The sequence below is a fragment of the Corynebacterium sp. MSK006 genome (assembly GCF_030232385.1).
GTDB classification, from domain to species: domain Bacteria; phylum Actinomycetota; class Actinomycetes; order Mycobacteriales; family Mycobacteriaceae; genus Corynebacterium; species Corynebacterium frankenforstense_A.
In genome coordinates this window covers 1-115,343 of the sequence record NZ_JASPJZ010000003.1, presented here as the reverse complement: position 1 = coordinate 115,343, position 115,343 = coordinate 1, and the positions used below count along the sequence as shown (strand labels likewise).

Annotated in this window: 94 protein-coding genes, 1 tRNA gene and 3 pseudogenes (1 of these 98 running past the window's edge); 52 read left to right on the top strand and 46 right to left on the bottom strand. The window is 71.2% G+C overall.

What is annotated here, in order from left to right:
• The 5 genes from QQA02_RS03050 to QQA02_RS03030 form a co-directional block, all read left to right on the top strand.
• Positions 1 to 382, top strand: partial view of a 1-phosphofructokinase family hexose kinase gene (locus QQA02_RS03050; RefSeq protein WP_284775087.1) — the end only. 590 nt of this gene lie to the left of the window's left edge; only the last 382 of its 972 coding nucleotides appear in the window; its start codon lies beyond the left edge, outside the window; its stop codon occupies positions 380 to 382.
• Positions 383 to 482: 100 nt separating this feature from the next.
• Entirely contained in the window at positions 483 to 2,612 is a 2,130-nt protein-coding gene (locus tag QQA02_RS03045) for a PTS fructose transporter subunit IIABC (RefSeq protein WP_284775089.1), read from the top strand.
• A 386-nt stretch (positions 2,613 to 2,998) separates the two neighbouring features.
• Positions 2,999 to 3,595 carry a peroxiredoxin gene (locus QQA02_RS03040; protein ID WP_284775091.1) on the top strand — a complete coding sequence of 199 codons (597 nt, stop codon included), beginning with the start codon at positions 2,999 to 3,001 and terminating at the stop codon, positions 3,593 to 3,595.
• Positions 3,596 to 4,132 (top strand): alkylhydroperoxidase, AhpD family, encoded by a 537-nt coding sequence (gene ahpD / locus QQA02_RS03035; protein ID WP_284775093.1) that lies wholly within the window; start codon positions 3,596 to 3,598, stop codon positions 4,130 to 4,132.
• A gap of 87 nt (positions 4,133 to 4,219) precedes the next feature.
• Positions 4,220 to 4,492, top strand: a complete 273-nt coding sequence (locus QQA02_RS03030) for an HPr family phosphocarrier protein (protein WP_075663672.1) — start codon at positions 4,220 to 4,222, stop codon at positions 4,490 to 4,492.
• Between the two features lie 538 nt (positions 4,493 to 5,030).
• On the opposite strand, the gene QQA02_RS03025 is transcribed toward QQA02_RS03030, so the two are convergent.
• Positions 5,031 to 6,311, bottom strand: a complete 1,281-nt coding sequence (locus tag QQA02_RS03025) for a uracil-xanthine permease family protein (RefSeq protein ID WP_284775129.1) — start codon at positions 6,309 to 6,311, stop codon at positions 5,031 to 5,033.
• A 237-nt stretch (positions 6,312 to 6,548) separates the two neighbouring features.
• Between QQA02_RS03025 and QQA02_RS03020 the strand changes: the two genes are divergently transcribed.
• From QQA02_RS03020 to QQA02_RS03000, 5 genes are all read left to right on the top strand, one after another.
• On the top strand, positions 6,549 to 7,280 hold the full coding sequence (locus QQA02_RS03020) for a GntR family transcriptional regulator (protein WP_284775095.1): 732 nt from the start codon (positions 6,549 to 6,551) through the stop codon (positions 7,278 to 7,280).
• A 43-nt stretch (positions 7,281 to 7,323) separates the two neighbouring features.
• A complete protein-coding gene (locus tag QQA02_RS03015; protein ID WP_284775097.1) occupies positions 7,324 to 7,767 on the top strand; it encodes a PTS sugar transporter subunit IIA in 444 nt (147 codons plus the stop codon).
• Positions 7,768 to 7,841: 74 nt separating this feature from the next.
• On the top strand, positions 7,842 to 8,123 hold the full coding sequence (locus QQA02_RS03010; RefSeq protein WP_284775099.1) for a PTS sugar transporter subunit IIB: 282 nt from the start codon (positions 7,842 to 7,844) through the stop codon (positions 8,121 to 8,123).
• Positions 8,124 to 8,163: 40 nt separating this feature from the next.
• Positions 8,164 to 9,123 carry a PTS ascorbate transporter subunit IIC gene (ulaA, locus tag QQA02_RS03005; RefSeq protein WP_284863265.1) on the top strand — a complete coding sequence of 320 codons (960 nt, stop codon included), beginning with the start codon at positions 8,164 to 8,166 and terminating at the stop codon, positions 9,121 to 9,123.
• Entirely contained in the window at positions 9,123 to 9,551 is a 429-nt protein-coding gene (locus tag QQA02_RS03000) for a PTS transporter subunit IIC (protein WP_284775103.1), read from the top strand. Before ulaA ends, QQA02_RS03000 begins: the two co-directional genes overlap by 1 nt.
• A gap of 87 nt (positions 9,552 to 9,638) precedes the next feature.
• Here the strand turns inward: QQA02_RS03000 and hflX are convergent, their stop codons facing one another.
• Positions 9,639 to 11,201 (bottom strand): GTPase HflX, encoded by a 1,563-nt coding sequence (gene hflX, locus QQA02_RS02995; protein WP_284775104.1) that lies wholly within the window; start codon positions 11,199 to 11,201, stop codon positions 9,639 to 9,641.
• Between the two features lie 103 nt (positions 11,202 to 11,304).
• On the opposite strand from hflX, the gene QQA02_RS02990 reads away from it, so the two are divergent.
• Both QQA02_RS02990 and QQA02_RS02985 read left to right on the top strand, forming a co-directional pair.
• Positions 11,305 to 12,054 carry a hypothetical protein gene (locus QQA02_RS02990; protein ID WP_284775106.1) on the top strand — a complete coding sequence of 250 codons (750 nt, stop codon included), beginning with the start codon at positions 11,305 to 11,307 and terminating at the stop codon, positions 12,052 to 12,054.
• A 3-nt stretch (positions 12,055 to 12,057) separates the two neighbouring features.
• Positions 12,058 to 12,600 carry a hypothetical protein gene (locus tag QQA02_RS02985; RefSeq protein WP_284775108.1) on the top strand — a complete coding sequence of 181 codons (543 nt, stop codon included), beginning with the start codon at positions 12,058 to 12,060 and terminating at the stop codon, positions 12,598 to 12,600.
• Between the two features lie 267 nt (positions 12,601 to 12,867).
• Here the strand turns inward: QQA02_RS02985 and QQA02_RS02980 are convergent, their stop codons facing one another.
• From QQA02_RS02980 to QQA02_RS02965, 4 genes are all read right to left on the bottom strand, one after another.
• Positions 12,868 to 14,106 (bottom strand): ThiF family adenylyltransferase, encoded by a 1,239-nt coding sequence (locus QQA02_RS02980; RefSeq protein WP_284775109.1) that lies wholly within the window; start codon positions 14,104 to 14,106, stop codon positions 12,868 to 12,870.
• Positions 14,103 to 14,633, bottom strand: coding sequence for a molybdenum cofactor biosynthesis protein MoaE (locus QQA02_RS02975; RefSeq protein WP_284775111.1), 531 nt, complete (start codon positions 14,631 to 14,633; stop codon positions 14,103 to 14,105). Before QQA02_RS02975 ends, QQA02_RS02980 begins: the two co-directional genes overlap by 4 nt.
• Complete coding sequence (locus QQA02_RS02970; protein ID WP_284775112.1) at positions 14,623 to 15,123, bottom strand: MogA/MoaB family molybdenum cofactor biosynthesis protein; 501 nt, start codon at positions 15,121 to 15,123, stop codon at positions 14,623 to 14,625. The genes QQA02_RS02975 and QQA02_RS02970 overlap by 11 nt, the downstream gene beginning before the upstream one ends.
• 107 nt (positions 15,124 to 15,230) lie before the next feature.
• The gene (locus QQA02_RS02965) at positions 15,231 to 16,487 is read right to left on the bottom strand and encodes a molybdopterin molybdotransferase MoeA (RefSeq protein WP_284775114.1); all 1,257 of its coding nucleotides are present in this window, start codon (positions 16,485 to 16,487) and stop codon (positions 15,231 to 15,233) included.
• Between the two features lie 56 nt (positions 16,488 to 16,543).
• On the opposite strand from QQA02_RS02965, the gene QQA02_RS02960 reads away from it, so the two are divergent.
• Positions 16,544 to 16,807: a MoaD/ThiS family protein gene (locus QQA02_RS02960; RefSeq protein ID WP_284775116.1), complete on the top strand. Its 264-nt coding sequence runs from the start codon at positions 16,544 to 16,546 to the stop codon at positions 16,805 to 16,807.
• A 66-nt stretch (positions 16,808 to 16,873) separates the two neighbouring features.
• Here the strand turns inward: QQA02_RS02960 and QQA02_RS02955 are convergent, their stop codons facing one another.
• The gene (locus QQA02_RS02955; RefSeq protein WP_284775117.1) at positions 16,874 to 17,362 is read right to left on the bottom strand and encodes a MogA/MoaB family molybdenum cofactor biosynthesis protein; all 489 of its coding nucleotides are present in this window, start codon (positions 17,360 to 17,362) and stop codon (positions 16,874 to 16,876) included.
• A gap of 249 nt (positions 17,363 to 17,611) precedes the next feature.
• On the opposite strand from QQA02_RS02955, the gene QQA02_RS02950 reads away from it, so the two are divergent.
• From QQA02_RS02950 to QQA02_RS02905, 10 genes and pseudogenes are all read left to right on the top strand, one after another.
• Entirely contained in the window at positions 17,612 to 18,952 is a 1,341-nt protein-coding gene (locus QQA02_RS02950; protein ID WP_284773044.1) for a nitrate/nitrite transporter, read from the top strand.
• Between the two features lie 51 nt (positions 18,953 to 19,003).
• Positions 19,004 to 22,753 carry a nitrate reductase subunit alpha gene (locus QQA02_RS02945; RefSeq protein ID WP_284773043.1) on the top strand — a complete coding sequence of 1,250 codons (3,750 nt, stop codon included), beginning with the start codon at positions 19,004 to 19,006 and terminating at the stop codon, positions 22,751 to 22,753.
• Positions 22,753 to 24,315: a nitrate reductase subunit beta gene (gene narH, locus QQA02_RS02940; protein WP_284863262.1), complete on the top strand. Its 1,563-nt coding sequence runs from the start codon at positions 22,753 to 22,755 to the stop codon at positions 24,313 to 24,315. Before QQA02_RS02945 ends, narH begins: the two co-directional genes overlap by 1 nt.
• 62 nt (positions 24,316 to 24,377) lie before the next feature.
• Positions 24,378 to 25,007: a nitrate reductase molybdenum cofactor assembly chaperone gene (gene narJ / locus QQA02_RS02935; RefSeq protein ID WP_284863320.1), complete on the top strand. Its 630-nt coding sequence runs from the start codon at positions 24,378 to 24,380 to the stop codon at positions 25,005 to 25,007.
• Positions 25,008 to 25,070: 63 nt separating this feature from the next.
• Positions 25,071 to 25,849: pseudogene (narI, locus tag QQA02_RS02930) on the top strand (respiratory nitrate reductase subunit gamma).
• Positions 25,850 to 26,130: 281 nt separating this feature from the next.
• On the top strand, positions 26,131 to 26,967 hold the full coding sequence (gene modA / locus QQA02_RS02925) for a molybdate ABC transporter substrate-binding protein (RefSeq protein WP_284863260.1): 837 nt from the start codon (positions 26,131 to 26,133) through the stop codon (positions 26,965 to 26,967).
• Between the two features lie 60 nt (positions 26,968 to 27,027).
• Positions 27,028 to 29,052, top strand: coding sequence for an ATP-binding cassette domain-containing protein (locus tag QQA02_RS02920; RefSeq protein WP_284773036.1), 2,025 nt, complete (start codon positions 27,028 to 27,030; stop codon positions 29,050 to 29,052).
• Positions 29,053 to 29,086: 34 nt separating this feature from the next.
• Positions 29,087 to 29,611, top strand: a complete 525-nt coding sequence (locus tag QQA02_RS02915) for a hypothetical protein (RefSeq protein WP_284773035.1) — start codon at positions 29,087 to 29,089, stop codon at positions 29,609 to 29,611.
• Positions 29,586 to 30,695, top strand: a complete 1,110-nt coding sequence (locus tag QQA02_RS02910; protein ID WP_284773034.1) for an alpha/beta fold hydrolase — start codon at positions 29,586 to 29,588, stop codon at positions 30,693 to 30,695. The genes QQA02_RS02915 and QQA02_RS02910 overlap by 26 nt, the downstream gene beginning before the upstream one ends.
• A gap of 72 nt (positions 30,696 to 30,767) precedes the next feature.
• A tRNA-Arg gene (locus QQA02_RS02905) sits at positions 30,768 to 30,840 on the top strand.
• A gap of 88 nt (positions 30,841 to 30,928) precedes the next feature.
• On the opposite strand, the gene QQA02_RS02900 is transcribed toward QQA02_RS02905, so the two are convergent.
• Positions 30,929 to 32,014 (bottom strand): hypothetical protein, encoded by a 1,086-nt coding sequence (locus tag QQA02_RS02900; protein ID WP_284773032.1) that lies wholly within the window; start codon positions 32,012 to 32,014, stop codon positions 30,929 to 30,931.
• A gap of 204 nt (positions 32,015 to 32,218) precedes the next feature.
• On the opposite strand from QQA02_RS02900, the gene QQA02_RS02895 reads away from it, so the two are divergent.
• A complete protein-coding gene (locus tag QQA02_RS02895; RefSeq protein ID WP_284773030.1) occupies positions 32,219 to 33,394 on the top strand; it encodes an acyl-CoA dehydrogenase family protein in 1,176 nt (391 codons plus the stop codon).
• A 111-nt stretch (positions 33,395 to 33,505) separates the two neighbouring features.
• Positions 33,506 to 35,147 (top strand): annotated as a pseudogene (locus tag QQA02_RS02890) (AMP-binding protein).
• A 58-nt stretch (positions 35,148 to 35,205) separates the two neighbouring features.
• On the opposite strand, the gene QQA02_RS02885 reads toward QQA02_RS02890, so the two are convergent.
• The 3 genes from QQA02_RS02885 to QQA02_RS02875 form a co-directional block, all read right to left on the bottom strand.
• Complete coding sequence (locus QQA02_RS02885; protein ID WP_284773029.1) at positions 35,206 to 35,997, bottom strand: enoyl-CoA hydratase-related protein; 792 nt, start codon at positions 35,995 to 35,997, stop codon at positions 35,206 to 35,208.
• A gap of 221 nt (positions 35,998 to 36,218) precedes the next feature.
• Positions 36,219 to 36,473: a PspC domain-containing protein gene (locus QQA02_RS02880; RefSeq protein ID WP_284773028.1), complete on the bottom strand. Its 255-nt coding sequence runs from the start codon at positions 36,471 to 36,473 to the stop codon at positions 36,219 to 36,221.
• A gap of 173 nt (positions 36,474 to 36,646) precedes the next feature.
• Positions 36,647 to 37,159 carry a MarR family winged helix-turn-helix transcriptional regulator gene (locus tag QQA02_RS02875; protein WP_284773027.1) on the bottom strand — a complete coding sequence of 171 codons (513 nt, stop codon included), beginning with the start codon at positions 37,157 to 37,159 and terminating at the stop codon, positions 36,647 to 36,649.
• Between the two features lie 249 nt (positions 37,160 to 37,408).
• Between QQA02_RS02875 and QQA02_RS02870 the strand changes: the two genes are divergently transcribed.
• Positions 37,409 to 37,918: a YceI family protein gene (locus tag QQA02_RS02870; RefSeq protein ID WP_284773069.1), complete on the top strand. Its 510-nt coding sequence runs from the start codon at positions 37,409 to 37,411 to the stop codon at positions 37,916 to 37,918.
• Positions 37,919 to 38,062: 144 nt separating this feature from the next.
• Here the strand turns inward: QQA02_RS02870 and QQA02_RS02865 are convergent, their stop codons facing one another.
• The 4 genes from QQA02_RS02865 to QQA02_RS02850 all read right to left on the bottom strand — a co-directional run bounded on the left by QQA02_RS02865 (position 38,063) and on the right by QQA02_RS02850 (position 46,041).
• A complete protein-coding gene (locus tag QQA02_RS02865; protein ID WP_284773026.1) occupies positions 38,063 to 40,708 on the bottom strand; it encodes an AAA family ATPase in 2,646 nt (881 codons plus the stop codon).
• Positions 40,705 to 41,856 carry a metallophosphoesterase family protein gene (locus QQA02_RS02860; RefSeq protein WP_284773025.1) on the bottom strand — a complete coding sequence of 384 codons (1,152 nt, stop codon included), beginning with the start codon at positions 41,854 to 41,856 and terminating at the stop codon, positions 40,705 to 40,707. Before QQA02_RS02860 ends, QQA02_RS02865 begins: the two co-directional genes overlap by 4 nt.
• Before the next feature lie 126 nt (positions 41,857 to 41,982).
• Entirely contained in the window at positions 41,983 to 42,891 is a 909-nt protein-coding gene (locus QQA02_RS02855) for an SWIM zinc finger family protein (protein WP_284773024.1), read from the bottom strand.
• Between the two features lie 9 nt (positions 42,892 to 42,900).
• On the bottom strand, positions 42,901 to 46,041 hold the full coding sequence (locus QQA02_RS02850) for a DEAD/DEAH box helicase (RefSeq protein ID WP_284773022.1): 3,141 nt from the start codon (positions 46,039 to 46,041) through the stop codon (positions 42,901 to 42,903).
• 252 nt (positions 46,042 to 46,293) lie between these two features.
• On the opposite strand from QQA02_RS02850, the gene putP reads away from it, so the two are divergent.
• From putP to QQA02_RS02835, 3 genes are all read left to right on the top strand, one after another.
• A complete protein-coding gene (gene putP / locus QQA02_RS02845; RefSeq protein ID WP_284773067.1) occupies positions 46,294 to 47,865 on the top strand; it encodes a sodium/proline symporter PutP in 1,572 nt (523 codons plus the stop codon).
• A gap of 139 nt (positions 47,866 to 48,004) precedes the next feature.
• Positions 48,005 to 48,682 carry an HNH endonuclease family protein gene (locus QQA02_RS02840; RefSeq protein ID WP_284773020.1) on the top strand — a complete coding sequence of 226 codons (678 nt, stop codon included), beginning with the start codon at positions 48,005 to 48,007 and terminating at the stop codon, positions 48,680 to 48,682.
• 132 nt (positions 48,683 to 48,814) lie between these two features.
• Positions 48,815 to 49,291 (top strand): DUF2269 domain-containing protein, encoded by a 477-nt coding sequence (locus QQA02_RS02835; protein ID WP_284773018.1) that lies wholly within the window; start codon positions 48,815 to 48,817, stop codon positions 49,289 to 49,291.
• An 88-nt stretch (positions 49,292 to 49,379) separates the two neighbouring features.
• Here the strand turns inward: QQA02_RS02835 and QQA02_RS02830 are convergent, their stop codons facing one another.
• Positions 49,380 to 51,434 (bottom strand): DEAD/DEAH box helicase, encoded by a 2,055-nt coding sequence (locus QQA02_RS02830; protein ID WP_502870968.1) that lies wholly within the window; start codon positions 51,432 to 51,434, stop codon positions 49,380 to 49,382.
• Between the two features lie 423 nt (positions 51,435 to 51,857).
• Between QQA02_RS02830 and QQA02_RS02825 the strand changes: the two genes are divergently transcribed.
• From QQA02_RS02825 to cydC, 7 genes are all read left to right on the top strand, one after another.
• Positions 51,858 to 53,300 (top strand): amino acid permease, encoded by a 1,443-nt coding sequence (locus QQA02_RS02825; RefSeq protein WP_284773016.1) that lies wholly within the window; start codon positions 51,858 to 51,860, stop codon positions 53,298 to 53,300.
• A 35-nt stretch (positions 53,301 to 53,335) separates the two neighbouring features.
• The gene (locus tag QQA02_RS02820) at positions 53,336 to 53,743 is read left to right on the top strand and encodes a (deoxy)nucleoside triphosphate pyrophosphohydrolase (RefSeq protein WP_284773014.1); all 408 of its coding nucleotides are present in this window, start codon (positions 53,336 to 53,338) and stop codon (positions 53,741 to 53,743) included.
• Positions 53,740 to 56,715 carry a DUF3427 domain-containing protein gene (locus QQA02_RS02815; RefSeq protein ID WP_284773013.1) on the top strand — a complete coding sequence of 992 codons (2,976 nt, stop codon included), beginning with the start codon at positions 53,740 to 53,742 and terminating at the stop codon, positions 56,713 to 56,715. The genes QQA02_RS02820 and QQA02_RS02815 overlap by 4 nt, the downstream gene beginning before the upstream one ends.
• A gap of 415 nt (positions 56,716 to 57,130) precedes the next feature.
• Positions 57,131 to 58,747 carry a cytochrome ubiquinol oxidase subunit I gene (locus QQA02_RS02810; RefSeq protein WP_284773065.1) on the top strand — a complete coding sequence of 539 codons (1,617 nt, stop codon included), beginning with the start codon at positions 57,131 to 57,133 and terminating at the stop codon, positions 58,745 to 58,747.
• Between the two features lie 19 nt (positions 58,748 to 58,766).
• Positions 58,767 to 59,816 carry a cytochrome d ubiquinol oxidase subunit II gene (gene cydB, locus QQA02_RS02805; protein ID WP_284773063.1) on the top strand — a complete coding sequence of 350 codons (1,050 nt, stop codon included), beginning with the start codon at positions 58,767 to 58,769 and terminating at the stop codon, positions 59,814 to 59,816.
• A gap of 61 nt (positions 59,817 to 59,877) precedes the next feature.
• The gene (locus QQA02_RS02800) at positions 59,878 to 61,467 is read left to right on the top strand and encodes an ABC transporter ATP-binding protein/permease (RefSeq protein WP_284773061.1); all 1,590 of its coding nucleotides are present in this window, start codon (positions 59,878 to 59,880) and stop codon (positions 61,465 to 61,467) included.
• Positions 61,464 to 63,221: a thiol reductant ABC exporter subunit CydC gene (gene cydC / locus QQA02_RS02795; RefSeq protein ID WP_284773012.1), complete on the top strand. Its 1,758-nt coding sequence runs from the start codon at positions 61,464 to 61,466 to the stop codon at positions 63,219 to 63,221. Before QQA02_RS02800 ends, cydC begins: the two co-directional genes overlap by 4 nt.
• Positions 63,222 to 63,285: 64 nt before the next feature.
• Here the strand turns inward: cydC and QQA02_RS02790 are convergent, their stop codons facing one another.
• Both QQA02_RS02790 and QQA02_RS02785 read right to left on the bottom strand, forming a co-directional pair.
• Entirely contained in the window at positions 63,286 to 64,680 is a 1,395-nt protein-coding gene (locus tag QQA02_RS02790) for a DHA2 family efflux MFS transporter permease subunit (RefSeq protein ID WP_284863259.1), read from the bottom strand.
• On the bottom strand, positions 64,677 to 66,038 hold the full coding sequence (locus tag QQA02_RS02785) for an MFS transporter (protein WP_284863257.1): 1,362 nt from the start codon (positions 66,036 to 66,038) through the stop codon (positions 64,677 to 64,679). The genes QQA02_RS02790 and QQA02_RS02785 overlap by 4 nt, the downstream gene beginning before the upstream one ends.
• 242 nt (positions 66,039 to 66,280) lie before the next feature.
• On the opposite strand from QQA02_RS02785, the gene QQA02_RS02780 reads away from it, so the two are divergent.
• Positions 66,281 to 66,904: a hypothetical protein gene (locus QQA02_RS02780; protein WP_284863256.1), complete on the top strand. Its 624-nt coding sequence runs from the start codon at positions 66,281 to 66,283 to the stop codon at positions 66,902 to 66,904.
• A 288-nt stretch (positions 66,905 to 67,192) separates the two neighbouring features.
• Complete coding sequence (locus QQA02_RS02775; protein WP_284863255.1) at positions 67,193 to 69,457, top strand: HNH endonuclease signature motif containing protein; 2,265 nt, start codon at positions 67,193 to 67,195, stop codon at positions 69,455 to 69,457.
• 6 nt (positions 69,458 to 69,463) lie between these two features.
• Here QQA02_RS02775 and QQA02_RS02770 read toward each other — a convergent pair whose 3' ends face one another.
• From QQA02_RS02770 to QQA02_RS02750, 5 genes are all read right to left on the bottom strand, one after another.
• On the bottom strand, positions 69,464 to 70,897 hold the full coding sequence (locus QQA02_RS02770; protein WP_284863254.1) for an ATP-binding cassette domain-containing protein: 1,434 nt from the start codon (positions 70,895 to 70,897) through the stop codon (positions 69,464 to 69,466).
• A gap of 11 nt (positions 70,898 to 70,908) precedes the next feature.
• Complete coding sequence (locus tag QQA02_RS02765) at positions 70,909 to 71,637, bottom strand: hypothetical protein (protein ID WP_284863253.1); 729 nt, start codon at positions 71,635 to 71,637, stop codon at positions 70,909 to 70,911.
• The gene (locus QQA02_RS02760; protein WP_284863319.1) at positions 71,621 to 72,427 is read right to left on the bottom strand and encodes an ECF transporter S component; all 807 of its coding nucleotides are present in this window, start codon (positions 72,425 to 72,427) and stop codon (positions 71,621 to 71,623) included. Before QQA02_RS02760 ends, QQA02_RS02765 begins: the two co-directional genes overlap by 17 nt.
• Positions 72,428 to 72,607: 180 nt before the next feature.
• On the bottom strand, positions 72,608 to 73,597 hold the full coding sequence (locus QQA02_RS02755; RefSeq protein WP_284863252.1) for a nucleoside hydrolase: 990 nt from the start codon (positions 73,595 to 73,597) through the stop codon (positions 72,608 to 72,610).
• Entirely contained in the window at positions 73,594 to 74,637 is a 1,044-nt protein-coding gene (locus QQA02_RS02750) for a DNA primase (RefSeq protein ID WP_284773002.1), read from the bottom strand. The genes QQA02_RS02755 and QQA02_RS02750 overlap by 4 nt, the downstream gene beginning before the upstream one ends.
• Before the next feature lie 385 nt (positions 74,638 to 75,022).
• Between QQA02_RS02750 and QQA02_RS02745 the strand changes: the two genes are divergently transcribed.
• From QQA02_RS02745 to QQA02_RS02735, 3 genes are all read left to right on the top strand, one after another.
• Positions 75,023 to 75,853, top strand: a complete 831-nt coding sequence (locus QQA02_RS02745; RefSeq protein WP_284863251.1) for a shikimate 5-dehydrogenase — start codon at positions 75,023 to 75,025, stop codon at positions 75,851 to 75,853.
• Between the two features lie 136 nt (positions 75,854 to 75,989).
• Positions 75,990 to 76,859: a hypothetical protein gene (locus QQA02_RS02740; RefSeq protein WP_284772998.1), complete on the top strand. Its 870-nt coding sequence runs from the start codon at positions 75,990 to 75,992 to the stop codon at positions 76,857 to 76,859.
• A gap of 535 nt (positions 76,860 to 77,394) precedes the next feature.
• Positions 77,395 to 81,165 carry a multifunctional oxoglutarate decarboxylase/oxoglutarate dehydrogenase thiamine pyrophosphate-binding subunit/dihydrolipoyllysine-residue succinyltransferase subunit gene (locus QQA02_RS02735; RefSeq protein ID WP_284772996.1) on the top strand — a complete coding sequence of 1,257 codons (3,771 nt, stop codon included), beginning with the start codon at positions 77,395 to 77,397 and terminating at the stop codon, positions 81,163 to 81,165.
• Between the two features lie 148 nt (positions 81,166 to 81,313).
• Here the strand turns inward: QQA02_RS02735 and QQA02_RS02730 are convergent, their stop codons facing one another.
• A complete protein-coding gene (locus QQA02_RS02730; protein WP_284772994.1) occupies positions 81,314 to 82,072 on the bottom strand; it encodes a type 2 periplasmic-binding domain-containing protein in 759 nt (252 codons plus the stop codon).
• A 26-nt stretch (positions 82,073 to 82,098) separates the two neighbouring features.
• Positions 82,099 to 82,806 carry a YflT domain-containing protein gene (locus QQA02_RS02725; protein ID WP_502870966.1) on the bottom strand — a complete coding sequence of 236 codons (708 nt, stop codon included), beginning with the start codon at positions 82,804 to 82,806 and terminating at the stop codon, positions 82,099 to 82,101.
• Positions 82,807 to 83,067: 261 nt separating this feature from the next.
• On the opposite strand from QQA02_RS02725, the gene QQA02_RS02720 reads away from it, so the two are divergent.
• From QQA02_RS02720 to QQA02_RS02710, 3 genes are all read left to right on the top strand, one after another.
• Positions 83,068 to 84,519, top strand: a complete 1,452-nt coding sequence (locus QQA02_RS02720; protein WP_284772993.1) for a magnesium transporter MgtE N-terminal domain-containing protein — start codon at positions 83,068 to 83,070, stop codon at positions 84,517 to 84,519.
• The gene (locus QQA02_RS02715) at positions 84,512 to 85,054 is read left to right on the top strand and encodes a DUF1003 domain-containing protein (RefSeq protein ID WP_075663633.1); all 543 of its coding nucleotides are present in this window, start codon (positions 84,512 to 84,514) and stop codon (positions 85,052 to 85,054) included. Before QQA02_RS02720 ends, QQA02_RS02715 begins: the two co-directional genes overlap by 8 nt.
• Before the next feature lie 85 nt (positions 85,055 to 85,139).
• On the top strand, positions 85,140 to 86,270 hold the full coding sequence (locus tag QQA02_RS02710) for an Mrp/NBP35 family ATP-binding protein (RefSeq protein WP_284772991.1): 1,131 nt from the start codon (positions 85,140 to 85,142) through the stop codon (positions 86,268 to 86,270).
• 187 nt (positions 86,271 to 86,457) lie between these two features.
• Here QQA02_RS02710 and QQA02_RS02705 read toward each other — a convergent pair whose 3' ends face one another.
• The 6 genes and pseudogenes from QQA02_RS02705 to sigE form a co-directional block, all read right to left on the bottom strand.
• The gene (locus QQA02_RS02705) at positions 86,458 to 86,988 is read right to left on the bottom strand and encodes a NifU family protein (protein WP_284863249.1); all 531 of its coding nucleotides are present in this window, start codon (positions 86,986 to 86,988) and stop codon (positions 86,458 to 86,460) included.
• Positions 86,989 to 86,998: 10 nt separating this feature from the next.
• Complete coding sequence (feoB, locus tag QQA02_RS02700; protein ID WP_284772987.1) at positions 86,999 to 89,122, bottom strand: ferrous iron transporter B; 2,124 nt, start codon at positions 89,120 to 89,122, stop codon at positions 86,999 to 87,001.
• Position 89,123: 1 nt separating this feature from the next.
• Positions 89,124 to 89,459, bottom strand: a complete 336-nt coding sequence (locus QQA02_RS02695; RefSeq protein WP_284772985.1) for a FeoA family protein — start codon at positions 89,457 to 89,459, stop codon at positions 89,124 to 89,126.
• A 574-nt stretch (positions 89,460 to 90,033) separates the two neighbouring features.
• Positions 90,034 to 90,373: pseudogene (tatB, locus tag QQA02_RS02690) on the bottom strand (Sec-independent protein translocase protein TatB); the annotation flags it as partial.
• A 150-nt stretch (positions 90,374 to 90,523) separates the two neighbouring features.
• On the bottom strand, positions 90,524 to 90,934 hold the full coding sequence (locus QQA02_RS02685) for an anti-sigma factor family protein (protein WP_284863248.1): 411 nt from the start codon (positions 90,932 to 90,934) through the stop codon (positions 90,524 to 90,526).
• Between the two features lie 114 nt (positions 90,935 to 91,048).
• The gene (gene sigE / locus QQA02_RS02680; protein WP_284863247.1) at positions 91,049 to 91,699 is read right to left on the bottom strand and encodes an RNA polymerase sigma factor SigE; all 651 of its coding nucleotides are present in this window, start codon (positions 91,697 to 91,699) and stop codon (positions 91,049 to 91,051) included.
• A 235-nt stretch (positions 91,700 to 91,934) separates the two neighbouring features.
• On the opposite strand from sigE, the gene QQA02_RS02675 reads away from it, so the two are divergent.
• Positions 91,935 to 92,618, top strand: coding sequence for an O-methyltransferase (locus QQA02_RS02675; RefSeq protein WP_502870965.1), 684 nt, complete (start codon positions 91,935 to 91,937; stop codon positions 92,616 to 92,618).
• A gap of 174 nt (positions 92,619 to 92,792) precedes the next feature.
• Here the strand turns inward: QQA02_RS02675 and glgC are convergent, their stop codons facing one another.
• Positions 92,793 to 94,019 (bottom strand): glucose-1-phosphate adenylyltransferase, encoded by a 1,227-nt coding sequence (gene glgC, locus QQA02_RS02670; protein ID WP_284863245.1) that lies wholly within the window; start codon positions 94,017 to 94,019, stop codon positions 92,793 to 92,795.
• A gap of 201 nt (positions 94,020 to 94,220) precedes the next feature.
• On the opposite strand from glgC, the gene glgA reads away from it, so the two are divergent.
• From glgA to QQA02_RS02655, 3 genes are all read left to right on the top strand, one after another.
• Positions 94,221 to 95,417 (top strand): glycogen synthase, encoded by a 1,197-nt coding sequence (glgA, locus tag QQA02_RS02665; protein WP_284863243.1) that lies wholly within the window; start codon positions 94,221 to 94,223, stop codon positions 95,415 to 95,417.
• A 166-nt stretch (positions 95,418 to 95,583) separates the two neighbouring features.
• Positions 95,584 to 96,324 carry an acetolactate decarboxylase gene (gene budA / locus QQA02_RS02660; RefSeq protein WP_284863242.1) on the top strand — a complete coding sequence of 247 codons (741 nt, stop codon included), beginning with the start codon at positions 95,584 to 95,586 and terminating at the stop codon, positions 96,322 to 96,324.
• Positions 96,325 to 96,552: 228 nt separating this feature from the next.
• On the top strand, positions 96,553 to 98,055 hold the full coding sequence (locus QQA02_RS02655) for a GH32 C-terminal domain-containing protein (RefSeq protein ID WP_284863241.1): 1,503 nt from the start codon (positions 96,553 to 96,555) through the stop codon (positions 98,053 to 98,055).
• Here the strand turns inward: QQA02_RS02655 and QQA02_RS02650 are convergent.
• The 7 genes from QQA02_RS02650 to dapE form a co-directional block, all read right to left on the bottom strand.
• Complete coding sequence (locus tag QQA02_RS02650) at positions 98,052 to 98,921, bottom strand: methyltransferase domain-containing protein (RefSeq protein WP_284863240.1); 870 nt, start codon at positions 98,919 to 98,921, stop codon at positions 98,052 to 98,054. The two genes, QQA02_RS02655 and QQA02_RS02650, sit on opposite strands and share 4 nt — an antisense overlap.
• A 296-nt stretch (positions 98,922 to 99,217) precedes the next feature.
• Positions 99,218 to 99,385 (bottom strand): DUF3117 domain-containing protein, encoded by a 168-nt coding sequence (locus QQA02_RS02645; RefSeq protein ID WP_075663621.1) that lies wholly within the window; start codon positions 99,383 to 99,385, stop codon positions 99,218 to 99,220.
• A 126-nt stretch (positions 99,386 to 99,511) separates the two neighbouring features.
• A complete protein-coding gene (locus tag QQA02_RS02640; protein ID WP_284863238.1) occupies positions 99,512 to 99,946 on the bottom strand; it encodes a DivIVA domain-containing protein in 435 nt (144 codons plus the stop codon).
• Between the two features lie 3 nt (positions 99,947 to 99,949).
• Positions 99,950 to 100,699 (bottom strand): glucosyl-3-phosphoglycerate synthase, encoded by a 750-nt coding sequence (locus QQA02_RS02635; RefSeq protein ID WP_284772967.1) that lies wholly within the window; start codon positions 100,697 to 100,699, stop codon positions 99,950 to 99,952.
• A complete protein-coding gene (folP, locus tag QQA02_RS02630; protein ID WP_284773056.1) occupies positions 100,696 to 101,508 on the bottom strand; it encodes a dihydropteroate synthase in 813 nt (270 codons plus the stop codon). The genes QQA02_RS02635 and folP overlap by 4 nt, the downstream gene beginning before the upstream one ends.
• 98 nt (positions 101,509 to 101,606) lie before the next feature.
• Positions 101,607 to 102,518 (bottom strand): LOG family protein, encoded by a 912-nt coding sequence (locus QQA02_RS02625; protein ID WP_284863236.1) that lies wholly within the window; start codon positions 102,516 to 102,518, stop codon positions 101,607 to 101,609.
• A gap of 17 nt (positions 102,519 to 102,535) precedes the next feature.
• Positions 102,536 to 103,651: a succinyl-diaminopimelate desuccinylase gene (dapE, locus tag QQA02_RS02620; protein WP_284863235.1), complete on the bottom strand. Its 1,116-nt coding sequence runs from the start codon at positions 103,649 to 103,651 to the stop codon at positions 102,536 to 102,538.
• Positions 103,652 to 103,728: 77 nt separating this feature from the next.
• On the opposite strand from dapE, the gene QQA02_RS02615 reads away from it, so the two are divergent.
• From QQA02_RS02615 to dapD, 4 genes are all read left to right on the top strand, one after another.
• Positions 103,729 to 105,132, top strand: a complete 1,404-nt coding sequence (locus QQA02_RS02615) for an amino acid permease (RefSeq protein WP_284772964.1) — start codon at positions 103,729 to 103,731, stop codon at positions 105,130 to 105,132.
• 134 nt (positions 105,133 to 105,266) lie between these two features.
• The gene (locus QQA02_RS02610) at positions 105,267 to 106,751 is read left to right on the top strand and encodes an amino acid permease (RefSeq protein ID WP_502870964.1); all 1,485 of its coding nucleotides are present in this window, start codon (positions 105,267 to 105,269) and stop codon (positions 106,749 to 106,751) included.
• Between the two features lie 48 nt (positions 106,752 to 106,799).
• Positions 106,800 to 108,206 carry an amino acid permease gene (locus QQA02_RS02605; RefSeq protein ID WP_284863234.1) on the top strand — a complete coding sequence of 469 codons (1,407 nt, stop codon included), beginning with the start codon at positions 106,800 to 106,802 and terminating at the stop codon, positions 108,204 to 108,206.
• A 24-nt stretch (positions 108,207 to 108,230) separates the two neighbouring features.
• Positions 108,231 to 109,217, top strand: coding sequence for a 2,3,4,5-tetrahydropyridine-2,6-dicarboxylate N-succinyltransferase (gene dapD, locus QQA02_RS02600; RefSeq protein ID WP_284863233.1), 987 nt, complete (start codon positions 108,231 to 108,233; stop codon positions 109,215 to 109,217).
• 159 nt (positions 109,218 to 109,376) lie between these two features.
• Here dapD and QQA02_RS02595 read toward each other — a convergent pair whose 3' ends face one another.
• The 7 genes from QQA02_RS02595 to QQA02_RS02565 form a co-directional block, all read right to left on the bottom strand.
• Entirely contained in the window at positions 109,377 to 109,703 is a 327-nt protein-coding gene (locus QQA02_RS02595) for an SdpI family protein (RefSeq protein ID WP_284772961.1), read from the bottom strand.
• A 50-nt stretch (positions 109,704 to 109,753) separates the two neighbouring features.
• Positions 109,754 to 110,320, bottom strand: coding sequence for a GtrA family protein (locus QQA02_RS02590; protein WP_284772959.1), 567 nt, complete (start codon positions 110,318 to 110,320; stop codon positions 109,754 to 109,756).
• Positions 110,321 to 110,593: 273 nt separating this feature from the next.
• Complete coding sequence (dapC, locus tag QQA02_RS02585; RefSeq protein WP_284863232.1) at positions 110,594 to 111,754, bottom strand: succinyldiaminopimelate transaminase; 1,161 nt, start codon at positions 111,752 to 111,754, stop codon at positions 110,594 to 110,596.
• A 77-nt stretch (positions 111,755 to 111,831) separates the two neighbouring features.
• On the bottom strand, positions 111,832 to 112,155 hold the full coding sequence (fdxA, locus tag QQA02_RS02580; protein WP_284772955.1) for a ferredoxin: 324 nt from the start codon (positions 112,153 to 112,155) through the stop codon (positions 111,832 to 111,834).
• 77 nt (positions 112,156 to 112,232) lie between these two features.
• Complete coding sequence (locus QQA02_RS02575; RefSeq protein WP_350309449.1) at positions 112,233 to 112,694, bottom strand: hypothetical protein; 462 nt, start codon at positions 112,692 to 112,694, stop codon at positions 112,233 to 112,235.
• Positions 112,691 to 113,611 carry an N-acetyl-1-D-myo-inositol-2-amino-2-deoxy-alpha-D-glucopyranoside deacetylase gene (gene mshB / locus QQA02_RS02570; protein ID WP_284863231.1) on the bottom strand — a complete coding sequence of 307 codons (921 nt, stop codon included), beginning with the start codon at positions 113,609 to 113,611 and terminating at the stop codon, positions 112,691 to 112,693. The genes QQA02_RS02575 and mshB overlap by 4 nt, the downstream gene beginning before the upstream one ends.
• Before the next feature lie 5 nt (positions 113,612 to 113,616).
• The gene (locus QQA02_RS02565) at positions 113,617 to 115,293 is read right to left on the bottom strand and encodes an ABC transporter family substrate-binding protein (RefSeq protein WP_284863230.1); all 1,677 of its coding nucleotides are present in this window, start codon (positions 115,291 to 115,293) and stop codon (positions 113,617 to 113,619) included.
• Positions 115,294 to 115,343 lie beyond the last annotated feature (50 nt).

Here is a 115,343-nt window from a genome sequence, read left to right as displayed (position 1 = left end):
GCTGGTCGGCGTCGACGGCCAGGAGCTCGAGCGCCTCGCCGAGGACGGCGACTTCGGTCCCGTCGTCGAGGCGGCACGCAAGGTCAACGAGCAGGGCGTCGAGAACGTTCTGGTCACCCTCGGCGGGGCCGGTGCCGTCCTGGTCACCCCCGAGGGCGCGTGGAAGGGCACCCCGCCGCCGACCACGGTCGCCTCGACCGTGGGCGCCGGCGACAGTTCGCTGACCGGGTTCATCCTGGCCACCCTCGACGGAGAGGACTCCGCCGGGGCCCTGCGACGCGCAGTGGCCTACGGCTCCGCCGCCGCCGGTCTGCCGGGCACCACGCTGCCGCGGCCGGACCAGGCCGACGTGGAGCGCACCCGGGTCTCCACGGTCGACTGACCGCACCCAGGCGCACACACATCGGGTCCACGCCCCGCCAATTCGTCACCACCGACCCAATCAACTCCATCAATCTCAGTAGTGCTCAAGAAGGACTGCCATGACTGACCAGATCATCACCCCCGATCTCGTCGCGCTCGACGCCGACTTCGGGTCCTCGACCACCGAGGTGATCCAGAAGCTCGCCGGCCTGGTGCACGCCGCCGGCCGCGCGACCGACCAGGCCGTGCTCGCCTCCGACGCCAAAGCCCGCGAGGCCAAGTCCGGCACTGGCGTGCCCGGCGGCGTCGCCATCCCCCACTGCCGTTCCGAGGCCGTCACCAAGCCGACCCTGGCGTTCGCCCGCCTGGCCAACGGCGTGGACTTCTCCGGCCCCGACGGCGACGCCCACCTCGTGTTCCTGATCGCCGCCCCGGCCGGCGGCGGCAAGGAGCACCTGAAGATCCTCTCGAAGCTGGCCCGCGCCCTCGTGCGCAAGGACTTCCTGGCCGGCCTGCGCGAGGCCGAGACCCCGGAGCGCATCGTCGAGCTGGTCCTCAGCGTGGTCAACGCCCCGGCCAAGAAGAAGCCCGCCGCCGACGCCGCCGCCACCGGTGCCGCCGGCGCGGGTGCCGCCGGCGCCACCGCCGCGAGCGCTTCCGCCGCCGGTTCCGAGGCCGCCGCCCCGGCCGCCAAGTCCGGTGTCACGCGCATCGTCGCCATCACCGCCTGCCCGACCGGCATCGCCCACACCTACATGGCCGCCGACTCCCTGACTCAGGGGGCCGACGCCCGTGACGACGTCGACCTCGTCGTCGAGACCCAGGGTTCCTCGGCCGTCACCCCGGTCGACCCGAAGACCATCGAGGCCGCCGACGCGGTCATCTTCGCCACCGACGTGGGAGTCAAGGACCGCGAGCGCTTCGCGGGCAAGCCGGTCATCGAGTCCGGCGTCAAGCGCGCCATCAACGAGCCGACCAAGATGATCGACGAGGCCGTCGCCGCCTCGAAGAACCCGCGCGCCCACCGCGTGGCGGGCACCGCCGGCTCCTCCTCCGCCGCCGAGGCCGAGGAACAGAAGGGCCTGGGCTGGGGCAAGCGCATCCAGCAGGCCGTGATGACCGGCGTCTCCTACATGGTGCCCTTCGTCGCCGCCGGCGGTCTGCTACTGGCCCTGGGCTTCCTGCTCGCCGGCTACGACGTGGGATCCGACGACGGCTGGAAGGCCATCGTCCTGGGTAACTCGTTGACCAACCTACCGGCTAACGAGGTCGTCTTCGACGGCACCACCTACAACTTCGACCGCTCCGGCCTGCTGCTCTACCTCGGTGCCGTGTGCTTCGCCACCGGCCAGATGTCGATGGGCTTCATCGTCGCCGCTCTGTCCGGCTACATCGCCTACGCGCTGGCCGGCCGCCCGGGCATCGTGCCCGGCTTCGTCGGCGGCGCGGTCTCCGTGCTCGTCGGCGCCGGCTTCATCGGCGGCCTGGTCACCGGTATCGTCGCCGGCCTGGTCGCCATGTGGATCGGCTCCTGGAAGGTACCGCGCTTCGTCGCCTCGCTGATGCCGGTCGTCATCATCCCGCTGCTCAGCTCGCTGACCGTCGGCGCCCTGATGTTCCTGCTGCTCGGCCGCCCGCTGGCCGCCCTGATGAACGGCCTGCAGGACTGGCTGACCTCCATGTCCGGCTCCTCCGCCGCGATCCTGGGCATCATCATCGGCCTGATGATGTGCTCCGACCTCGGTGGCCCGATCAACAAGGCCGCCTACCTCTTCGGTACCGCCGGCCTGTCCACCGGTGACGAGGCCTCCCTGAAGATCATGGCCGCCGTCATGGCCACCGGTATGGTCCCGCCGATCGCGCTGTCCGTCGCGACCTTCGTGCGCAAGAACCTGTTCACCCCCGCCGAGCAGGAGAACGGCAAGTCCTCCTGGCTGCTGGGTCTGTCCTTCGTCAGTGAGGGCGCCATCCCGTTCGCCGCGGCCGACCCACTGCGTGTCATCCCCTCGATGATGCTCGGTGGCGCCACCACCGGTGCCCTGTCGATGATCTTCGGTGTCACCAGCCAGGCCCCGCACGGCGGCATCTTCGTGATCTTCGCGATCGCTCCCTGGTGGGGCTTCATCGTCTCGATCATCGCCGGTGTCCTCGTCGGCGCGGTCGCCGTGATCGCCATGAAGCAGTTCTGGCCCAACAAGGCCGCCGAGGCCGCTGCCGCCAAGGCGGAGAAGGCCCCGGCCAAGGCCTAAGACTCTTCCGGCCTCCACGGCCCGCCACGACCCCGGTCCCCGCACCCGCGGGGGCGGGGTTTCGCTGTGTCTGGGCCCGTCCGGCCGCTCCCACGCGACACCGGGGCCCGCTCACTACCACCCCCCACTTGTGGGCGTATTCTATGAGTTCCACCACACCTATCAGAGCACCTTTCGCGCCCGGCCACGCACCCACGCCGCGGGCGGGGCACGGACCTGCACCAACGGGACGTCGTCAATTTAACGCCACAATCAGCGCCGCAAAATTAATTTGCTTCACTTATTGACAATCCCGCGGAACCGACCAGAATCGATAGGCGACGGGGCACCGGGCCGCAGACCCGGGAGGCCCCACGGAGAATCTCTCTGCGAATCCCAGAAGGAGCGTGAACATGCTCACCGTCGGTGATCAGTTCCCCGAGTTCAACCTCACCGCCCTCAAGGGTGGCGACCTCCACGAGGCCGACGCCCAGCAGCCCGAGGACTACTTCGAGACCGTCAGCCTGGACAAGTACCCGCGTCAGTGGAAGGTGATCTTCTTCTACCCGAAGGACTTCACCTTCGTCTGCCCGACCGAGATCGCCGCCTTCGGCGAGCTCAACGAGGAGTTCCTGGACCGCGACACCCAGATCCTGGGCGGCTCCGTGGACAACGAGTTCGCGCACTTCAACTGGCGCGCCACCCACCCGGACCTCAAGACCGTCGGTTTCCCGATGTTCTCCGACATCCGCCACGAGCTCGTGCGCGCGCTGGGCATCGAGAACGCGGACGGCGTGGCCGACCGCGCCACCTTCATCGTCGACCCGGACGGCATCATCCAGTTCGTCTCCGTGACCCCGGACGCCGTGGGCCGCAACGTCGACGAGGTGCTGCGCGTGCTCGACGCGCTGCAGTCCGAGGAGGTCTGCGCCTGCAACTGGGAGGCCAACGACCCGACCAAGAACATCAACAAGATGGACGTCGTACAGGAGGCGCTGAAGTAGATGGGCATCGCTGAACTCCGCTCCGGTTTCCCGGACTGGGCCAAGGACACCAAGCTCAACCTGGGCTCGCTGACCCGCTCCAAGGACCTCAACGAGCAGCAGCTGTGGGGCACCATGCTCGCCGTGGCCGCCTCCGCCGGCAACGCCACCGTGCTGCGCGAGATCGACGCCGAGGCCAAGGAGCACCTCTCCGAGGCCGCCCGCGACGCCGCCTTCGCCGCCGCGACCGTGATGGCCATGAACAACGTGGCCTACCGCTCGCGCGCATGGCTCGGCGACGACTACTCCGGCGTGCGCATGGGCCTGCGGATGAACGTCATCTCCAACCCCGGTGTGGAGAAGGCCGACTTCGAGCTGTGGTCGCTGGCGGTCTCCGCCGTCAACGGCTGCGAGCACTGCCTGACCGCCCACGAGCACACCCTTCGCGAGGAGGGCCTGAGCCGCGAGACGATCTGGGAGGCCGTCAAGGTCGCCGGCACCGTGCGGGCCGCCGCGCAGGCCTACGACATTCTGGCGACGACCGGCTCGGACGACTAGACTTCTGGCCGAGATCGTCAGGCCTCGTGTCCGCCCGGACATCCGTTCGGGCACCGTGGCCGCAAACCGTTCAACGAAAGGACGACCATGGCCTCCAAGACCGTTACCGTCGGCTCCGCCGTCGGCCTGCACGCCCGCCCGGCTTCCATCATCGCCGACGCCGCCGGTGAGTACGACGACGACATCTACCTGTCGCTCGTCGGTGGTGACGAGGACGACGACGAGACGGATGCCGCTTCGTCGCTGATGATCATGGCCCTGGGCGCCGAGAAGGGCGACCAGGTCACCGTGACCTCGGACAACGCGGAGGCCGTGGAGAAGATCGCCGGCCTGATCGAGAAGGACCTCGACGCCGAGTAGTCCGCCGCCGGCGCCGGTGCCTGAGCCGGTGCTGTAACTGAAAGAGCCCTCCCGTCCCCGGGAGGGCTTTTCTCATGGGCGGGTGCGGTGTTTGCGGCCCGGTTTCCTGCCCGGTTTCCGGCCCTCCACTTGCCGACGTCCCGTCGGGCGCCGTGGGCGGTTGCGCGCGGCGTTGGCGCTCTTGTCATCCGCGGTGCAGGCGGGGTGCGGCGGTGGTAGGCGGGGTTTCCGCGGCTCGTCCGCCGGCCCGGGCGGGCATTTTCCCGCCGGGATGTCAGAGTGTGCGATCTCGACGTCGCACACTCTGACGGCCACACGACCGTTATGCGAATCGTCGCAGGTCAGAGCCTCGACGAAAAACGGGGTGTCAGATTGTGCGACCGCTTCGTCGCACAATCTGACACCCCATGTCCCGCAAGGACCGGATCAGCCCCCTCGCAGCCCCGGGCACGGCCCGGTCGCCGCCCCGGGCGCGGCCCCGGGCACACCCCGGATCGCGGGGTCCTCCCCCGCCCCGGCGCCGGGATCGGGTCCCGCTTCAGCGCCGGGAGAAGACCGCCGCGCCGCCCTCGCCGACGTGGACGTAGAGCCACTTGAGGATCGGGTAGCCGACGATGATGCCGATCGAGCCCCAGGCGATGCCCTCGAGCTCCACCGGGCCAACCGAGAGGGTCAGGTTGCCGATGCCCGCGATCAGCGCCGTGGCCGCCGCGGTGAGGTTGACCGGGTTGTTGAAGTCGACCCGGTTGTCCTGCCAGATGCGGATGCCCAGCATGCCGATCAGGCCGTAGAGCACCAGGGTCGCCCCGCCGAGCACACCCGAGGGGATGGTGAAGATGAGCGCGCCGAACTTCGGGATGAAGGCCAGCGCCACCGCGGTCAGCGCGGCGACCCAGTAGGCGGCCGTGGAGTAGACGCGGGTCGCGGCCATCACGCCGACGTTCTCGGCGTAGGTCGTGGTGCCGGAGCCGCCGGACAGGCCCGCGACGGTGGTGGCCAGGCCGTCGGCGAGCAGCGCGTCGCCGGCCAGGCCGTCGAGGTTGCGGCCGGTCATCTGGGAGACGGCCTTGACGTGGCCGACGTTCTCGGCGATGAGCACGATGATCACCGGCAGGGTGACCAGCACGGCCGAGAGCCGGAACTCCGGGGCGTGGAACTGCGGCACGCCGATCCAGGCGGCCTCGCGGATGTGCTCGGCGGCCTCGGGACCGATCGCACCGGTCAGGGCGGCGAAGACCCAGCCGATGATCACGCCGATGAGGATGCCCAGGCGGGCGACCATGCCGCGCCCGGCGACGGTGGCCACCAGGATGGCCAGCAGCGTCACGCCGGCCACCCAGGGCTGCGACTGGAAGTTGTCGGCGGCCGTGGGCGCGAGGTTCAGGCCGATCAGGGCGACGATCGCGCCGGTGACGGCCGGGGGCATCACGGCGTCGATGACGCGCTTGCCGGCGGCCTTGACGATGAAGCCCACGCAGGCCAGCGCCGCACCCGTGACGACGATGCCGCCGAGCTGGACGGCGATGCCGTCGGCCTGGGTGGCGGTCAGCGGGGCGATGAAGGCGAAGGAGCTGCCCAGGTAGCTGGGCAGCCGGTTGCGCGTCATCAGCAGGAAGAGCATGGTGCCCAGCCCGGAGAACAGCAGCGTGGTGTTGACCGGGAAGCCGGTGATCGTCGGCACCAGCAGGGTGGCGCCGAACATGGCGATGACGTGCTGCATGCCGATGCCGATGGTGCGCGGCCAGCTCAGCCGCTCCTCGGGCTCGACGACCTCACCGGGCAGGATCCTCCGGCCGTCGCCGTGCAGCGTCCAGCCCAGTCCGCGGCGGGCGGGTGCCGCCGCTCCCCCGTCGGCGGTGTCCGTGCCGGTCCCCGCCCCCGCGGAGCCGGCGTCTTCTGTGCGGTTCTCGGATTCGTTCACAGACCTCGATTATTGCGTGCCCAGGTCGCACACGGAAATCTGTCTAACGGATCACTACTACTTCCGGTTGAGTCGTTATGTCATTAGCACGACTACTAGCGCAGTTGTATCAGACCAATCGGCTCGGAGGTCATCATGGATCATCCGAAGTACATCGTCGCCGAGGCGGCGATCGCCGACATCTGCGCCGGTCAGGAAAACGGTGACCGCCTCCCGAGCGAGGGCAGGCTCTGCTCGATGCTCAACGTCTCGCGGATCACCGTCCGGCGTGCCCTGGATGAACTCGAGAACGAGGGCCGCGTCAAGCGGATCCAGGGCAGCGGCACCTTCGTGCTCGACCCGGACGACCACCCGGTCGCCCCGGCGGAGGTCATGAGCCCGCTCGGATTCCACTCGCAGATGGTCCAGCGCGGCCACCGTGTCGAGTCGCGGATCCTGAGCTTCGGCACTGTGTCCGCCGATGAGCAGATCGCCGCCCGCCTCGGCGTCCCCCTGGACGCCCGGGTGATGCGGCTGGAACGGCTGCGCTTCCTCGACGGGTCCGTCCACCACCTCACCCGGGCGTGGCGGAGCGCCGACCGGTTCCCGGTCGCGGAGGACACCGATTTCAGTACCGCGTCGCTCTACGCCGTCCTGCGCTCCTGTGGCGCGCGGACGGACCGCGAGCAGGTCACCGTCTTCCTGCGTATGCCCACCGGCGACGAGGCCGCACTCCTCGGTATCCCTGAGGACCGGCCGCGCCTGGCGAGCTGGTCGACGGTCACCTCGACCGCCGGCAGCCCCATCGCCTGCTCGGCGACGATCCGCCGCGACTCGGACGCCTCGATGTCCTTCACCGTCGAACCGGCGGCACGGCAGCAACCGTGACCACCCCTTGACCCGACCTGTCCCAGAAGAAAGGAGCCTGATCATGGCGGACCTGCCCCTCCCCGATTCCCGCATCGGCTTCATGCACGCCTCCGACTGGCGCGCGGCCGTCGAACGCAGCCTCGGCATGCTGGAGGCTGAGGGCTTCATCACCCGCAACTACATCGACACCGTCATCGCCTCCGTCGAGTCCGGCAAGGGCCTGTACATGGCCCTCGGCCAGGGCCTCATGCTCGCCCACTGCCGTCCCGAGGACGGCGCGCTGGAAACCGGCATCTCGCTGGTGGTCCTCGACGAGCCGGTGCCGCTGGGCGATTCGGACGACCATCCGGTCAACCTGATCTGGGGACTGTGCGCGAACGACTCGCACGCCCACCAGCAGATCATGGCCGAGCTGGCCAAGGTGCTCATGCAGTTCGAGGCCCGCGAGGCGCTCAGCGCCGCCCGCGACATCGAGGCTGTCCGCGCCGCGATCGCCGCCGCCTGATCCAGGCCTCCCTACCAGCCCCCGAAACAACCAACCACCGACACAAGACGTCACACAACGAAAGGTTCCAGATCATGAAGTTCATGGCCATGTGTTCCTCCGGACTCGGCTCCTCCTTCCTCGTGGAGATGAACATCAAGAAGGCGCTCGACACGATCGGCTTCTCCGACTACGAGGTCACCCACTCTGATCTCGGCGGCGCCTCGACCAACGACGCCGACCTGTTCATCGTCGGCCGCGACCTGGAGGACGCCGCCTCCGGCTTCGAACCGCGCATCCTCCTGGACAGCATCATCGACCAGAACGAGCTCGAGACGAAGCTGCGCGATCACCTGTCCGCCAACGGACTGATCTAGCCGCGCCACACCACCACCGAACCGCCAGAGAGGAAGAATCATGGACGGCCTGTTGAACGTTCTGGTGGACATTTTCCGCCAGCCGGCTGTGATCATCGCGCTCATCGCCCTGCTGGGCCTGCTGCTGCAGAAGAAGAGCTTCTCCGACACCATGAAGGGCACCATCAAGTCCTTCATCGGCTTCCTGGTCCTCGCGGCCGGAGCCGGCATCGTCGATTCGGCCCTGAAACCGTTCGGCCAGATGTTCCAGGACGTCTTCCATGTCCAGGGCGTAGTGCCGAACAACGAGGCGATCGTCGCACCGGCCCTCGTGGAGTACGGCACCGTGGCGGCCCTGATCTTCTTCTTCGGCATGGTCGTCAACATCGCCTTCGCGCGGCTGACCAACTTCAAGTACATCTACCTGTCCGGTCACGTCGCGCTGTACCAGTCGGTGATGATCGCCATCATCTTCATGGTCTCCGGCATGCCCGCCTGGCAGGCCGTCGTCTTCGGCGCGCTCGCCGAGGGCGTGATCACGACGGTCTCGCCGGCCCTGGCCCAGCCGTTCATGCACCGTGTGACCGGTTCCGACGACGTCGCGCTGGGCCACACCGGTGGCATCGGCATCGCCTTCGCCGGCCTGCTGGCCAAGCTGACCGGCGGTGCCCCGGAGAACTCCACCGAGAAGATGAATGTGCCGAAGAACCTCAGCTTCGTGCGCGACACCAACGTGGTGATCTTCCTGTCGATGTCCGTGGTCTTCGTCGTCGTGGCGCTGATCGCCGGCCCGACCTACGTCCAGGAGAACATCTCCGACGGCCAGAACTACATCCTGTGGGCCTTCATGCAGGCCGGTATGTTCACCGCCGGCGTCTTCGTGATCCTCGCGGGCGTGCGCACCGTGCTGAACGAGATCGTCCCCGCCTTCCAGGGCATCTCCGCGAAGCTGGTGCCCAACTCCAAGCCGGCCCTGGACGTGCCGATCACCTTCACCTTCGCCCCCCCCCCAACGCCGTGATGGTCGGCTTCTTCTCCTCGCTGGTCGCCGGGACCGTCTGCATGATCGTCTTCGGCCTGTGCAGCTGGACGATCATCATCCCGGGCGTGATCGCCCACTTCATGACGGGCGCGGCCTCCGGTGTCATCGGCAACTCCGTCGGCGGCCGCCGCGGTGCCATCATCTGCGCCTTCGGAAACGGTGTGGTCATCTCGGTCGTCCCGCTGGTGCTCGTGCCGTTCCTCGGTGAGCTCGGCAGCGCCTCGGCCACCTTCTCCGACTCCGACTTCGGTGTCTTCGGCCTGTACTACGGCCTGATGAGCAACTTCGGCCAGTACGGAATCATCGGCGCAGTCGTCATCGCGGTCGTGCTGCTCTTCGTCGCGAGTGCCTTCGTCGGCCGCTCCCGCACGGCCATGGCCGCCCAGGGCATGCCCGCGGAGAAGTAGCCCTCCCCCGTTTCAATTGACGACGCGGCGTGCGGTGCGCCCATCGCGCACCGCACGCGGCATCTGCGTGTGTGCGATGCCTGCCCGCTACTCCTCGACGTCCTCCTCGACCGCGAACTCCGAGAGCGAGGCGGCCAGCTCGGTGGGCATGCGGGCCTCGAGCACCGTGCCGGCGTCGGTGTACTCCTCGCGCAGCACGGTACCGTGCTCGTGGACGCGGGAGACCAGCTCGCCGCGGGTGTAGGGGATCTCGACAGTGACGTGGGCGTCCAGCGAGTTGAGGAAGAGCTCGATGCGGCTCTCCAGCTCGTCGATGCCCTCGCCGGTGCGCGCGGAGACGAACACTGCGTCGTCGAGCGCGTGGCGCAGCTCCGCGATGACCAGCGGGTCGGCCGTGTCGACCTTGTTGACCACCAGGATCTCCGGCGGCGCCTCCTGGCCGGTCTCGCGGACGATGTCGGCGATGACACCGTTGACCGCCTCGACCTGGCCGAGCGGGAACGGGTCCGAGCCGTCGACGACGTGCAGGACCAGATCGGCGCCGAGGACCTCCTCGAGGGTCGACTTGAATGCCTCGACCAGCTGGGTGGGCAGGTGGCGCACGAAGCCGACGGTGTCGGTGAAGATCACCGCGCGGCCGTCGGCGAGCTCGGCGCGGCGGGTCGTCGGGTCCAGGGTGGCGAACAGGGCGTCCTCGACGAGCACGCCCGCGTTCGTCAGGGCGTTGATCAGCGAGGACTTGCCGGCGTTGGTGTAGCCGGCGATCGCGATGGTCGGCGTCAGCGACTCCGCGCGGCGGTGACGCTTGACCTCGCGTGAGCGGGTCATGCCGGCCAGCTCGCGGCGCAGCTTCGCCATGTCCGAGCGCAGCCGGCGACGGTCCGCCTCGATCTTCGTCTCACCGGGACCGCGCAGGCCCACGCCGCCGTTCGAGCCGGCGCGGCCGCCCGCCTGCCGGGACAGGGCCTGGCCCCAGCCGCGCACGCGCGTGATCAGGTACTCCATCTGGGCCAGGGCGACCTGCGCCTTGCCCTCTCGGGACTTCGCGTGCTGGGCGAAGATGTCGAGGATGAGCATCGTGCGGTCGATGACCTTGCAGTCGAGCTCCTTCTCCAGGGCGACCAACTGGCCCGGCGAGAGCTCGCCGTCGCAGACGACGGTGTCCGCGCCGGTGGCCGCGACGATCTCGCGCAGCTCGGCGACCTTGCCGGAGCCGATGTAGGTGCCCGGGTCCGGGGTGTCGCGGCGCTGGTAGAGCATGTCGATGACGTCGGCGCCGGCGGTCTCGGCCAGGGCGGCCAGCTCGGCGAGCGCCGCCTCGACCTCGGCGACCGTGCCCTCCGTCCACACGCCGACGAGGATGACCTGCTCGAGGCGCAGCTTACGGTACTCGACGTCGTAGCCGTCGGCCTGCTCCTCATGGTGGACGTCCGTCTCGCGGATGACGCGGCGAAACGAGTTGCGCTCGGCGAGGTCCATGTCGCCGGTCGTCACGGCGTGTCCCGCACGCCCGTCGGCGCCCGCCGCACGGTGGTCGCCGGCGGTGACCGACGCGGCGTCGTCAATCGCCCCGCGCCCGATGTCGCTGTGGTTGTCCGCGAAGGCCTGCGACAGCAGCTCCTCGCGCTCGTTGTGATCGGTTTCTCGCATTGCCCTCCATTGTCCCACGTCGCCGCGACGGCCGTGCCGGCGCTCCCCCGTCAGCGGGCTCCCGGGTGCCTGCCCGCGCGGGCGCGCACGTAGAATCGTGCGCATGAGCGACGACCTGAAGAGCATCGGCCTGGACTTCGACCGCTGGCAGGACGCGGTCGAGGCGGCCATCGGCACCGACCGACTCGCCGTGACCGGCGCCGTGCGCGGCGGCCAGCTGATCCAGTACAGCGACCCCTCCGGCGCACAGATCAACATACTCGCCGTCGAGCCGTACTCGACCTGGGCGGGCTTTGACGCGCAGTCCCAGACCACCGGCACCGTCGACATGGTCAACGACGTCCTCGCACTGGTCGACGTCACCGACCCGGCCGGCCAGGAGCTGGGCACCATCACCGCGAACCTCTCGCAGGGCCCGCTGTTCTACGAGGTCGGCCCGCAGCCCGAGCAGCCGCTGGGCATCACCGCCCTGGCGCTCGACGCGCAGGTCTACCCCTCCGACGTCGAGTACGAGAAGGCCACCGGCGAGGTCTTCGGCGTGGTCTACTCCGAGGGCGCGCAGCTGATCGCCTCCGGCTCCGGTGCCGCGGTGCCCGACGCCGGCGCGCAGTTCTCCGCCCGCGTGATCACCGCCGAGCGCCGCACCAGCACCCTGACCGGCCAGGCGTTCATCCACGCCACCGTCGAGGGCCCCTTCCCCTTCGACGTCTGCCTGCCCGACGCGGCCGAGGTGCCCCAGCCGGGCGCCGTGATCGCCGGCACCGCCCTGATGGCCGCCTCCGTCCTGGTCACCGGCGGTGGCTGCGGCGGCTGCGGCTGCGGCGCCGGCGGGTGCGGCTGCGGCGGGCACTGACCGATGCCGCCCGCACCGCAACGCGGTGTCCCGCGGCTCTACCTGATCGGGTTGGCCGCCGGCTGCGTGCTGCTGGTCTGGCTGATGAAGCTGCCCGGGCTGCTGCTCGCGGGCATGCTGCTGACCGTGGTCTTCGTGGCCACCCGCCGCGACCCGGGCGCGGCCGGGCGGGAGGCCGCGGCGCTGACGAACTCCGTGCGCCTTTCGGCGGAGGACATCCGCGACGTGCTCGAGGCCTTCGAGAAGTTCCGCACCTCACAGGATGCCGACGCGCTGGCCGACCGCACCTTCAACCGGCCCGCACTGGCGGACCCGGACACCTCCGACCCGGAGATCCAGCGCTTCCACTACCAGTGCCACGGCGCGCGGCGCTTCCTCAACCGCCTCGAAGCGCGCCTGGCCGACCCGGACATGACGGTCCGTGACCTCGAGCGCCTGCTCGCGGTCACCGACCGGCGCGCGGTCGAGCTCGAGGAGTCGTGGCTGACCGCACGGCGCGCGGCCCGGCGCATCGGGCGACGCGGGCGGGGTCTGGACCGGGACTGAGGCAGGGCCGCCGGCACGGGCCGCCGGCGCGGGCCGCACGCTTGTCCACCAGGGACGGCCGCACGCTTGTACACCAGGGACGGCCACACGCTTTTCCACCGGGGACGTCAGAGTATGCGACGACGGCGTCGCACACTCTGACGGTCACACGACCGTTACGCGAAAACCCGCAGGTCAGATCCTCGACGAAAAACGGGCGGTCAGATTGTGCGACCGCGACGTCGCACAATCTGACGCCCAGCCCCGGCAGGGTCCGAGACCCGCCCCCTACCGCACCCCGTCGGTGCCGTGCCGGTCCAGCCAGGCATCGATGCCGCCGCGCAGGCTGACCAGCCCGTCGAAGCCGCGGTCGGTAAGAGTCTGAACGGCCAGCACCGAGCGCACCCCGCCGGCGCAGTAGACCACCACCGGGGCATCCTCCGCGGCATCCGGCAGCTCGGGGTCACGCCCCGCAAGCAGGTCAGGCAGCGGGACGTGCACGGCACCGGGCATGTGGAAGGCCTCGTACTCGGAGTCGTCGCGGACGTCGAGGAGCACCGCCCCCTCGGGGATCTCGGAGACCTCGCGCACCTGGCGCTCCCCCGCCCCGCCGGCCACCGAACCACCGGCGCCAGCGCCGCCACCGACAGCACCGGCTTCACCAGCCCCGCCAGCCACGCCCGCGCTGCCGCCGACGGAACCGTCACCTGGCTCCTCGACCGAGCCACCGCAAACCGCATCCCCCACCACGGAACCGTCGACCAGGAACTCCCCGGCAGCAACCCGGCGCGCCACCTCGGGATCCCCCACCAGCGGCACGTACTCCCAGCGCCCGACCAGCGAGTCCAGGTAACCCAGCGTCCCGCACAGGACCTCGCCGCCCCCGGTGACCACCTTCAACGCCTCCATCGCCATCGCGGAGCCGACCTGGCCGACCACGGGCCCGAGCACCCCGGCCTGCGCGCACGAGGGCACCGAGCCGGGCGCCGGCGGCGCGGGGAAGAGGTCCTCGTAGACCGGCCCGCGGGTGGCGGCGAAGACGGACATCTGCGCCTCGAAGCCCAGGATGGAGCCCCACACGTGCGGGATCCCCGCCCGCGCGCAGGCCCAGGAGGCGGTGTGGCGCGCGGCGAAGTTGTCGGCGCCGTCGAGGAGCACCGCGGCGTCGCCAAGCACCTCGGCGGCGTTGGCCGGGGTCAGCCGCTCACGCACGGCGCGCACCTCGATGTCGGGGTTAAGCGCGAGCATCGCCGCGCGCGCCGAGTCGGCCTTGGGCTCGCCGATGCGCGCGGTGGCGTGGATGACCTGGCGGTGCAGGTTGGACAGGTCCACGACGTCGTCGTCGATGACGGTGATCCGCCCCACCCCGGCGCCCGCAAGGTACAGCAGCGCGGGCGAGCCGAGCCCGCCGGCGCCGAGCACCGCGACGTGCGCCCCGGCCAGCGCCTCCTGCCCGGCGCGCCCGAAGCCGGCCAGGGTCAGCTGGCGCCGGTAGCGGGCGACGGCGCGCGCGTCGAGCCGGCTCACTCCAGGCCCACCCAATGGTTGGTGCCGTCGGCCATCTCCTGCTCCTTCCACACGGGCACGCGCGCCTTGACCTCGTCGACGACCTCGGTGGCCGCGGCGAAGGCGGCCGCCCGGTGCGCGGCGGCGACCACGACGTAGAACGCGGTGTCGCCGATGGCCAGTGCGCCGGTGCGGTGGGCGGCCCACACCCGTGCGTGCGGATGCCGCTTGACGACGTCGCGCACGACCTCACCCATGACGTCACCCGCCGTGGGGTGCGCCGTGTAGGTCAGAGCGTTGACGTCCGCGCCGCCGTCGTGGTCGCGGACCACGCCGTCGAAGGTGACCACAGCTCCCATGGCGGGCGTGGCGGTCGCGGCGCGGGCCTCGGCGGCGAGGTCCTCGAGGCGGTCCTCGGTGAGAAAGGCGGCGATGACGCGGCCGGTCTGCTCGTGGACGCGGGCGGGGTCCTCCCCCGGGGTCAGCGGCTGCGCTTCGGCTCCGGCGGCCGCGTCAGTGGCCGCGTCGGTGGTGGGGTCAGTGGGCATGGTGTCCCTCCAGCATGTCGGCGAGGTGGTCGATGAGCGGGTCGAGGGTGGCGATGCCGTCCTTGACCGCGCCGCGCGAGCCCGGCAGCGTCATCACGAAGGTGCGCCCGACGGTGCCGGCGACCGCGCGGGACAGCGCGGCGTGCGGGGTGGCGGCGGCCCCGGTGGTGAAGAAGGCCTGCACCACCCCGGGCAGGGTGCGCTCGAGGTGGGGTTCGACGGCCTCGACGGTGCAGTCGTCGTCGGTGATCCCGGTGCCGCCGGTGGTCAGCAGGACCCTCGGCAGCAGGCCGGGGTCGGCGAAGAGCTCGCCGAGGACGGTCTCGATTTCGGCGTCGGCGACGACGACGGCCTCGGGGGTCTCGAAGCCGCGGGAGCGCAGCCACTCGACGAGCAGCGGGCCGGTGCGGTCGGTGTAGGTGCCGTCGGCGGCACGCGTCGAGGCGACGACGACGAGCGCGTCGCGGGTGCCGGTCGCGGGTTCAGACACGGTGGATCCTTCCTGTTCGTGGGCGGGGCCGGGCCGGTGGGCGGGAGCCGCCGGCCGGGCCGGGGCCGAAGCCTCCGCCCGGTGCCGGTGAGCCGGGACGCCGGCCCCTACAGCCGGTGGACGGTCACGGCGTCCCCGGCGGCCAGGTGGGCCCCCGAGGGTACCTCGATGAGGCAGTCGGCCCCGACGGCCTGGGAGATCAGGTGGCTGCCCGGCCCTCCCAGCGGCGTGGCGGTCACCACACTCGCGTCGCCCGCCGCCGCACCAGGCTCAGCGCCCGGCGCCGCCCCGGCGCCGGCCTGCGCCCCACGTCCCAGGTACCCGCGACGGAACTGCACGCGGGCGTCGGAAAGGCCGTCCAACGCCTCGGTCAGCCGCGCGGTCTCGGGGGCGGGCGCCTCGCCGAGCGCGGGGGCGACGAAGAGCCGGAAGCTGACCATCGTCGAGACGGGGTTGCCGGGCAGGCAGACCACGGGCACCCCACCCAGGCGTCCGATACCCTGCGGGCCGCCGGGCTGCTGGGTGACGTGGCCGAACCAGACGTCCTGGCCGTCGGCCTCGAGGAGCTGGCGGACGGCCTCGAAGCGGCCGTGCGAGATGCCTCCGGAGGTCACCGCCACGTCCGGCCGGTGCTTCTCGATCGCGGCGGCGAGGTCGGCGCCGAGGCGCCCCGGGTCGTCGTCGGTGCGCACGCGGGCCACCGGCTCGAGGCCGTGGCGGCGGCACAGCTCGGCGAGCATGGGGCCGTTGGAGTCCGGGATGGTCGCCGCGCCGTCGGGGTCGTCGACGACCTCGGCGCCGCCGGTGCAGATGAGCACGCGGGCCCGGGCGCGCACCCGCACGCGCGACACGGAGGCGTTGATCAGGGCGGCCAGGGTGATCGCGTCGACGCGCCGGCCGGCCGGGGCCACCACGGCACCGCGGGCGAGGTCGGAGCCGGCCGCGCGCACGAACTTGCCGGTGGTGGTCGCCGGCACGTGCACCTCCCCGGCGGCCTCGGCGGCGGTGAAGCTGTCCGGCTCGCACTTCTCCACCGGCACCACGGCGGCGGTGCCGGCGGGCAGCTTCGAGCCGGTCATCACGGGCACCGCGCGGCCGGCCACGCCCTCGGGCACGACCTCGGCGGGGTCGGTGCCGGCGGGCACGGTCGGGCCCACGGGCAGCGCGGCGGGCAGTGTCTCCAGCGCGGCGGCGTCGACGGCGTAGCCGTCCATCTGGGAGTTGTCGAAGCGCGGCGAGTCCGCGGCGGCGAGCGCGTCAGCGGCCAGTACGCGGCCGGCGGCCTCGCGGACGGCGACCTCCTCGGTGCGCGCCGGGCCGAGCAGACGACGCACGGCGGCGAGATGTTCCTCGGGACTACGCATGTACGGCAGCCTCTCCCTTTCTCGGTTTTCCACGGCCCGCAGGTACGGTCGGGCACATGTCCACGATAGAGGTCCACTACTTCGCCGCGGCGCGCGCGGCGGCCGGCACCGCCCTCGAGCGCGTCGAGGCGCCGGGCACCCTCAGCGAACTTGTCGGGCAGTTGGCGGCGGCCCACTCCGGCACCACGGAGGCGGGCATGTCCCTGGCCTCCGTTCTGGAGAGGTGCAGCTTCCTCGTCGACGGTGCGCGCAGCGAGCTCACCGCCCCGCTTGACGACGCCGCGCGCGTCGACGTACTGCCGCCCTTCGCCGGCGGTTAGAGGGACTACTCCCCGAGCTGGCGGAAGATGCCACTGACACGCTCACCGTGCGTGTGTATGAGGGAACTACTCCCCGAGCTGGCGGAAGATGCTCGGGATGAGCGGGGTGACCACCTCGGCGGCGTCGCGCGCGCCGCCGGAGGAGCCGGGGGCGTTGACGATCAGGCTCGCGCCGGGAGTGCGCGCGGTCAGGCCGACGCGGCCGCGCGAGAGCCCGGACTTCGGGCTGGACTCGAGCCCGCGCAGCAGGATCTGGGTGGCCACGCCGGGCAGCTCGACGGCCAGGCGGTCGGCGGTGACCTCGGGGGTGAGGTTGTGGGCGGTGATCCCGGTGCCGCCGGTGGTGAAGATGACGCGGGTACCGCGGGCGAGCTCGGCGTCGAGGGCCTCTCCCACGGCGTCGGCGCCCTCGGCGACGACGACGGTCTCGCCCACGTCGAGCCCCGCGGCGTCGAGAATCTCTCTGATGGCGGGGCCGGACTTGTTGGCGCGTTCGCCGGCGGCGACGCGGTCGGAGACGACGATGACGGCGGCGGTCAGCGGGGTGGGGGTCATGGCGGGGGTGAACCTTTTCTCGGAAGAAGTCGGGTTTTTCACACCCGACGCTACACCCACCAGTTCGTTAACCTGCAATGACTGAATTAAGCAATATTTCCCTATCGTAATTCAGCACGGCAATCCCCGTGACAAAGTGGCAGAAGTCCAGGTCAGAACCCTATTCTTAAAATCAGGAACCCCCGGGCAATATTGCGCCGGGGTTTCGGTGAATCCCCTTCACACTTTCTTGCAGACAAGGTGAATCGAATGGCAACTGAACTCCGCACCGACGGCCGGGTGCTCGAGAACTGGAATCCCGAGAACGAGGAGACCTGGGACTCGAAGATCGCCTGGCGCACGCTGTGGGTGTCCACCTTCGCGCTGACGATCGGCTTCTGCACCTGGTACCTGGTCTCCGCGATCGCACCGGTGCTCAACGACATCGGCTTCGACCTGACCAAGGGGCAGCTGTACTGGCTGACCGCCATCCCGGGCCTGGCCTGCGGCCTGTTCCGCCTGGTGTTCATGTTCCTGCCGCCGGTCATCGGCACCCGCAAGCTCGTGACGATGTCCTCGCTGCTGTTCCTGATCCCAATGTTCGGCTGGTTCTTCGCCGTGCGCGACACCTCCACCCCGTTCTGGTGGCTGCTCGTGCTGGCCTTCCTCGCCGGCATCGGCGGCGGCGTCTTCTCCGGCTTCATGCCCTCGACCGGATACTTCTTCCCGAAGCGCCTCTCCGGCACCGCGCTCGGCCTGCAGGCCGGCATCGGCAACCTGGGCATGTCGCTGATCCAGTTCGTCGGCCCCTGGGTCATGGGCTTCGGACTGCTGGGCCTGTCCTTCGTCGCCCCGCAGACCAACAACAGCGACGGCGGCACCATCTACGTGCACAACGCCGCGGCCGTCTTCATCCCGTGGGCGATCATCGCCGCCGTCCTGTCCTGGACCCTGCTCAAGGACGTGCCGGTCAAGGCGAACTTCCGCCAGCAGATCGACATCTTCGGCAACAAGAACACCTGGATCCTCACCATCGCCTACCTGATGGCCTTCGGCGCCTTCTCCGGCTTCTCCGCCCAGTTCGGCCTGCTGATCAACAACATCTACGGCCGTGAGTCCGCCTTCGCCGAGACCTTCGACCCGGCCACCCTGCCGGCCGGCGCGAGCTTCGCCTTCCTCGGGCCGCTCATCGGCGCCGGCGTGCGCGCCCTGTGGGGCCCGCTGTGCGACAAGTTCGGCGGCGCGATCTGGACCTTCATCGGCGGCGTCGGCATGACCGTGTGCACCGCCGGGGCCGCGCTCTTCCTCAACCCGTCCCACCCGGACCAGTTCTGGTGGTTCCTCGGCTTCATGCTCGGCATGTTCTTCTTCTCCGGCTTCGCCAACGCCGGCACGTTCAAGCAGATGCCGATGATCCTCCCGCCCCGCCAGTCCGGCGGCGTGATCGGCTGGACCGGCGCGATCGCCGCCTTCGGCCCCTTCATCGCCGGCATGCTCATCTCCTCGGTCGGCGCGCCCGGCTTCTTCTGGGGCTGCGTGGTCTTCTTCATCATCGCCACCACCCTGGTCTGGATCTACTACGCCCGCCCGAACGCCCCGTTCCCGGGCTGACCTCACCGGCACCCACTGCACCGGAAATCCCCGAGACCGCTCAAGGAAGTCATGAACACCTCCACCAAACAGTCCCGACCGGACGACGCGAACCCGCTGTTCAAGCTGGGCAGCTTCGTGCGCAAGGGCACCACCGGCTCGCACGGCCAGCAGCTCTTCCTCTCCGGGGGCCGCCAGGCCGACGTCTTCTACCGCAACCGCTGGGCCTTCGACAAGATGGTCCGCTCCACCCACGGCGTCAACTGCACCGGTTCCTGCTCCTGGAAGGTCTACGTCAAGGACGGCGTGATCACCTGGGAGTCGCAGGCGGTGGACTACCCCACCACCGGCTCCGAGATGCCGGACTACGAGCCGCGCGGCTGCCCGCGTGGCGCCTCCTTCTCCTGGTACACCTACTCGCCGACGCGCATCCGCCACGCCTACGCCCGCGGCGTGCTCGTCGACATGTACCGCGAGGCCAAGGAGCGCCTGGGCGACCCCGTGCTCGCCTGGCGCGAGATCCAGCAGGACCCGGACAAGCGCGCCGCCTACGTCTCCCAGCGCGGCAAGGGCGGCCTGATCCGCGTCTCCTACGAGGAGGCCATCGAGATGGCCGCCGCCGCGAACGTCTACACCATCCGCCAGTGGGGCCCGGACCGCATCGCCGGCTTCACCGTCATCCCCGCGATGTCGCAGGTCTCCTACGGCGCCGGCACCCGCTTCCTGGAGCTGATCGGCGGCGTGGCGCTGTCCTTCTACGACTGGTACGCGGACCTGCCGCCGGCCAGCCCGCAGACCTTCGGCGACCAGACCGACGTGCCCGAGTCCGGCGACTGGTACAACTCCAGCTACCTGATGATGTGGGGCTCCAACATCCCGGTGACCCGCACCCCGGACTCGCACTTCATGGTCGAGGCCCGCTACAAGGGCACCAAGGTCGTCGTGGTCTCCCCCGACTTCGCCGACAACACCAAGTTCGCCGACGAGTGGCTGCGCATCAACCCCGGCACCGACGGCGCCCTGGCCTTCGCCATGGGCCACGTCATCCTCAACGAGTTCCACGTCGGCCGGCGCGAGCCGTACTTCCTGGACTACATGCGCCGCTACACCGACGCGCCGTTCCTCGTCGAGCTCGACGACCACGGCGACGGCGCCTACACCCCGGGCAACTTCCTGACCGCCTCCGAGCTTGACGACGCCGCGCTGCGCGACAGTGCGAACAGCACTCACCGTCTGCTGGTGATGCAGGCCGACGGCTCGGCGGTCGACCCCGGCGGCACCATCGCCGACCGCTACGGCGAGGACGGCAAGGGCAAGTGGAACCTGCGCCTCGACGGCGTGGACCCGGTCATGTCCGTCGCCGACGTCGAGGCGGGCGACGAGTTCTCCGGCACCGCCGAGCTGCTGCTGCCCCGCTTCGACCTGCCGGCCTCGGACTCCACCGAGGGCCCGGTGGGCGCCGGCGTGGTCCACCGCGGTGTGCCCGTGCGCCGGGTCGCCGGCCGCCTGGTCACCACCGTCTACGACCTCATGCTCGCCCACTACGGCGTGCGCCGCGACGGCCTGGAGCTGCCCGGCCAGTGGCCGACCGGCTACGACGACGCCGACGAGGTGGGCACCCCGGCCTGGGCCGAGGAGCTCACCGGCGTGCCCGCCGCGGGTGCCATCCGTGTCGCCCGCGAGTTCGCCCAGAACGCGGTGGACTCCAAGGGCCGCTCCCAGATCATCATGGGCGCCGGCGTCAACCACTACTTCAACGCCGACAGCCACTACCGCACCTTCCTGGCGCTGACCTCGATGTGCGGCACCCAGGGCGTCAACGGCGGCGGCTGGGCCCACTACGTCGGCCAGGAGAAGCTGCGCCCGATGAACGGCTGGTCGCAGTACGCCTTCGGCCTGGACTGGTCGCGCCCGCCGCGGCAGATGATCACCACCGGCTTCTACTACATGACCACCTCGCAGTGGCGCTACGACTCCACCCGGGCCGACCGCCTGGCCTCCCCGCTGGCCGCCCACGGCACCGTCGGCGAGAAACTGACCTCGGACACCCTGGTCGAGTCGATGCGCCGCGGCTGGATGCCGAGCTACCCGCAGTTCAACCGCAACCCGCTGACCTTGGCCGACGACGCCGAGGCCGCGGGCATGGACGTCAAGGACTACATCGTCAGCCAGCTCGAGTCCGGCGAGATGGAGTTCGCCTGCCAGGACCCGGACAACCCGGTCAACTTCCCGCGCATCCTGCTCAACTGGCGCACCAACCTGATGGGCTCATCGGCCAAGGGCACCGAGTTCTTCCTGCGCCACATGCTCGGCGTGGACTCCGACGCCACCGCCGAGGAGCTCGGCCCCGACGAGCGCCCCACGACGATCCGCTGGCAGGACGAGGCGCCCAACGGCAAGCTCGACCTGATGATGACCACGGACTTCCGCACCACCTCGACGACGCTGGTCTCCGACATCGTCCTGCCGGCGGCGACGTGGTACGAGAAGAACGACCTGTCCAGCACGGACATGCACCCGTTCATCCACTCCTTCAACGCGGCGATCAACCCGCCGTGGGAGGCGCGCAGCGACTTCGAGGTCTTCCGCGACCTGGCCAAGGCGTTCTCCGGGATGGCCGTCAACTGGCTGGGCACCCAGCGCGACGTCGTCACCGCCCCGTTGGGCCACGACTCCCCCGACGAGCTGGCCAACGCCCACGGCGTGGTGCCGGACCTCGAGGAGACCGGCCTCATCCCGGGCAAGACGATGGCCAAGCTGGTGCCCGTCGAGCGCGACTACACCAAGATCCACGAGAAGTGGACCCACCTGGGCCCGCTGACCGGCAAGCTCGGCACGGGCGTGCACGGCACGTCCTATAACGTGGCCAAACAGGTCGAGGAGCTCAAGCTGATCAACTCGACCTCGGAGACCGCCTCGGCCGGCGAGCGCCCGCTGCTGGACACCGCCACCAAGGCCATCGAGGCGATCCTGCACCTGTCGGGTGTCTCCAACGGCGAGGTCGCCCTCGAGGGCTTCCGCAACCAGGGCGAACGCGTCGGCACCGACATGACCGTCGAGGTCGCCGGCGTCTCGGAGTCCCACATCAACTGGGACATGATCAAGGAGCGCCCCGCCGAGGTCATCTCCTCGCCGGAGTGGACCGGCTCGAAGAAGGACGGGCGGCGCTACACCGCCTTCTCGCTCAACCTCGAGTACGCCAAGCCCTGGCACACCCTCTCCGGGCGCATGCACTACTACCTGGACCACGACTGGTTCCAGGACTACGGCGAGGCGCTGCCGATCTACCGGCCGCCCTTCGACCACGTGCACATCAACGGCGAGATCGGCCCCGGCGAGGCCGGCACCGGCCCCGACGGCGGCCCCGAGGTCACCGTGCGCTACCTGACCCCGCACAACAAGTGGTCGATCCACTCGCAGTACTACGACAACCTGCACGTGCTGTCGATCTCGCGCGGCGGGCAGGTCATCTGGATGTCCAACGTCGACGCCGAGCGCATCGGGGTCAAGGACAACGACTGGATCGAGGCCTACAACCGCAACGGTGTCGTCTCCGCCCGCGCGATCGTCTCCCACCGCATCCCGGCGGGCACGGTCTACATGAACCACGCCCAGGAGCGCACCACGGGCACCCCGGTCAACGAGCGCACCGGCCGCCGCGGCGGCACGCACAACTCGCTGACCCGCATCATGATCAAACCCATCCACGTCGCCGGCGGTTACGGGCACCTGACCTACGGCTTCAACTACATCGGGCCCACCGGAAACAACCGCGACGAGGTCACCCGCATCCGTCGCCGCTCCCAGGAGGTTGAGTACTGATGAAGGTCATGGCACAGATCGCCATGGTGATGAACCTGGACAAGTGCATCGGCTGCCACACCTGCTCCGTGACCTGCAAGCAGGCCTGGACCAACCGTGAGGGCACCGAGTACATCTGGTTCAACAACGTCGAGACCCGGCCGGGCGTGGGCTACCCGCGCGGCTGGGAGGACCAGGACCGCTGGGAGGGCGGCTGGGAGCGCACCTCCTCGGGCAAGCTCAAGCCGCGCTCCGGCGGCCGGCTCAAGAAGCTGCTGACCATCTTCCACAACCCGAACCTGCCCACGATCGAGGACTACTACGAGCCGTGGACCTACGAGTACGACAAGCTGCTCCAGGCCCCGGCCGGCCAGCGCACCCAGCCGACGGCCCGCCCGGTCTCCCAGCTCGACGGCCGGCCGATCGACAAGATCGAGTGGTCCTCCAACTGGGACGACAACCTGGGCGGCTCGACGGCCACCCTCGACGACGACCCGGTGCTCCACCAGATGAACCTGACGGTCAAGAAGGACATCGAGGACTCCTTCATGTTCTATCTGCCGCGCATCTGTGAGCACTGCCTGAACCCGACATGTGTCTCCTCGTGCCCCTCGGGCGCGATGTACAAGCGCACCGAGGACGGCATCGTCCTCGTCGACCAGGACCGCTGCCGCGGCTGGCGCATGTGCGTCTCCGGCTGCCCGTACAAGAAGGTCTACTTCAACCACAAGACCGGCAAGGCCGAGAAGTGCACGCTGTGCTACCCGCGCCTCGAGGTCGGCCAGCCGACCGTGTGCTCGGAGACCTGCGTGGGCCGCCTGCGCTACCTGGGCGTGCTGCTCTACGACGCCGACCGCGTCGCCGAGGCCGCCGCCACCAAGGACCCGCAGGACCTCTTCGAGGCGCAGAAGTCGCTCTTCCTGGACCCGCACGACGAGCGCGTGGTGGCCGCGGCGTACGAGGAGGGCATCCCGCCGTCCTGGATCACCGCCGCCCAGGAGTCGCCTATCTACGACCTGATCTTCCGCTACGGGCTGGCCCTGCCGCTGCACCCGGAGTTCCGCACCCTGCCGATGGTCTGGTACATCCCGCCGCTGTCGCCGGTCGTCGACCAGGTGACCGCCTCGGGCAACGACGGCGAGGACCACAAGGTGCTGCTCACCGCGCTGTCGACGATGCGCATCCCTCTGGAGTACCTGGCGGGCCTGTTCACCGCCGGCGACACCGCCCCGGTGGAGCTCTCGCTGCGCCGCCTGGCCGCGATGCGCTCCTACATGCGCGACATCAACCTCGGCGGCGAGCCGAACGAGGATATCGCCGCGTCCGTCGGCATGACGGGCAAGGAGATCGAGAAGATGTACCGCCTGCTGGCCATCGCCAAATACGACGACCGCTACGTCATCCCGACCGCCTCCCCGGAGTCGCCGCGCGGGATCACCTCGCTCGACCCCTTCGGCGACGCCGACCCGGGCGCCGGCCTCGGCGCACCGGAGTCCTGCCGGCCGGGCAACGCCCCGCAGGTCTCGCTGGCCAGCTGGGCCCCCGGCGAGCGCCCCGACGCGATGTTCCCGCAGGGCAGGTGAGAAAAGTGAAGCGCAGAACCTTCGCCGGCCAGGCCCCGCAGACCGTGGTTCCGGCCGTCGAGATGACCGAGGCGCAGCGGCGCACGCTGTTCATGGCCGTCTCCGTGCTGCTGGACTACCCCGGCGAGAACTTCACCGCCGCCCTCGACGCCACCGAGTCCGCGCTCGACGAGCTTCCCGACGCCGTCGTGGCCGAGCTCGGAGCGTTCCTCGCCGTCGCACGCGAGCGCGGCCGGCGCGGCATGGAGATCCACTACGTGGAGACCTTCGACCAGCGCCGCCGCTGCGCGCTGTACCTGTCCTACTACGCCGTCGGCGACACCCGCCGGCGCGGCTCGGCGATCGTCGCCTTCAAGCAGCAGCTGAAGGCCCTCGGCGTCGAGCAGGTCCGCGAGGAGCTGCCCGACCACATCTGCGTGGTCCTCGAGGCCGCCGCCCGCGCGGACGGCCCCGGCCACGCCGACGCCCTCGAGATCCTCGCGGCCCACCGCGAGGGGATCGAGGTACTGCGCACCGCCCTCGAGCACCAGGACTCGCCCTACGCGCACCTGGTGCGCGCGGTGTGCGCCGCGCTGCCGGAGATCGACGAGGACACCCGCGAGCGCTACCTCGACCTGATCCGTTCCGGTCCCCCGGCCGAAATGGTCGGCATCGAGACCCCGCTGCCGTTCCCGGGGGCCGGTACCCGATGAGAACCTCAACCGCACAATCCCCCGCACAGTCCCCCGCGAACCCGATGGAGAGGCACTGACACCATGGACACCTTCGAACTCTTCCTGTGGGTGGCCTACCCCTGGCTGGCCATCGCCGCCTTCGTGGTCGGCCTGATCTGGCGGTGGCGCTACGACCAGTTCGGCTGGACGGCCACTCCTCCCAGATCTACGAGTCCCGCCTGCTGCGCATCACCTCGCCGCTGTTCCACTGGGGCATCGTCTTCGTCTTCCTCGGCCACGTGATGGGCCTGGCCTTCCCCAAGTCCTTCACCCGGGCCATCGGGATCTCCGACGGCGCCTACCACCTGATCGCCACGATCCCGGGCACGATCGCCGCCGCGATGGTCATCGTCGGCTTCCTCGGCCTGATCTACCGCCGCGTGGTCAAGCGCAGCGTCTTTTTGGCGACCTCGACCTCGGACAAGGTCATGTACGTCATCCTGGGCCTGGCGCTGTTCTCCGGCGCCGTGGCCACCGTCTCGCTGCAGGTCTTCGGCGGCCCGCACGGCTACGACTACCGCGAGACGATCTCGCCGTGGATCCGCCAGCTGCTCATCTTCAACCCGCAGCCCGAGCTGATGGCCGACGTGCCCTGGCAATTCAAGGTCCACGTCACCGCCGGCCTGACCCTGCTGGCGGCCTGGCCATTCACCCGCCTGGTGCACGCCTTCTCCGCCCCGATCGGCTACCTGTCCCGCCCCTACGTCGTCTACCGCTCCCGTGACATCACCACCCAGCCGCTGCGCGCCTCGGTGGCCTGGGAGCCGGTGCGCTCCAACAAGAAGCAGCTCGACGACGAGGCCAAGTGGTCGGGGGCCTAAAGGTCCACCCCCGAACCCCTCCCCCGTGACCGCCCGGATCCGGGAAGTGTACGGATGTACACCCCCGTCCGGGCGGTCTTTTTGCACGGCCCCACCCGTGCACGGTGAGCTGCGCCGACGGCGCCACGCGGCGCCGGCGCGGACCGACGGGACGTCGTCAATCGAAGTACCAGCCACGAATAACCCCGCCAGAATCGGGTTCATCGTGTCTGAACAGCGCCGACAAGAGCTGTCATACTGGTGCCCGCATACCGGAATCGCGCTGAAAGGAAGCTTTTCCCGTGAAGAAGACCCTCGCAGCAATCTCCGTCGTCTCCGCCGCGGCGATCGTCCTGGCCGGCTGCTCGCCGTCCAACGAGAACGACTCCTCCGCCGAGGCCACCTCGAGCTCCGCCGCCGGCTCCAACACCGAGTCCCAGGCCGCCTCCGACCAGAACGAGGCCGTCGACCTGACCGTGCTCGCCGCCGCCTCGACCCGCGTCCTCAACGACGACCTCGACGCCCAGACCGCCGAGCTGGACACCCCGCTGAACCTCGAGTTCATCAACGGCGGCTCCTCCGGCCTGGTCCAGCAGCTGCAGGACGGCCACCCCGGTGACGTCTTCATCTCCGCCGACAAGAAAAACATGGACAAGGCCGTCGACGCCTCCGTGGCCTCCGACCCGGTCGAGATCGCGCAGAACTCCATGGTCATGGTCGTGCCGAAGGGCAACCCCGGCGACATCACCGGCGTCGACGACGGCTCCATGGCCGGCAAGAACGTCGTCCTGTGCGACGAGCAGGTCCCCTGCGGCAACGTCTCGAAGTCCATCCAGGACGACCTGGGCATCGACATCGAGGCCGTCTCGCTCGAGCAGTCCGTCTCCGACGTGCTGGGCAAGGTGACCTCCGGCGAGGCCGACGCCGGCTGGGTCTACCGCACCGACGCGCAGGCCGCCGGCGACGACGTCGAGGTCATCGAGATCCCCAAGGCCGAGGACCACGTCAACTCCCTCTACGCCGCGGTGACCACCAACTCCGAGAACCCGGAGGCCGCCCGCGAGCTCATCGAGCTGCTGACCTCCAAGGAATTCGCCGAGACCTGGGAGAAGTACGGCTTCACCCCCGTCTCCGAGTAAGAGGTGCGCGTGACACGCACTCCCACTGAGCAACCGCCCCCCGGGCCCGCAGGCGCCCGGGTGCCGGTTGCCCTGCTTCTGGTCGCCGTCATCGGCGTCGTCGTCATCGTCGGCCCCGTGCTCGCCCTCGGCGTGCGCGTGGACTGGTCGCAGTTCTGGCCCGTCCTCCAGGAGGACGACACCCGCGAGCTGCTCGCCGTGACGATCTACGCCGCCGTGCAGGCCACCGTGATCACGGTGCTGCTCGGCGTGCCGCTGGCGGTGTGGATCTCGTCCTCCGAACGCTTCGGCGCGCGTGTGGTGCGCCTGCTGGTCATGCTGCCGCTGGCGATGCCGCCGGTGGTCGCGGGCCTGGCGCTGACGGCCGCGGTGGGCCGGCACGGGCTGCTCGCCCCGGTGCTCGACGCCCTGGGCATCCAGTTCGCCTTCGCCTTCCCCGGCGTGGTGCTCGCCCACACCTTCGTCGCGCTGCCCTTCGTGATCGTCTCCGTCGACTCGGCGCTGCGCCAGATCGACCGCGAGATCCTCGCCTCAGCCGCCGGCGTGGGCATGCGCCCGCGCGAGATTCTCACCCGCATCACGCTGCCGGCCATCGCGCCGGCCGTGGCAACGGGCGCGGGGCTCGCCTTCGCCCGCTCGCTCGGCGAGTTCGGCACCACGCTGACCTTCGCGGGCTCCATGCCCGGCGAGACGCGCACCATGCCCATCGGCATCTACCTCGAGCGCGAGATCGACCAGGATCGCGCCTACGTGCTGGCCGCGGTGCTGATCATCCTCGCCGTGCTCGTGTTCCTCGCCGCGATGCTGCCCACGCTCTTCGCCCGCGAGCACACCCCGCGCCCGGCGACGATCACCGCCCTGGACACCGGGCGCATGCGCGAGCTGACCCGGCCGGCCTCCGGCGGCACCGGCGTGGAGATCACCACCCGCGGGGAGACCACCCACTTCCCCGCCGGCACCATCACCGCGCTGATCGGGCCGAACGGCTCGGGCAAGACCACCCTGGCGGGGCTGATCGCCGGGCGCCTGCGCGGCGCCGAGGTCCGCGTCGACGGCGAGCTTGTCGACGGGCCCGCCCGCGGCGACTTCGTGCCCGCCCAGCGCCGCGGCATCGTGCTGCTGACCCAGCGGCCCGGCCTGCCGCGCACCGCCACGGTGCGCCAGGCGGTCACCATGGCCACCCGCGACAAGGAGCTCTCCGGCGAGCTGCTCGAGGCCGCCGGGCTGGCGGACCTGGCCGACACCCCGGTGCCGGCGCTCTCCGGCGGGCAGGCCGCGCAGGTCGCCCTGGTCCGCGCCCTCGGCGCGCGCCCCGGCGTGCTCATCCTCGACGAGCCGATGGCCGCCATCGACGTCGACTCCACCGCCCGCTGGCGCCGCCTGCTGCGCGCCACCGGCGGTGACCGCACCACGATCATGGTCACCCACGACCCCGTCGACCTGGCCGGGCTCTCCGAGCGCGTGGCCGTGATGCAGTCCGGGCGCACCGTCGCCGAGGTACCCACCGGCGAGCTCTTCGCCCTGCCGCCCACGGACTTCGCCGCGCGCCTGGCCGGCGTCAACCGCCTCGAGGGCACGGTGACAATTTCCGACGCCGCGTCGGTCACCGTCGACGTCGCCGGCCAGGAAGTCGTGGGCTCGCCGTCCGAGGACGCCCCGGTCCCGGCCGGGGGCACAGCCCCCGGCACGCCGGCCGTGGTGACCTTCGCCCCGACGGCGGTCACGCTCGTGCGGAGCGCGGGCGCCGCCGACGTGGGCGCCGGTGCGGGCGCCGACGGTGACGGGACCGGCGAGGCCGGGCGACGGGACGTCGGCAATCGGGCCCCCGAGGTGCTCTCGGCGCGCAACCGCTGGTCCGGCACCGTGCTCACGCTCGACTCCACCCCGGCCGACGCCGGCGCGGGCGCCAACGTTATCGTCACCGTGGGCCTCGCCGAGGGCGTGCAGCTGACCACCCCGGTCACCACAGCCGCGGCCGTCGAGCTGGGCCTGGAGTCCGGCGTCGCGGTCGACTGCCTGGTCAAGGCCACCGCGGTGACGGTGCACCCCCGGCTCACACCTGAGCCCGGCACCGATAACGTCTAGTTGATACCTTCATGGGGACCCGAAAGGAGCCCCTGTGAAGAACATTCTGCGCAGCGCCGCCGCGGTCGCCGCGGCGGCGCTCAGTGCCACCACCCTCACCGTCGCCGCCTCGCCCGCCGGCGCCCAGACCGCCGGCGCGAACTGGGGCGAGTGCCCCGTGCGCGTCGACCAGCCCGGCGCCGAGTGCGGCACCGTCGAGGTGCCCGTCGACCACGCCAACCCCGGCGGGGAGAAGATGCAGGTCAGCCTCGTGCGCCTGCCCGCCGGCGGCGAGAAGCGCGGCACCGTCTTCACCAACCCCGGTGGCCCGGGCGTGGACGCCATGGGCGCCTACGGCTCCACCCAGGGCATGGTCCTGCCCTCCCAGCTGCGCGAGCACTACGACGTGGTCGCCGTCCAGCCGCGCGGGCTCTCCGGCTCCCGGGCGCTGACCTGCAGCGAGAACGCCTCGGCGGACCCGGTCGCGCAGACGGTCAACGCCGGCGGGGCCGTGCGCGCCGCCTGCGAGGCCACCCCCCCGCTTCCCGCAGCAGGTGACCACCGAGAACACCGCCGGTGACTGGGAGGCGGTGCGCGCGGCGCTCGGCGAGGAGCGCATCAACATCGTCGGCGTCTCCTACGGCACGCTGCTCGGCTCCGTCTACGCCTCGAAGTACCCCGAGCGCGTGGACAAGCTGGTGCTCGACTCCGGCTTCAACCGCGAGACCATGTGGGCTCCGCTGATTGTCAGCCAGAAGTCCGGCTACGAGCGCTCGCTGCATGAGTTCTTCGGCTGGGTCGCCGCCAACGATGAGACCTACCACCTCGGCGACACCCCGCTGAAGGCCTACCAGGCCTGGTCGGTGGCTGTCACGGCCGAGGCCGGCACCAACCCGACCGTCGCCCCGCCGGCCGCACAGGTCGGCGACGTTCCCGCCGGCTTCGAGTGGGCCGGCCAGTCCGCCGCGGACCTGATGACCGCCGCCGGCCTGCAGCGCGTGCAGCTCGAGGGCCTGGCCTCCCAGGCGGCCAACCCGGGCGCCAACCAGGCCACCTCCGAGCTGCTTCTGACAACCCGCCTGCTCGTGCCCGCCCCGGCCGCCTGGGACATGCTGGCCCGGACGATCAACGGCACCCTCGACCCGGCCGAGGCCGCGGGCGCGGCCGACCAGATGGACGCGCAGACCAAGGACCGTGCGCTGGCCGAGGCCGCCGAGGTCGAGGAGTCCTTCGCCTACATGCAGAACGTGATGATCTGCAACGAGTCTGAGGCCCCGGTCAACCCGCTCATGTGGCCCGAGGCCCTGTGGTACTCGCTGGTCACCGGGGACATCTTCGCCTCCCCGGCCGCGCTCTTCGGATCGGGTGCGTACTGCGCCGGGGCGCCGGCGACCACGAAGGTCCGCCCGCTCGACGGCTCGAAGCTTCAGCACCGTCCCCTGCAGCTGCAGGCCACCGGCGACCCGCAGACCGTCTACGGCAACTTCGACAACATGGCCGGGCAGATGAACAGCCAGGTCGTCACCGTGCGCGGCTCCGGCCACGGGCAGTTCGGCACCGGCAACCCGGCCGCCGACGAGCTGGTCATGCACTACCTGGAGACCGGCGAGGCCACCGCCTCGGAGATCCAGGGCATCGACCCCTCCGCCCCGCAGGTCAACTAGCCGCGGTTAGGCCGCACGGGCGGGCGGTGCTAAACTGTCTCCCGTTGCCCGGCGGCTGACCGCCGGGCGGATGCCCCCGTAGCTCAGTGGATAGAGCGCCGGTTTCCGGTACCGAAGGTCGCAGGTTCGACTCCTGTCGGGGGCACGGTAACGCCGCAGGTCATAAGGCCTGCGGCGTTTTTCGTGCGCGTGGAGAGGGGCGGAAAGGAGGGCGCCCGGCTAGTCCCGCCAGCTTAGTCCCGCCGGCGCCACCAGTCGAGCAGCTCGGTGCCGCGGTCCTCGGGGAAGGCGACCCCCGAGCGCGCGCAACAGTCCAGGCAGAGGCACTCGAGCTTCGCGGCCAGCCGCAGCGCCTGGCCCAGGTCCGCGGTGTGCGTCTCCGAGGGGTAGTCGCGCTCCATACCCAGGCGCGCGGCGGCGAGCCAGCCGGCCAGGCGCGCCGAGGCACCCGCGCTCGAGGCGTCGGCCACCTCGGTTGCGCTCCCGCCGGCGCCCGCGCCGGCGTCCGCGGCCTCGGTGCCGGAACCGCCCTCGGCGGGCTGCGCGGCGTCGTCAATCTCCCGGGAGCGCAGGTGTTCGATCAGGGGGTAGGCGGCCAGCAGGTGGCGGCGCTCGTCCTTGGTCACGCCCTCGGCGTCGAGGCGGTGCTCGGCGGCGGCGTGCTCCTTGGCCTCCAGCGCGCCGAGCGGCAGGCCCTCGGCGGCGAGCACCTCGGCGACGACGGGCAGCAGGTCCGCGAGCTGCTCGCGGGCGCTGAGCCCGAACCAGGCGTCGGTGAGCACGACCTCGGCGAGCACGGCGCGCTCGTGGCCGGCCCGTGCCGGCACGAAGGCGGGCTCGGCCAGGCGCCGGCCGAGCACGGTGCGCCGCCCCTCCCCCGCGACCTCGCGGTCCTCGCGCGCGGCCACGCCCACGCCCGGAAGCCCGGCGATCAGGTTGTCCACCGCGGCGTCGGCGGCGACGGGCTCGATCGTGGTGTCCGGCGCGGTGCCCTGGCCCAGCGAGGTGGTCTGGCGCTCGTCGTAGACCAGCTCGACGGAGCCCTGCGGGCCGGGCAGCGCCGAGGGCCGCGCGCCGCGCGATGGCGCGCGCCCCAGCTCCCGCCACCGCGCCCGGGTGTGCACGTGGCTGGCGTCGGGGTCCTGGACGATGAGTACCGCGGCCGTCGGCAGGGGCAGCTGCCTTAGGCAGGCCAGCCCGGAGAGGATCGAACGGGCCTCGGGCGCGCCGGCGTCGGGCAGCTCGCGGGCCGCGGCGTCGAGGATCGACTCCGGGGCCGGGTGGGTGTGGAGTTCAGAGAAGTTTTGCGGGGCGTTCATGCCCGTCACGCTAGTGCAGCGCAGGTCATTCGTCGCGCCGAACCGATCAGGCGGCGCGCATGCCCCGCCGGGGAGCTTGCCGACGCCGCGCGTGCCCCACCCCGGCGCGTCACGTACGCGTGCGAAATGGCGCGCGCCACCGGACAACGCTGGTAGTGTCGGCGGTCACAGTAAGCGACTAACGACCATTCGTCCGGAGGAGCCATGGCCGACAACCCCATCACCAGCCCCGCAGACTTCTACGACGTCTTCGCGGACGTCACCGGGGGCGACCTCGAGGCGTGGCGGCGCGCCGCCGAGTTCGGCGCCGCGGCCCGCGACCGCGTCAACGCCGCCTGGGAGACCGCCGACTACCCGCTCGACCTCGTGCGCGAGGCCGCGGCGGCCGGGCTGATGACCGACGGCATCGAGATCCCCGGCCAACCGTCCTACTCCGCGCTCGGGCGCTCCCTGATCGTCATGGAGGTCGCCCGCTGCGACGCCTCGCTGTCCACCGCCATCGCCGTGCAGGCGGGCCTGGCCATGCGCTCGATCGCCAACTGCGGCTCCGAGGAGCAGAAGGCGACGTGGCTGCCGGCCATGGCCACCTGCGACAAGCTCGGCGCCTTCGCGCTGACCGAGCCCGACCACGGCTCGGACTCGGTGGCCCTGGAGACCTCCGCGTGCCGCGAAGGCGACGAATGGGTGATCAACGGGGCCAAGAAGTGGATCGGCCACGGCTCCGTCGGCGACGTCTCCATCATCTGGGCGCGCACCGACGACGGCGAGGTCGGCGGCTTCCTCGTCGACCAGACCGCCGAGGGCTACTCCGCCGAAACCATCAACGGCAAAGGCTCGCTGCGCGGCATCCCCCAGGCTCTCATCACGCTGACCGACGTGCGCGTGCCCGACTCCGCCCGCCTGCCCGGCGCGCGCAGCTTCCGCGACACCGCGGGAGTGCTGACCGGCACCCGCTGCTCGGTGGCCTGGGCGGCCCTCGGCATCGCGCTCGACTGCTTCGAGAAGGCCCTGGCCCACGTCCAGGAGCGCGAGCAGTTCGGCCGGGAGCTCGCCGGCTTCCAGATCATCCAGCAGCGCCTCTCCGACATGCTCCAGGACCTGGTCGCCATGGCGCTCTACTGCCGGCGCCTGGCCGACCTCGAGGAGGCCGGCACCCTCTCGCCCAAGCAGGCCTCCCTGGCCAAGGTGCACAACACCCGGGCGGCCCGGCGCATCGCCGCGAACGCCCGCGACATGCTCGGCGGCGTGGGCATCCTGCTGGACAACCACGTCATGCGCCACATGGCCGATCTCGAGGCGCTGCACACCTACGAGGGCACCGACACCATCCAGTCGCTGATCGTCGGCAAGGCGCTCACCGGTGTCAGCGCCTACCGCTGAGCGCGCGCCGGACACCGCGCGCACCGCCGAGCCCGCGCCCCGCACCCGAGCCTTCACCCGACCGCCCCTGACCCCGTACCGGCAACCGCATCCGGCGCCCAAGGAGCAACGATGAGCACGTCCCAGACCGTGCGCCCCGTCGAGTGGCTCACCGACAATGTCCGCGACCTCGACGTCCCCGACGACGAGACCGTCTTCGACCTCGTCTTCGGGGGCATCGCCGACGATGAGCGCGACAACCCCGCCATCACCGACGTCGCCACCGGCCAGACACTCACCCTCGGCGAGTTCCGCGACCGCGTCGAGGCACTCGCCGGCGCCCTGGCCGCCCGCGGGGTCGGCGTCGGCGACGTCGTCGGCCTGCAGGCGCCCAACGGCATCGCCTACGCCCTGGCCTTCCACGGCATCATGCGCGCCGGGGCCACCATCACCCCGATCGGCGCGCTGGCCACCGCCAAGGACGTCGAGTTCCAGCTGCGCGACTCCGGCGCCGGCAGCCTGCTTCTACATCGACAAGCTCGGCCCCGCGGGCGCCGAGGGCGCCGAGCGCGCCGGAGTCTCGATGACCGTCGCGCTCGACGACCCGACCGAGGGGCTGGAGGCGCTGCTGACCGAGGGCCGGCCCGCCCCCGTAATCGACATCGACCCGCTCACCCACCTCGCCGCGCTGCCCTACTCCTCCGGCACCACCGGCCGGCCCAAGGGCGTGCGGCTGAGCCACCACAACCTGACCTCGAACATCCGCCAGACCGTCGCGATGCTGAGCCTGAACGGCCTGCGCCCGGGCTGGACCGTGATGGGCCCGCTGCCGTTCTTCCACATCTACGGGATGAACTCGATGCTCAACACCATCGTCGCGGCGCGCTGCCACCTTCTGACCATGCCGAAGTTCGACCTGCACCTCTTCCTCGAGGCGCACCAGAAGTGCGGCGTGCAGTACACCTACGTCGCCCCGCCGATCATGGTCGGGCTGGCCAAGCACCCCGCCGTCGACGAGTTCGACCTCTCCTCGCTCGAGTTCATGCTCTCCGGGGCGGCGCCGCTCGACGAGGAGCTGGCCGACGCCGTGGCGAAGCGCATCGGCTGCGACGTCATCCAGGACTACGGCATGACCGAGACCAGCCCGCTGGCCACCGCGCACGTGCGCGGCCGGGGCGACATCGGGTCCATCGGCACGCCGGCGCCCAACACCGAGGCCAAGCTGGTCGACCTGCTCGACCCGGACCTCGCAGAGATCCCCGTGCCCGAGCCCGGCGACCAGCAGGCCGAAGGCGTGCCCGAGGGCCACTCCCGCGACGGCGAGCTGTGGATCCGCGGGCCGCAGGTCATGCTCGGCTACCACGACAACGAGGAGGCCACCGCCGGGGCTCGCACCCCGGACGGCTGGCTGCGCACCGGCGACATCGCCCGCTACAACGCCAACGGCAGGCTCCTCATCGTCGACCGGGCCAAGGAGCTGATCAAGTACAAGGGCTACCAGGTCGCCCCCGCCGAACTGGAGGCGATGCTGCTGACCCACGACTCGGTGGCCGACTCCGCGGTCGTGCCGTGGCGCCGCCCCGAGGACGGCGAGGAGGTCCCCCGGGCCTTCATCGTGGTCAAGGAGGGCCACGAGCTCGGCGAGGAGGAGCTGAAGGACTGGGTCGCCGAGCGGGTGGCACCCTACAAGAAGATCCGCCGCATCGACTTCATCGAGCAGATCCCGAAGTCGGTCTCCGGCAAGATCCTGCGCCACGAGCTGCGCGACCGCTGAGCCGGCGCCGGTGGCGCGGGGAGGCCCGGGCCCCGCGCGCGCCGGGCGTCGGCCGGGCCTAACCGAAGTCGGGGCGGCGGCGCTCGCGGAAGGCCGCCACGCCCTCGCGGTGTCCCTCGGAGGTCAGAAGGCGCGGCTGGACCTTCGCCTCCACGGCCAGCTGCTCGTCGAGGCCTGCCAGGGTCGCGCCGTTGATGAGGGCCTTGACCTCGGCGAGAGCCTCGCGCGGCGAGCCGGCGAGCACGCCGGCGACCAGCTCGCGGGCGGCGGAGAGGGCACGGCCGTCCTCGACGACCTCCGCGACCAGCCCCGCGGCGGCGGCCTCCTCGGCGGGGAGCCGCGACTGAGTCAGCGCGAGCTGCATGGCCCGGGCGCGACCCAGGGAGGCGGCCACCGTCAGACACGCCGCACCGTCGGGCACCAGGCCGATGCGCCCGAAGGGCAGGGTGAAAAAGCCACTCTCACCGGCGACGATGAGGTCGCAGGCCAGTGCGAGCGAGGCGCCGATGCCGGCGGCCGCGCCCTCGACGGCGGCGACGACGGGCACCGGGCAAGCGGTGACCGCGCGGATCATCGCGGTGGCGTTGGCCATCGGGGCGCCGTCGGCGTCGTCCCCTGCGGCGAGCGCCTCGGCGACCTCGGATGCGCCGTCGACCACGTCGGCGCCCGCGCAGAACGCGGGGCCGGTGCCGGTGAGCACCACGGCGCGCACCGCGGCGTCGGCACCCGCCCGCTCGACCGCCTGCGCGAGCTCCAGGAACTCGGCGTGGGTCAGGGCGTTGCGCCGCTTCGGCTTGTCGATGGTCACCACGGCCACGTTGCCGTCGGTCTCGCTGATGATCGTCGTCATGGGGCCACTCACCGTCTTTCCCTTGGATCGGTCTCCGGTCAAGGGGCGACCGGATGCGTCGCGTGTGGGTCCAAGGTATCGGGCGAGGGTGCACCACCGCAGCGTTTTCGGTGATCTGGCTCACTCGGCGCCGCACACGGCACCGGGTGTCGCCGTGCGCCGCACACGGCACCGGGTGTCGCCGTTCGCCACGCACGGCACCGGACGCCGCCGACCCGACCTCAGTCCTCCGGCATGATCAGCCAGGCGAGCAGGTAGAAGATGACCTGCGGGCCGGGCAGCAGCACGGAGGCGACGAAGGCCAGGCGCACCAGCCCGGGGTCCCAACCGTAGGTCTCGGCGATGCCGCCGCACACGCCGCCGATCCAGCGGTCCGTGATCGAGCGGTGCAGCCGCCGGCGAATCAGCGGCTCGGCGTTCGCGCCGTAGACGGCGGTGTCCTCGGCGGCGGGCGGGATGTAGGTCTGGGCGGTCATGGGGGCTCCTCTCGGGCGGCCGGGGCGGTCTCTCCGTCCCGTGTCACCTTCGAGTCAAGCCGCGCACGCGCCCGGGCACATCGGGGAGACTCCCGGATCTTCCCCCTAGGGGTGCGCGGCAGCACGCACCGCTCCCCGTGCGGTGCCCTACCTCCGAGCGCGCACCGCTCCCCCTACTTCCCGGCCTCGTCGTCCTTGCACAGCGGGCCGGCGAAGTGTCCGGTGCCGGGAACGTTGTCCACGGCGAGCACGCCCTCGCCGAAGGCGCGCAGGCCCGCGGCGGCCTCGGGGCTCAGGTGGTCGAAGACGAGGCGTCGCACGCTCTCGACGTGCTCGGGCGCGGCGGCGACCAGCCGGCTGCGGCCGTCGTCGGTCAGGCGCACCTCCACGCCGCGGGCGTCGCCCTCACTGGGGCACTTGGTCACCAGGCCGCGGCGCTCCATGCGCGTGACCTGGTGCGAGGTCCGGCTGCGGTCCCAGTCCAACGAGGCGCACAGGTCGCGCAGGCGCAGCGACTCTCCGTCGGCCTCGGACAGCGAGACGAGCACCGCGAACTCGGAGGCTGACAGGTCCTGACCCTTCTGCAATGTCTCGTCGATCGCGCGCGAGATCTTGCGCGTGGTCGCCAGATAGAGGCGCCAGAGGTCCTGCTCGTCGTCGTTGAGCCACCGCGGGGTCTTGGTCATGGTTCCAGAGAATAATTATCTCCCCTGGCAAAGGCCAACAGCCACCCCGTTTTGTTGACGATTCACAGTTTTTTATTGATATGTCACCTAATGGCGTTATGATGGGCCCCTTCACCGCGACACGGACGGTAACGCGGCCGGGAGGCGTCCGCGACCGCAGCGATTGCGGTGACGCATTGGAGCAAGACCACACAGACCCAATCAACTTCCAAGGAGACTTCAACGACCGACTACACCGGCACCTACGCCATCGATCCGGCCCACACCAACGTCGGCTTCACCGCCCGCCACGCCATGGTCACCAAGGTCCGCGGCCACTTCCCCGAGGTCGAGGGCACCGTGGAGATCACCTCCGCCGACGCCTCCGAGGCCTCCGCCAAGGCGACCGTCAAGACCGCCTCGATCGACACCGGCAACGCCGACCGCGACGGCCACGTCCGCGGCGAGGACTTCTTCGACGTCGAGAAGTTCCCGGAGATCACCTTCTCCACCACCGAGGTCTCCGTGACCGGCGGCGAGGGCACCGTCACCGGTGACCTGACAATCAAGGGCACCACCAAGCCCGTCACCCTGGGCGTCGAGCTCTTCGGCGTCGAGGAGGACCCCTTCGGCAACACCCGCCTGGGCTTCGAGGCCACCGGCAAGATCAACCGCACCGACTTCGGCGTCGACTTCCAGGCCCCGCTGAACTCCGGCGGCGTGCTGGTCAGCGAGAAGATCGGCATCGAGATCGAGGGCTCGGCCATCAAGCAGGCCTGAGCCTGAAACGCCCCTAGAGCGCAGCCGGGGCCGGACGGGTATCGCACCCGCCCGGCCCTTTTCCATTGCTTGACGACGCCCGCGTGCCCCGTCGTCGGCGCGCACCTCCCGCACGCGGCGGGCGGCGCCCGGGGCGCCGCCCCGTCAGTCCAGCGTGGCCGGGCGCTTGAGCTGCGCGATCGGGTAGTCGACCTTGCCGGCGACCCCGTCGTAGCGGCTCGGCATGCAGGTCAGGATGAACACCTGCCCGTCGCCGCTGACCTTCGAGAGCACCGTGCTCATCCGCTCCAGGCGGTCGGGGTCGGTGTTGCCGAGTGCGTCGTCGACGAAGACCGGCGCGGAAAGCCCCTGACCCGGCCCGCCGGCCAGGCGGGCGACGGCGAGACGGCCCAGGATCATCAGCTGCTCCTTCGCCCCGCCGGAGAGCAGCTCGACGTCGACGGTGCGCCCGTCGCGGCTGCGCCCGCTGACCGCGAGGTCCTCGTCGAGCTCGAAGCAGGCGTCGCGGCCGAAGACCGGGCCGGTCAGCTCCGCGAGCTCCTCGGCGAAGGGGCGCGCGTAGCGGGCACGGGCCTCCCCGCGGTGGCGCTGCAGAGCCTCGCGCAGCACCGACACGGCGTGCGCGCGCCGCTCGACGGCGGCCAGCCTGTGGCCGGTGCGCTCCTTGCGCGAGCGGGCGGTCTCCAGCTCCTCCTCCGCGCCGCGGGCGTGGTTGATGTAGCCCTCGTTGCGCGAGATGGTCAGAGTGGCCCGGTTGGCCCGTTCAGTGAGGCTCTCGACCTTCGTCTTGGCCGCGGCGTGCAGCTGGGCGGCGGTCTCCGGGTCGGCCTCGCGGACCTTCGCATGCGCAGCAGCCAGGCATTCCTCGGCGGTGGTCAGGGCGGTCTGCGCCCCGGCGAGCACCTCCTTGAGCGCCTCCTCGGCCTGCTCCGCCTCGGCCGTCGCCAGTCGATTGTCGGCCGCCTCGGCCTCGGAGCGTGCCCCCTCCAGGCGGGCGCGCAGCTCGGCCAGCTCGGTCGCCGCCGTCCGCTTCGCCCACGGGTCGCGCTCGGCGGCGGCCCGGTCGCGGGTACCGGCGGCCTTCACGCGGGCCTCCTCGGCCTGATCGACCTGCGCGGCGGCGGCCTCGGCGTCCAGCTCGGGGGCGGGGTCCTCGCCCAGTGCGGCGGCCAGCCGGTCGCGCTCGGCGCGCAGCTCACCGACGTCATCGTCGCCGAGCGCCTCGTCCAGCAGCCGGCGGGCGTCGTCCAGCTCCCGGGCACCGCGCTCGCAGCGCTCCAGGGCGGCGCGCGCCTCCTCGGCGTCGGCGACGTGCAGCTCCTCCAGCAGCACCCGTAGCTTCCCACGCGCGGCGTCCAGCCGGTCGGCGTCGGTGGTGTCGTCGGTCTGGCCGGCGCGGAAGACCGCGGTGACCTCGCCGACGCGCAGCGTCGTGCCGTCAGCCAGCGGCACCTCGGCGGGCTCTCCGCCCAGCTCGACCGCCTCGCCGCCCACCGCGACGTCGGCCCCCGAAGGGCCGCTCACCAGCAGTTTCGCGGCACGCTGCCGGGCGACCTCCTCGGCGATGCGCACCTCGGTCGCCGCGTCCTCGACGGCCTTGACGTCCTCCGCGCGCACGGTGTGCTCCGGCAGGGCGGCGCGGGCCTTCTCGACTGCCCGGGTGCGCCCGTCGATCAGCTCGACGCGCCCGGCGAGCTCGGCCAGGCGCGCGTGGTCGCGCAGCGCCTTCTCCCGCGTGCGCGCCTCGCGTGCGGCGGTCTCGGCGGCCTTGAGCTCATCCTCGGCCTTCTTGAGCGCCTCATCGAGGCGGTCGAAGGTCTCCTGTTCGTCGGCGGCCTTCTTCTCGGCGGCCTCGAGCCCCGAACCCATCTCCTCGAGGGCCCTCCGCCTGGCGGCGGCCTCCTCGTGCAGCTCGGTGCGCCGGGCCAGGTCGGCTTCGGCGCGCCGGACCTCGCGCGCGGCGGACTCGCGGGCCACGCCGGCCTCCTCGGCCCGGCGGGTGACCTGCTCGGCGGCCTCGAGTTCGGCGGCGCGCTGCTCGAGCTTCTCCCGTGCCTCGGGCAGCGCGGCCTCGGCGTCGTCGCGCTCGCGCTCGGCGGCCGCGGTCTCCCGGACATGGCCGGCCAACTCCTGGACCACCGCCTTCGCATGCGCCAGCTCCTCGGCCGCGGCGACGTCGGCGGTGCGCGCCTCGGCCAGCTCGCGGGCCTCCTTGCCGGTCTTGGAGAAGTAGCGCGCGTACTCCCCGTCGACCGCGCTCATCAGCACGGAGTCCTCCTCGCCGCCGCCGGACTCCCCGCCCGAGGCCTCGTCGAGCGCCCGGGAGAGCGACGGGATGCCCACGGACTCGAGTGCGGGCTCGACCTCGGACTGGCGCATGAAGGTCGCCGCCAGCAGATCCTGGTCGACGTTCTGCGCCAGGATCTCCTCGAAGCGGTCGTCGGCGTCGCGGCCGGTGACGTTCTCGCGGTGCGGCTCGAAGACGGTCAGCTCCGCCTTGCGGGACTTCAGCCACTGCTTGGTCATGGTCAGCCGGTAGGGCCCGGCGGAAAGCGTCAGGCTCACCCGGGGTCCGACGTCGCTGCCGACGGGCTGATAGACCTCCATCTTCTTGCCGCCGGCGGTGTGCTTCTTCTCGATGAGCAGGTGGATGGCGTCCATGATGGTGGACTTTCCGGCCTCGTTGTCGCCGGAGATGACGAAGACGCCGCGCTCGGGCAGGTCGTGCAGCTCGAGGTGGTCGACGCCCTTGAAGTTGTCGATGACGATGTCGTGGATGCTCAGGCTCACCGGTTCTCCTCGGTCTCGTACAGGCGGAACAGCAGGTTGACCGCGTCGGTCTCGCCGGCCTCGACCAGCTCGTCGAGGGTCTCGGCGACGAAGCCGGTCATCCCGGAGTCGGCGATCTCCTCCGCGCTCGGCGCGGTGTGCAGGTCCATCAGCCGGGTGCGCTCGCGCAGCGAGGCGAAGACCGGCTCGAGTGCGGCGATGCCGCGTTCCAGCTCGCGGCGCTGGGAAAGGCCCACGCTGCCGGTCAGCGCGTACTTCACCGCCGAGTTCTTCTTGTCCTCCCAGCCGTTGAGGGTGGCCAGGAAGTCGGCGACGTCCTCGTCGGAGTTGATCTCGGCGGCCAGCGCCTGGAAGCGCCAGCGGCCCACGCGCACCTTGTCCACGTCCACCTCCGCCGGGCCCGCGCCGTCTTTTCGCACCGTGACCACCAGGGCGTTGCCGGAGTCGGCTTCCCCGCCGCCGTCGGGCTCGCGGAAGGCGGTGACCTCCGGGGCCCCGGAGAACCAGGCGCGCCCGCCGGTCGCCTCCGGCTCGACGGCCGTCGTGGAGTGGGTGTCACCCAGTGCCAGGTAGTCGATGGTGCCGTCGTTAAAGCGCGGGCCCAGGCCGGCGACGTCGAGGTGGTCGAGGCGCTCGTCGCCGTAGGAGCTCGGCTGGCCGTGGCCGACGACCACGCGGATCACCGCGCTCGGCTCCAGGCCCGCCACGGCCGCGGTCACCAGGTCGCGGTCGGTCTCACGCGCGGTCAGCGGCGCGCCGATGATCTCCACCCCCGGCGCCGCGTGCACCGGCCCGGAGCCGTCGAGCAGGTGGACGTGGTCCATGCCCAGCTCCTCGGTGACCCGCCGCAGCACCGAGGCGGCGTTGAGGGCGTCGTGGTTGCCGGGCAAGAGGTAGCAGTCGACGGGCAGCTCCCGGAAGGCCTGCACCGCGCGGCCGAAGGTCAGCTTGGACACGGAGTTCATCTCGAAGACGTCACCGGCCATGACGATGAAGGCGCAGCCGCGCTCCTTCGCGATCTCGCCCAGGCGGGTGATCGCGTCGAGGCGCGCGTCCGTGTAGCGCGGCAGCGCCTCCTTCTCGTCGAGGAAGTGCCGTTCCATGCCGAGCTGCAGGTCGGAGGTGTGCAGGAAGGTGACTTCGGTCATGACCCCAGTTCTAACAGACCCCCGCGACTGCGGGCCCGGGCCTCACCCGACGTGGACGAACACGCGTTCCCACCGCCCGCGGACCGGCGCCGCGCCACCCGCGGACCGGCGCCGCCCCGCGCCGGCCTAGCTCCGCCGCGACCCCTTGTCGGCGCCGGTGAGGTGGTCGTAGAGGTCCTCGATGTCGGAGACCGCGCGCAGCTGCTCGATCGAGGTGTAGGAGACCTGCCGCATCGCCTGGTGCAAGAGGTCGGTGTCGGAGTCGTCGAGCGCCGGCGCCACCTTCGGCTCGGGCAGCCCGGGCAGCTCGCGCCCGCCCCAGAACGCCTCGTTGTCGCCCGTGGCCGAGTCCGCCGAGACCTCCCGGGCGTGCCGCGACATCTCGGCGACCATCTGGTCGATGTCCAGCCCGCGGACCTCGAACATCAGGGACGGGCGCTTGATCAGCCGCTGGGCGGCGACCTCGCAGACGGCCACGGCGTGCTTGCAGGCCGTCGTCACGTCCGGGCAGTCGCAGTGGAAGCGGATGTCGCCGGTGCCCGCCCCCAGCAGGATGTCGAGCACCTCGCCGTCGACGTCGCCCTGCCGCGCCCGGCGCGCCCCGTCGGTCGACTCGGCGAGCTTACGGGCGACCTCGGTCAGGTCGTCGGCCGAGCGGTACGGCAGCTCGATGGTCGTGTGGAAGGGGTCGGGCTGGGAGCCGGCGACCTCGGCGGTGATGCGCCCGCCGGAGAACTCCACGCCGAGCACGTTGCCGCCCTCGGCGTAGGCGCGCCCGCGGTCGACCCTCCCCTGGTCGGTCGCCGAGGTCACCGCACGCACCAGGCGGGCGGCCCCGGGCGACAGGGTGCGGGAGCGGTCGTCGTCCAGCGGGCGTGCGCCTCTGCTTGACGCCGTCCCGTCGCCCCCGTCGCCGCGCCCCTTACGGCCGCCGCGGTCGCGGCGCCCGAAGTTGGCGTAGATGACGTTGTCGCGCCGCGGGTTGCGCCCGTGCCGGGAGCCTCCCTGGCCCTCGTGCCGCTCGTCGTCGCTCATGGTCTCCTCCTACTCCCCCGTGCCGCGGTAGCTCATCAGCTCGGCGAGCTGGTCCGGGTCCAGCTCGGTGATCCAGCCCTCGCCCTCGCCGATGACGGCGCCGGCCAGCTGGGTCTTGCCGTCGAGGATGTCCTGGATGGACTCCTCGAGGGTGCCGGCGGTGATCATCTTGTAGACGGTGACGTCCTTGCGCTGGCCGATGCGGTAGGCGCGGTCGGTGGCCTGGTTCTCCACCGCCGGGTTCCACCAGCGGTCCATGTGGACCACGACGCTGGCCGCCGTCAGGTTCAGGCCCGTGCCGCCGGCCTTGAGCGAGAGGATCATCGCCGCCGGGCCGTCCGGGGACTGGAAGCGCTCGACCATCTTCGCGCGCCCGGTGCGCGAGACCCCGCCGTGCAGGAAGGGCACGTCCTCGCCCAGCCTGCGGCTCAGGTACGGCTTGAGCAGGTCGCCGAAGGCCCGGTACTGGGTGAAGATGAGCATCCGCTCCCCGCCGCCGACGGCCTCGTCGAGCAGGCGGACCAGCTCTGCGACCTTGCCGGAGCGGTGGTGGCCGCGCAGCGTGACCGCCGAGCCGTCGCCGAGGAAGTGCGCCGGGTGGTTGCAGATCTGCTTGATGCGCGTCAGGGCGGCGAGCACCAGGCCGCGCCGTGCCATGCCCTCGGTGTCCTCGATACGCCGGCGCACGTCGTCGACGTAGGCGGTGTAGAGCGCGGCCTGCTCGGTGGTCATCGCGACGGTGACCACGTGCTCGTTCTTCTCCGGCAGGTCGTCGACCACGGCCGGGTCGGTCTTCAGCCGGCGCAGGATGAACGGGGCCGTGAGCCGGCGCAGCCGCTCGGCCATCGCGGAGTCCTGGTCGCGCTCGATGGGCCGGGCGAAGTGGTTGCGGAAGAACGACGCGCTGCCCAGCACGCCCGGGTTGGTGAAGTCCAGGATCGAGCGCATCTCGGACAGGTGGTTCTCCACCGGGGTGCCGGTCAGCGCGATGCGGTGGCGCGCCGGCAGGGCGCGCACGGCCTTGGCCGAACGCGTCGCGGAGTTCTTGATGTGCTGGGCCTCGTCGAGGACCACGTGGTCCCACTCGACGGCACCGAGCAGCGATCGGTCGCGCGCGGCGATGCCGTAGCTGGTGACCACCACGTCATGGGTCGCGATCATCTCGTCGAACTTCTCGCCGGCCGCGCGGTGCGAGCCGTGGTGGACCACCACGCGCAGCTCCGGGGTGAAGCGGCGGGCCTCGGTGGCCCAGTTGCCCACCACGGAGGTCGGCGCGACCACGAGCGTGGGCCCGGTGGCCTCGTCGCGGGCGTGCTCGACGGCCAGGAGGGTGAGCAGCTGCAGGGTCTTGCCCAGGCCCATGTCGTCGGCGAGCACGCCGCCGAGCCCGTTGCGCGACATCCAGTGCAGCCAGTCCACACCGCGGCGCTGGTACTCGCGCAGCTCGGCGTGCACGGTCTCGGGCAGCTCGACGCGCTCGGGGGCCTGCTCGGCCAGCGCTCCGGTGCCGCCGATCAGCGCGGTGTACCAGTCCGGCCCGGTGATCTCGACGGGGTCCTCGGCCAGCGCCTCGAGCGCCAGCTCGCGCAGCTCGGCGACGGTGACCTGGCCGGAGTCGTCCTCGGCGGCGGCGTTGAAGGCCTCGCGGGCCTCCTCGAGCTCGCGCTCCAGGCGCGCCACGGTCGCCTCGGCGTCCGGCGCGTCGGAGAGCCGGGCGCGCTCGAGCTCGGCGGCCAGGCGCTCCAGCTCCCGCTTGGCGCGCTTGCGGGAGCGCTGCGCGAGCTCGGACATGTAGTCGGTGATCCGGGAGATCGAGGAGGTGTCGGCCAGCACCCACTGCCCGCGCAGGCGGATCAGCCCGGACTTGGAGTGGACCAGCTCGTCCATCTCGGAGTCGGTCAGCTCGGTCTCCCCCACCGAGATCCGCCAGTTGTAGTCGATGAGCTTGTCCATGCCGATGCGGCGCCGGGTCGCGCCCTCGCCGGCGGCGTCGGACTCGCGGGTCTCCAGGTGCGCGTGCGCCTCGAAGCTCGCCCACGCCTTGGGCAACATGACGGTCACGCCGTGCTCGCGCAGGCGTGCGGCGTCCCGGGAGACGAAGTCGACGATCTGGGAGGTCGACAGGTAGACGTCCCAGTCGCCCACGCGCCCCTCCCCCGGCGACTCGGTGTAGAGGTCCACGGGCACGGCGACGGCGCGCGGCGCGTCCACGCCGTAGGACGCGACGTCGAGAAGCGGTGCGATCTTCACGGCCCGGGCCTGCTTGTCGCGGGCCAGCTCCAGGGTGCCGCGGTCGAGCTGCCCGGCGCGCACGGGCTGCGGGGAGCCGACGCCGCTGCGCAGCTGCACACGCACCGGCCACAGCGCCTCATCGGGGTCGACGCTTTCGGTCTCGGAGTCGTCGGGCTGCTCGACGATGGCCACCAGCTGCACGTCGACGCTGGTGATCGACTCCTTCCAGGAGTTCAGCCGGTTGAGCAGGCCCACCCCGCCGCGGCGCACGGGCGTGGACTCGATCAGCGAGCGGGCGAAGTCGTGGCGGTCGAGGTAGTCGTCCTCCTCGGTCAGGTCGGCCAGGAGCGCCGCGGCGATCCAGTGCGGCCAGGTCTCGGTGATGTCCTCGTCGAGGTTGCGGTTGTTGACGGTGAGCACACCCGGCGCGGCCGCGGTCATGGCGGCGACCCAGCCGCGCTCGTCGAGGCCCTGCGCGAGCTGCCACTGCGGGTACCAGTGGTTGTCCTCGTAGGCCAGCTTGATCATCACGCGCCCGGCGCGCACGAAGCGGTAGAGGCCGCGGTACATGCGCACCAGCCACATCAGGTCCGGGGCGATCGCCTCGCGCTGCGCCTTGGTGGCCGCGGGCCCGGGCTCGTCGAGGCACTCCAGGCGACCCAGCAGACTCATCGCCTCGGCGGGTGCGTAGGCGGCCGTCGGGATGGTCAGGGCGACCTCGCGGCCCTTCGGGGTGCGCAGCGTGGTGCGCAGCCGGTGACGGAAGGACGCGGCGGCCAGCAGGTCCGCGACCGCCGGCGGGAACGTGCCCTCGGGGACCGATTCGGGCACGACGATCCGGTGGCCGGCGACCTGCTCGATCCACAGGTGCAGCCCGGAGCGCTGGACCCACAGCCCGTGCAGGAGGAATTTGGCCATAGGATCCGTTTTACCATCGTCGCCGCGTTTTCGGCCCTTTCCAATTGCCGACGCCGCGCTGCGCGGCGTCGGCGCACCCAATACGGGTGGGGCGCCACGCGCCCAGGGTTGGGACGCGCCCACGGCGCGCGACGGGGCGTCGTCAAGCACACCCATTACCGGGGAGACATGAGTGAATTATTTTCCTGGAAGTGACTTATACGACATAATGACGACGATCTGTACGCCACCGGAGAGGCATCCCCCATGCATATGACCGAGTCGACGTGGTTCGTCATAGCCATTGTCATCTACATGTTCACCATGCTGGCCATCGGCTACTGGTCCTACGTGCGCACCAGCAAGTACGACGACTACGTGCTCGGCGACCGCGGCCTCAACCCGTTCGTCGCCGCGCTCTCGGCCGGCGCCTCCGACATGTCCGGCTGGCTGCTCATGGGCCTTCCCGGCGCGCTGTTCGTCTCCGGCCTCTCCGAGCTGTGGATCGCCGTCGGCCTGCTCATCGGCAGCTTCGTCTCCTGGTCGATCGTGGCGCCCCGGCTGCGCAGCTACTCCGAGATCGCGCAGAACTCCATCACGCTGCCCAGCTTCTTCGGCAACCGGCTGCGCGACCACACCCGCTCGGTGCGCGTGACCGCCGCGCTGATCATCATCCTGTTCTTCACCTTCTACGTCTCCTCCGGCATGGTCTCCGGCGGGCGCTACTTCGAGGCCACCTTCGGCGGCGACTACCTGACCGGCATGATCATCGTCGCCGCCGTCACCGTCGCCTACACCTTCATCGGCGGCTTCCTCGCGGTCTCCTACACCGACGTCGTCCAGGGCCTGATCATGTTCCTCGCCCTGATCCTGGTGCCCACCATGGCGCTTTTGACCCTGGACAACCCCTCGGACATCTTCACCTGGGCCACCGAGCACGACTACGGCCCGTGGACCGACGGCACCGGCAACCCCGAGTTCTTCTCCATGTTCACCGGCGTCTCCGCGGCCACCTTGATCGGGCACCTGGCCTGGGGCCTGGGCTACTTCGGCCAGCCGCACATCGTCATCCGCTACATGGCGCTGCGTAAGCCCTCCGAGGCCCGCCGCGGGCGCATGTGGGGCATCCTCTGGATGGGCCTGTGCGTGCTCGGCGCGCTGGCCACCGCGACCGTGGGCACCGTGTTCTTCTCCCAGAACCCGGACATCGCCGTGACCGACCGCGAGGCCTTCGAGACGATCTTCCTGGACATGGGCCGCATCCTCTTCCACCCGCTGATCGCCGGCCTGGTGCTCACCGCGGTGCTCGCCGCGATCATGTCCACGATGAGCTCGCAGCTCCTGGTCGTCTCCTCCTCGCTGATCGAGGACCTGCTGACCATCTTCCTGAAGAAGCGCCCCGAGGAGATGGTGCTGGTCAATCTGTCGCGCACCGCCGTGGTGGCCGTCTCCGTGGTCGCCGCCGCGCTCGCGGTCAACCCCAACGACTCGATCCTGGGGCTGGTCGCCTTCGCCTGGGCGGGCTTCGGCTCCGCCTTCGGCCCGCTGATGCTCTTCAGCCTCTACTGGAAGCGGCTGAACACCGCCGGCGCCCTGGCCGGCATGGTCACCGGTGCGGTGGTCTCCTTCGTCTGGGGCTCGGTCGAGGCGCTCTCCGGGATGATCTACGAGATGGTGCCCGGCTTCGCGGCCGCCGCGCTGGTGACCTGGATCGTCTCGAGTCTCACCCGCGACCCCTCCGCCGAGGTCCAGTCCGACTTCGAGCGCGCCTCCCAGCTGGCCAAGATCGCCGAGTCCGACCCGGACGTCGACATCGCCGAGGCCGGCCGGCGCCTGGAGGCTTAATCCTCCCCCGGCTCACGCAGCCCGGCGCCGGGCTCTCGGCGCCCGGTTCTCCGTCGCCCGGTTCTCCGGCGCCGGGTTTTCGCTGCCCGGAACCGCGCGGCGTCGGAACCGCGCGGCGCGCCCCCGCGTCTAACCGGGTGTGCCCCTCAGTGAGACCCCCGCGCGCTGGCTGCGCCGCGTCCTCGTAGTCCTGACCGTTTGGGCGCTGGCCGCCGGTGCGTGGCCGTGGCTGCGCCCCTACGAGACGCTTGACGACGTCCCGCTGCCCGCCCTGGGCGATTCCCTCGCGGTGGTCGTCGTGCTCGACGCCCGCCCCGAGGTGCCCGGCTACTCCCGGGAGGCCTTCGGCGCCGGGTGGGCCGTACAGTCCGGCGGGTGCACCACCCGGCAGGCCGTCATCGCCGCGCAGTTCGAGGGCGTGCACGCCGAGGAGGCGACCTGCCGGCTGCTCGCCGGGGCCGGTCAGGATCCCTACACCGGCGAGGCGCTCTCGGCGACCGACGAGGTGGAGATCGACCACGTCTTCCCGCTGGCCGCCGCCTGGGACATGGGCGCGCACGCCTGGGACGCGCGCACCCGCCACGCCTTCGCCAACGACGCGGTCAACCTCGTGGCCACCTCGAAGGCCGCCAACCGGGACAAGTCGGACCAGCTGCCGTCCGAGTGGCTCCCCGACGCCCCGCGGGCGCGCTGCTGGTACGCCCGCCGGGTCGCGGCGGTGGCGGCGCGCTGGGGGCTGGCGCTCTCCCGGGCAGATCAGGCGGCGATGCGCCAGGCGTGCCGCCTCGGCGGGCTGGGCGCGACGCTTGCCCTCTGAGCCGGGGCGGCGTGCCGTCGCGTCCGGTCGCCACGCTGCGCCGCGCCGCCCCGGTGAATCTTGCTGCCATGACAACGCCCGTTAGACTGGCCGGGAACTTGCACAACTCTCCGGGACCGAAGAAAGGTCACTGTGTACACCATCCTTCTCGCACTCCACGTCATCGCGGCCGTCCTCTTCCTCGGGCCGGTCACCTACGCGGTCTCCCGTTTCCAGGTCGAGGCCGTCGCGGCCCACAAGGGTGACGAGCGCGCCGCCGGCACCGCGCGCACGCTGCACAAGGTCACCTCGACCTACGGCGTGCTCTCGCTGCTCGCCCCGCTGCTGGGCATCGCGGTCATGTTCACTGATCCCAGCACCTACTGGACCGACGGGCGCTTCCACGCCTCCATCGGCCTGTCGGTGGTCGCCTGGGCCCTGCTGATCTTCCTGATCATCCCGCGTCAGAAGAAGATGGCCGGCGCCCTGGGCCTGCTCGGCCCCGACGAGGTCGACGCCGACGAGAAGTTCCGGGTCAACAACTGGGACAAGGCCAAGAGCCAGCTGTCCATGTTCGGCGGCATCTTCGCCCTGCTCTGGGTCATCATCGCCGTGCTGATGGTCATCTAGCTCCCGGCGCAGGTCCGCCAGACCGGCACCGATAAAGAACCGCCCCCGGCCTCTCTCGAGGTCCGGGGGCGGTTCTCTCTATGACTTCCTACCAGCGGTCGCGACGGTCACGGTTGCCGCCGCGGCGGTCGTCACGGTCCCGGCGGTCCCGGTGGCCGCCCCGACGGTCGTCCCGGTCGCGGTAGCCGCCCCGACGGTCGTCACGGTCGCGGTAACCGCCGCGCCGGTCGTCGCGGTCCCGGTAACCGCCGCGCCGGTCGTCGCGGTGACGGCGGTGGCCGCCCCGGCGGTCGTCACGGTGGCCACGGCCCCGGTCGCGGTAGTTGTCGCGGTCGCGGTCCCGCGGCGGGCGGCCGGTGTCACGCTCGAGGTTGATCAGCTGGCCGGAGATGCGGGTCTCCTCCAGGCGCTCGAAGACCTCGCCCGGCAGATCCTCGGGCAGCTCCACCAGGGAGTGCGAGCCGAAGATCGAGATGCGGCCGAAGTCCCGGGAGTTCAGCCCGCCCTCGTTGGCCAGGGCGCCGACGATGGCGCCCGGGCGCACGTGCTGGCGCTTGCCCACGGAGATGCGGTACATCGCCTTGCCCTCGCCGGCCTCGAAGCGGCCGCGGCCACGGCGGTCGCCCCGGTCGCGGTCCCGGTCGCGGCGGTCCCGGCGGTCGCGCTTGGCGTCCTTCGGCGGCTCCTTCATCAGGAACTCGTCGCCGATCTGCGCCTGGGTGGCCAGCGCCGCGGCGATGTCCTCCAGCGGGGTGTCGTGCGCCTCGGAGTAGGCCTTGACCAGACCGCGGAACAGCTCGAGCTGCGGGTCCTCCAGCGACTCGGTGATCGAGTCGGCGAAGCGGGACTTACGCGACTCGTTGACCTCGTCGACGGTCGGCAGGTCCATCTCGGCCAGCGGCGCGTTGGTCACCCGCTCGATGGTGCGCAGCATGCGGCGCTCGCGCGGGGTGACGAAGAGGATGGCCTCGCCGGTGCGCCCGGCACGCCCGGTGCGGCCGATGCGGTGGACGTAGCTCTCCGTGTCGTGGGGGATGTCGAAGTTGAGCACGTGGCTGATGCGCTCGACGTCGAGGCCGCGGGCGGCGACGTCGGTGGCCACGAGGATGTCCAGGCGACCGTCGCGCAGCTGGTCGACGGTGCGCTCGCGCTGGGCCTGGGCCACGTCGCCGTTGATGGCGGCGGCGGAGAAGCCCCGGGCGCGCAGCTTCTCGGCGACCTCCTCGGTCTCCGACTTGGTGCGCACGAAGATGATCATGGCCTCGAACTCGGTGACCTCGAGAATGCGGGTCAGCGCGTCGAGCTTGTTGCGGTGGGCCACGTGCAGCCAGCGCTGCGTGATGTTGGTGGCCGTGCGGGTCTCCGCCTTGACGGTGACCTCGGCGGGGTTGTCGAGGTACTGCTTGGAGATCCGGCGGATGCCGTTGGGCATGGTCGCGGAGAACAGGGCGACCTGCTTGTGCTCCGGGGTGTCCTCGAGGATGCGCTCGACGTCCTCCTGGAAGCCCATGTTGAGCATCTCGTCGGCCTCGTCGAGGACGAGGAAGCGCAGGTTGGAGATGTCCAGCGAGCCGCGCTCGAGGTGGTCGATCACACGTCCCGGGGTGCCCACGATGATGTGGGCGCCGCGCCGCAGGCCGCCGAGCTGGATGCCGTAGGCCTGCCCGCCGTAGATCGGCAGGATGTGGATGCCGCCGAGGTGGTCGGCGAACTGCTGGAAGCTGTCGGCGACCTGCAGGGCCAGCTCGCGCGTCGGCGCGAGGATCAGGGCCTGCGGGTGGCGCTGCGAGCGGTCGATGCGCGCCAGGATCGGCAGCGCGAAGGCCGCGGTCTTGCCCGTGCCGGTCTGGGCCAGGCCGACCACGTCGCGGCCCTGCATCAGCAGCGGGATGGTCTCCTGCTGGATCGCCGAGGGCTGCTCGAAGCCGACCTTGCGCACGGCCGCCACGACGTCGTCGGGCAGGCTCAGCGCCTCGAAGCCCGGCGTGTCGTCGTTCTCGTCCACGGACTTCGCATCCTTGGCGGACGTGTCTTCCGTCTTCCCGTCGGCGCCGGCGTCCTGCGCGGCGTCGTCCTTGTTCTCGGCGCCCGTGGCGTCGTCGTTCTGCTCGGCGCCCTGCTCGACGCTGTCCTTGTCGTCCATGTCCTTGGCGCCTTCGCTTTCCGACGCCGTCCCTTCCGCCACGTGCGCGTCCGCCGCGGCCTCTGCGCCGCCCTCGGCGGCGCCTTCCTTCTTCTCGTCGTCGTTCTCGGTCTGCCCGGCCTGATCCGCGTCCCTGGTGTTCTCCGAGGTCTGGGCCTCGACACCGCGCGAATCTTCCCGGTTCACCGACTCATCCACATTCTCCGGCACATTCTCGCCGCCGGTGGCGTTTTCGGTTATGCTCATTGCCCTGCAAGAATACGACAGGTACCACGGTTTTTCCGCATCGGGCCGACGATTTCGCTCCGGCACCCGATGGAGTGCTGCGTCACCGTGGCTGCTATGGTGCGCCGCGCAACTCCCTATTCGCCGGCGCGTCGCCGTGGGCGCGTCAATTCAACAGAAAAGAAAGTGGGCTCGGTCATGTCGGCACAGCCTTCAGAGAGCACCGCCGCGCAGTCCGCGCAGGCGCAGACCCAGACACCGCAGCGTCGTCCGCAGCTGGGGCTGAAGGCCCGACACATCCACTTCATCGCGCTGGGCTCCGCGATCGGCACCGGCCTGTTCTACGGCTCGGCCGGCGCGATCCAGGCGGCCGGTCCCTCGGTGCTGCTGGTCTACCTGCTCGGCGGCGCGGTGGTCTACTTCATGCTCCGCGCGCTCGGCGAGATGGCCGTGCGTCACCCGGTCTCGGGTTCCTTCGCCGAGTACACCCGCGAGCACCTGGGCGGCTGGGCCGGCTACATCACCGGCTGGATGTACGCCTTCGAGATGATCATCGTCTGCCTGGCGGACCTGACGGCCATCGCGATCTACATGGGCTTCTGGTTCCCGGACACCCCGCAGTGGGTGTGGGTGGCCGTGACCCTGCTGGTCGTCGGCGCGGCCAACCTGGTCAGCGTGCGCTGGTTCGGTGAGCTCGAGTTCGCCTTCACCATCGTCAAGGTCGCCGCCGTGATCGCGATGATCGTCGGAGGTGCCGCGATCCTGGCGTTCAACCTGGGCTCGGACCCGCAGGCCGCGGGTGTGGACAACCTCTGGAGCGACGGCGGGTTCTTCCCCAACGGCGCCGGCGGCATGGTCTCCGCGTTCATCCTGGTCCTCTTCGCCTTCGGCGGCACCGAGATCATCGGCGTGGCCGGCGCGGAGGCCGAGGAGCCCAAGAAGGCGGTGCCGAAGGCCGTCAACACCGTGCCGATGCGCATCCTGCTGTTCTACGTGCTGAGCATCCTGGTCATCCTGCTGCTCAACCCGTGGCGCTCGATCACCGGCGAGGAGAGCCCGTTCGTACAGATCTTCAGCACCCTGGGCGTCAACTGGGCGGCCGCGCTGCTCAACGTCGTGGTCATCACGGCGGCGCTCTCCGCGATCAACTCGGACCTCTTCGGCGCCGGCCGCGTCATCACCGGCATGGCCTGCCAGCACCTCGCCCCGCAGCAGATGCAGAAGACCACCGCCAAGGGTGTGCCGGTGTTCACCACCGTCGCCCTGCTGGTCGTCCTGGTCGTCGGCGTCGTGCTCAACTGGGCGCTTCCCGAGGAGGTCTTCACCGTCGTCGCCGCGCTGGCCACCTTCGCCACGATCTACGTGTGGCTGATGATCCTCGTCGCCCACGTCGCCTCGCGCCGCCACCTGAGCGCCGAGGAGGTCGAGGCCCTGGACTTCCCGGTGCCGCTGTGGCCCTGGGGCCAGTACTTCGCCATCGCGTTCATCATCTTCACCTTCGGCATCATGCTCTGGGAGCCGGAGTACTGGACCGCACTCGCCGTCGGCGTGGGCTTCCTGGTGCTGATGACGGTGCTCTACTACGCCACCGGCCGCCACAAGATCCCCGGCATCAACGACATCGACGGCGCACGGCTCTAAAATCCGTACGCACCGAGATTAAGGAGTCCCCCGCGATGGGAATGGCCACTGACCCAATCCGCGTCACCGGCGCGGTCATCGTCCGCGATGGCGCTGTCATGGCCGCCCAGCGGGGGGCGCACAAGTCTCAAGGGGACCTTTGGGAGTTTCCCGGCGGCAAGATTGAGCCCGGTGAGACCCCACAGGAGGCGTTGGCGCGCGAGTTGCGCGAGGAGCTTTCCTGCCGCGTGAGCGTGGGAACGAGATTGACGACGACCGCTCATGACTACGGCACTGCGGTGGTTGAACTGACTACCTTCTTCTGCACCCTGGAGGGGACCGAGCCGCAGCTGAGCGAGCACCAGGCGCTCGCCTGGCTCCCGCCCGAGCGGCTTGAGGAGCTCGACTGGGCGCCGGCCGATATGCCCGCTGTTCGTCTGTTGATCGAAGGCGCCCACCCGTGAGCCGACTGTCCGAGGCGTTGAGCCTCGATACTCGATTCGGCTTTCTCGACCGCGCGCTGCCCGCCGGTCAGATCTTTAACCCCGAACTCATCGTCAACGCGTCCGCTGACGCCTCGACTCAGCATGCCGGCGAGGACCGGTCCATGCTCGCGGCGATTAAGAACGAGCTGCGACAGGCCAACGAGTTCATCTTCTCGGTCGCCTTTATCGCCCCGAGCGGCCTGGCGCCGCTGAAACAGCAGCTTCTCGATTTCACCGGCCGCGGGACGATCATTACCTCCCGCTATCTGGATTTCAACGAGCCCGCCGTTTTCCGCGAGCTCCTCCAGCTCACCGAGGACAACCCCAATATCGAAGTCCTCATTCACGAGGATGTCGATCACGGCTTCCACGCCAAGGGCTACATCTTCCGCCACGAGGTCGGCATGACTGCCATCGTCGGCAGCTCGAATGTCACCGGCAGCGCGCTGAGCACCAACCAGGAATGGAACTTGAAGTTCTCTGCCCTGCCCGGCGGCGATATCGTCGAGCAGATCGACAAGGCCGTGGACTATCAGAAGTCCACATCGGTCGCCTTGAGCGCCGAGTGGATTGAAAACTACGAGCAGACGCGCCGCCACCGTGACTTTGTCGTTTCCGACTCTGGGGTTGGCGAGCGCATTAACGGCCGCACGCGGATCCTGCCGAATGTCATGCAGTCCGATGCGCTCGAGCAGATCCAGCGCGTTGTCGATGCCGGCGAGCGGCGGGCCGTAGTCATTTCTGCCACCGGTACCGGAAAGACCATTCTCGCGGCCCTCGCGGTGCGCCAGTTCGCCCCGAAGCGAATGCTCTTTATCGTGCACAGCGCGGACATCCTCGCCAAGGCGAAGCTCGAGTTCCAGAAGGTTCTCGAAGAGCCCGAATCGGCCTTTGGCTTTTACTCCGGCGGCACCTATGACCTGGACGCGAAGTATCTCTTCGCCACCATCCAGACGATCTCGCGCGATGAGCACCTGTTGCAGTTCGCTAAGAAGGCCTTCGATTACATCGTCATTGATGAGGTCCACCGCTCTGGCGCCAGGTCCTACCGCAAGGTCGTCGATCACTTCGAGCCCGAGTTTCTCCTCGGGCTGACCGCGACTCCCGAGCGCACGGATAACTTCAACGTCTTCGAGCTCTTTGACTACAACGTCCCCTACGAGATCCGCCTCGACAAGGCGCTCAAAGGCCGCATGCTCGTGCCGTTCCACTACTACGGCATCGCCGATCCCGTCGATAGCGAAGGCACCAAGACCGGCGAGCAAATCTCGCTCGCCGCGCTGACAGATCCCAGCCGTGTGCGCAGCATCGTCGACAACTTACAGACCTATGGGCATGCCGAAGGCGCTAAGGGATTGATCTTCTGCAGCCGTGTCGAGGAGTGCCAGCTTCTAGCCGAAGAGCTCAGCGGCCAGCTGGTTTACGGCAAGCCGCTGCGCACCCGCGCGCTGACGGGCAGCTCCACGAACGAGGAGCGTCAGCAGGCGATCGAGGAACTCCAGGCCGGGCACCTGGACTATCTGATCACCGTCGACATCTTTAATGAAGGCGTCGATATCCCCGAGCTCAACCAGATTGTCATGCTGCGCGAGACGAAGTCCCGCATTATCTTCACCCAGCAGCTCGGTCGCGGCCTGCGCAAAGCTGCGGGTAAAGACCACGTTCGCGTGCTCGACTTCATTGGCAACTACGCGAATAACTACATGATTCCGCTGGCGCTTACCGGCGATAACACCGGCACCAAAGAAGGCGCGCGCCGCGACACCATGACGCCGACAGTCACCGCCGGTGGCTCGACCATTAGCTTCGATCGCATTGCCCAGGAGCGCGTCCTGCATGCCCTCGACAGCGCCCGGCTGACCGGCCGGCGCGAGCTCCGCGCAGCCATTATGTCGCTTCGCGACCGCCTCAATCGGATTCCCCAGCTGCGACACTTTCTGCGCTTCGACTCGCTCGATCCCTACGTACTGGCGACCACCGAACGGCCACGGAACTACTGGACGCTTCTGGTCTCTCTAAAGTTCTTGCCGAAGGACAAGGCCCCGAGCGCTGCAGAAGAGCCCTATTTGAGCATGCTTTCCGCAGAGCTGCTGAAGGGCATTCGCCCGCATGAGATTCTTCTTCTGCGGAGGCTCCTCGAAGTCGGCGAATTGACCCGCGATGAATTCCGTGAACTTCTTCGCGAGAACGATACTCGCTCTGACGATGCAGTTATCACGCACACCGAGCGGGTTCTCACGCTGGAGTTCTTCAACGAGCAGCTCAAAGATGCTTATGGCCGCACCCCCATTATCGGTGTCGTCCGCGGAAAATACCGCCTGCACCCGAAGTTCCGAGACCTCTACGAGGCCTACTCCCCCAGCGCCAAGCACGAGTGGAACCCCGCATCCTTCCGCGATCACGTCGATGATGTGCTCACCACAGGCCTGATACGTTGCCGCGAGACCGGTCAGTGGGACGGCCATCTGGTCGTTGGCCGGCGCTACACCCGCCGCGATGTCTGCCGCCTGCTGTGCTGGGCGAAGAACCAGGAAGGCACGATGTACGGCTACAAACTCGACGCCGATACTCAGACCTGCCCGATCTTCGTCACACACAACAAGGCCCCAGAGCTCGACGTCGACGTGCGCTACCCCGACCAATTGATCACCCCCAGTGTGATGCACTGGTACTCCAAACACGGGCGCACGCTGGCCAGCTCGGATGTTGCTCCGATGGCCGCCAATAAAGTTGACATGCCGCTCTTTGTAAAGAAAAGCGATGCCGAAGGCTCCGACTTCTTCTACCTCGGTCGCGTCTCGGCCGATAACCCCGAAGCCACAACGCTTCCCGATAAGGATCACGTTAAAAAGGACGTCGTCTCTATGGACTTGACGCTCGAGTCACCGATCGAGCAGGAGCTTTTCGACTACCTCAACGCCGAGGCGCGCACCGCGCGCCCGGACGCCTAGGGCGACCACCGGGACGTCGGCAATTATTGTTCCACCCCTTTTCGGGGGCCATTCGCAGTTCCTTCGCAACTGTAGCAAGTTTCACATGCCCGGTCGTACCCGCTGATCACCGGAATCGAAACTAAAGTCCCCAGCACGCAGAAGTGACGGGCGACACGAGACCTTTTACCCCTGTTCTGGTCTGATGTGTGAACTATCCGTCACGGGATTCGATTAACCCGCCAACTTTAGGTTGAATGTAATTGACGGCGGTACCCGGGCAGATTCTCCGGCTGCCCCGCGACCACTCCCCTGCGGCCGCTTCCGCCTTCCCCCACCGCGTGCCGGGGGCACGTGAACGCAGCCAACGCGACCGGCCGGCGGTGACATCGCTAATTGAAACCGGAGTGTGCTCACGCAAAGGGGCTGATTGACAGTGGATGTCCTGGACATCTCACGCTGGCAGTTCGGCATCACGACCGTCTACCACTACCTCTTCGTGCCGCTGACCGTCGGACTCGGCCCGCTCGTCGCACTAATGCAGACGTTCTGGCAGACCACCGGGCGCGACTACTGGTACCGCGCCACCAGGTTCTTCGGCACCGTCTTCCTCATCAACTTCGCCATGGGCGTCGCCACCGGCATCGTCCAGGAGTTCCAGTTCGGCATGAACTGGTCCGAGTACTCCCGCATGGTCGGCGACGTCTTCGGCGGCCCCCTGGCCCTCGAGGCGCTCATCGCCTTCTTCCTCGAGTCCGTCTTTCTGGGTGTGTGGATCTTCGGCTGGGGCAAGGTCCCCGGCTGGCTGCACACGACCTCGATCTGGATCGTCGCGGTGGCCACCAACATCTCGGCCTACTTCATCATCGTGGCCAACTCGTTCATGCAGAACCCCAAGGGTGCCGTCTACAACCCGGAGACCGGCCGCGCCGAGCTCAACGACATCGCCACCCTGCTGTTCAACAAGACCGCCTTCTTCGGCTACCTGCACGCCGCCGCCGGAGCCTTCCTCACCGGCGCGACCTTCATCCTCGGCGTGTCCTGCTGGTGGCTGATCCGCGCCCGCCGCCAGGCCGCCAGGGAGAACTGGGCCGAGGACGACCCGCGGCGCGCCCGCCACGAGATGCACCGCCCCGTCATCCGACTCGGGCTTTGGGCCACCTGGATCTCCACCGCCGCCATCGCCTTCACCGGCGACCTGCAGGCCAAGCTGATGTTCGTCCAGCAGCCGATGAAGATGGCCTCCGCCGAGTCGCTGTGCCACACCCAGACCGACCCGAACTTCTCGGTGCTCACCGTGGGAACGCACAACAACTGCGACTCCGTCATCCACCTCATCGACGTGCCCTTCGTCCTGCCGTTCCTGGCCGAGGGCAAGCTCTCCGGCGTGACCCTGCGCGGCGTGCTCGACCTGCAGGCCGAGCACGAGGCCCTCTACGGCCCCGGAAACTACACGCCCAACCTCTTCGTCAGCTACTGGTCCTTCCGCGCCATGATCGGCCTCATGCTCGGCTCGATCCTGCTGGCTCTCTTCGCCTGGTGGTTCACCCGCCGCGGCAAGGCCCCGACCGGCAAGTGGGGCACCTGGTTCGCCCGCTGCTCCCTGATCGCCGTTCCCTTCCCGTTCCTGGCCAACATCGCCGGCTGGATCTTCACCGAGATGGGCCGCCAGCCCTGGATCGTCCACCCGAACCCCGAATCCGTCGGTGACCCGCGCACCGAGCTGATCCGCATGACCGTCGGCGAGGGCGTCTCGAACCACTCGGCCGCCTACGTCTGGTTCACCATCATCGGCTTCACCCTGCTCTACGGCCTGCTCTACGTCGTGTGGTTCTGGCTGGTGCGCCGCGCCGTGCTCTTCGGGCCCCCGGCCGAGTCCGGCCCCGACCCCGCCGGTGGCGCCGAGCAGCCCGGCCCGGCCCACGCCGTCGCCGCCGAGCACCCCATGCGTGTGGAGCCGGTGCGCTTCGCCACCGCCGTGACCGGCCCTGACGCCGGTGCCGCGGACAAGGGCACCGACACCACGTCCACCCCCGAGCCCGGGAAGAACTAGGAGGAACACCATGTTCGGCATCGAACTTCCCGTCATCTGGTTCATCCTGATAGCCGTGCTCTTCGCCGGCTACTTCCTGCTCGAGGGCTTCGACTTCGGCGTCGGCATCCTCGCGCCCTTCATCGGCCGCAACCGCGCCGAGCGCAACACCCTCGTCGGCACCATCGGTCCCGTCTGGGACGGCAACGAGGTCTGGCTGATCACCGCCGGCGGCGCCATGTTCGCCGCCTTCCCCGAGTGGTACGCCACCCTGTTCTCCGGGTTCTACATCCCGCTGTTCCTCATCCTGGTCGCCCTCATCGTGCGCATCGTCGCCCTCGAGTGGCGCAAGAAGGTCTCCGACCCCGTCTGGGAGCGCTGGTGCGACTGGGGCCTGGCCTTCGGCTCCTGGGCGCCGGCGATCCTGTGGGGCATCGCCTTCGCCAACATCGTCCGCGGCCTGCCGCTGGAGGCCGACCACTCCCTGGACGCCGGCGCCGCCTTGGCGACCGTGTTCAACCCCTACGGACTGATGGGCGGGGTGACCTTCACCGCGCTGTTCGTCTTCCACGGCCTGACCTTCATCCGGCTCAAGACCGACGGTGTGGTGCGCGAGCGCGCCCAGCGCTTCATCGTGCCCGTCGCCGCGATCACCGCCGTGTGCGGCGTGATCTTCCTGGTCTGGACCGTGCTGATCACCGCCAACGAGCCGTGGGCCTGGGCGCTGGCCGTCCTCGCCGCCGTGCTGCTGCTCGCGGCCGCCGCGATGATGTACCTCGGCGGCGACGGCTGGGCCTTCCTACTCAGCTGCCTGGTCGTGGTCTGCTGCACCGCGCTGCTCTTCGGCGCGCTCTTCCCCGACGTCATGCCCACCACGCTCGCCGGCGGCGAGTCTCTGACGGTGTGGAACGCCGCCTCGGCGCCCTACACCCTGAAGTTCATGACCTGGGTCGCGCTGATCATGACCCCGCTGGTGCTCATCTACCAGGGCTGGACCTACTGGGTCTTCTCCCGCCGTCTGCGCGCCGAGGACGCCCACGTGGAGATTTCCGACGCCCTGCCCCGCCACGCCCTGAACGAGGCGCGGTAGCGTGCGCCGTGGCGTCGCACCCGCACAGCCCGTCCCCGAACCGGTGGACGGGCCCGCGGACCTGTCCGACGCCGCTGACGCCACACCCCGGCGCGGGCCCGTCGACCCGCGCCTCCTCCGCCTCTCCGCGCCCACCCGGCGCTGGATCGGCGCGGCAGGCTTGTTGACCGCCTGTCAGTCCGTGGCCACCGTGGTCATGGGGCTCATGGTCGGCCTGGTCACCGCCGGGCTGATCGAACAGCCCGAACAGGCCTTGAGCTCTTGGGCCGGGCACCTCGGGGCACTGGCCGCCGCCGTCCTCGTGCGCGGCGCCGTCTCTTTCGCCCAGTCCCGCTTCGCCCACCGCGCCGCCGCCGCGGTGACCGTCGACCTGCGCGCGAAGGCGCTGGAGCGCCTCGCCCTGGCTGACCCCCGCCGAGTCGACCGCGCCGCCTGGCGCACCACACTCGGCACCGGCATCGAAGGGCTCGGGCCGTACCTGACCGGCTTCCTGCCGGCGCTCGCCGGCACCGTGATCGCCACCCCGGTCATGCTCGCCGTCGTCTGGTGGCTCGACACCCCCTCGTTCCTGATCGCCCTGGTAACCGTCCCGCTGATCCCCTTCTTCATGTGGCTGGTCGGGACACTCACCGCCGGGCGCACCGAACGCCGCCTGCGCGACCTCTCCGTGCTCACCGACCAGCTGCTCGACCTCATCGCCGGGCTGCCCACGCTGCGCACCGTCGATCGGCAGAAGGACACCCTCGCCGAGGTCCGCAGGCTGTCCTCCCGGCACACCGACTCCACCGTCTCCGTGCTGCGCATCGCATTCCTGTCCAGCCTCGTGCTGGAGTTCCTCGCCACCCTGTCGGTGGCGCTGATGGCCGTCGGCATCGGCTTCCGCCTCCTCGACGGCGACATGACCCTGGCCGCGGGGCTGACCGTCCTGGTCATCGCCCCCGAGGTCTACAACCCCATCCGCGAGGTGGGCACCCGTTTCCACGACGCCCAGGACGGCCTCGCCGCCACCGACGCCGTGCTCGCCGCGCTCACCGGCGGCTCGGTCGGCGCCGCAGGCGTCGGCGCTCGCGCCGACGGCGCGGGGAGCGCGCTCGCGGGGGTAGGCGCGACGTCGGCAAACGAGGCCGGCGACGGCGTGCGCGTCGTCTTCGAGCACCTCACCGTGCCCGACCGCGACGGCGCGCGACCGCGCGACCTGAGCGGTACCGCTGAGCCCGGCGCGCTGACTGTGCTCGCCGGGCCCAACGGCGCCGGCAAGTCCACCGCGCTACTCAGGCTTCTCGGCATCGTCACCGACGGTGTCACCGGGGCGGCCCGCGTCGAGGCCGCCGGAGAGGTGCTCGACCGCGACGAGCTGTGGCGGCAGGTCTCCTACCTGCCACAACGCCCCGTGCTCGACCCGGCGTCGGTGGGCGACACCTCCGGGCTCTCGCTCGGCCAGCGCCAGCGCGTCGCCTTCGCCCGCGAGCTCGAACGTGACGCGAAGCTCATGGTCTGCGACGAGCCGACCGCGCACCTCGACGCGGAGAACGCGCAGGTCATGATCGACCAGCTGCGCGGGCGCGCCGCCGCCGGGGTGACCGTCATCGCCGCCAGCCACGACCCGCTGCTCATCGCCGCCGCCGACCGCGTCATCGAGGTGGGCGCATGAGCACCACCACGATCCTGCGCGGGGATCTTTCCGCCCTGCGCGCCGCCCGGCCGCTGACCGGACTGCGGCTGCGCGAACTCATCGGCCCCGTCACCGCCGGCACGGCGACCATGCTCGCCTCCATCGCGCTGACCGTCGTCTCCGCCTGGCTGATCACCAAGGCCTGGCAGCGGCCCTTCGTCATGGACGTCATGGTCGCCGTCACCGCCGTGCGCGCACTCGGCATCTCCCGGGCGCTGCTGCGCTACATCGAGCGGCTCTCCGCCCACCGCCTGGCACTCGGCACCGCCGGGCGCACCCGCGTCGGCGCCTACCGGCTGCTCGCCGCCGGCGACCCGAGGAAGGCCATGGGGCTCGGCTCCGGGGCGCTGCTGACCCGCCTCGGCGAGGACGTCGACGAGGTCGCCGACGTCATCGTGCGCGCCGTCGTACCCGTCGGCACCGCCGTGGTCACCGGAGCCGTCTCCGTCATCTTCGCCCTCTTCGTCTCCCCCGCCGCCGCCCTCGTGCTCGCCGTGGGGCTTCTGGCCGCGGCCGTCGTGCCGCCTTGGCTGGTCGCCCGCGGCGTGCGCGTGGCCGAGGACCGCCGGGCGGCCGCCGGCGAGGCCTACACCGCCGAGGTCGACCAGGTCCTCTCGGGATCGGCCGCCCTGCGCGTGCGCGGCGAGCTGGACGACGCGCTCACGCGTGCCGACGCCGCCGCCCGCGAGCGCGAGCGCGCCACCGAGGCCGGGGCACCCGCGCTGGCCTGGGCCGCCGGCGCCCGGAGCTGGATCCACGGGCTGACCGTGCTCGGCGTGATCCTGCTGGCAGGCAGCCTGTACCTGGCCGGCGGGCACTCCCCGCAGTGGCTCGGCGTGCTCGTGCTGCTCGCCCTGGCCGCCTTCGAGACGACCGGCGAGCTGCCCGCCGCCGCCGAGACGCTCACCCGGGCGGCCGGCGCCGCGCGCCGGATCGCCGGGTTCGCCGAGGGGTCGGGGGCTTCTGAGGAGGAGGCTGCCGCGGAGGGTTCCTTGGCTGGCCGCGCTGCCGCAGATTCTGCCGCGCAGGGCTCCGACGGCGCTGCGCCAGGCGGCGACGGGGTGTCGGAGGACTCGGACGGTCCCGCGCCCGCCGAGCCCGCCGGGCCGCGCCTGCCCGCCGAGCCGGACCTCGTAGCCCGCGGGCTCGTCGTCGGCTTCGACACGGACGTGGCCACCTGGGACGTTGACGCGCCCTTCGGCACCTTCCGCGAGATCGTCGCCCCCTCCGGCTACGGCAAGACCACCCTCCTGCTCACGCTCGCCGGCCTGCTGCCCCCGCGCGGCGGCACCGTGCTCGTCGGCGGGCTCGCATCGGCCGACTACCCCGCCCACGAGCTGCGCCGCGGCGTCTTCTTCACCCCCGAGGACGCCCACGTCTTCGCCACCACCGTGCGCGACAACCTCGCCGTCGGCGCCGCCGGCGCCACCGACGCCCAGATGCACCAGGTGCTCGAGGCGGTCGGCCTCGACGACTGGGTCGCAGGCCTTCCCGAGGGCCTTTCCACCATCCTCGACTCGGGTGCAGAGAGCCTCTCCGGCGGCCAGCGCCGCCGCCTGCTCATCGCCCGGGCCCTGCTCACCGACGCCCCCGTGCTGCTTCTCGACGAGCCCACCGAGCACCTCGACCCCGAAAGCTCCGCGGCGATGCTTAAGATGCTCTCCTCCGGCGACCTGCCGGGTGCCCGGGCCAGGCGCACCGTCATCGTCGTGCGCCACCCGCGCACGCGCTAGCGGCGGCGCGGAGAGCGCCCGGCGCGGCAGGCGCCTGCCCCGGCGCCGCCTACCCGGCCGCGTCCTACCCGGCCGCGTCCTGCGAGCGCACCCGCGTCGTCGCCCGGAAACCGGAGACGGCATACAAGCCCACCAGCAGCCCGCCGACCGGCAGCAGCATGCCCACGGCCAGCGCGCCAGCCTGCCCCAGCGGCCCGGCGCCCACCTGCAGCACCGCACCCAGCGACGCCGCGCCGAGCACCGCGCCGACCTGCCGGGACGTGTTGTAGACGCCCGAGCCCGCACCCACCAGGTGCTCGGGCAGTCCGCGCATCGAGATCGTCGAGTTCGGCGACCAGCACGCCCCGTTGGCCACACCCAGCAGGCAGATCGGCGCCAGCGTCCACAGCACCGGCGCCTGGAGCCACATCACCACCGCGAACGAGCACATCGCCGCGATGAGGAAGCCGAAGCCCGTCTTCGAGATCAGCCCCGGCGCCAGCCGGTCGGTCAGCCTGCCGGCCATCGGCGCGACGATCACCGAGAGCACCCCCATCGGGATCATCATCAGCCCGGCGTGGCGCGGGTCCATCCCCTTGACCTGCTGCAGGTACAGCATGATCGGCAGGTGCACCGCGTAGACGGCGAAGCCGAGCGTGGCCACCGCCAGCGCGCCGCGGGCGAAGTTGTTGTTGGTAAAGAGCTCCAGCGGCATCAGCGCCTCCCGCCCGGTGCGCCCGGCGCGGGCCTGCAGCCACACGAAGCCCACGCCCGCAGCCAGCCCCACGACGAGCACCGCGGTCAGCTCCGGGCCCCAGCCGAGCTCCGGGCCCTCCTGCAGCGCGAAGACCACGCCGAGCACCGCCACCAGCGAGACCAGCGCGCTGACCGGGTCGATGTGCGCGGCCGTGCGCTCCAGGCGCGGCACCCACCGCGAGACCAGCAGCAGCGAGACCAGGCCGAGCGGCACGTAGGCCGCGAAGGCGAAGCGCCAGTCGGCCGCGCCGACGATCAGCCCGCCGAGCACCGGCCCGAACATCCCCGTCGAGCCCGCCACGGCCGACCACACCCCCATCGCCTGGCCGCGGTGGTCCGCCGGGAAGACCCGGTTGATCACGCTCAAGGGCTGGGGGTTGACCAGCGAGGCGCCGAAGCCCTGGCAGGCGCGCAGCACGATCAGCGCCTCGATCGTCGGCGCCACGGCGCAGCCGGCCGCGCACGCGGTGAAGATCGCCATGCCGCACAGGTAGACCGTGCGCTGTCCGAAGCGGTCGCCGAGCCGCCCGGTCACCAGCAGCGGCACCGCGAAGGTCAAGAGGTAGACCGCCGAGACCCACACCGCCTGGTTGACCGAGGCGCCCAGCTCACGCTGGATGTCCGGCAGGGCCACGGCCACGAAGGACTGGTCGAGCAGCGTGACGAAGAGCCCCACGCACAGCGCCCCGAGCGCGTGCCACGGCCGCGCGGAAGCCCGGCTCACGCGCGCCCCTCCCGATTGCCGACGTCGCGCCCCTCGCCCTCGGCGGTTGCCGCACCGTCGGCGGTCCCGGCGCCTGCGGCGCCGGGCGCGCCCGTGGAACCTTCGGTACTGGAGGGGTGGGACGGGACGTCGGCAATTGAGCGCAGGTCGCCGCCGGCTGCCTCGAGGGTCTCGCGCCCGTGCAGCGCCCAGGAAAGGAAGGCCAGGGCGGTCACCGCTCCGCAGACGGCGAAGCCGACCGGGAAGCCGGCGGCCTGCGCGATCGCGCCGACGACGATGGGCCCGAGGATCGTGCCGCCGTCCTGGGCCATCTGGAAGTTGGCCAGCACGTTGCCGCCGGAGCGCTTGTTGCCGATGACGTCGGCGATCACGGCCTGCTGCGGCGGGTTGAGCACGCCCGCGCCCGCGCCGGCCAGGGCGGAGGCGATGAGCAGCGGGTAGAAGCTGTCGGCCAGTCCCAGGGTGCCGGTGAAGACGCCGTTGGCGGCCAGCCCGATCAGGATCAGCGGGCGGCGGCCCACGCGGTCGGCCAGGCGCCCGGAGAACTGCAGGCAGATCGCGTTGCCGAAGGCGAAGGCGGCCATCGCCAGGCCGGCGATCGCCCCGCCGTGCTCGAAGACGGCGGCCGCGAACAGCGGCAGGGTGGCCACGCGCACGCCGAAGTTGGACCAGCCGTTGGCGAAGCCGGAGACCAGCACGCAGCGGTAGGCGCGGTCGGCGAAGGCCTCGCGGAAGGTCATCGGCGGGTGCGCCGGGTCCTTGGCCACACGCCCCGTGCCCGCGTGCGGCATCCGCCACCACACCACGCCGACGGCCACGAAGAGCGTCGCGCCGTAGATGGCGAAGGGCGCGCGCATGCCCAGCGAGGACAGCGCCGCGCCGAGGACGGGGCCGATGATGTTGCCCAGGAGGAACGCCGAGGCGTAGGCCGAAGAGCAGCGCCCGCGGATCGTCGGCGGGGCGAAACGGACGATGATGCTCATCGCCGAGACGGTGAACATCGTCGAGCCGATGCCGCCCAGGCCGCGCAAGAGGAGGATGTGCCAGTACTCCTGGGCGATCGAGACCGCGCCCGTGGTCACCGCGACCGTGGACAGGCCCGTCAGGTAGACCCCGCGCGAGCCCAGCCGGTCGATCAGCTTGCCCGAGGCCGGCGCGAAGACAAGGCGCGAGAAGGCGAAGATCGAGACCACCGCGCCCGCGGCCGCCATGCCGACGTCGAAGCTCTGGGCGAACTGCGGGATGATCGGCGCGATCAGCCCGTAGCCCAGGGCGATGAGGAAGGCGGCGGCGACGAGCACCCAGATCTCGGTGGGGATCTTCGGCTTCGCGGTGGTGGCGGTCTGGGTCTCTGACATGGCTTTCTCGGTGATGCTCCCCTGCTCTGTGGGTGGTGCGCCTGGTGGCCTTCTCGGCGGCTTGTGGGTGGCTCGTGGGCGCTCGTGGGCGGCGCGTGGGCGCTCAATGCCGCAACCACCCTACCCCGGGCGCGCACGAAGTCCACCGAATGTCCTGGACAGCGCCAGCTTATAGAATGTGTGTTCTAGTTTTGGCTCGGAGCGGGGCCCTGCTGTCGCGCGGCGTTCTTAATGTGCAGGCCATGAAGAACTCCACGAACCCCTGTAACTCTGACACTTTCTCCTCCATCGGCGGCGGGCGCCGGCGCGGGCGCACCGCGCGAAACGGCGGCGCACGCAGCCGTGGCGCCGCGCGCAACGTGCGCGGCATCCGGCGCCGCCCCACCCACCGCGCCGAGACCCCGGACCCGGATCTCGCCGGCTCGCTGGCTCGCATGATCCAGAACCGCGAGTCCGACTCGCTGCGCAACGTGCTCTCGATGATCCGGCACCCGCGCTCGCTGGTGCGCCCAGGGGCCCGCTGGCGCCCACCGACACTGCATCTTCCCGAGGTGCTCGGCGAGGACGCCGCCGTCGTCGCCGTGCGCCGCCACCGCGTGGGCACCCGCGCGCGGGCCCGCATCCGTGGCTGGGGCTCCGAGACCGAGCCGGCCTACCTGCTCGTACTGCGTTTCAGCGCGACCGAGAAGAAGCTGCCCGCGGCCACCCCGGAGGCCTGGGTGCGCGCCCTGGTGCCCACCGCCGCGGCCGACGCCGTCCACCAGCTCACCGGAGAGACCGCGCCGACCTTCTGCTGGTTCGTCGACCGCGACTTCGCGCCCGTCCACTCCCCCGCGTCGTTGTTCACCGCCGGCGAGGCGGCCTGACGGGGAGCGGCGGGGAGAGTCGGGCGGGCCATACGGGGCGCGCGACGCGTTCGGTCATGTGTTTGCTTCGGAGGTGCGACGGCGTCCGGGCGGCTTCCGGCAGCGCATGTCCGTCGCCCGGCGGGTGAATCCCAAGAAACCTTCAAGAAATTACTCGAACACACTTGCGCTCTAACGCATGTGTCGCTAGCATCGACACCAGAGAGCACGGACAGAACTCGGGGGAATTCACGCGGCGAGGGCCGCAACCACCGGGAACGGACCATCACCGACGAGGGGGTGACTCTGATGACCGCGACCACCAAGAACCGCTCCGATGACCCGCGCGTCGCGGAGATCACCGCTCTGGCCCGCACCTGCGCCGAGTCCATGGAGAAGATCTCCGAGCTCCTCGACAGCGGCCTCGACGCCCACGCGTTCACCGCGACAATCCCCGCCATCAAGGAGCTAGAGACCTCCCTGGCATCCAAGGCGATGGTCGACGCCGCCTTCGCCCACCTCTCCGAGGTCCACCGCGCCGGCAACCTGACCGGCACCTCGAAGACCCACCTCTTCCTCGCCGAGACGCTCGGGATCTCACGTAAGGAGGCCTGGGCGCGCATCGAGGCCGCGAAGTCCATCTACGGCCCCGCCCAGCCCGCCGCGGCCGGGCCGGCGGAGCCGGGGGCTGAGAACAATGCGGCCGGCCGCCCCGCAGACTCTGACGAGTCCCGCGTCAGCCGGACCGACGGGGCCGGTCAGACCGACAGTGGCGCCGCGGGCACGGACGCCGCCGGGGACAATCACGGCACCGGAGACGCTGACGGCGCGAGCCAGGCCGACGGCGCCGCCACCGGCAACGCCTCCGCCGCCGGCAACGCCTCCGCCGCCGGCAACGCCTCCGGCGACGACACCGCCGACGGCGCCTTCAACCCCTTCGACACCTTCGCTCCCTTCGACACGTTCGCTCTCTTCGACACTGAGCGCGAGCAGCAGGAGCGGGAGCAGCGTGAGCGCGAGGAACGCCTCCGCTGCGAGGCCGAGGAGCGTGCGCGCGAGGAGGCCAAGCGCCGCGCCGCGGAGGAGCGCCGCCGCAAGGCGGAGGCCGACAAGCGCGAGGCCAACCGCCTTGCCCGCGCCAGAAAGCTCGCCGCCGAGAAGGCCCGGATCATCGACACCGAGCTCAAGACCCTGCTCGACTCCGCGATCATCGGTCGCGAGGAGCTGCGCAAGGAGGCCATCCTCGAGGCCGACAAGCGCTCCCCGGAGGACCTGCGCGCCTGGCTGCGCGCCCGGATCGCCGAGGTCAACCTGGGGGCGCGCGACCCGCTCGCCCCGTACAAGAACCGCTACGCCTGGCTCTCCCCGATCGGCGCCGACGGGTCGGCGATACTCCAGGTGAAGCTGACCCCACCGATGGTCGCGCTGGTCGAGGAGCTCTTCGCCGACGCCCTGAAGCCCGGCGCCGACATCCCCGACCTCACCCCGGACGCCCTTCCGAGCGACGGCCCCAGGCCCACCAGGAAGAAGGACAACCGCACCGCCAAGCAGCGCAAGTGCGACGCCGTCTTCCAGGCCCTGGTCCACTACGCCGCATCCGCCGATAAGGCCAGGGGCTGCGCCGGCCTGCTGATCTCGCTGACCGCCGAGCACCTCGACGAGATCGACGAGGCCGCCGTGGCCATCAGCAGGAATCTCGAGACCATGGGCGACGCCGGCCGCCTGGACCCGGGCACGACCCCGGTCTGGCGCAAGGCCTACCCCACCAACACCTCGGTGGACCTGACGCTCTTCGACATGCTCGCGCTGCAGGCCTCGGCCTACGACATCGAGATCCTGCACTCCCGCAACGGCGACCCGCTGCACGCCGGGCGCTCGCTGCGACCGGCGAGCTTCATGCAGAAGGCCGCCCTGGTCGCCACCGAGCTGGTCTGCTCCTACCCCGGCTGCACCGAGCCGGCCATCGCCTGCGAGGTCCACCACCTCGTCGCCTGGCTGCTCGGCGGCCGGACGGACGTCGAGAACCTCACGCTCAGATGCAAGGACCACCACGGGGACAACAACGACAGACGAGATCCCCGGTGGAAACGCGGATGGGCCGACAGAGACCCCGAGACCGGGAGAGTCGGACACACCGGATTCCACACCGCCGACGGACTGACCCCGGTGGATCTCAACGAGACCTCCCGGGCCGGCCGAGCCGCCGGCGCGAGGATCCGCGACGCCAACGCCGACCCACCGCCGGGCAGTACCCCGCGCGCCGGTGCCCCCGGGGCTGCCGAGAACCCTGAGCCGACCAATGATCCCGGTACGCCTGTGTCCGAGGTACCCGACTGGCTCGACGACTACGAGGACTACCTCGCCGAACGGGCCGAACGCGACGAGGACGACGCGACCGACCATGCCGCAGGCGGCGATGCCTTCGGCGATGTCTTCGGCGACGCCTCCGACGGCACCGGCTCCGATGACGCCGCCGACGCCCACTACTGCGACCACGCCGACCCCGGCGCGGACGACGACGAGGACGACGAGGACGGCGGCGGCTGGGTCCAGCCCGGGCTCTTCATCGCCTGACGGGCGTCACCGCCTGCCGTGCGGTGCCGCCAGATCGACCGGCCGGACCGTCGCGTAGCCGCCGACCTCCTCGACGAAACCGACGTCGTGGCAGGTCAGAACCACCGCGGCCCCCGAGGCCAGTACCTCGGCGATCAACCGGTGCGCCCGGGCGCGCCCCTCGTGGTCGAGCCCCACGTCGGGCTCGTCGAGCAGGACCACGTCCCGGCCCAACCCGGTCACCGCCGCCAGCTGCGCGATCCGAAGGTCGGCCCGCGCCAGATCCAGCGGATGTTCCTCCGGGTCGAGCCCACAGGCCTTCCACCTCCCGGCCGAGCCGACCCACCGCCCGACCGTCGGGTCGACGGCCTGGTCGCCGGGGTCCTGCACGGCCAGGGCGACGGAGACGTCGACCTCGGCCGGCGTCGGGCCCAGCCCTGCCAGCGCCCGCAGCAGCGTGGTCTTGCCCGAGCCGTTCGCCCCGCGCAGCCAGACCACCTCGCCTGCGGTAAGGCTCAGGTCGACCGGCCCGAACCAGTCGCCGGCCCCGTGGTCATGCCCTGGTGTGGACGCGGCCCCGGTGCCCTCCGGAACCACCCGGGCAGCCTTCGATTTCCAGGAGAAGAGCTTCCCGAGCACCCGCCGGAGACGCCCCTGCGGATCCGGGGCGTAACCGGGCCGGGCGACCAGTCCGCGGATCTCCGCGACGGTGTCCGAACAGTGGTCGCCCGCGGCACCAGCGGCCTCAGTACCAGCGGCCTCAGCACCGCGGGCTCCGTCGCCGCGGGCTCCGTCCCCGGCGGCTCCGCCACCCGCCGGCCCGACCCGCTCCGGCAGTTCCACCGGCCCCGGGCCGGTGACCGGCACCAGCCGCACCCGGCCGTCGTCACCGTCCGACGGGCTCAGGGCCCGCGCCCCGCCGAGCTCGACCACCGGCGCGGTCCCCAGCACCAGGACCCGGCCGCCACGGTCGGCGAACCGGCGGCACAGCCCCGCCAGGCGTTCGCGCGCCTGCGGGTCCAGCCCGGCGAACGAGTCGTCGAGAACCAGCGCGTCCGGCTCGGTGGCCAGCACACAGCCGACCGCGAGCCTGCGCGTCTGCCCGCCGGAGAGCCGAGCGGGGTCGCGCTCCGCGAGCCCCGAAAGCCCCAGCCCCTCCTCGGCAAGAAGCCCGGCGACGCGCGCCTCCATCTCCGCGCGCTCCACCCCGCGCTGCTCGAGCGGGAAGGCCAGTTCCTCGGCCACGGTCGCCCGAAGACCAGTGACGTGCAGGTGTGCGTCCTGTTCGACCAGGCCGAGCGTGCCCCACCCGGCGGGAGGCCTGGCGCGCAGCCGGGCGCCCAGGCGGCTGAGCCCCGCACCGGACGGGGCGACCAGCTGCAGGACCTCCCCCGCCGCGAGCTCGCCGGCGACAGCGTCCACGAGGGCGTCGACCCACGCCTCGACCCGCGTCTCGTCCACATCACCGCCTGTCACAACAACCACCCCGCACGCACCGCCCACACCGCGGCGACGACGAGCGCCGCGCACGGGACGGCGAGCAGGCGCAGCACGCGCTCGCCCGGGACGTCGTCAATCGGGCGGAAGGTGGTGCGCCTGCCCGAAAGCCCCACGCCGGCCGCCTCGAGGGCGCCCGAGCGCCCGACGGCGCGGGTCATCAACAGCGAGACCAGCGGCACCACGGTCCACGGAAGCACGGTGCGCGCGCCGACGCGGCGGCCGGCCAGGCGGTTGGCCTCGCCGACGGTGCGGGCGGCGTCGCGGGCCTCGGGAACGGTCTGCAAGGCGCCGGCGACCAGGTAGGCGGGTTTGCCGCCGAGGCCTGCCTGCTGCATGGCCACGGCCAGGCGCGGCACGTCGGCGGCCACGGCGGCGGCGATGACGACGGCCACCAGCGCGAGGACGCGCAGGCCCAGCACCCCGGCCACGGCCGCCCCGTCGAGGGTGAAGCCAGGCGCCACGCGGTGCTCGCCGAAGGGGATGTGGATGATCGCCGCGCTGGCCGCCACCGGCACGGCGACCATCAGGCTTCCCGGGATGACGGTGCGCGCCCGCCCGCGCAGTACGGCGTGGGCGAAGACGAGCGTGACGACGGCCGCCGAGAACCACGCCCGGTTGACGCCGAGGACGAGCAGCCAGGCGGCCGCGGCGAGCGCGAACCCGGTCAGCGGGTTGCCGCCCGCCCTACGCGCCGGCGCCACCGTCGACGGCACCGACGCCCCGGCCACGCGCGGCGGGCACCGCGTCGGGGGCCCGGAACGCACGCAGCGTGCGCTTGGGCAAGGCCTTGATCGTGCCCCACACGGCGAGCATGACCAGCGCCTTGTCCAGCGAGTCGGACAGGATCGACTGCAGGGTCACCGAGCCGAGCAGCGAGTTGCCCATCTCACGGAAGAGGGAGACGACCGCGCCCGTGCCCAGTCCCGAGGTGCCGCCGTAGACGAAGGCGGCCACCGGGGCGGCGATCATCGCGGTGACCACGCCGATCAGCGCGCCGACCACGGCGGTGAGCACGATGTTGCGCAGCACCCCGCGGCGCACGGCCCAGCCGATGAGCAGGCCGGTCACGGCCGAGCCCGCCGCGAACGGCAGGGCCGAGGGGTTGAACACACCCCAGACCACGGAGCTGAGCGCACCGGTGGCCAGGCCCGCCACGGGCCCGCCGAGCGCGGCGACCAGCGCGGTGCCCAGGGAGTCCAGGTAGAGCGGCAGCGGGGTCATGGTGCCGACGATCTGTCCGACGACGATGTTCAGCGCGATGGCCACCGGGATCACCGAGACGGTGCGCACGGGAAGTCGCGGCACGGTCGCGCACAGCAGCAGCACCGCCCCGCCCAGGTAGCCGAGCAGCGTGACGACGGCCTGCCAGGACCCGCCGACGCTCTCCCAGTCACCCGGGCGGGTGAGCACCAGAAACAGCCAGGTACCGGCGATCAGGGCTCCACCGCCGACGGCCCCGGCGCGCTGCAGCGGCGTCCGGGCCGGTGTCATCTTCGCGGAAGAGTCCGTGGCGTGGTGGGCGGGATTCGGTGACATGGTGTTCCTCTGCGTCGGGCGGCGCGCGGTGCGCCGGCGTGGGCGGGGCCGCGGTGTTGCCCGCGGTTCGCCTCCGGCTATGTCACCTCGCCGGGGCGCTCCCCTTCTACCCGCGCATGCTACCCCACGGGCGGTTCAACGCAGGAAACCAGCCAGCGCTTCCGCCGAGCGCAGCAGCTCGGCGCGCGCCCCGGCCACGTCGACGTCGTCGACGATCAGGGCGTTGCTTGCCGACGCCGCGCCCGTCGCCGTCGCGTTTCCCTCCCGGTCGGCGGTGGTCCGGCCGCGGTGCTCGCCCCCGGTGTCGACGTGCACGCGGGCGGACGTGCCGGTGAAGTCGACTGTGCCCAGGGCGATCATGCAGGTCACGGCGTCGTGGATCTGGGCGAGGTAGCCCTCGCCGACGGCACGGTGGAACTCGAAGTACCAGCGCAGCATCTCCGGCAGGCGCTGCGCGACGGGCACCTGCCCGAGGGCTGCGATGAGCCGGCCCAGGAGGTCCGGGTCGACGGTGAAGCGTTCGGTGACCGCGAGCGAGCAGACGGTCACCGGGGTGCCGGAATCGAAGAGCTCGGCGGCGGCGTGCGGGTCCACCCAGGAGTTCCACTCAGCGTGTGGAGTGGTGTTCCCGGGGTAGTCGTAAGCGCCGCCCATCAGGGTGGTCCGCGGCAGACGAGCCCCGGCGCGCAGCCGGAAGGCCGCGTCGGTGGCCGGGCCGGTGACGATCAGCCGGTCGGCTCCCGCCTTGTCCCAGAGATCGGTCAGGGCCTGCGGGCCGGCGGGCAGGCGGTGCGGGTCAACCTCGGCGCGCAGATAGCCGGTGCCGGTGGGCCCGTGGGTGTCCGGGGTGGTGGTCAGCGCGACGTGCTCGGGGGCTTCGAGCCCCGCGACGACGGGGATCTCACCCAGGCGGCACAGCCGCAGGATCCAGGCGCTGTTGGCGGCGGCCTGGTGTGCGGTGGTGTTGCCGGCGGTGGCGCTCACACCGGTCAGGGTGATCTCGCCCGCGACGTGCAGGCCGGCGAGGTAGACGAGCGCCAGCGCGTCGTCGATGCCGGTGTCGCAGTCGATCAGGACGCGCGGGGCGCCGGTGTGGGCGCCGCCGGTCGGGCGCTCGGGGCTCACCTGTCGGCCGGCTCCCCGGCCTCCCCGGAGGTCTCCCCCGCCGCGTCCCCGGCGGTATCCCCGGCCTCGGCGCCGCTCACGCCGTCAGCGTCGTTCGACTCGGAGCCGTCGGCGTCGTCCGAGTCCTCGTCGTCTTCGTCCTCGTCATCATCGAGGTCGTCGTCATCGTCCTCGTCGAGATCATCGTCGTCCTCGTCGTCGAGGTCGTCGTCGATGTCCCACTCGAGGTCGTCCTCGTCGTCGAGCTCCGCGCCGCCGAGCAGCCCGGCGCCCGAGGTGGCCACCACGTCGTCGTGGTCGGCGCCGTAGAGGTCGTAGACGTCCGGCTCGAGGAAGTCGTCATCGACGGGCATCAGCTGGCTCTCCCAGTTCTCGGCCTGCTCGGCCGCCAGCGCCAGCACGTCGAAGAGCTTGTCGAAGTCGGCGAAGGAGCCCAGCTCCAGGATCTCCTGGGAGGCCAGCGCGGCTTCGTCGGAGAGGTGCGCGAAGAGCCGCTGCCGGTCGGCCTCGGTGAGCACGGCGTCGTCCTCGGAATTGCTCTCCCACAGCTCGTCGATGGCCTGGTCGACCATGTCCTCGTACTCGTCGCTGGTGGTCACGAAGCTGACGGTGGCGCGCGGGACGTCGTCGACCGCGGCGACGAGCACCTGGAGCTCAGAGGCGGTACCCACCTCGGCGCGCACCAGGTTCGGGTCGGCCGGGTCCTGGAAGAACTCCAGCTCCCCGATGCGCTCGTCGGTGCCGTCGAGCAGGTCGCGCAGGACGGTGATCACCTGGTCCTCGGCCATGTGCGCGGCGACGGTGCGCACCGCGTCCTCCACTGAGAAGACCACGGAGACCAGGGCGGCCGAGAAGTCCTCGTCATCCTCGTCGACGTCCGCGGCGGCGATGTAGACGTTCGCGGCCGGCAGGTGCGGGTCCACCTCGACGAATTGGATCTCCACGTCCGAGGTGATCGGCACGAAGAGCACCTCGCCGCCGACTCTCGACTCGATGCCGTCGCTGTCCAGCGCCGTTGCGATGTCCTCGAAAAAGCTCATGTCCATTTACCTTCCACTGGGGAGAGATTCCGTCAGGAACGGTCCAAGAGAGTCCAACAGAACTGGGCGATCGAACACGGCCCGCACCGTCCGGGGACAGGCCCCGGGAGCGAACCGTCGCCCAGCCTAGCGGCACCGGCCCCCTCCCGTCCCGCGCCGCGCACCACGCACCCACCCGGACACGCACCCGCGGGCCTCCCGGACCTGCCAACATGACCCCCGAGAAGTTCCACCACCCGGACACGCACCCGCGGGCCTCCCACGCGCGACGTCGTCAATCGAACGCAAGGCGCCGCACCGCACCCTCGAAACCGCCTGTGACCCGGCACACCGGCGCCGCCCGGAGAGTTCGCGGGCGGCTCCCGGAATGTTCTACGGTGGCCCCATGCTCACTTCCCGGCAACAGGTCAACCGTCTCGACCGCGAGACCGCACTGTGCATCTCCCTGGCCGCGCGCCCCTCGAACCACGGCGTGCGCTTCCACAACTACCTCTACGCCGAGCTCGGACTGAACTTCGTCTACAAGCCGATCGCGCCCGCGGACATCACCGCGGCCGTCGCCGGCATCCGCGGCCTCGGGATCCGCGGCGCCGGGGTCTCCATGCCGTACAAGCAGGAGGTCATCCCGCTGATCGACCACCTCGAGGACTCCGCGGCGCGCATCGACGCGGTCAACACGATCGTCAACGACGAAGGCGAGCTGACCGGCTACAACACCGACTACACGGCCGTCGCCTCACTGCTCGAGCAGCACGGCGTGGACCAGACGCTCCCGGTGGCCGTGCGCGGCTCGGGTGGGATGGCCAACGCCGTCGTCGCGGCGCTTACCGACCACGGCATGCGCGGCACCGTTGTCGCGCGCAACCACGTCACGGGCACCTCGCTGGCCGGCCGCTACGACTGTGAGTTCTCCGGCGTGGTGCCCGACGACGCCCGCCTGCTGGTCAACGTCACCCCGATCGGCATGGAGGGCGACATGGCCGAGGAGCTCTCCTTCACGCCGGAGGAGATCGACCGGGCCGAGGTCGTCTTCGACGTGGTGGCCTCCCCGGTCAACACCCCGCTGATCCGCGCCGCCCGCGAGGCCGGCAAGCCGGTCATCTCGGGCGCCGAGGTCGCCGCTCTGCAGGCCGCCGAGCAGTTCGCCCTCTACACCGGCGTGCGCCCCACCGCCGAGCAGGTGGCCGCCGCCGAGGACTACGCCTCGCAGCGCTGACTCAATTTCCGACGCCGCGCCGCTCGCCCGGTGCGCGCGGCCGGGCGGGCGTAGGCTGGCCTGCGTCCAATGCCCGGCACATAGCGGTCTCTGCGTGAGGCCGGGCGCCCCGACCGACTGACGAGGAGACCCGCCCGTGGCCCTGTTCCGCCGCAAGAAAGACGAACCCGAGGTCCTCGACCCGGAGCCCGAGACCGACCTCGAGGCTCTCGCCGAGGTCGAGGTCGACGGCTCGGCCAAGTGGCTCGTCGCCGTCCTCGACCGCGCCGCGCGCGTGCAGACCACCGTCGTGGAGAAGCACGTCGACCGCCTCAAGCGCAAGAACCCCGACGCCGACGCCGCGGAGCTGCAGGCCAAGCTCGACAAGCAGTTCCGTAACGCCGTGACCGGAACCGGCGCCTCCTCGGGCGGGGCCTCGGCCATCCCCGGCATCGGCTTCGTCACCGGCGCCGTGGCCATCGGCGCGGAGTCCGTGGTCTTCGTCGACTTCGTCGTCGCCTACACGATGGCCAGCGCCTACCTGCGCGGCATCGACATCCGCGACCCGCGCGAGCGCCGAACCATCGTCCTGGTCAGCCTGCTGGGCTCCAAGGGCTCCGTGGTCATCGACACCCTGCTTCCCGACGGCCTGTCCACCACCGGCCTGCCGGCCGTGGCCAGCCTGTCGCGCCTGAGCGGGCCGACGCTCAACGAGGTCAACAACCGCCTGGTGCGCACGGCGCTGAAGAGCGTGAGCAAGCGCATCCGCCGCGCCTGGCTGGGCAAGCTGCTGCCGATGGGCGTCGGCCTGGTCGTCGGCTCGGTGGCCAACCGCAAGCTGGCCGCCCACGTCATCGAGCACACCAACGAGGCCCTGGGCCCGGCCCGCTTCGGTGAGGGCCTGCCGCGCGGCGGCGTCATCGACGCCGAGCCGGACACCCCCATCGACGCGGGCGCCTCCGACGCCACGGACGCCGAGGACGCCGCCAACGCCGCGGACGCCGTCGCGAAGGCGGACGCGGAGTAGGCCCGGCGCCCGCCGGGTCCCACGCGAAACACACCCGCCCAATCAGATGCGCCCCGGGGCCACCCGCCCCGGGGCCACCCGCCCCGGGGTCTCCTCATATCTCCCGTGCCCAGCCCCGTCCCCGGCACCCCGGGCCGCCGCATGCCCGCGACACGGCGCAGCATGGGCTGTACCGCATATAAGCTGCACCGGCTCACCCCGGTGTGCGGGTGACAGGACCGCCTTCCTCAGCTTGTCTTCACTGGTCCCCAAGGCTCACCCCGGTGTGCGGGTGACAGGACAACAACCCACCCCGGGTGACGGCGACCACCCGCGCGCCCGCGTACCATAGCGGGCACGGATGCGGGCTGTATTGTCTGCCCGGTGATCGATCCACCCCCGGATGTGGAGTCGACCTCCGGGAAACAACCCCGGACAGGGGTCACCCCCGCCCGTCTCCCCCGGTCGGCGGCGGACGTGACCACTCACCGTGTACCGCGAACTACAGTTGAGACAAAGACGACAGACAGCAATCGAAATGAGGCGAGAAACTGCCGTGAGCAGCCCTAGCACTTTCGGCCAGAATCAGTGGCTGGTCGACGAGATGTTCCAGCAGTGGAAGGACGACCCCAACTCCGTCGACAAGGAGTGGGCCGCCCTCTTCGAGAAGAAGGGCGCCCCGGAGGCCCCGGACGCGCCGCAGACCGGCGGGTCGGGCCACACCGGCACCGCTAAGAAGGGCGAGGGTGACGTCACCCGGCCCGACGCCGCCGCCCGCGCCGCGGCCGGTGACGGCCCGGCCACGAACCTGACCGACAAGCGCGGCGGCGCCGGCAAGAACCCGGAGGCCACCCCGGGCGACGCCCCGGCGCGTCAGCCCCGCGTGCGCACCAAGCCGGAGTCCCCGCTCAACCAGGTCAAAAACCTCCCGGAGCCGGGCGAGAAGCAGCTCAAGGGCGCGTTCAAGGCGATCGCGAAGAACATGGAGGCCTCGCTGTCCATCCCGACGGCGACCACCGTGCGCGACATGCCGGCGCGCCTGATGTTCGAGAACCGGTCGATGATCAACGACCACCTCAAGCGCACCCGCGGCGGGAAGATCTCCTTTACCCACATCATCGGCTGGGCCATGATCAAGGCCGTCCAGATCCACCCGGCGATGAACGTCCGTTACGAGGAGATCGACGGCAAGCCGCACGTGGTCAACCCCGAGCACGTCAACCTCGGCCTGGCCATCGACCTGCCGAAGAAGGACGGCTCGCGCAGCCTGGTCGTCGCCGCCATCAAGGAGTGCGAGACCAAGACCTTCGACGGCTTCGTCGAGGCTTACGAGGACATCGTCGCCCGCTCCCGCAAGGGCAAGCTGACGATGGACGACTTCCAGGGTGTGACCATTCAGCTGACCAACCCGGGCGGCATCGGCACCCGCCACTCGATCCCGCGCCTGACCACCGGCCAGGGCACGATCATCGGCGTCGGCGCGATGGATTACCCGGCCGAGTTCGCCGGCGCGTCCACGGACCGCCTGGCCGAGCTGGGCGTCGGCAAGCTCGTCACCATGACCTCGACCTACGACCACCGCGTCATCCAGGGCGCGGAGTCCGGCGAGTTCCTGCGCGAGATGTCGCGCCTGCTCGTCGACGACGAGTTCTACGACGAGATCTTCGAGGCGATGGGCATCCCCTACTCGCCGATGCGCTGGGCCCAGGACCTGCCGAACACGGGCATCGACAAGAACACCCGCGTCATGCAGCTCATCGAGGCCTACCGCTCCCGCGGCCACCTCATCGCGGACATCAACCCGCTGAACTGGCACCAGCCGGGCCTGCAGATGCCGGACCACTCGGACCTGGCCATCGAGAACCACGGCCTGACCATCTGGGACCTGGACCGCACCTTCAACGTGGGCGGCTTCGGCGGCAAGGAGTCCATGACGCTGCGCGAGGTGCTCAAGCGCCTGCGTGACGCCTACACCCTCAAGGTCGGCTCCGAGTACACGCACATCCTCGACAACGAGGAGCGCAACTGGCTGCAGGACCGCCTCGAGGCGGGCATGCCCAAGCCGACCAACGCCGAGCAGAAGTACATCCTGCAGAAGCTCAACGCCGCCGAGGCCTTCGAGAACTTCCTGCAGACCAAGTACGTCGGCCAGAAGCGCTTCTCGCTGGAGGGCGCCGAGGCGCTGATCCCGCTGATGGACGCCGCCATCGACACCGCCGCCGGCCAGGGCCTCGACGAGGTCGTCATCGGCATGCCGCACCGCGGCCGCCTCAACGTGCTGTTCAACATCGTGGGCAAGCCGCTGGCGACGATCTTCCACGAGTTCGAGGGCACCCAGGAGAACCCCGGCCAGACCGGCGGTTCCGGCGACGTGAAGTACCACCTGGGCATGACCGGCAAGCACATCCAGATGTTCGGCGACGGCGAGATCGACATCACCCTGGCCGCCAACCCCTCGCACCTCGAGGCGGTCGACCCGGTCATGGTGGGCATCGCGCGCGCGAAGCAGGACATCCTGGACAAGGGCGCCGAGGGCAAGACCGTCATGCCGCTGATGCTGCACGGCGACGCCTCCTTCACCGGCCTGGGCGTGGTCCAGGAGACCCTGAACCTGTCCCAGCTGCGCGGCTACACCGTCGGCGGCACCGTCCACATCGTGGTCAACAACCAGATCGGCTTCACCACCACGCCGGACTCGGGGCGTTCCTCCTACTACGCCACCGACATCGCCAAGGCGTACGGCTGCCCGGTCTTCCACGTCAACGGCGACGACCCGGAGGCCGTCGTGTGGGTCGGTCACCTGGCCACCGAGTACCGCCGCCGCTTCGGCAAGGACGTCTTCATCGACCTGGTCTGCTACCGCAAGCGCGGCCACAACGAGGCCGACGACCCGTCGATGACCCAGCCGGAGATGTACTCCCGCATCGACGCCCGCGACTCCGTGCGCGCCAAGTACACCGAGGACCTCATCGGCCGCGGCGACCTCACCGAGGCCGACGCGGAGGCCGCCGCCCGCGACTTCCACGACCAGATGGAGGCCGTCTTCAACGACGTCAAGGAGTCCGAGGGCGAGCCGGAGCTCGAGCAGACCGGCATCACCTCCTCGCAGGAGCTCACCCGCGGTCTGGACACCTCCATCTCCAAGGAGGAGCTCTACGAGATCGGCCAGGCCTACGCGGACGCCGGCGGCGAGGACTTCGAGTTCCACCGCCGCGTGCGCCCGGTGGCCAAGCGTCGTCTGCAGTCGGTCCGCGAGGGCGGCATCGACTGGGGCTGGGGCGAGCTGATCGCCCTGTCCTCGCTGGCCAATGGCGGCAAGACCGTCCGCATCGCCGGTGAGGACACCCGCCGCGGCACCTTCACCCAGCGCCACGGCATCGTCTTCGACCCGAAGACGGGCGAGGAGGCCAACCCGCTGGGCGAGCTCGCCGCGGCCAAGGGCAACGGCGGTAAGGTCATGATCTACAACTCGGCGCTGACCGAGTACGCGGGCATGGGCTTCGAGTACGGCTACTCCGTGGGCAACCCGGACGCCTTCGTCGCCTGGGAGGCGCAGTTCGGCGACTTCGCTAACGGCGCCCAGACCATCATCGACGAGTACATCTCCTCCGGTGAGGCCAAGTGGGGCCAGCTGTCCAAGGTCGTCCTCCTCCTGCCGCACGGCTACGAGGGCCAGGGCCCGGACCACTCCTCGGCGCGCATCGAGCGCTACCTGCAGATGGCCGCCGAGGGCTCGATGACCATCTCCCAGCCGTCCACCCCGGCCAACCACTTCCACCTGCTGCGCCGCCACGCGCTGGGCACCATGTCGCGCCCGCTGGTCGTCTTCACCCCGAAGTCGATGCTGCGCAACAAGGCCGCCACCTCCTCGGTGGAGGACTTCACGGAGGTCACCAAGTTCCACTCGGTGATCAACGACCCGCGCCTGGTCGACCTGGACGGCAACGTCATCGGCGACGCCGACAAGGTCACCCGCATCCTGCTGGTCTCCGGCAAGCTCTACTGGGAGCTGGAGAAGCGCCGTGCGGAGGACAAGCGCGAGGACATCGCGATCATCCGCCAGGAGATGCTGCACCCGATCCCGTTCAACCGGCTGCGTGAGGCCTTCGAGTGCTTCCCGAACGCCGAGGAGGTCGTGTTCTGCCAGGACGAGCCGGCCAACCAGGGCCCGTGGCCGTTCCTGCACGAGCACCTGCCGGAGCTCATCCCGGACATGCCGCCGATGCGTCGCGTCTCGCGTCGTGCGCAGTCCTCGACGGCGACCGGCATGGCCAAGGTGCACCACGCCGAGCAGGCCAAGCTCCTCGATGAGATCTTCGCCGACTGAGCGCCGCGTGACCGCCCCGGCCGCCCCGGGTGACCCCGGGCGGAGGGGCTGAAACGCAAGAAAGCGGCCCCGGGTTCACCCGGGGGCCGTTTCTTCTTGTGCCCTGTTGCGCCTGGCGCCGGTCTCTCCCCCTCCGGCGCGGCCGGGCTCAGTCGAGCATGTCGGGGTTGGACTCGCCGAGCCACTCGTAGATGATCTGGTCGGGCTCCTCGCCGTCCTCGACGCGCTCGGCCATCTCCTGCAGGTCGTGCGTGGTCAAAAGGCGCGTCAGATCGTTGAGCCCCTTCTTGCCCCAGCGGTTGACGGCCGTCTTGCGGTAGACGGGCACTATGTTCTGCGGCAGCGCCTCCCCCGCGCTTTCCGACGTCGCACCCCTCCCCGATGCGTCCTTGTCCACCTTGGCGTCGGGCACCGCGCCCTGCGAGCAGCCCTCGGCCGGCGAGGGGTCGGGCACGTCGTAGTCGCCCGGCAACGCTCCAAGCAGGGCGTCGTAGGTGCGCTGGCCGGCGTCGCCGGCGGTGGGGTTGTCGGAGGCCTCCGCGGCGGTGAACTCCTCGTCGAGTGTCTCCGCGGCCTCGGGCCGGACGTCGGCGAGCAGCTGGCCGGTGCAGCCGATGACGAGGTCGGCCCCGCCGTCGGCGAGCCACTCGAGCTGGCCGGCCTGCCCGCGCTCGGAGTCTGGGTCGACGGTCTCGACCACGCCGTGGACGTCGCCCTTGGCCAACGCCCAGCGGTAGATCTCCGCGAGCAGCCGGTTCTCCGGGTCGCCGGCGGAGACCTGGATGACCACCTCGCCGTCGTCGTCGCCGACGCGGTAGGTGGGGGTGGCCTCGTTCGTGCAGCCGGCCAGGCCGGCCATGGTGGCCAGGCCGGCCAGGACCGCGGTGGTCTTCCGGGCAGCGCGCATGCGCCTCATCCTAGCCGGGGCGGGTCTCAGTCCCGCCGACCCGCCTCGGGCTCCCCACCCGTCGTGTCGTCGCGCACGGTCTCGTCGCCCACGGCGCCGTCACCCGGGACGTCGTCACGCGCGACGTCGTCAATCGGCACGTCGTCCTGCACGGGGCGGGACTCGCCCGCCCACCCGGTGCCGGAGGCCTGCGCCGGGGCGGGCGCGGCCGGGGTCTGCGGCAGGCTCGCGCGGCCGCGGTGGCCCAGGTTCATCCCGGCGATGGCGTCGCGGGCCTGCGGGGCCAGCGGCGGGTCACAGAGGATGTCGTAGCGGCCGGCGACGATCTGGGTCTGCGAGGTGAAGTCGCGCGCGCCCTGGCTCATCGCGTAGGGCACGGCGGCGAGCACCATGCCGAAGATCGCGCCGACGACGATGCCCGCCAGAATCGGCAGGAAGAAGGCGTTCGGCGTGAACAGCCCGAAGAGTAGACCGAAGAAGATACCCATCCACGCGCCCGAGGCGGCACCGCCGGCGAGCACGCGACCCCAGGTCAGGCGCCCGGTCACGCTCTCGACCTCCATGAGGTCCACGCCGACGATGACCAGCTTGTCCACGGGGAACTCGCGGTCGGAGAGGTTGTCCACGGCCTCCTGGGCGTCGGCGTAGCTGTCGAAGCTGCCCACCGGCCAGCCGGCGGGGCGCTCGCGCAGGGGTCGGCGGCCGGTGCCGGTGGTGCCTCGGGGGTTCGTCATCTTTCTTCTCCTTCGTCGTCTCTGTCTGCTCTCGCGTCTTCGTCTGAGGCGGGGCCCGCGGGCGTTCTTGCCCCGGCCACGTTCTCGCCGCGACCGCGTGCTTGCAGCGGCCGCGCTTGCGACGGGTGTGAAACCCTGCGGTGTGACCGCAGATCCCTGTCCGCGCGGGTGTGGCATGGGTCCGCGTCGGCCCCGCGTCCACCTGATACAACGCGCGGCCGACTCCGAAAAGTTCCCGGTCGACGGCTAGCATCAGGTCCCATGAGTGCCATTTCCCGCGTCTACGCCGGCCGTCTGGCGGGCATGACCGTGCGCGGCCCCGACATGGACGCCATCGGGCGCGTGCGAGACGTCGTGGTCACCGTGCGTCCCCAGCCGCAGCCCTCGCGCGCCCTCGGCCTGGTCATCGAGCTGGTGACCAAGCGCCGCGTCTTCGTGCCGATGCTGCGCGTCGCCGCCATCGAGCCCGGCGAGATCACGCTGACCTCCGGGTCGGTGTCCATGCGCGTCTTCCAGGTCCGCGCCGGCGAGCTGACCGTCCAGGGCGACCTGGTCGGCGCCAAGGTGCACACCGACGACCCCGACGCCGAGCAGCTGCACGGCCGTGCCGTCGAGATCGCCGACGTCGAGTTCGAGCGCAGCCGCACCCGCGACTGGGTCATCTCGCGCATCGCGCTGGTGCCGGGGCGCTCCCGCTTCGGCCGGGCCCGCGAGCCCGTCATCGTGGAGTGGTCGCACGTGCACGGTGTCAGCGCCGGCGGCGTCGGGCAGACGGACACGCTGGCCGAGACGATCGCGGCCTTCCGCGACATGCGCCCGGCCGACGTGGCCAACTACCTGCACAACCTGGCCCCGGCCGCGCGCCACCAGCTCGCCGAGCAGATCAACGACGAGCGCCTGGCCGACATCCTCCAGGAGCTCCCGGAGGACTACCAGGCCGAGATGCTCGAGGCCCTCGACATCGAGCGCGCCGCGGACGTCCTCGAGGAGATGGACCCCGACGACGCCGCGGACATCCTCCAGGAGCTGCCCGACACCACCGCCGAGGTGCTGCTCGACCTGATGGACCCCGAGGAGTCCGCCCCGGTCCGTCGCCTGATGAGCTTCTCGCCGGACACGGTCGGCGCCCTGATGACCTCCGAGCCGCTGATCCTGCCGCCGCAGACCACGGTGGCCGAGGCGCTGGCACTCGCACGCGACCCGGAGTTGACGACCTCGCTGGCCTCGCTGGTCTTCGTGGTGCGCCCGCCGACGGCCACGCCGACCGGGCAGTACCTCGGCTGCGTGCACCTGCAGCGGATGCTGCGCGAGCCGCCGTCGACGCTGATCTCGGGCATCCTCTCCCCCGACCTGCCGCCGCTGTACGCCGACGACTCCCAGGAGACCGCCGCGCGCTACTTCGCCACCTACAACCTGGTGTGCGGGCCGGTCCTCGACGACGACAAGCACCTGCTGGGTGCCGTCGCCGTCGACGACCTGCTCGACCACCTGCTGCCGGAGGACTGGCGCGAGACGGGCCTGCGCCCCGAGTCCGCGCGGCCCGCCTCGCAGGCCGCCGCCGAGACCGGGCAGGCTTCCCAGGCCGCCGCCGAGACCGGGCAGGCTTCCCAGGCCGTCGCCGAGACCGGGCAGGCTTCCCAGGCCGCCGCCGGGACCCGGCAGGCCCCCCAGGCCGCCCCCACCGAGCCGCAAAAGGAGGACCACGATGGCTGAGTCCGAGCGCAACGCACTGGACACCCCGGTCGCCGCCGGGCGGCGCCGGCTGTTCAACATCACCGACGACTCGGTGGGCGCCGTCGCAGAGAAGGTCGCCCGCTTCTTCGGCACGGGCCGCTACCTGATGTGGCAGACCGTCGTCGTGGTCGTCTGGATCGCCCTGAACATCGGCGGCTTCGCCTGGAACTGGGACCCCTACCCGTTCATCCTGCTCAACCTGGCCTTCTCCACCCAGGCCGCCTACGCCGCCCCGCTGATCCTGCTCGCGCAGAACCGCCAGGAGGACCGCGACAAGGTCACCCTGCAGAACGACCGGCGCCGCGCCGAGCAGACGAAGGCCGACACCGAGTTCCTCGCCCGCGAGCTCGCCGGCGTGCGCCTGGCCGTCGGCGACATGGTCTCCCGCGACTACCTGCGCGGCGAGCTCGAGGAGCTGCACGACGTGCTCGGCCGCATCGAGGCCAAGATCGACGACGCCGCGGCCGACGACCAGGAGCACCCCTCCGAGCTGTCCGAGCCCACGAAGGGCTGAACGCTACCGCGCCCGCGCCCGCGCCCGCGGAGCCCCGCCCCGGGCGTGGCCTCCGCCGGGGCGCGCGGCTAGAGTCGTGGGCGTTATGTTTACTGTCACCGAAGATCAGGTCCGCGAGGCGCTCACCCGCGTCGAGGACCCCGAGCTGGGTCGCCCGATCACCGAGCTGGGCATGGTCAAGTCCGTCGCGGTCGACGGCTCCTCCGTCGCCGTGGAGATCTACCTGACCATCGCCGGCTGCCCGATGCGCGACACCCTCCAGCAGAACACGTACGCGGCCGTCGCCGAGCTCGACGGTGTCGACGAGGTCACCGTCACCACCGACGTGATGGACGACGCCCAACGCAAGGCGCTGCGCGACCAGCTGCGCGGCGGCGCCGAGCCGGTCATCCCCTTCGCCCAGCCGGGCACCACCACCCGCGTCTTCGCGATCGCCTCCGGCAAGGGCGGCGTGGGCAAGTCCTCGGTGACGGTCAACCTGGCCGCCGCCCTGGCGGCCAAGGGCCTGCGCGTGGGCATCGTCGACGCGGACATCTACGGCCACTCGGTGCCGACCCTGATGGGCTCGGACCAGCAACCCAGCGTGATGGAGGAGGACATGATCCTGCCGCCCATCGCGCACGGGGTCAAGATCATCTCCATCGGCCACTTCATCGAGGGCAATGCGCCGGTGGTCTGGCGCGGCCCGATGCTGCACCGCGCCCTGCAGCAGTTCCTCACCGACGTCTTCTGGGGCGACCTCGACGTGCTCCTGCTCGACCTGCCGCCCGGCACCGGCGACGTGGCCATCTCGGTCGCGCAGCTGATCCCGAACGCGGAGCTGGTCGTGGTGACCACCCCGCAGCACGCGGCGGCCGAGGTCGCCGAGCGCGCCGGCACGATCGCCCAGCAGACCCGCCAGCGCGTCGCCGGCGTGGTGGAGAACATGTCCGCGATGGTCATGCCGGACGGCAGCACCATGGAGATCTTCGGCTCCGGCGGCGGCGCGCGCGTCAGCGAGCGCCTGACGGCCCTGACCGGCGGCGAGGTGCCGCTGCTCGGCCAGATCCCGCTGGATCCGGCCCTGCGCACCCACGGCGACGAAGGCACCCCGGTCGTCCTCGCCGAGCCCGAGAGCCCGTCGGCCAAGGCGTTCGCCGCCATCGCAGACAAGCTCGCGGTGCGCCGCGACTCCCTGGCGGGCAAGCCGCTGGGTCTGGGCGTCACGCCCAACTGACCCCCGCGGCCCCGGCGCGGCACCAGGGCCCGCAAACGGGTCCGGACAACCGGACCCGGACACAGAGAAGGGGCGGAAGGCTCACAAAAGCCTTCCGCCCCTTCTTCAATGCCACCCGGCGGCCCAGGTGCAGCCCGGCGGCCCGGGCCCAAGCCCCGCCCCCCCCGGCCGCCGACCCCGGCGGCGCCTACGCCGCCCGGCGGACCTCTTTCAGCCACGGGCAGCGCCGGCGCAGCAGGTGCTCGAAGCGGGCGTGCATGGTCACCACGGCGGCCGCGCAGTCGGAGCACTCGCCGCGCAGGGCCACGTCGACCACGCCGTCGCGGACGCGGACGACCTCGAAGCGCCCGCCGTGGGAGGCGATGTACCGGCCGAGGCGCACGTCGGCGACGTCGCGCGCGGCGTTTTTCAGCACCTCGTCCGCGTCCGTCTCCCGGGCGTCGGACGCCGGGCGCCACTTGCGCGGCGTCGTCAATGCGTCCGTCACGGCGCGGCGCACGGCCGCACCGCTTCCAGCCCAGTCGTGGCCGGGCGCCAGCGTCGTCAACACGGCGTCGGTGCGCACCTCGACGCGGGCGAGCGTGCCGTCGTCGATGAGGGCCTGCAGGAGGCCCGGCACGCGGGCGACGTCGCCGGTGAAGCCGAGGTGGCCGTCGGGGATGACCCAGCGCAGTGTCGCCGGGTCGGCGGTCGCCTCGGGGTGGGTCGGGACCAGCATGGCCGCCAGCCTACATCGCCAGCGCGACGACGGTGTGCGTCAGCGCGCCGAGTCCCCAGGCCAGGGCGAACATGTAGCCGTAGGCGACCACCGGCCACTTCCAGGTGCCGGTCTCGCGGCGCATCGCGCCGGCGGTGGCCATGCACTGCATCGCGAACATGAAGAACACGAGCACGGCGGAGATGGTCGCCGGGTTGAACACGTTGTCGCCGGCGGCGTGCAGGACGGTGTCGTGCTGGTATGTCATCGACTCCATCTGGGTGACCGGCTCCTCCGGGTCCTCGGCCGCGGCGATCTGGCCGAGGGTGGCCACGAAGGTCTCGCGGGCCGCCAGCGAGGAGACGACGCCGACGTTGAGGCGCCAGTCGAAGCCGAGCGGGGCGAAGACGGGCTCGAGGAAGCGTCCGACGGCGGCGGCCGCGGAGTTGTCCATCGTGTAGGCGGTGCGCTGGGCGTCCAGCAGAGCCTCGAGGTCCTCCGGGTCGTCGACCACGGAGCCGTCCTCGTCGTCGACGACGGTGGAGTTGTCCGGGGCCTCGACGGCCGCGGCCACGGCGGTGCACTCGGTGTCCTGGGCGCAAAAGGCGTCGAACTCGTCGTCGCTGCGCATCGGCACGTTGAGCAGCACCCACAGCACGACCGTGGTGGTCAGGATGATGGTGCCGGCCTTGCGCAGGAAGCCCTTGCAGGAGTCCCAGACCATGATGCCGATGGTCTTCGGGCGCGGCAGGCGGTACGGCGGGATCTCCATGTAGAACGGCAGCAGCATGCCGCCGCGGTCGGTGATCTTCTTGACCACCCACGCGACGATCATCGCCGCGAGCGTGCCGCCCAGGTAGAGCAGGAACATCGCGAAGCCGGCCGCGGAGAACGGGCCGACGCGCGAGCCGTTGGGCACCAGCAGGCCGACCATGATGATGTAGACGGGCAGGCGGGCCGAGCAGGTCATCAGCGGCGCGGCCATGATCGTGGCCAGGCGGTCCTTGGCGTTCGGCAGGGTGCGGGTGGCCATGACACCCGGGATGGCGCAGGCCACCGAGGAGAGCATGGCCACGAAGGCGCGGCCCTCGAGGCCGGCCTTGGACATCACCTTGTCCATCAAAAACGCCGCGCGCGCCATGTAGCCCACACCCTCGAGCAGGGAGATGAGCAGGAACATGATGACGATCTGCGGGAAGAAGCTCAGGACCGCGCCCACGCCGCCGATCACGCCGTCGGCGAGCAGGCCCGCCAGCAGCGGCGCCGAGTCGTCGAGGGCGTCGTGCACGCTGGCACCGGCCCAGCCGAAGAAGTCCTCGAGCCAGCCCTTGAAGGGCTCGGCCCACACGAAGATGGCCTGGAAGAACAGGAACATCACGCCGAGGAAGACCAGGGTGCCCCACAGCGGGTGCAGGAAGACGGCGTCCAGGCGGCGGGTGACCGGGTCCTCGTGCGGCGGCCGGTAGTCGGCGGCCTCGAGGATCGAGTCGCTCCAGGCGGCCAGCTCGACCGGGTCGCTCGGCGGGGTCAACGGGGTGCGCCGCCACTGGTCGATGCCGATGAGCTGCTCGCGCAGCTCGTCGATGCCGATGCCGCGGTGGCCGATGACACGCACGGCCGGCACGCCGACGGCCTCGCCGAAGGCCTCGATGTCCAGCCCGCCGCCGCGGCGCGACAGCTCGTCGGTCATGGTCACGGCCAGGCAGGTCGGCAGCCCCACGGAGAGCACCTCGGCCAGCAGGTTCATCGAGCGGCGCAGCGTGGTCGAGTCGATGACGAGCACGACGGCCTGGGGCCGCTCGACGCCGTTCTGCTCGCCGGAGAGCACGTTGTGGACGATCTCCTCGTCCGGACTGATCGGCTGCAGCGAGTAGGTGCCGGGCAGGTCCTCGACGGTGACCTCGTGGGTCTCGACCACGCAGGTGCCCCGCGAGCGCGAGACGGTCACGCCCGGGTAGTTGCCGGTCTTGGCGTGCAGGCCGGTCAGGGCGTTGTAGACGGAGGTCTTGCCGGCGTTCGGGCTGCCGACGAGCGCGACGACCGGGGCGGTCGGGTTGACCGTGCCGTTGCCGTCGCCGCAGTGGCAGTCGGCGCCGGAGTCGCAGTCGTGGTCCGGGTGCACGCCCGCGTGGACGGGCTTCTTGGCGTTGGTCATCTCAGGCCTCCTTTCCGGCCGGCTCGTCGGCGAGCCGGGTGACGGTGATGGTGGCGGCGTCGCGGCCGCGCAGGGCGATCTCGTAGTCGGCGACGCGGTAGACCGTGGGGTCCTTCATCGGGGCCCTGCGGTGCGGTTCGACGACCGCCCCCGGCACGAAGCCGAGGTTCCGCAGGCGGGCGAGCAGCCTACGGTGCTGTTCGTCCTTGGCGTCGTCGGCGGCGTCGGTGGCGACGATCCGGCCGCGCTCTCCGGGGCGCAGTTCATTGAGTGCGCAGGTCCTGTTGTTGCCGTCCCCCTGGGGATCGGCCGCGGAATGATGGGTTCTAGTCCTCATGTCGTCCCTCGAGACCGTACGTCCACGATCGCAGACATACGATAAACCTATCCTTACGGAGGAGATCCTACCACTGACGTATGTTTGAACCACTATCCCCGCCGAGGCCGGTGGGCAAGTTCACACACTTACCCGTGCCTGGCCTAAGTGAACATCTTTCAGAAGTGTGCCGGGCGGGATTGACGACGCCGCGCGTAGTGCGCGAGGTGCGTCCCTTGCGCATGGCTTCCGGCCCGCGCGGGGAACTACATGATGTCGTCCCAGGAGAACCCGCCGTCGAGGCCGGAGCTCCCGGAACCGGGCGAGGCGTTACCGCCCGCAGCCCCGGGGCGTCCGGAACCGTTCGTGCCGTTCGTGTTGTTCGGGCCGGCGGCGCCGCCAGTGCCTGCAGAGCCTGCCGCGCCCCCGACACCGGCCGCTCCCCCGGCGTGCCCCGCCGTGCCGTACGAACCGTCGCCGGCCGGACCCGACCCGGCGGCGCCGGCGGCACCCGTCCCGGCGGCGTTGGCGGCACCGGAGCGCCGCGAGTCGCGCGGCGCGCGCGTGGTCGGCGGCTCCTCGCCGCGGGCGAGCGCCTCGCGGTAGGCCTGCCCGGCGGTGTCCTCGGACATGATCTTCTTCGGGTCGAAGGAGTCGAGGAACTCCTCGTCGTCGTCGAACAGGGCGTGGGTCAGCGCGGCCTTGGGCCCCATGGAGCGCCACCGGGCCACCTCGGCGATGGGCTTGCGGATCTCGTCGAACTCCGCGCCGAACTCGCCGTCCATCTCCTTCTTGGCGTTGTTGATCGCCTTGCGGGCGGCGAAGAGCGCCGCGCGCACGTCAGTGATCAGCCCCGGCAGGCGCTCGGGGCCGATGATGATCAGGCCGACGACCACTATGAGGAAGATTTCTCCCCAACCGATGTTCTGGAACACATGACCAGCCTACCCAGCCGGGCTCACCGGCCCACAGCCCGCCGACGCGTGTGTCAGGCAGCGCCGGTGCGCGACCGCCCGCACCGGCGGACGTCAGTCGGCGCGAGTGTCAGGCAGCGCCGGTGCGTGACCGGCGCACACCCGGCAGCGTCAGTCGGCGCGCCCGCCGCGGCGCACGGCGCGCAGCAGGGTCTCGACGCGGTCGAGCACGCCCTCGGGCCGCGGCGTCGGGGTCGCGGCGGCGTCCGGGCCGTCGGGGCAGCCGGTCTCGGCGATGTTCTTCAGCCGGGCGAAGAGGTCCGCCGGCATGCTCACCTCGGAGGTGAAGTTCGAGTCGTGGACGACCTCGGAGGTGCGCCGCTGGGCGCGCACCTCCGCGCGGCACTCCGGGCAGTGCACCAGGTGCACGCGGGCGCGGTGCAGCGCCGGGGGCGACAGTTCACCGTCGACGAAGGACACGACGGCCTCGGGACCCAGGTGGTCCACCGAGGCGAAGCGGCGCCGGCGCGGGGTGCGTCGCGCGCCGAAGGTGCGCGCCTCGCCGTCAGCCGTTTCTCTCATGCCCCCAACCTACCCGCGCCCGGGCGACGGGGACCACGGCCCGCCGCACGAGTGGGCTCATGGGCGAGGGGCGCGACGTCGTCAATTGACGGCGCACGCTGCGCAGACGCAGTCTCAGCGCGCGGACTGCGGCAGCAGGAGGCGGGCCTCCTCGTCGTCTCGCGCGGCGGCCATGAGGGCCTCGCGCAGCTGCGAGCGGCCGCGGTGGATGCGCGAGCGCACGGTGCCCATCTTCAGGCCCAGGGTCTCGGCAATCTCGTCGTAGGTCATGTCCGCGACGTCACAGAGGACCACCACGACGCGGAACTCGGGGCTGAGCTGGTCGAGCGCGTCCTGCAGCGCCGGGGTCAGGTGGTTGACCTGGTAGGCCTGCTCCGGGGTCAGCGCAAAGCCGGGCACGCGCTCGTAGTCCTCGGGAAGCGCCTCCATGCGCACCGTGGCGCGGTGGCGGACCATGTCCAGGAAGAGGTTGGTGGTGATGCGGTGCAGCCAGCCGCGGAAGCCACCCGGGCGGTAGTCCTTCAGCGAGCGGAACACACGCATGAAGGTCTCCTGGGTGAGGTCCTCCGCGTCGTGCTTGTTGCCCGAGAGGCGGAAGGCCAGGCGGTAGACACTGTCGGCGTGCTCGGCGACGAGCTCGGACCAGCCGGGCATCTCGGCGACACCGGCGTCGAAGGCCGCCGTGCCCGTCAGATCCGCCGCGTCCGGCTCCCGCCCCTCGGGGGCGTCCGGTGCGGAAACGGTCTCAGGCCGACGTGCTTTCATGGGGATTATCATTCCAAAGATCCATGACAAACTCCACATGGAAGCCTGGTCGACCGCTGTGAACCTGCGAGTGGTTCGCCGGGCGAGGGCCATTCACCCACCGCACGGCGCCGTGGACCCCGCGCGGCGCCGCGGACCGGGCCCACGCGTCGGGTGCCCCCTCCCCCGCCGGCCCGCCACCGGCGCCCCGCGAGCCTGGCACCGGCGCGCGGGCCGCGCCCGTACACTCGTGGGCGTGAGTGAGACTACGAACACCTCCCGCGACCCGTTGGTCGAGTTCATCGAGTCCGCCTCGGCGCCGCTGAGCCCCGCCCCCGAGGCGGTGGCGCACGCCCGCCGCGACGCCGCCGAGTACGAGCTACCCGCCCCCGACGAGGCGACCGGCCGGCTCGTGGCGACGCTCGCGGCCTCGGGCACCGGGGAGGAGCCCGCCGGGGCGATCGTGGCCAGCCCGGCCGCCGCCGTCGTGGGCCTCTACGTCCTCGAGGGACTGGCCGAGCAGGCCGCCGTGACCTGCATCGACCCCGAGGCCGAGCACACCCGGCGCGCCCGGGAGTCCTTCCGCGAGGCCGGCTACCCCGCCGCCCGCGGCCGCTTCCTCACCGCACGTCCGCTCGAGGTGCTCGGCCGCATGGCGCCGGGCGCCTACCAGCTCGTCTTCGCGCAGGTCTCCCCCATGGACCTCAAGGCCTTCATCGACGCGGCCTGGCCGCTGCTCGCCCCGGGCGGCTCCCTGGTGCTCGCCGACGCGCTGCTCGACGCCACCATCGCCGACGACTCGCGCACCGACCGCTCCACGGCCGCCGCCCGCGAGGCGCACGCCCGCGTCGCCGAGCTCGCCGCCGACCCCGAGGCCGGCGCCCTGGTCACACACCTGCCGCTTGGCGCGGGCCTGACGGTGGTCACCCGCCGGCGCTGAGCGCCTGATTAACGACGGGTGCGTGCCACGCACCCGTCCGCCGCACGTTCCGCGCCTGCGCGAGCCGCGCGAGCGTCGTCAATCAGTCAACGGGCACGAAGAGGGCGCCTCCCCGCCGGGGAGGCGCCCTTTTCACGCACGGTCCAGCCGCCGGGGCGGCCGGACCCGCTGCTGCTATACGACCGTGTTCTTGCCGACGACCACCACGCCGCCGGCCGAGATCGTGAAGCGCTCCTCGTCGCGCTTGCGGTCGACGCCGATGATCTCGCCCTCGCGGACCTTGACGTTCTTGTCCAGGATCGCGTGGCGGACCACGGCGCCCTTGCCCACGCGCACGCCGGGCATGAGCACGGAGCCCTCCACCGTCGCGCCCTCGGAGACGTGCACGTCGCTCGAGAGCACGGAGTTGCGCACCGTGCCGCCGGAGATGATCGACCCGGAGGCGACCATCGAGGACTGCGCGATGCCGCCCTGCACGAACTTCGCCGGGGGCAGGTTCGAGCGCTCGGTCGAGTGGATCGGCCAGGCGTGGTTGTACAGGTTGAACACCGGGTGGATGGAGATGAGGTCCATGTGGGCCTCGTAGAAGGCGTCGATGGTGCCGACGTCACGCCAGTAGCCGCGGTCGCGGTCGGTGGCGCCGGGGACCTCGTTGCCGGAGAAGTCGTAGACGTGGGCCTCGTTGCGGGAGACGAAGGCGGGGATGATGTCGCCGCCCATGTCGTGGTCCGAGCCCTCGTTGTCCTCGTCGGCACGCAGGGCCTCCACCAGCGCGTCGGCGGTGAAGATGTAGTTGCCCATCGAGGCGTAGGTGACCTCGGGGTCGTCCGGGGTGCCGGGCGGGTCGGCCGGCTTCTCCAGGAACTCGGTGATCGTGCCGTCGTCGTCGGCCTCGATGCAGCCGAAGGCGGTGGCCTCGCGGCGCGGCACGCGGATGCCGGCGACGGTGCAGGCCTTGCCGGAGGCGATGTGGTCGTCGAGCATCTGCCCGACGTCCATGCGGTAGACGTGGTCGGCGCCGAGGACGATGACGTACTCGGGGTTCTCGTCGAAGATCAGGTTCAGCGACTGCAGGATGGCGTCGGCCGAACCCATGTACCACCGCTTGCCCAGGCGCTGCTGGGCGGGCACGGAAGCGATGTACTGGTCGATGGGGCCGGACAGCTGCCACGCCTGCGAGATGTGGCGGTCCAGCGAGTGCGACTTGTACTGGGTCAGCACCGCGATCTTCTTGAAGCCGGCGTTGACGAGGTTCGACAGCACGAAGTCGATGAGACGGTAGGTGCCGCCGAACGGAACCGCGGGCTTCGCTCGGTCTTCGGTCAGGGGATAAAGGCGCTTGCCCTCGCCTCCGGCGAGGACAATGCTCAGGACATTTGGTTGGCTCCTCACAAGAACCAATCTATTGAAAATCGCCGCACGATGCCGCCCGGGCGGCCAATTCGGTCACAGCCCACACCGTTCGCGCCCCCGCCGACCACCCCCGTCTGGCGTCGGCGCAGTCCGTTCGTGCAGGCGCCGGGGCCGCCCTCCGGTCCGCACCCGCACCCGATCGCGCCGTCGCCCCTGCAGGATGGCCGGGACACGAATACGCTGGTAGTCATGACGAAACTGAACCGAGTCGGGATGATGACCCGCGAGTACCCGCCGGAGGTCTACGGCGGCGCCGGCGTGCACGTGACCGAGCTGACCCGCTTCATGCGCGAGATCGTTCCGGTCGACGTCCACTGCATGGGCGCCGAGCGCGACATGCCGGACACCTACGTCCACGGCGTGGACCCCGAGCTTGCCGAGGCCAACCCCGCCATCAAGACCCTGTCGACCGGCCTGCGCATGGCTAACGCGGCCGGAGGCGTCGACGTCGTGCACTCGCACACCTGGTACGCGGGCCTCGGCGGCCACCTGGCCGCCCGCCTCTACGACATCCCGCACGTGGCCACCGCCCACTCCCTGGAGCCGGACCGACCGTGGAAGCGCGAGCAGCTCGGCGGCGGCTACGACGTCTCCTCCTGGTCGGAGAAGAACGCCATGGAGAACGCCGACGCCCTCATCGCCGTCTCGAGGAAGATGAAGGGCTCGATCCTCGAGGCCTACCCGGCCATCGACCCGGACAAGATCCACGTGGTGCTCAACGGCATCGACACCGAGCTGTGGCAGCCGCGGCCCACCTTCGACGAGGCCCAGGCGGAGAACGGCTCCTCGGTGCTCAAGGAGCTCGGCGTCGACCCGACCCGCCCGATCGTCTCCTTCGTCGGCCGCATCACCCGCCAGAAGGGTGTCGAGCACCTGGTCAAAGCCGCCCGCGAGTTCGACCCGGCCATCCAGCTGGTGCTCTGCGCCGGCGCCCCGGACACCCCGGAGATCGCCGAGCGTACCCAGAAGCTCGTCGACGAGCTGCGCGCCGGCCGCGACGGCGTGCACTGGGTCTCCGAGATGCTGTCCAAGGACAAGATCCAGGAGATCGAGTCCGCCTCGGACATCTTCGTCTGCCCGTCGATCTACGAGCCGCTCGGCATCGTCAACCTCGAGGCCATGGCCTGCGGCACCGCCGTGGTCGCCTCCAACGTCGGCGGCATCCCCGAGGTCGTCGTCGACGGCGAGACCGGCACGCTGGTGCCCTACGACGAGAACGACGCCGCCGGCTTCGAGCGCGGCATCGCCGAAGCGGTCAACGCCCTGGCCGCCGACGAGGAGAAGGTCAAGGCCTACGGCGAGGCCGGCCGCAAGCGCGCCATCGAGGAGTTCTCCTGGGCGAAAATCGCCCGGCAGACCGTCGACGTCTACGAGTCGCTGCTGTAGCACCCACCGCACGGCGCCCGCGTGGCGTCGTTGCCCGGCGACGCCGCGCGCGTCGTCAAGCATGCGGCGTTGAATTGACGACGTCGCGCCCCTCGCCCGCCCCGGGCACCGTCCACGTGGACGGTGCCCGGGGCGCCGTCGTGTGCGGGGCGGATAAATTGGGGGCATGGAACCAGACAAGCGGCTGCCGACCCAGCGGCACACCATCTTCCAGAACTCCCTGATGTCCGCGCTGCTTGACGGCATCTACGACGGCGAGATGACCGTCGGTGAGCTGCTCGGCCACGGCAACTTCGGCATCGGCACCTTCGACGCCCTCGACGGCGAGATGATCGTCCTCGACGGGGTCTGCTACCAGGTGCGCGGCGACGGCACCGCCGAGCGCGCCGGCCTGATGCAGCGCTCCCCCTTCACGGTGATGACCAACTTCGTGCCCCTGATCAGCGCCACCCCGCCGGAGGGGCTGCGCCGCAGCGAGTTGGCGGAGTTCATCGACTCGGTGCAGCCGAGCGAGAACTACATGTACGCGGTGCGCATCACCGGCCGCTTCAGCGACGTCACGGTGCGCACGGTGACCAAGCAGGACAAGCCCTACCGGCCGATGACGGAGGCCACCGGCGACGACGCCGAGCTGCACTTCACCGACGTCGACGGCGTCCTCGGCGGCTTCCGCACGCCCGTCTACGAGAAGGGCATCGGCGTACCCGGCTGCCACGTGCACTTCGTCGACGACGCGCGCACCTCCGGCGGCCACGTCCTGGACTTCACGCTCGCCCGCGGCACCGTCGAGCTGTGCCCGGGCACCGACCTCAACCTGCGGCTGCCGCTGACCACGCAGTTCTCCGACGCGGAGCTCAGCCCCGAGGACCTGGACCGCCAGATCCACCAGACCGAGGTCAAGAGCTGATCCCGGGTTGATCCGGGGCGCCGTGGGGGCGACGCGGCGCGGCCGCCGGGGGCTGCGCCGGTTGGCTGGGGCGCGGCCGCCGACGGCCACCCCGGGGCGCCGGGGCGGGGACGTGCCGGGTGCTTTTCGGGTAGAACGGGGGCCAGTACCGCCCCGGGAGAGCCCCGGCGGCGACCCGGACAAGCCGGGGTTGAGCGAGGAGACCGAGGAAAGGACACCGTGACCGACATGGCCGAACCCACCGGAGCCGAGACGACCGGGGGCAGCGACATCCACCGCCCCGAGCTGCACGTGACCGCCGACGCCGGCGTGCTCATGGCGCCGGCCGCCGTGATGCTCGACGGCCGGACCTGGCACCTCTTCCACCAGTACCGCCCGTCGCTGGACGCGCCGGCGCGCTGGGGCCACCAGTTCTCCGAGGACAACCCCTACGAGTGGGAGACCTGCGACGACGTACTCGCCGCCGAGAGCGACGAGACACTCGTGCGCGCCGGCTCCGTGGTCGCCGCCGACGGCGGCTTCAACGTGTACTTCACCTCGGTGACCGCCTCCGGCACCGCCGTGCACCTGGCGCGCATCGACGACCCGGCCGCGACCACCACGGACATCTCCGACGACCCGCTCGCCCTCGACCCGCAGGTCGTCCGCCGCGGCGAGGTCGTCGGCAACGCGCAGGGTGAGGCCGCCGGGCTCTTCGACTTCCGCTCGCCGTGCGTGGTGCCGGACTGGGCCAGCGACTCGGACCGCGACGAGGGTCTGGCCGGCTGGCTGATGCTCTCGGTGACCGGTGCGCAGGACTCGCCGCAGCTGGCGGTGCTGCGCTCGGCCGACGGCGTGGACTGGCACCTCGACGGCCCGCTGGTCCTCGACGGCGACTCGGGCCTGGAGGCCGAGACCCAGGTGGTCTCCCCCAGGATCATCCGCCTGCGCGACGAGGTCGACGGCGAGATCTACGACATCATCCTGGTGACCATCGAGCACGACGGCATCGACATCTCCGGCTACCTGGTCGGCCGGCTCACGGGCGCGACCTTCACAGTCACCCGCCCGTTCCACCGCATCGACTTCGGCCACGACTTCACCCGGCCGCGCAACACGAACCTCTCGGAGCCGGCCGACCCGCGCTGGCGCCGCGGCGCGATCGTCGGCGCGCTCAACGGGGTGGGCCGCTTCGACGACCCGGCCAAGCACCTGTCCTGGACCGAGTCCGGCTGGGCCAACGCGGTCTCGGTGCCGCGCGTGGTCAGCCTGCAGGGCGGCATGCTCTTCCAGACCCCGGCCGCGGGGCTGGTCGACGCGGTCACCCGCACCGACCACGCCCGCATGTGGACCGCGCTATGCGAGATCCCCGTCGGATCCGAGCTCTCCGTCGACATCCTCGACGCCGCCGGTGAGACCGCCGCGCGCGTGACCCACCAGGGCGACGTGCTCGAGCTGGACCGCTCCATGAATCCCCACCACGCCGGCGACGGCGTGGCCCGGGCCCCGCTGGCGGAGGGCGACTCGGACTCGCTGACCATCCTGGTCGACGGCTCGACCGTCGAGGTCTTCGCCGACGGCGGCGCGGTGGCCATGGCCAGCCGCGTCTACGTCGACGGCGGGGCGCAGGACTTCCGGGTCAGCCTCGAGGGCGAGGCGCAGGTGGAGAAGCACTTCACCCGCGGCCCGGAGACCATCTCCCCGGTCATCCCGGAGTGGGCTGCCCCGCGCCTGGACACCGAGTTCCGCTAGGCGACCGGGCTCAGGCGGGTGACCGTCGCCTTGGCGGTGACGGTCATGGTCGCGGGCAGCCGCGAGATGCGCTCGGCGAGCACGTCGGGGGCGATGTGGCGGGCCGAGGGGCTCATGCCGATCTGCGAGGCGATCGACTCCTGGTCGAGGTCCATCGTGAACTCGATGTGCTCGAGCTCGCCCACCTGCTCGAGATGGCCCTTCGACTGCTCGAGCAGGCGGTCGACCTTGCCCTCCTCGACGCCGATGATGCCCAGCGGCTCGCGCAGCTCGTCGAGGTGGCCGGGGTCGGCGGTGAGCACGACGGCCTGGCCGCCCGGGGTGAGCACGCGGGCGAACTCCGCGGGGTTGCGCGGGGCGAAGAGCACGGTGATCACGTCGACGGAGTGGTCGCGCAGCGGCATGCCGGTCCACACGTCGGCGACGACGGCGCCGAGGCGCGGGTGCGCCTTGGCCAGGTGCTTGGCGGCGGCGACGGAGACGTCGATGCCCACGCCGCGCGCGCCGGCGACGGTGTCGAGGCTGTGGGTCAGGTAGTAGCCGGTGCCGGCGCCGACCTCGCAGATGACGGGGTGGGCGTCCTCGGGCACGCCGGCGGCCTCTAGGGCGTCCTCGACGGTGTCGGTGACGGACTCGACGAAGGGCGCGAAGTGGCCGCGGCCGAGGAAGGTCTCGCGGGCGGCGACCATCTCGGGGCCGTCGCCCTTGTGCTTCAGGCCCGCTCCCCCGGCCAGGGTCACGTAGCCCTGCCGGGCGACGTCGTAGGAGTGTCCGGTCTCCGAGACGAGCCGACGGAAGTCGTCGGCCCCCTCGAGCGCGGAGCCGTCCACCGGGTCGGCGAGAACATCGATCACATCAGCCAGCATCTGGGCTACGGTTCCTTTCCGTGGCGGCGTCCTTGGCGATGGTCCAAGCCTAACCGGATCGCGCGGCGCACATCGCACCAGCCCCGGTCGCGGCGCGCCGCGGGCTCAGCGCCGGGTGCTCAGCGCTCCCCGGCCTCAGCGCGCCGCGGCACCCCGGACATACGGAAGACCCCGCGGGCGGGCGGCGGACCGGATCATCCGGTCCGCACGACTCCGCTCCACGGGGTCTGTCACGGCGCCGCCCCGTCGCGGGGCGGAAACGAGCCTTAAAGCCCGGTGGCTCGAGTGGCTCGAGGCTACTCGGCGGCCTCGGTTAGCAGGCCGCCCAGCTCGGCGGCCTCCTCCTTGTTCAGCTCGATGACGAGGCGCCCACCGCCGTCCGAGGGGATGCGCATGACGATCTTGCGATTCTCCTCCACGGCCTCCATGGGTCCGCTTCCGGTACGGGGCTTCATCGCTGCCATGTTTCAAGGCTCCTTTTCGTGCACACGACGGTTACTTTCGCTATGATAGTCGATTTTTCCGTCGCACGACCGGAGTGAGCCCGCTCACCGCTCCGGGACCACCGCGCCAGAAAGGGCGCTGAGCTGCTACTTCGAGCCCGAAATGCCGTCGTCCGCCTGCGCCCGGCCGCGCGGTCGCGAACCGACCGCCCGGTCGCCGGAAAGAGTCGCGCGGTCGTCGGCGCGCACCTCCGCCTCCCCCGGGCACACCCGGTCCCCCGGGCGCACCTCATCGCGCGGACGTGCCTCATCGCCCGGACGCGTCTCGCCGCGGCCGGCGCCGCGCCCGGCGAGCTGGTCGAGCACCGCCTCGACCTGCTCGGGCCGGTAGCCGCGCGGCACGAGCTCGAAGCGCACCGCGTCCAGGTCTCCGGCGGCCACGGCGCGCTCGTTGGCGGCGGCGACCTCCTCGGGGTCGGCGGCGGGCTCGGGCTCGCCGCGGCCGAGCAGCCGGCCGGCGGTCCAGGTGCCCACGATCACCAGCAGGACCAGGACGACGATGAGGAAGATCCAGGAGAGCATGGCTCAGAGGATAGTGGACAGCGCGGGGCGCTCGGGCACCGCGACTCCGTCCACGCCGGCGCGGGCGAGGATCGTGGCGGCCACGGTCTCCGCCATCGGCCCCAGCTGGGCCAGCGGCCGGTTGCGGTGGGCGCGGCGGCCCAGGTCGACCTCGGCGATCGCGCCGCGTCCCCACCTGCGCGCGACGTCGATGAGCAGCCCGGACTCCACGCCGTAGCCCTCGACGAAGGGCAGTTCCAGCGCCGCCGCGCGGCGCAGGGCGTACTCGCCGCCCAGGGGCTGCGCGACGTCGGCAAGCTCGGGCAGCAGCAGCCGCAGCAACGGGCGCGCCGTCAGCTCGGTCACGCGCCCGCCGTCGCCGGGGCGTCCCCGGTAGTCGCGCACGTAGTCGGCCTTGACCAGCTGCACACTGTCATCCGCGAACGGCGCGACGAGCTCGGCGACCATGCCGGGGCGCGCGGTGTGCAGGTCGGCGTCGACGAAGACGACGAACTCACCTCCCGCGGCGGCGACCCCGCGCCACAGCGACTCGCCCTTGCCGGGGCGCGGCTCGACCCCCGGCAGGACCTCGCGCCAGTTGAGCACGCGGGCGCCGGCGGCCGTGGCGCGCTCGGCGGTGCGGTCGGTGGAGTCGGCGTCGACGACGATGACCTCCAGCGGGGCGTCGACGCGCACGGCGGCGACCACGTCCGCGACGGTCGCCTCCTCGTTGAGCGCCGGGATGACCACACTGGCGCGCGCGACGGCGCTCACGCCAGGCCCCGGATCGTGTCCAGGGGGCCGGCGGTCCCGGCGATCGCCGCGGTCATGCGGATCACGTCGACGGTCTCGCCGACCTCGTGGACGCGGAAGGCGGCCACCCCGTGCGCGGCGGCCCAGGCGGTGGCGGCCAGGGTGCCGGCCACCCGCCCGCCGACGGGGCGCGCACAGGTCTCACCGATGAAGTCCTTGTTGGACAGCGCCATGAGCACCGGCCAGCCGGTGGCCACGACCTCGTCGATGCGGCGCAGCAGCTCGAGACCGTGGAAGGTGTTCTTGCCGAAGTCGTGCGTGGGGTCGAGCAGCACCTTGTCCTCGGGCACGCCGCAGTCGACGGCGCGCTCGGCCAGCCGGGTGGTCTCGGCGATCACGTCGGCGACCACGTCGTCGTAGTGCACGCGGTGCGGGCGGGTGCGCGGCACCGCACCCCCGGTGTGCGAGCAGACGTAGCCCACGCCGTGGTGGCCGGCGACCTCGACGAGCTCGGGGTCGACGCCGGCCCAGGTGTCGTTGACCAGCCCGGCACCGGCGGCGATGGCCCGCTCGGCGACCTCGGCGCGCCAGGTGTCCACGGAGACGGTCACCTCGGGGTGGCGCTCGTGGACCGCGGCGATGACGGGCACCACGCGGTCGATCTCCTCGGCGGCGTCGACCACGTCGCCGGGGCCGGCCTTGACCCCGCCGATGTCCACGATCGCCGCGCCCTGGGCGACGACCTCGTCGGCGCGCGCGAGCGCGAGCGTGTCGGTGAAGGTCGCGCCCTTGTCGTAGAAGGAGTCGGGCGTGCGGTTGACGATGCCCATCACCTTCGCCAGGCCCGGCGCGCCGGCGCCCGCACGCCGGATGGCGCGCTGGCGTTCGTCGCCCTCGACCGCGGCCCTGTCCTGAGCTGCGGCCAAGGTCAGCGCTCCCCTTCCGCACCGGAATTGCCGACGCCGCGTCCGTCGCCGTCGCCGCTTCCGGCACCGTGGGTGCCGTCCCCGGCGCCGTCTGCGCCGCGCCGGGCGCGGGCGCGGCGCTGCCGGGCCTGCAGGTGGCCCTCGTCGGTGTCGATGTGGCGCCGCCTCGTCGGCGCGCTGCGGATGTGCTCGACGGCCTCCTCGGCGGAGTCGGTGACCAGGAAGAGGTCGAGGTCCGCCTCGGCGATCATGCCGCGGGTGACCACCTGCTCGCGCAGCCAGCCGACGAGCGGGCCCCAGTAGTCGGTTCCGATGAGGGCGATCGGGTAGTTGGTGACCTTCTTGGTCTGCACCATGCACAGCACCTCGAAGAGCTCGTCGAGGGTGCCGAACCCGCCGGGCAGGCAGACGAAGCCCTCCGAGTACTTCAGGAACATGGTCTTGCGCACGAAGAAGTAGCGGAAGTTCAGGCCCAGGTCGACCCAGTCGTTGAGCACCTGCTCGTGCGGCAGCTCGATGCCGAGACCCACGGAGAGCCCGTCGGCCTCGAAGGCGCCGCGGTTGGGCGCCTCCATCAGGCCCGGTCCCCCGCCGGTGATCACGGCGTAGCCGGCCTCGGCCAGCTTCTCGCCGACCTCGCGGCCCAGGTCGTAGAGCGGGTCGCCCTCGGGCACACGCGCGGAGCCGAAGACGGTCACCGCGGGCGGCAGGGAGGACAGCGCGTCGAACCCGGAGACGAATTCGCTCTGGATGCGCAGCACGCGCCACGGGTCGGCGTGGATCCAGTCGTGGTCCGCCGTCATCTCCAGCAGCCGCTGGTCGTAGGTGGACGGCTGGTCGGCCTCGAACCGCATGAGCACGGGCCCACGCAGCATCCGCCGCTTCTCCTCGCTCGGTGTGATGTTCGGTGTCATGTGCTCGAAAATACCGCTCAGGCGCGCTGTCCGCCGAGCAGGTAGCCGTCGAGGGCGGCCGCGAGCTGTGTGATGTGCTCGACCGGGCAGTGTTCCTCGGGCTTGTGTGCCTGACCGGGGTCGCCGCAGCCGAGGTTGACGGCGGGGACGCCGAGCTCGGCGAAGCGGGCGACGTCGGTCCAGCCGTACTTGGCGCGCACGCGCCCGCCCATGGCGGCCACCAGTTCGGCCGCCGCCGGGGCGTTCAGGCCCGGGGCGGCCGGCGGGGCGACGTCGTCGACGGTGATCTCCACACCCTCGTGCTCGCCGAGGACCTCGCGCAGGTGCGCCATGGCCTCCTCGGCGGTGCGGTCGGGCGCGAAGCGGAAGTTCACGGCGCACACGGCCTCGTCCGGGATGGTGTTGTTGGCCACCCCGGCCTCGAGCCGCACGACGTTGAGGCCCTCGCGGTAGATGCAGCCGTCGACGTCGACCCGGTCGCGCGGGGTGTACGCGGCGACCCGCTCGAGCAGGGGCACGAGCCGGTGCACGGCGTTGTCGCCGAGCCAGGCGCGCGCGGAGTGCGCGCGGGTGCCGCGGGCGGTGCAGATGACGCGGATGGAGCCCTGGCAGCCGGCCTCGATCATCCCGCCGGTCGGCTCGCCCAGCAGGGCGACGTCGCCGGCCAGCCACTCGGGGTGGTCGCGCTCGACGTGGCCCAGGCCGTTGTACTCGACGGCGACCTCCTCGCCCTCGTAGGCGATGAAGGTCATGTCGCGGGCCAGGTCGGGGTGGCTGGCCAGGCGCGCGAAGGCGGAGAGGTAGACGGCCAGGCCGGACTTCATGTCCACCGCCCCGCAGCCGTGCAGCACGCCGTCGGCCAGCCGGTGCGGGGTGTTGTCCGCCAGCGGCACGGTGTCCAGGTGCCCGGCGAGCACCACCCGCTGTCCCAGCCCCCGGTCGGTGCGGGCGACCAGGGTGTTGCCGCCGTCGCCGGTGCGCTCGACGCTGACCCCGTCGAGGCCGCGGAGCACCGCCTCGACGGCGTCGGCGATCGCGCCCTCGTGGTGGGAGGGGCTCTCGATGTCGATGAGGAGGCCGGTCAGCTTGACCGGGTCGTCCAGGGCTGCGGCGAGTTCTGCGTGCGCGTTCATGCCCCCAGAGGCTACCCGCGCGCTACACCCGTGCCCTGTGCCCCCGGTGTGCACCCCGTGGGAATACGATGTAACGCATGTCGCAATCAGCAACCCGGGAAGGCTCCGCGGTGCTCAGCCGCGGACTGCGCACCCGCCACCTGACCATGATGGGGCTCGGCTCCGCCATCGGCGCCGGGCTCTTCCTCGGCACCGGGGTGGGCATCCGCGCCGCCGGGCCGGCCGTCGTGCTGGCCTACCTGATCACCGGTGTGATCACCGTGTTGATCATGCGCATGCTCGGCGAGATGGTCGCCGCCCGCCCGTCGGCCGGCTCCTTCTCCTCCTACGCCGAGCAGGCCTACGGCCCGTGGGCGGGCTTCTCGGTCGGCTGGCTGTACTGGTTCATGATGGTGATGATCATGGGCGCCGAGATGACCGGCGCGGCCGCCATCATGGCCGCCTGGTTCGACGTCGCCCCCTGGATCCCGGCCGCCGTCAGCGTGGCCGTGCTCGCGGTGGTCAACCTGACGGCCGTGCGCGGCTTCGGCGAGTTCGAGTTCTGGTTCGCCTTCATCAAGGTCGCCGTCATCATCGCCTTCCTGGTCATCGGCGTCGCGCTGATCTTCGGCTGGCTGCCCGGCCACTCCTTCGTGGGCACCGGGAACCTCGCCGCCGAGGGCCTGATGCCCAACGGTGTCTCCGGCGTCGCCGCCGGCCTCCTGGCCGTGGCCTTCGCCTTCGGCGGCATCGAGCTGGTCACCATCGCCGCCGCCGAGTCCGAGGACCCGGAGCGCTCCGTGCAGACCGCCGTCAACTCGATCATCTGGCGCATCGGCATCTTCTACATCGGCTCGGTCCTCGTCATCGCCTTCCTGCTGCCCTTCGACCAGATCCAGGGCGCGGAGACCGCCGCCGAGAGCCCGTTCACCATGGTCCTCGAGATGGCCAACATCCCGGGCATCGTCGGCATCATGGAGCTGGTCATCGTCATCGCGCTGCTCTCGGCGTTCAACGCCCAGCTCTACGGCTCCTCGCGCCTGTGCTACTCGCTGGCCACCCGCCGCGACGCCCCGCGCATCTTCGCCCGCGTCTCCGAGAACAAGGTTCCGGTGCCCGCGGTGCTGCTCTCCGTCTTCTTCGGCCTGCTCTCCGTGGGCCTGCAGTGGTGGAACCCGCCGGGACTGCTGGACTTCCTGCTCAGCGCCATCGGCGGCTGCCTGGTCGTCATCTGGCTGACCGTCATCGCCTCCTACCTGCGCCTGCACCCGCGCCTGGAGGCCCGCGGCGAGATCACCCGGGTGCGCATGTGGGGCTACCCGTGGCTGGCGTGGCTGACGCTGGCCGCCGTGATCGCCATCGTCGGCCTCATGCTCGCCGACGAGCAGGCCCGCGGCCAGGTCATCGCGGTGTGCGTCGTGTGCGCCGTGGTCCTCGCCGCCGCCGGGCTGACCACCCTCATCCGCGGGCGGCGTGCCCCCGAGGACGGCTACGTGCGCTAACCTGCCCTTCAATTGCCGACGTCGCGCCCCGCGACGTCGGCGCCACCCACCCGGCGCCGCGCAGCGCGGCGTCGACAAGCACCACCTGAAACAGCCGGTGAACCCGGCCTCGACATAGTTGGATCGGATCTTCGATGACCCAGAACGCACCGCTGAGCCAGGGGCTCAAGACGCGGCACCTGACCATGATGGGACTCGGCTCCGCCATCGGCGCCGGCCTCTTCCTCGGCACCGGCGTGGGCATCCGCGCCGCCGGGCCCGCCGTCATCCTCGCCTACATCGCCGCCGGTGTGGTGGTCATGTGCGTGATGCAGATGCTCGGCGAGATGGCCGCCGCCAAGCCCGCGCCCGGGTCCTTCGCCAGCTACGCGCGCTTCGCCTTCGGCCACTGGGCCGGCTTCTCCATCGGCTGGCTGTTCTGGATCAACATGGTGCTCGTCCTCGGCGCGGAGATGACCGGCGCCTCGGCGATCATGGCCGCCTGGTTCGGGGTGCCCCAGTGGGTGCCCGCCCTGGTCTGCGTCACCTTCTTCGCCGTGGTCAACCTGGCGCGCGTGCGCGGCTTCGGCGAGTTCGAGTTCTGGTTCTCCTTCATCAAGGTCGCCGTCATCATCGGCTTCCTGGTCATCGGCGTCGCCCTGATCTTCGGGCTGCTGCCCGGCCACTCGTTTGTGGGCACCTCGCACTTCCTCGGCGACGGCTTCATGCCCAACGGCTGGCCCGGCGTGGCCGCGGGGCTGCTCGCGGTCGCCTTCGCCTTCGGCGGCATCGAGATCGTGACCATCGCGGCCGCGGAGTCGGAGGACCCCGAGACCTCCATCCGGCGGGCCACCCGCTCGGTGATCTGGCGCATCGGCCTGTTCTACATCGGCTCGGTGCTCGTGATCACCTTCCTTTTGCCCTTCTCCGAGATCCAGGGCGCCGAGACCGCCGCCGAGAGCCCCTTCACCATGGTGCTGGGCATGGCCGACATCCCGGCCGTGGTCGGCTTCATGGAGGTCGTCATCGTGCTCAGTTTGCTCTCCGCCTTCAACGCGCAGATCTACGCCAGCTCGCGGATGGTCTTCTCGCTGGCCACCCAGCACGACGCCCCGGCTCTCCTCGGCCGGGTCAACCGCCACAACGTGCCGATCAACGCGGTGGTGCTCTCGATGGTCTTCGCCTTCCTCTCCGTCGGCCTGCAGTGGTGGAACCCAACCGGGTTGCTGGACTTCCTGCTCAACTCCGTCGGCGGCATCCTCATCCTGATCTGGATCATGGTCGCCGCCAGCTTCCTCAAGCTGCACCCGGTGCTCGTGCGCAGCGGGCGCATCGCCTCGGTGCGCATGGCCGGCTACCCCTGGGTGCCCGTCGCCGCGATCGCCGCCCTGCTCGGCTTCGTGCTGCTGATGCTCTTCGACTCCGGCTCGCGCGGCCAGGTCACCTCCGTGTCGATCGTCTTCGCCGTGCTCGTCGTGCTCTCCGTGGTCGTCGCACGCTCCCAGGCGCGCGGCTCCACCGACGGCCGGCTGCGTGCCGACGTCGCGTCGGGTACGGCGGGCGCGCAGGCGCCCGCCGGCGCGACCACGGCGACGGACGCGCACGGGGGCGACGGCACGACGTCGTCAAGCACTGATTAAAGTGACCCACATCTACTTTCTGTTCACGCAGCGAAAGAGACGCACATCATGACCTCGACCTCCCCCGCCAACGCGGGAACCGCCGCCCCGCGCCACACCGGCCTGGGCCAGGGGCTCAAGACCCGGCACCTGACGATGATGGGGCTCGGCTCCGCCATCGGCGCGGGCCTCTTCCTCGGCACCGGCGTGGGCATCCGCGCCGCCGGCCCCGCCGTGCTGCTCGCCTACGCCGTCGCCGGCGTGGTGGTCATGTGCGTGATGCAGATGCTCGGCGAGATGGCCGCCGCACGTCCCGCCTCGGGCGCGTTCTCCGACTACGCCCGCCAGGCCTTCGGCCACTGGGCCGGGTTCACCATGGGCTGGCTGTACTGGTTCATGCTCATCATGGTCCTCGGCGCCGAGATGACCGGCGCGGCCGCCATCATGTCCGCCTGGTTCGGGGTGCCGCCGTGGGTCCCGGCGCTGGTGTGCGTGACCTTCTTCGCCGTGGTCAACCTCGCGCGCGTGCGCGGGTTCGGCGAGTTCGAGTTCTGGTTCGCCTTCATCAAGATCGCCGTCATCGTCGGCTTCCTGCTGATCGGTCTGGCGCTGATCTTCGGGCTGCTGCCGGGCCACACCTTCGTGGGCACCGAGCACTTCCTCGGCGACGGCTTCATGCCCAACGGCTGGCCGGGTGTCGCGGCGGGCCTGCTCGCGGTGGCGTTCGCCTTCGGCGGCATCGAGATCGTGACCATTGCCGCGGCCGAGTCCGAGGAGCCGGCCCACTCGATCCGCACCGCGGTGCGCTCGGTGATCTGGCGCATCGGCCTGTTCTACATCGGCTCGGTGCTCGTGATCACCTTCCTGCTGCCCTACGCGGACATCCAGGGCGCGGAGACCGCCGCCGAGAGCCCGTTCACCATTGTCCTCGAGATCGCCGACATCCCCGGCGTGGTCGGCATCATGGAGCTGGCCATCGTGCTCAGCCTGCTCTCCGCATTCAACGCGCAGATCTACGCAAGCTCCCGGCTGTGCCACGCGCTGGCCCGCCAGGGCGACGCCCCGCGCATCTTCGCGGTGACCAACCGCGAGGACGTGCCCGTCAACTCCGTGGTGCTCTCCATGGTCTTCGCCTTCGTCTCCGTGGGCCTGCAGTGGTGGAACCCGACCGGCCTGCTGGACTTCCTGCTCAACGCCGTCGGCGGCGTGATGATCGTCGTCTGGCTGCTCATCGCCGCCAGCTACCTGAGGCTGCACCCGCAGCTGGAGCGCTCCGGGGAGATCTCCACGGTGCGCATGTGGGGCTACCCCTGGCTGGCCTGGGCCGTCGTGGCCGCCGTGCTGGGCCTGGTGGTGCTCATGCTCTTCGACGCCGGCTCGCGCTCGCAGATCTTCTCCGTCGGCGCCGTCTTCATCTTCCTCGCGGCGCTCTCGCTGACCACCCGCGGACGGGCCACCGACGCCACGCGCGCCTAGGCGGACCTTGTAGTCTCGGGAGTCATGACCGACTACTCCACCAGTTCCGCCCACGCCGTCGGCGTGGCCACCGTCACCGCCAACGGCACCGTCCTCGACGCCTGGTACCCGGCGCCGCGCCTGGACGTCGCCGGCTCCGAGCCCGGCACCCACCGCCTCGAGGAGGCCCCGCAGCAGATCGCCCCGCTGATCGGGCCCGACGAGGTCCGCGGGGTCGCCCGCGTGGCCGTGGAGACGACCATCGAGTCGCTGGCCGAGCCGCCGGCCGACACCTACGACGCCTGGCTGCGCCTGCAGCTGCTCTCCCACCGCCTAATCCGCCCGCACGAGGCGAACATGGAGGGGGTCTTCGGCAAGCTGACCAACGTCGTGTGGACCAACCACGGCCCCTGCGAGGTCGCCGACTTCCAGATGGTGCGCGCCCGGTTGCAGGCCGAGCGCGGCCCGGTGACCGTCTACTCCGTGGACAAGTTCCCGCGCATGGTCGACTACGTCCTGCCCGAGGGCGTGCGCATCGGCGACGCCGACCGCGTGCGCCTGGGCGCCCACCTGGCCGCCGGCACGACCGTCATGCACGAGGGATTCGTCAACTTCAACGCCGGCACCCTGGGCAACTCCATGGTCGAGGGCCGCGTCTCCGCCGGCGTCGTGGTCGGTGACGGCTCCGACGTCGGCGGCGGCGCCTCCATCATGGGCACGCTGTCCGGCGGCGGCAAGGAGGTCATCTCCATCGGCGAGCGCTGCCTGCTCGGCGCGAACGCCGGTGTGGGCATCTCGCTCGGCGACGACTGCGTGGTCGAGGCCGGCCTCTACGTCACCGCCGGCACCAAGGTGACCGCCCGCGGCGCCGTGGCCGAGGCCGCCGGTGTCTCCGACGGCGACACCGTCAAGGCCGCCGCGCTCTCCGGCGCCTCCGGTGTGCTCTTCCGCCGCAACTCGATCACCGGTGCGGTCGAGGCCAGCCCGTACAAGTCCGCCGTCTCGCTCAACGAGGAGCTGCACGCGAACTAGGGGTTCGCGCCCTGACGCCGAGGAAGGGCGCCCGGGCCGTCAATGTGACGGTCCGGGCGCCCTTCTTGTCGTTTGTGGCGGGCTGTGGCGGCTGCGGCGGCTGCGGCGGCTGTGGCGGGCTGCGCGGCTGTGGCGGCTGCGCGGCTCGTGCCTCGCGGCTCAGTCCGCGTACGGCTCGGCGGCCCTGCGCGCGGCGATCGCGGCGGCGACGGTGCAGCCCAGCGCCCAGCCCAGGCCGACGACGAGCAGCACGATGTGCAGGTCCGCGGTGAGGAAGCACAGCGCCAGCGCGGCCAGGGCGCCCGCGGAGCCTGCGGCCAGCCGCCCGGCCGCGGCCGTGTGGCCGGCCGCCCAGGCGTCCTCGTTGGCCGTCACCGGGGAGATGCGCAGCCCCAGCCAGGAGTTGAACTTCAGCGAGCGGTTCGAGGCCAGCAGAGCCGGCAGGCCCATGAGCACGGCGACGACGAGCAGCAGGAACGGGATCATGCGGCTACCTCCGGGGGCTTGTGCGCGCGGCGCGGGCTCAGGCTACGGGCTCAGGCACGCGGCGCGGGGTCGGACTGGTGGACGACGGAGACCTTCGGCCCGCGGAAGGTCCAGAGTTTGTTGATCACGAAGTTGACGGGCATCGCCACCAGGATAGAGATCGCGGAGGCCCAGTAGAACTTGGTGCGCAGCCCCGAGGAGTCGTCGAGGATGTCGGTGGGCAGCGAGATGGGGCTGCCCGGGTTCATGAACAGCGTCATGAGCACCAGGCGGATCAAAAAGGCGCCGAGGCCGGCGAGCAGGAACGGGAAGAAGCCGCGCCACCAGCTGCGCGGGTTGGTGCCCTTGAAGGTCCACATCCGGTTGAGCTGGTAGTTCCAGGTGTTGGCCACCAGGAAGCCGAGGGTGACAAAGACGTGGTACCAGCGGATGTTGAACTGGGTGCCCAGCAGGTTGATGAAGGCGTCGTGCTCGGAGATGCCGGCGAACTCGGCGATCTTCTTCGACACGTAGTTGACGGCCAGGTCGACGACGACCCCGGAGCCGCCGACGATGCCGAACTGGATGAACTGACGCAGGTTGCCCAGCATGCGGGCGACGGTGGGGCTGGCCGTCATGGATCTCCTCAACCTCGGCTACTCGTCGTCGCACCCGCGCCGCCACCGGGCGACGGGTTCGCCGTCCGGGCGCGGGGCGCGCAGGGCCCGGTCCTCGACGTGCGTCCGGACGCGGACCTGATCGGTACAGTTTATCGCCCGGATAGCCCGAAATACATTCGCGCGCCAGGCCGTGTCGGGGATTCCACGCCCGTGGCGGCCCCTGCGGCGGCCCCGTCGGCGCCCGCTCCTCCGGCGCGGGAACCTACTTAACGCTACTTCCCGGCGCGGGGCCTACTTCCCCGCGACGGCGCGCAGCTCGGCCGACGCCGCGCGCAGGCGCTGGGCGGCCTCGTCGACGTGGGCGTCGTCGGCGGTCATGCCGACGCGCACGAAGTTCTCGCCGGCCGGGCCGTAGAACTCGCCCGGGGCGACCAGGATGCCCAGCTCGGCGAGCCGGTCTACGGTCGCGCGCCCGTTCTCGCCGAGGCTTGCCCACAGGTAGAGGCCCGCCTCGGAGTGCTCGACGGTGAAGCCGGCGCCGATGAGCGCCTCGAGCAGCTTGGCGCGGCGCACCGCGTAGCGCAGCTTCTGCACGTGCTCGGCGTCGTCGTCGCCGTAGGCGGCGGTCATGGCCGCCTGGATCGGGTAGGGCACCATCAGCCCGGCGTGCTTGCGCACCTGGGTCAGCTCGGCGATCAGCCCGGGGTCGCCGGCGAAGAAGCCGCCGCGGTAACCGGCGAAGTTCGCGGTCTTGGAGAGCGAGTGGATGGCCAGCAGCCCGGTGTGGTCGCCGTCGCAGACGCGCTCGTCGAGGATCGAGACCGGCTCGTTGTCGTCGTCCCAGCCCAGGCCGAGGTAGCACTCATCGGAGGCGACGATGACGTCGTGCTCGCGGGCCCAGGCCACCACGCGGCGCAGGTGGTCCACGCCGAGCACGCGGCCGGTCGGGTTCGACGGCGAGTTCAGGAAGAACAGCGCGGCGGAGTCCGCGTCGACGCCCTCCGGGTCGTCGGAACGCACCATCTTCGTGCCGGCCAGGCACGCGCCGACCTCGTAGGTCGGGTAGGCCAGCTCGGGGATGACCACGGTGTCCTCGGCGCCGAGCCCCAGGAGGGTCGGCAGCCAGGCGATGGCCTCCTTGGTGCCCACGACGGGCAGCACGGAGGACTCCCCCGGCGTGGTCGAGGCGTTGAGCCCCGTCATCGCGTAGCGGCGCGCGGAGGCGTCGACGATGGCCTCGCGTAGCTCGGGCGTGCCCACGGTGGCCGGGTAGCCGGGAAAGCCGGCGGCCTCGGCCAGCGCGAGCTGGATGCCGGGCGCCGGCGGGTCGACCGGGGAGCCGACCGAGAGGTTGACCATCCCGTCGGGGTGGGCCACGGCGGTGGCCTTGGCCTCGGCGATGGTGTCCCAGGGGAACTCGGGCAGGGTCTCGACCAGTGGCGTGCGTGTCATGCCGGTTACTCTACCCGCGCGGGGTCGGCCTCCGGAGAGGACTTCGGCCGACGTCCGCGGTCACCGGCGGGCCGGGCTCAGTCCTGGTTCTGCGGCGGCAGGTCGGCGACGAACTTCGGGTCGAAGTCCTGCGGGCCGAGGGCGGCCGCGCCGCCGGGCGAGCCGAGGTCGTCGAAGAAGGCGACGTTGGCGTCGTAGTAGCCCTCCCACTCGTCGGGGAGGTCGTCCTCGTAGAAGATCGCCTCGGTCGGGCACGCCGGTTCGCAGGCGCCGCAGTCGACGCACTCGTCGGGGTGGATGTAGAGGCTGCGCTTGCCCTCGTAGATGCAGTCGACCGGGCACTCCTCCACGCAGGAGCGGTCCATGACGTCAACGCAGGGCTGGGCGATGATGTAGGTCATCAGTGATCGGGAACTCCAGGACAGAAACGGAACTCAAATAAAACGGGAAATCACGTGGACGTGACCCGTCCAGTATGTCACTTCCCCGCCATGAGGGGCCAACCGCCGCCGGCCACCCCGGCGGCCAGCAGCACCAGGCTGTGCACGTTGGCTCCGACGAGCTGGTCGCCGGTGACGGTGACGCCGAATGTGAGTAGCACGAACCCGGCGATCCACGTCCACAGCGGCATGCCGGCCGCCCAGGTGCGCCGCGTCCACAGCAGCGCGGTGCGCGAGAGCACGAGGCTGAATAGAAACGCGACCACCACGGTCCAGGGCACGGCGAGTCTGGCCCCACTCGGCAGCGTGATCCCGGCGTCGAGGTAGACGACCTCGAGCAGCACCGAGACCAGTGCGCCCAGGCACAGCCAGAAGATGCCGCCCACGGCCTCCCCGCGCGAGAAGTCGTCGCGGATGAGGCGCCGGCGCGGCGTGGCCGCGTCGATTTCCGACGCCGCGTCGTGCGCGCCGTCGGCGCCCACGGCACCGTCGGCGCTCACGGCAGCAACCCGTCGGCCGGGCCGCCGCCGGCCGGCACCAGGGCGCCGGCGGCGAGGTGGAAGTACTCGCGGCGCAGCACCGGCTGGGCGATGAGGTTGGACAGGCAGTAGACGGCGGCCACGGTGTCATGGTCCGAGACGCTGGCCTGGGCGGCCACGGGGTTGGTGCGGCTGACCGAGCCGTCGGCGACGTGCAGCTGGGTGGCGTGCGCGCGGAAGCCTGCGAGCTTGGCGGCGACGTCGGCGTCGGAAAGCCGGGTGAAACAGTCGACCTGGTCGTCGCCGACGGCGGCCAGCTCGCCGTCGGCGGCCCGGCGCCAGCCGGCCGGGATCTCCGCGATGGCCGCCAGGCCCGCGTCCTGTGCGCCGGTCGGGGTGACGTGCCAGAGCAGGCGGTCGACCTCGACGCGCTCGAGGGCGGCGTGGGTGATCTCGTGGGCGTGGATGTGGTCCGGGTGGCCGTAGCCGCCGTTGGGGTCGTAGGTGAGCACCAGCTGCGGTCGCAGGCGCTCGAGGACGGCGACCAGGTCGTCGACGGCGCGGCCGCCGTCGTTGACGAAGGCCCGCGGGTTGGCCGCCGAGGGCGTGCCGGCCATGCCGGAGTCGCGGTAGGCGCCGGCGCCGCCGAGGAACTCGCCGTGCACGCCGACGGCCGCCAGCGCCGCGGACAGTTCCGCGATGCGGTAGCCGCCGAGCTGGTCGGCCTCGTCGGCGATGAGGTTCTGCCAGGTCGGCCCGATGACCTCGCCCTCCTCGCCGAGGGTGCAGGTGACCACGGTGCAGTCCGCACCGCGGGCGGCCAGCTGGTGCAGGGTGCCGCCCATCGTGATCGTCTCGTCGTCCGGGTGGGCGTGGACCGCCACCACCCGCAGTCCGGTCAAATCGCGCGGGTTCGCGTTCGGGTCGTTCACCGTCATGGTTCTCAGTTCAGCCTCTCCGTGGTCGGCTCGGTCTCGTCGATGCGCCAGCCCGGCACCGTGGGGATGCCCGCGGGCCAGTCCGCCAGCTCGGCGGTCGGCCCTGTGATGCCGTGGCCGAGGACCTGCAGGCGCGTCTCGTCGAGCAAGCCCACGCTCAGGTGCTCGAGTTCCTCCAGCGACCGCAGCCGTGCGCGCAGCTGGTCGCCGCTCAGACCCCCGGCCAGTGCCTCGTCGAGCATCTCCTGGGTGTAGGAGGTGCAGTACCCGGACAGATTACTCCCGCGCGGGTCCTCCGGGTCCCGCCCGCAGCCGTAGTAGCCGGCCGCTGTGGCGGTGCCGGGGCTCTCCACGCCCCAGGCGATGACGGCATCGACGGTGCCCTGGGGCAGCCGGTCGGTGGTCAGGGTCGCCATGTCGGTGGCGGTGACCTCGGCGTGCACGCCCTTGGCTCGCAGCAGGTCGACGATCACGCGGGCGGCCGCCGAGGCCTGCCGGTCGGCGGGGTCGGCGCCGATGCGCACGGGGCGCTCGGCGGTGGCCGCCGCCCGCAGGCGCTCGGGCTCGCGCGCGGCGGTCGGGTTTTCGGGCACGCGCACGTCGACGCTGCGCCCGGCGGTCAGGCGGGCGACGGTGGGCGTGTCGATCTGGGCGGCCAGCTCGCCGCGCACCGCGGCCTCGGCCAGGATCGGCGAGGCGGTGTTCATCGTCATGTTCAGCCGCCGCCCGGTGGCCTTCTTCTCGGTCTGGGTGCCGGCGACCAGGCCCAGTGTCTGGGTGGTCGTCTCGGCCGGGGTGAGGTCCATGAAGGCGACCTGGCCGGTGCGCAGCTGGTCGCTGGCCTCGGCGGTACCGCTGACGGGGCGGAAGGTCACCAGGTCGATCGCGGCGGGGTCCTCGCCCCAGAAGCGGTCGTTGCGCTGCAGCTCGATGGTGCCGCGGGCCTGGTCCAGGTCGCGCATGAGGTAGCGGCCGGCCGACGCCGGGATGCCCTCGGCCAGCGCCTTATCGAAGGGCCGCCCGCGCAGCAGGTGGGCGGGCAGCAGGTCAGAGAAGAGCTCGCGCCAGTGGGCGTTGGGCCGGGAGAAGTCGACGTCGACGGTGCGCCCGCCGCCGGTGACGCGCACGGCGGAGACGGTGTCGTAGGCGCCGCGACCGAGCACGCCCGGGGTGGCGGTGATCCCGTGCCACAGGTACTCGAAGTCGCCGCCGGAGACCGGGGTGCCGTCGGACCACTGGGCGGCCGCGGCGATGACGTAGCGCACCGTCTGAGCGGCGCCGGCGGCCGGGGGGACCTCCTCGGCGGAGACCAGCAGGTCGGTGTTGAGCTCGCCGTCGTTGAAGGCGGAGGGCAGCACAAGGCCGGCGATGTCGTCGACGGTGGCCGAGGAGTCGGCCAGCAGGTGCGGGTTGACCCCGCCGCGCAGCGGGTCGATGCCGACGGTGACGCGGGTGCGCGCGTCCTCGGGGCTCTTCTTCTCGTCGGCCTTCTGCGTCGTCGAGGTGGTCGTCTCCTCCTCGTCCTCGACGATGGGCGCCGGGCCGGGCGAGGCGGCGCAGGAGGCCAGCAGCGTCGTCGCGGCCAGCACCCCGAGGGCCCCGGCGACGCGGGGGGTGCCGCGCCCCCGGCGGGTCGCGCGGCGGGCGGCGGGGTTGGCGAGTCGACGGTTCACGTCATCCATTTAACCCGATGCCCCCTTTCACAGACATAAGGAGAAGGCGCGCGTCGGAT

Excerpts from the sequence above, each read along its gene's own strand:
- QQA02_RS03045 (WP_284775089.1), top strand. The coding sequence starts at position 483 with ATGACTGACCAGATCATCACCCCCGATCTCGTCGCGCTCGACGCCGAC.
- ahpD (WP_284775093.1), top strand. The coding sequence starts at position 3,596 with ATGGGCATCGCTGAACTCCGCTCCGGTTTCCCGGACTGGGCCAAGGAC.
- QQA02_RS03030 (WP_075663672.1), top strand. The coding sequence starts at position 4,220 with ATGGCCTCCAAGACCGTTACCGTCGGCTCCGCCGTCGGCCTGCACGCC.
- QQA02_RS03020 (WP_284775095.1), top strand. The coding sequence starts at position 6,549 with ATGGATCATCCGAAGTACATCGTCGCCGAGGCGGCGATCGCCGACATC.
- QQA02_RS03015 (WP_284775097.1), top strand. The coding sequence starts at position 7,324 with ATGGCGGACCTGCCCCTCCCCGATTCCCGCATCGGCTTCATGCACGCC.
- QQA02_RS03010 (WP_284775099.1), top strand. The coding sequence starts at position 7,842 with ATGAAGTTCATGGCCATGTGTTCCTCCGGACTCGGCTCCTCCTTCCTC.
- ulaA (WP_284863265.1), top strand. The coding sequence starts at position 8,164 with ATGGACGGCCTGTTGAACGTTCTGGTGGACATTTTCCGCCAGCCGGCT.
- QQA02_RS03000 (WP_284775103.1), top strand. The coding sequence starts at position 9,123 with ATGGTCGGCTTCTTCTCCTCGCTGGTCGCCGGGACCGTCTGCATGATC.
- hflX (WP_284775104.1), bottom strand. The coding sequence starts at position 11,201 with ATGCGAGAAACCGATCACAACGAGCGCGAGGAGCTGCTGTCGCAGGCC.
- QQA02_RS02990 (WP_284775106.1), top strand. The coding sequence starts at position 11,305 with ATGAGCGACGACCTGAAGAGCATCGGCCTGGACTTCGACCGCTGGCAG.
- QQA02_RS02985 (WP_284775108.1), top strand. The coding sequence starts at position 12,058 with ATGCCGCCCGCACCGCAACGCGGTGTCCCGCGGCTCTACCTGATCGGG.
- QQA02_RS02975 (WP_284775111.1), bottom strand. The coding sequence starts at position 14,633 with ATGCCCACTGACCCCACCACCGACGCGGCCACTGACGCGGCCGCCGGA.
- QQA02_RS02965 (WP_284775114.1), bottom strand. The coding sequence starts at position 16,487 with ATGCGTAGTCCCGAGGAACATCTCGCCGCCGTGCGTCGTCTGCTCGGC.
- QQA02_RS02960 (WP_284775116.1), top strand. The coding sequence starts at position 16,544 with ATGTCCACGATAGAGGTCCACTACTTCGCCGCGGCGCGCGCGGCGGCC.
- QQA02_RS02955 (WP_284775117.1), bottom strand. The coding sequence starts at position 17,362 with ATGACCCCCACCCCGCTGACCGCCGCCGTCATCGTCGTCTCCGACCGC.
- QQA02_RS02950 (WP_284773044.1), top strand. The coding sequence starts at position 17,612 with ATGGCAACTGAACTCCGCACCGACGGCCGGGTGCTCGAGAACTGGAAT.
- QQA02_RS02945 (WP_284773043.1), top strand. The coding sequence starts at position 19,004 with ATGAACACCTCCACCAAACAGTCCCGACCGGACGACGCGAACCCGCTG.
- narH (WP_284863262.1), top strand. The coding sequence starts at position 22,753 with ATGAAGGTCATGGCACAGATCGCCATGGTGATGAACCTGGACAAGTGC.
- narJ (WP_284863320.1), top strand. The coding sequence starts at position 24,378 with ATGACCGAGGCGCAGCGGCGCACGCTGTTCATGGCCGTCTCCGTGCTG.
- QQA02_RS02900 (WP_284773032.1), bottom strand. The coding sequence starts at position 32,014 with ATGAACGCCCCGCAAAACTTCTCTGAACTCCACACCCACCCGGCCCCG.
- QQA02_RS02895 (WP_284773030.1), top strand. The coding sequence starts at position 32,219 with ATGGCCGACAACCCCATCACCAGCCCCGCAGACTTCTACGACGTCTTC.
- QQA02_RS02885 (WP_284773029.1), bottom strand. The coding sequence starts at position 35,997 with ATGACGACGATCATCAGCGAGACCGACGGCAACGTGGCCGTGGTGACC.
- QQA02_RS02880 (WP_284773028.1), bottom strand. The coding sequence starts at position 36,473 with ATGACCGCCCAGACCTACATCCCGCCCGCCGCCGAGGACACCGCCGTC.
- QQA02_RS02875 (WP_284773027.1), bottom strand. The coding sequence starts at position 37,159 with ATGACCAAGACCCCGCGGTGGCTCAACGACGACGAGCAGGACCTCTGG.
- QQA02_RS02860 (WP_284773025.1), bottom strand. The coding sequence starts at position 41,856 with ATGACCGAAGTCACCTTCCTGCACACCTCCGACCTGCAGCTCGGCATG.
- QQA02_RS02855 (WP_284773024.1), bottom strand. The coding sequence starts at position 42,891 with ATGAGCGACGACGAGCGGCACGAGGGCCAGGGAGGCTCCCGGCACGGG.
- QQA02_RS02850 (WP_284773022.1), bottom strand. The coding sequence starts at position 46,041 with ATGGCCAAATTCCTCCTGCACGGGCTGTGGGTCCAGCGCTCCGGGCTG.
- putP (WP_284773067.1), top strand. The coding sequence starts at position 46,294 with ATGACCGAGTCGACGTGGTTCGTCATAGCCATTGTCATCTACATGTTC.
- QQA02_RS02830 (WP_502870968.1), bottom strand. The coding sequence starts at position 51,434 with ATGGACGACAAGGACAGCGTCGAGCAGGGCGCCGAGCAGAACGACGAC.
- QQA02_RS02825 (WP_284773016.1), top strand. The coding sequence starts at position 51,858 with ATGTCGGCACAGCCTTCAGAGAGCACCGCCGCGCAGTCCGCGCAGGCG.
- QQA02_RS02820 (WP_284773014.1), top strand. The coding sequence starts at position 53,336 with ATGGGAATGGCCACTGACCCAATCCGCGTCACCGGCGCGGTCATCGTC.
- cydC (WP_284773012.1), top strand. The coding sequence starts at position 61,464 with ATGAGCACCACCACGATCCTGCGCGGGGATCTTTCCGCCCTGCGCGCC.
- QQA02_RS02785 (WP_284863257.1), bottom strand. The coding sequence starts at position 66,038 with ATGTCAGAGACCCAGACCGCCACCACCGCGAAGCCGAAGATCCCCACC.
- QQA02_RS02780 (WP_284863256.1), top strand. The coding sequence starts at position 66,281 with ATGAAGAACTCCACGAACCCCTGTAACTCTGACACTTTCTCCTCCATC.
- QQA02_RS02775 (WP_284863255.1), top strand. The coding sequence starts at position 67,193 with ATGACCGCGACCACCAAGAACCGCTCCGATGACCCGCGCGTCGCGGAG.
- QQA02_RS02760 (WP_284863319.1), bottom strand. The coding sequence starts at position 72,427 with ATGACACCGGCCCGGACGCCGCTGCAGCGCGCCGGGGCCGTCGGCGGT.
- QQA02_RS02750 (WP_284773002.1), bottom strand. The coding sequence starts at position 74,637 with ATGAGCTTTTTCGAGGACATCGCAACGGCGCTGGACAGCGACGGCATC.
- QQA02_RS02745 (WP_284863251.1), top strand. The coding sequence starts at position 75,023 with ATGCTCACTTCCCGGCAACAGGTCAACCGTCTCGACCGCGAGACCGCA.
- QQA02_RS02730 (WP_284772994.1), bottom strand. The coding sequence starts at position 82,072 with ATGCGCGCTGCCCGGAAGACCACCGCGGTCCTGGCCGGCCTGGCCACC.
- QQA02_RS02725 (WP_502870966.1), bottom strand. The coding sequence starts at position 82,806 with ATGACGAACCCCCGAGGCACCACCGGCACCGGCCGCCGACCCCTGCGC.
- QQA02_RS02720 (WP_284772993.1), top strand. The coding sequence starts at position 83,068 with ATGAGTGCCATTTCCCGCGTCTACGCCGGCCGTCTGGCGGGCATGACC.
- QQA02_RS02715 (WP_075663633.1), top strand. The coding sequence starts at position 84,512 with ATGGCTGAGTCCGAGCGCAACGCACTGGACACCCCGGTCGCCGCCGGG.
- QQA02_RS02710 (WP_284772991.1), top strand. The coding sequence starts at position 85,140 with ATGTTTACTGTCACCGAAGATCAGGTCCGCGAGGCGCTCACCCGCGTC.
- QQA02_RS02705 (WP_284863249.1), bottom strand. The coding sequence starts at position 86,988 with ATGCTGGTCCCGACCCACCCCGAGGCGACCGCCGACCCGGCGACACTG.
- feoB (WP_284772987.1), bottom strand. The coding sequence starts at position 89,122 with ATGACCAACGCCAAGAAGCCCGTCCACGCGGGCGTGCACCCGGACCAC.
- QQA02_RS02695 (WP_284772985.1), bottom strand. The coding sequence starts at position 89,459 with ATGAGGACTAGAACCCATCATTCCGCGGCCGATCCCCAGGGGGACGGC.
- QQA02_RS02685 (WP_284863248.1), bottom strand. The coding sequence starts at position 90,934 with ATGAGAGAAACGGCTGACGGCGAGGCGCGCACCTTCGGCGCGCGACGC.
- sigE (WP_284863247.1), bottom strand. The coding sequence starts at position 91,699 with ATGAAAGCACGTCGGCCTGAGACCGTTTCCGCACCGGACGCCCCCGAG.
- glgA (WP_284863243.1), top strand. The coding sequence starts at position 94,221 with ATGACGAAACTGAACCGAGTCGGGATGATGACCCGCGAGTACCCGCCG.
- budA (WP_284863242.1), top strand. The coding sequence starts at position 95,584 with ATGGAACCAGACAAGCGGCTGCCGACCCAGCGGCACACCATCTTCCAG.
- QQA02_RS02655 (WP_284863241.1), top strand. The coding sequence starts at position 96,553 with ATGGCCGAACCCACCGGAGCCGAGACGACCGGGGGCAGCGACATCCAC.
- QQA02_RS02650 (WP_284863240.1), bottom strand. The coding sequence starts at position 98,921 with ATGCTGGCTGATGTGATCGATGTTCTCGCCGACCCGGTGGACGGCTCC.
- QQA02_RS02645 (WP_075663621.1), bottom strand. The coding sequence starts at position 99,385 with ATGGCAGCGATGAAGCCCCGTACCGGAAGCGGACCCATGGAGGCCGTG.
- QQA02_RS02640 (WP_284863238.1), bottom strand. The coding sequence starts at position 99,946 with ATGCTCTCCTGGATCTTCCTCATCGTCGTCCTGGTCCTGCTGGTGATC.
- folP (WP_284773056.1), bottom strand. The coding sequence starts at position 101,508 with ATGGGCATCGTCAACCGCACGCCCGACTCCTTCTACGACAAGGGCGCG.
- QQA02_RS02625 (WP_284863236.1), bottom strand. The coding sequence starts at position 102,518 with ATGACACCGAACATCACACCGAGCGAGGAGAAGCGGCGGATGCTGCGT.
- dapE (WP_284863235.1), bottom strand. The coding sequence starts at position 103,651 with ATGAACGCGCACGCAGAACTCGCCGCAGCCCTGGACGACCCGGTCAAG.
- QQA02_RS02615 (WP_284772964.1), top strand. The coding sequence starts at position 103,729 with ATGTCGCAATCAGCAACCCGGGAAGGCTCCGCGGTGCTCAGCCGCGGA.
- QQA02_RS02610 (WP_502870964.1), top strand. The coding sequence starts at position 105,267 with ATGACCCAGAACGCACCGCTGAGCCAGGGGCTCAAGACGCGGCACCTG.
- QQA02_RS02605 (WP_284863234.1), top strand. The coding sequence starts at position 106,800 with ATGACCTCGACCTCCCCCGCCAACGCGGGAACCGCCGCCCCGCGCCAC.
- dapD (WP_284863233.1), top strand. The coding sequence starts at position 108,231 with ATGACCGACTACTCCACCAGTTCCGCCCACGCCGTCGGCGTGGCCACC.
- QQA02_RS02595 (WP_284772961.1), bottom strand. The coding sequence starts at position 109,703 with ATGATCCCGTTCCTGCTGCTCGTCGTCGCCGTGCTCATGGGCCTGCCG.
- QQA02_RS02590 (WP_284772959.1), bottom strand. The coding sequence starts at position 110,320 with ATGACGGCCAGCCCCACCGTCGCCCGCATGCTGGGCAACCTGCGTCAG.
- dapC (WP_284863232.1), bottom strand. The coding sequence starts at position 111,754 with ATGACACGCACGCCACTGGTCGAGACCCTGCCCGAGTTCCCCTGGGAC.
- fdxA (WP_284772955.1), bottom strand. The coding sequence starts at position 112,155 with ATGACCTACATCATCGCCCAGCCCTGCGTTGACGTCATGGACCGCTCC.
- mshB (WP_284863231.1), bottom strand. The coding sequence starts at position 113,611 with ATGACGGTGAACGACCCGAACGCGAACCCGCGCGATTTGACCGGACTG.
- QQA02_RS02565 (WP_284863230.1), bottom strand. The coding sequence starts at position 115,293 with ATGGATGACGTGAACCGTCGACTCGCCAACCCCGCCGCCCGCCGCGCG.